Source organism: Pseudomonas beijingensis (assembly GCF_030687295.1).
Taxonomy (GTDB): domain Bacteria; phylum Pseudomonadota; class Gammaproteobacteria; order Pseudomonadales; family Pseudomonadaceae; genus Aquipseudomonas; species Aquipseudomonas beijingensis.
Genome location: NZ_CP117425.1, coordinates 4,163,312 through 4,278,654, shown reverse-complemented (window position 1 = coordinate 4,278,654; position 115,343 = coordinate 4,163,312). Strand labels below are relative to the sequence as shown.

Below are 115,343 nucleotides of genomic sequence, written 5' to 3'. Positions count from 1 at the left end.
CCCGCCTCGAACATCAGCGCGACCTGGGCGCCGATATCTTCACGGGCGAGTGGGGTAGTGGTGCGCGCGGCGAGGCCGGTTTCGCCGGGGCAGCAAGGGAAGGCCACCACAGGGGCATCCGCACTGGGCACATCCAGCAGCACCCCAATCACGACGCCATCCACGCGCACGGACGTGGCGGAGGGGGAAACGGGAAAATGATATTCAACGGTCATGGCACCCACTCCTTGGCTAGTTCTGCAGGATTTTCTGGCCTTTGACGACAACGTTCTTGTTCGCCTTGATGTTGATGGCGCCGGAACCGTCGATGGTAATGTTCTTGCCGCTGATCACGATGGTGCCGTCCTTCTTCATGGTGATGCTGGCCGCGCCCGTGGTCAGGCTGATCGAGTCACCCGCGGTGAGGGCGAAGTGTTTGCCGACGTCCAGGCTGTCGTTCTGCTTGATGTTGGTGGTGCGGTTCTGGGCGACGTCGCGGGATTCATTCTGGCCGATCTGGGTGCTCTGGTTGCCGTTGATCTCGATCCCTTCGTTACCCTGGACCGTTTCGTTACGGTTGCCGCTGATGCCGATGGTTTCGTTGCCTCCCACGTCCTCGGTCCGGTTGCTGACGATGGTGATTTTTTCGTTCGCCCCGACTTTTTCCGTGCGGTCGGCACCGATGGTGATGGTCTCGTTATTGCCCACGCTCTCGGTGCGATTGGCACCAATATTAATTTTCTCGTTACTGCCGACATCTTCGGTGCGGTTCACACCGATGGAGATGGTTTCGTTATTGCCGACCTTTTCCTTGCGATCCACACCGATGGTGATGGTTTCGTTGTTATCGACGGTTTCGGTACGGTCGTGTTTGACGTGCACGGTTTCGTCGTTGTCGATGGTCTTGCGCCGGTCGTGGCCAACCCAGTGGGTCTCGTCATTCTCGACCTCGATGTCCTGGTTTTTTTCGGCGTGGATAAACAGCTGCTCGGCGCCTTTCTTGTCCTCCATGCGGATTTCATTGAAGTTGGCCGGTGAGCCGCCCTTGCTTGAACGGCTTTTCACCCCGCTCTGGGTGGCATTGGCCGGCAACCCGTAGGGCACGGTTTGTTCGGCGTTGTAGACACGGCCGGTGATGATCGGCCGATCCGGATCGCCCTCGAGGAAACTGACGATCACTTCCTGACCGATCCGCGGGAGCTGCACGGAGCCCCAGTTCTTGCCGGCCCAGGCCTGGGAAACGCGAATCCAGCAGGAGCTGTTTTCATTAGACTGGTCATGGCGATCCCAATGGAAATGCACTTTGACCCGACCATATTGGTCGGTCCAGATTTCCTCGCCACTGGGCCCCACCACCACGGCAGTCTGCGGTCCACGGACGATGGGCATCGGCGTGAGGGGCAGAGGGCGGAAGGCCTGGTTGGCATCCATGCAGTCCAGCTCGCTGACGAATTGTTCGGCGACGTCCGACTGCCCGCTTTCATAGGCATCCTGACGAATCTGATAACGAGCGACCACCACGAGATACTCGCGGTTCTGGTCCGCACGGTCGTACCCTGTCAGCGTGAACACATGACCGCAACCGATGCCGCGGGCGCGGCCGCGTAATTGCACACGCTCGAACTGGCTGTGAATGGCTTCGATGCGGGTACGCGCGTAGTGATCGCCATCGTTGCTCTGGACATACTCACCCGGGTAATCGTAGAGCGGGTAGTCGGCGTTGGTGTGGTTGCGCGGCACGCTGGAGCGCACCTCAAAGACTGGCGCGTGGGCGCAGGAAGTCATAGTCGTTCAGCGCCAGCGAGCCGGGTTGGACTTCTCGCGCCAGTTGCCAGTCGTAGAAATGATCGCGCTCGCGCATTTGCCGATCGGGCGGGTAGAAGGGCACCGAGGCATAGTCCGGCGCCGTGGAGTGGGCGCCGTAGGCGTCGGCGAGCACCAGCACGTGACGGCCCTTTTCATGGCGAAAGTAGTAATAGATGCCTTCCTGCTCCATCAGCCGACTGACAAAATCGAAGCTGGTTTCGCGGTACTGCACGCAATATTCCCACTCGCGATAGCTACCGCTCAGGCTGTCTTCGAAGTCGGAAAACCCGAGGTCGCGGAACACCTGCTTGATGATGTCCGGCACCGTCTTGTTCTGGAAAATCCGGCAATCGGAGGTGCGCGTGAGCAGCCAGAACCAGGGCCGTAGACTGACGCGATAACCGGCGAACTGGCCGTGCCCGGTCAACTGCCGGCAACTGCAGACAATGCCGTGGAAATAGCGTTTGCCACCCTCGTACAGCTCCAGGGTCAGGCCCATCGGCTTGCCCAGCAACTGGTCGAACGTGATCGCCCGGTCTTCGGAGGTCAGGTCCAATTCGTAGTGGAACAACCGCCCCAGTTCTTCGCTGCCTTCCATGCCCTGCAGCAGGACATCACCGCCGAGAGGACTGTCGACCTGCACCAAACGGGTATTTTGCGTGATTGCCATGAGCGGCTTCCTTAGGCTCGGGTTCGGGCGTCAGTTGGCCGTTATCAATAAGGTGGCGCCGTACGCAAGGTCGCCGCCAAAGGGAATGTGAAGGGAAACCGAGTCCAATGTTTGCTGCACATCCACCACAGAGGTGATCTCCTTATCGGTCTTGCGGTTTTCAATCGAAGTGGACGTATGAGCAGCTGGATCAAACTGTGTCCGGAGCCATTGGATGGCGTCCCTGATCCGTTGAATACGTTCCAGCATCCAGCCAGATTGGCAGATGCTGAGGTCAAGATAGGTGACTGAAAGGTCGTTTGCTTAGTTTCGTTGGCTATATGGATAATTCTGAAATCGAATAAATAATGAATGAGGGGAGCATAGGGATCCACGCTATGGCCGCTGTAAAACCTGCCTCCGCTTTACCGTTTTGTCCCCGCGGAAGAAACCGTGTACTTGTTGGCGTTCCGACATCAGAAGGAAGCGGGTTACTGATTGAAATTCTTCCAGGGTTTCGCCGGGTTCAATAGCTCGGCTTCCATGGCTGAGCGTCTATCGATGCGCGCCACGGTGTAGGCGCACACGGCAAGCACCGCAGGACACAGGGCCAATACCGCGAAGCTCTTCACGACAGGCATGCCGCTGTTGAGCACATGGGCACCGAGCAGCGGCCCGCATACCGAGCCGAACTTGCCCATGGAGGCCGCCCATCCGGCGCCGTTGCCGCGAATGGCACTGGGGTAGAAAATCCCGGCGATGCTGGTGATGCCGTAGTGACTGCCCTTGACGAAAATGGCGCCGACCATGCTCAGTGCAATGAAGGCGTTACCCTGCAGGTCGCCAATGCCCAGCGCCAGCAGGAAGGGTAATGAAAGCAGGGGGTAGATCATCACCGCATAGGGCCCCCGGGTGTCGACCACTCGCATCAGCACCAGCCCGGCCATGGCGCCGCTGAAGGACGCGAAGGAGCTCACCCAGGACGCGGTCGCCCGGTCGAAGCCCGCATACTGATACACCAGAGGGCTCCATGACGCGAGGAAGTACATGGCCATGGAGCTTGCGCCAAAGCCGATCCAGATCATGGGCGTGATCCATTTCAGTTTACCGACGAACAGCTGTCCGACCCGAAATGGCTGGCGACCGATGTCGATTTCATCGGCCAGAAAATAGCGGTCCCCGGCGCGCACATCGATGTCGGGATCCAGGCGCTTGAGGATGCGCACCACGGTTTGCGGCTGCTTCTGCTTGCTCACCAAAAACCGCACCGACTCCGGCAGGGTGAAGAATAACAGGACGCTGGAGAGCAGCGTGGCGATGCCGCCCAGCACGAACACGCTGGCCCAGCCGTACTGAGGCGCGAGCCATACGGTCAGTGGACCGGCCGCCGCGCCCCCCAGGCTGAAGCCGACCATGATGATGGTGATCACGCTGGCACGGTAGCGCTTGGGCACGAATTCGATGTTCAGTGCCCAACACAGCGGCAGCATGGCGCCCAGGGCAAACCCGTTGAGAAAACGCAGCACCAGCAGCGAGGCGTAGCTGTCGGCAAAGGTGAACAGCAGCGTCAGCACACCAAAGGCGCTGGTGGACAGAATGATGGTCGGACGGCGACCGATGCGGTCGCCGAGATAACCGAAAAAGAACCCACCCAGCATCATGCCGAACAATCCGATGGAAAAAATGTTGCCCAGTTGCAGTTTGTCCAGGCCTATTTCCTCGGCCATATAGGCGGCGGTATGGGACAGCATCAACAAGTCGAAACCATCGAGGAAGGTGATCAGCACCGACACACAGATGATCAGATAGTTGAAGCCCGACAGTTTGCGCCCCTCGATCAGGGCGGCGACATCAATGGCACGTGACGACGTCATGGGTGTTCTCCCGATAAGACGTATGCGAGCGGGTTCCGGTGGGCGAGGTTCACCACAGCTTCCAGGTGTAAGCCACGATCAGGCGGTTCTCATCGAGCTGCTGGGTCAGGCCATTCCCGGAGCGAAAGGTGAGGTTGCGCCAACGCACGTTCAGGCCTTCCAGGGCACCGCTTTGGAAAACGTAAGCCAGGTCGGTGTCACGCTCCCACTCACTGCCGTCGCGGACCGTGCGCGTCTGGATATCGCTGCCTTTCACGTAACGGGTCATGAAGGTCAGGCCGGGTACGCCGAGCGCGGCGAAGTCATATTCGTAGCGCAACTGCCAGGACTTCTCGTTGGCTTTGGTGAACGAGTTGTAGGTGACCAGGTTCGCCACGTAGGGCGTGCCGGTATCGATGACTGGAAACACACTCTCGCCCGACAGGCGCTGGAACGCGGCGGAGAAGCGCTGGGCCCCGACGGTCAGGGTGAACATGCCGTTGAAGTTGCGGTTATCGATCTTCCCGGCTTTTCCAACACCGATATCGTCGCTGTCGACGTAGCGCAGGTCGGAACGCAGGCTCACGCCTTCCCCCAGGGGCAGTACATGGATCAGGCCAGCGAACTGCTGACGGTAGATGTCTTGCAGTTCACCGTAGTGGTAGCGCAGGGTCAGTTGCTTGTTGACGGTGTAATCGCCACCGAGCAGGTCCAGGTGATCACTGCTTTGGCCGGCATAGCTGATGTCGTCGTTGCTGGATGAGTCGCGGCCATTGGCTTTGGTCAGCCTGGCTGCGGTGACGGTCAAGTGGTCGAGCTCGCCGGACGTCAGGTAGGCACCGGTGAAGGTGGAGGGCAGCAGTCGAGTATCGCTGTAATACGCCAGCGGATGAATCGGCATCAGCGTTCCGACCTTGAGCTGGGTCTTGGACAGGCGCATTTTTGCGGTCAGCCCCAGTTCGCTGTAGTCGTCCACCGGTTGATTGCTGTCGGGACCATAAGGCAACAGCCCACCGCCACGGCGGCCCGCGCCGGAATCGAGCTTGATCCCCAGTTCACCCAGGGCATCGAGTCCGAAGCCAACGGTGCCATCGGTGTAGCCGGACTGAAGCTCGGCGATGAAGCCTTGGGCCCATTCCTCGGCCTTGGCCTGAGGCGCGTCGCTCTGGCGGAAATCGCGATTCAAGTAAAAGTTGCGCGTCGTCAGTGTCGCGCTGCTGTCTTTGATGAAGTCCGCATGGGCGTAGGTAACTGGGCCACAGAGCGTCAGGGCGGTGGCGACGATAAGGTTCCTGTTCATTTTTATTGCTCTCAGGATCAATAGGATTATTCAGGACGAGTTTTGCCTGACCGCGTCGATAGCGACGCGGTACGGGCTGCCTGGGTCAGGCGTTGTAAGTCAGCAGGAAGGTGCTCAGGTTTGTGACGGGGCGGGCAGCGGGTCTGCCTCACGATGGCGGCGAGTCAGGTGGCCGATGACGAAGGCGCAGGCCGCCAGCACGGCGGGGCAAACCGCCAGGACCAGGAAACTCTTGACCACCGGCAGGCCGCTGTTGAGTACATAGGCGCCCAGCAATGGGCCGAGGATCGAGCCGATCTTGGCGATGGAGGTGGCCCAGCCGGCGCCATTGGCGCGAATGGCACTGGGGTAGAAAATCCCGGCAATGCTGAGGATTCCATAGTGGGAACCTTTGACGAACACGCCGCCGACCAGGCTCAGCATCAGGAACGCGGTGCCTTGCATGCCGCTGATGCCCAGTACCAGCAGGAAAGGCAAGGCCAGCAACGGATAGATCATCACCATGTATGGTCCGCGGGTGTCGACGAAGCGCATCATCGCCAGGCCCGCCATCGCACCACTGAACGATGCAATCGAGCTCACCCACGACGCTGTCGCGCGATCGAATCCGGCGTATTGATAGACCAGCGGGCTCCAGGAGGCGAGGAAATACATGGCCATGGAGCTGGCGGAGTAGCCCAGCCAGATCATGGGCGTGATCCATTTCAAGCGGCCGATGAACAACTGGCTGACCCGAAATGCCTGGCGACCGATGTCCGGCTCGTCCAACAGGACGAATTGGTCAGTGGGGCGCACATCCAGATGCGGATCCATGCGCTTGAGAATCGCCGCGATTTTCTCCGGTGCCTTACGCTTGCTGGCCAGGAAACGCACCGATTCGGGCAAGGTGAACAACAACAGCACCCAGGCGAACAGCGTGACCACGCCGCCGAACACGAACACGCCCTGCCAACCGATATGCGGCGCCAGCCACACCGTCAGCGGGCCGGCCATCGCACTGCCGAGGCTGAACCCGACCATGATGATGGTGACCACCGTGGAGCGATAACGCTTGGGGACGAACTCGATGTTCAAGGCCCAGCACAACGGCAACATGGCGCCCAGGGCGAAGCCGTTGAAAAAACGCAGGACCATCAGCGATGCGTAGCTGTCGGCCATGACAAACAGCAACGTCAACAGGCCGAACGAGCACGTAGAGAACAGAATCGTGGGACGCCGTCCAATGCGATCACCCAGGTAGCCGAAGAAAAAACCACCCAGCATCATGCCCAGCAGGCCGATGGAGAAGATTTCACCCAGTTGGATCTTGTCCAGGCCGACCTCATCGGCGATGTAGGAGGCGGTGTGGGAGAGCACCAGCAAATCGAAGCCGTCGAGGAAGGTGATCAATACCGAGACCAGAATCACCACGTAGTTGAAGCGTGACAGTTTGCGGCCTTCTATAAGCGCCGCGACATCCAAGGTACGGGGCTGTGACATGTGCGTTCTCCACTGCATTTTTATTGTTGTTGGAGTGGCGCCCCCCGTGCACACGGCGGGCGCATCGAACTGCTTGAAAACCTATTCCAGATTGAAGGCCAGCCGTTCGCGCAAGACCTGCGCGGGTATATCACTCAGGCGGCCGTCCGGGCCAGCCAGATCCAGCGCATGGGCGGCGGCGGCGCCCATGGCGATACACGGCCCCATCACCCGCACACTCGACAGCGCGGCCGCGTCGGCGTCGATGCAGCGGCCCGCGACCACCAGATTATCGCTGCCTTCGGGGAGCATGCTGCGCAGCGGCACACTGTGGACATGATCGTCGCCAAAGGGCTCCCACTGATAACCGGTGCTGTTGCCGTGCAATTCCACCGGCCAGGACGTGCGCGCCACTGCATCCGGAAACATCGTAGCGGCTCGCACTTCATCGGTGGTCAGGTGATGTTGGCCGACGATCCAGCGGGTCTGGCGAATGCCTGGCAGTGCATACGCTCGCACCCTGGCCTTGCCGTAGGCCTGGGGGTACTCCGCTTTGAGGAGATTGATCACCTGGTCCACCTGTTGGCGCCCGGCGATGGCGACGTGAGAGGCGGCAACCGGATCCAGGGGCGTTTCGATGTGCGTCATGTTGAACGCCGCCGTGCCGCGTCCGGGGAACTGGAAGAACAAGCCATCGTCGCGCTCGATACCGTAGTGCCTGGCTTTTTCCTTGACCCGTTCGGTGAACTGCGCGCGAGTCGGCAGGTGTGCTTCATCGATATGCTCAAGGACGAACATCTGGGTGCCATAGATGGGCGTATCCGGCTCGCGACAGGCGAGCCCGGCGTTCCAGACCAGTGCCGCATCGCCGCTGGCATCGATAAAACCGTCGGCCGCCACGCGCACGTCGCCATAACGGGTGGCCAACTCCACTTCCCGGACCCGCGTGCCTTCGCGCACCACCTCACGCAACACCGCACCGAGCACCACGGTGATGCCAGCGTCGAGCACCTTTTGGCCAATCCAGCGACCGAGGGCCACTTCGTCGTAGTAAACCACGGTGGTCAAGGGGCCGATGGACTGGTGCAAATCGCCCGAGGCGCCCAGGTCGCGAAGGATGCCGTCGGCGATGCCATGGGTCAGCAACTGGCGGTTCGGACCATTGGAGAACAAGCCGCAAAAAGTCCCGATGATCGAGCCGACCGCTTGGCCGCCGAGCATCGGCAGGGCATCGAACAGCACGACGCGTTTGCCGAGCGCGGCGGCCTCCAGGGCGGCGGAAATACCGGAAATACCCGCGCCGGCAATGCAAACGTCAGCTTGCAGGCGCTGAGGGGTGGGGGCGCTGGTACGGCGTACCGTGCGAATGACATGAGCCATAAAACTTCCTTTGAGGTGTAAAAAAGGCGGCCGAGCCCGAACCCGTTGACCGGTGGCCACGGGGAACGGTTGTTTTCAGCAGGTTTCTTCGGGTTACGACGGCGTCGGCGTTCGCTGCGAACCGTTGGGCTGTATGGGCGGGTCACTGCACGATGAGCGCGGGGTCACTTCGACGATCCCGGCGTCGGCATCGACGCGCACCCAGTCCCCGGTACGGATCCGCTCCAGCGGGTCCTCGGTAAAACCGGTCATGGCGGGTGCGTGCACGACCACCGCGCCCAGGCCCATTTTTGCGGTCATTTCATTGAACAGCATGGCGCCAGGGGCCACGCCAGCGAGACGAGCGATATGGAACTGCGAGGACCAGCCGGACGAGCCCTTGGCGCCGGGAAACACCAGGACTTTGCCGGCGAAACTGATGCCCTTGAGCTCGTGGCGCGTCTCAATGACGGTGCCGCTGCGCGGGTCGATGCCGCCCCAGCCAGAGATGCGGTCATGGGTCACCAGGGCTTCGCCTTCGAAGCAGCCGCCAACGACCTTGCGGCCTCGGAGCGTAAAGGTTGCGCTCATTTCAATACTCCTTTCCACCGGCCGTCGATGGCCGCCTGGATGCATTCGCCGGTGGTGCCGAACCACGCCTGGATACCCATGATCGCCGGCAGGTAATGGGCCTGTTTGGCCGAGTCCACCGCCGCCACGCGAGTGCCCTTGGGCAGCACCTTGCCGATTGCTGAGCAGGTATCGGTCATCACATGCCCACCGGCCTGCTCAATGATGCGGGTGTAGCCGGCCACGTCAGCCAGTTGCTTGATCGACGCTGCGGTAAATATCCAGAGCTCGGTGTTCGCACTCAGGCGCTGGCCTTCCAGCAGTTGGCAGACTTCCCAGATTTGTTCGAGGCTGTAATGCGGACAGCCAAGCATGACGAAGTCGACTTGTGCATCGCGCGCCGTGACGTTGACTTGCTCGTAGGCCCAGCGCCGTTCGGCTTCACCAAAGCGCAAGGTAGCTGAAGGCCGGGTGGCGCCGAACGCTTGTTCGCGAGTACGTGCTTCAGGCGTGACCCCGACCAGGTGATACATCTCCACGCCACCGCTGGAAGCTGCCGCGGCACCGAAGTGCTTGAGGCGAGCCAGGTTGGGCTGGTGGCTCACCCCCTCGATGACTGGAATGCAATCCTGCACCTGTTCACCGACCCAGTAGCCGAGCAGTCCCCAGTCAGCCGTGGTGTTCACGTCTGTATCCAACTGGATCAGGTGGGTACCGCGACGGTTCTCGTCCAGGTGCAGGCCCCAATAGGGAATCTTGCCGGTCAGCATCGCCGCGCCAGTGCTTTCCCGACCCTCGGCATTGGTGCGGGCGCCGAGGACCGAGTTGATGTAGATCACCGCAGAGGATTCCATCCAGGCGCAGTGCTCGCCTTTCACCGGCACGTTGCCGACTTGATAGGGCGTGCAGGTGTTCAACGGTTGTACGCCCAGACCGCTGCTGTAGGCCTGGCCGGTTTCATAAATGCGCACCACATCCGGCGAGATGCCTTGGCGTTCGGCATGCCGAGGGTCGATGCCCTGTTGCAGGTGACTGCTGAAGACCTTGACCTTGGGGATCTGGACCACCTCGGCGCTGTCGAGGTTGAACTCGCTGAACACCGCGTCCATGCCACCCTCACGTTCAGCGTACTGACGCAGGAAAGGGGTAGTGGCACCGATGGTTCCGGCCACATTGCGCGTGTCCACCAGGCATTGCGCATCCAGGGCCTCGCCATAACGCACCAGCAGATCCATGGCTTTCTGCACCGCCGGACCTTGATCGCCGGCGAGCATGGCTTTCTCGTCGTCGCGCAACCTCATTGCGGTAGGTCTCCGGCGTGGGTGATGTCGCGAGGCTTGATCAGTACCGCACCGCGCTCCATGGAGGACACGTTATGACGGTAGATGTCCAGCCAGCCGCCGAACTGCGGTGCCGGGGGCTGCCAACGGGCGCGTCGCGCCTGCATGTCGGTTTCGCTGATATGGGCGTCGAGGCGGTTATGGTCCAGGTCGATGGTGATGATGTCGCCGTCCTCCACCAGCGCCAACGGGCCACCGACGGCCGCTTCAGGCGCAACTTCGGCCACCACCAGGCCCTTGCACACCAACCCTGAAAGATGGCCGTCCGTCAGCATGGCCACGTGGTCGCCGAGCCCGGCACCGTCGATGGCGAACACCACTTTTGAAGCGCCGCCGCCCATGGCCGGGCCGCCACGCACACCGGCACCGCGCATGACCACCACGTGACCAGGCTGTATGCGCCCATCCTGCAAGGCTTCGATGGCATCGGCGGAGCGCTCGAAACAGATCGCCGGGCCTTCGAAGCGGCGCATCTTGTTCGGGTCGATGCCGTATTTGACGATGCCTGCCTGGGGCGCGATATTGCCGCGTAACATCACGATGGCGGGCTGGGTGGCGAAGGGGTTGTCCAACGGGCGGATCACCGTGTCATCGCTGACGGTCACCCCTTGAAGGTTTTGCTTGAGGGTTTTTCCGGTGACCGTCAGCACGTCGCCATGCAGCAGAGGCTCCAGGCGCTTGAGCAGGCCGCGCCCACCGCCCGCGGCCTCCATTTGCTCGATGCTGTGTTCTCCCACCGGCCGTACACCGACCAGCACTGGCACCTTGTTTCCCAAGTCCCTGAAAAGTTGATAGACGTCCACATCAACGCCGCCTTCGGCGGCCACCGCCTGCATATGTTTGATGGTGTTGACGGAGCCGCCCGCGGCGAGAATGGTCGCTACGGCGTTGGCGAAGGCATGGGGGGTCAGGATATCGCGTGGTTTGAGGTCTTCCTCGACCATTTCCACAATGCGTTGGCCGGCTTGACGCACGAAATCGAACATCTGCCGGCTGTTGGCGGCAATCGGCGCGCTGCCAGGCAAGGCCATGCCCAGGGCTTCACACACCAGGTGCATCGAGTTGGCGGTGCCCATCCCCGAGCAGACCCCCGGGCCCTTGATTGCATTGCGGGCCATACCGGCCAGCTCTTCAACCGGCAGCTTGCCGGTCACCACGTGCATGGAACTGATAAACACGTCTTCGATATCGACATGCTTGCCGTTGTACTCGCCGCTTGGCTGGTATCCGCAGACCACCACCAGGGTCGGGATATTCAGGCGGGCGGCGGCCATCAGTTGGCCCGGTACTGTCTTGTCGCAGGAGGCCAGGCAGATCATGCCGTCGAGCTGAGCGCCTTCGACCGCGACTTCGATGTCGTTGGTGATGAGGTCGCGGGCGGCGAGCATATAGGCGCCGCCGGCACCGGCGCCGGTGATGAAGTCGCTGGGCGCGGCGGTACGAATTTCGAAGGGCAGGGCGCCGGCATCGCGTATCGACTGTTTGAGGACCTCTGCGATGCCATCCAGGTGACTGAAGCAGATCGCCAGGTTGGACGATGAGTTCACGATGGCGATCTTGGGTTTCTCCAACTCGCTTTCGTCAATGCCCAAGGCTTGCCACTGGGCGGCGCGCACAGCCCATAAATAGGAGCCGTAGGGGAAATTGCTGCGCAGCTTCTTGGGCATGGTGTGCTCCGTTATTGTTATGGGGATGCCAATTCGGTTAATCGAGTTAACGATCTTGTGCCGAGTCTAGGCTTCGACCTAGAATCCGAAAACCTTATTTCACTTATAGATAAAATCCAAAATATGGATATCAAGGACGTCGATCTCAACCTGCTGAAGGTCTTCGATGCGCTGCGCAAAAAGCACAGCGTGACCCTGGCCGGTGATCTCATGGGGCTCAGCCAGCCGGCCATGAGCTTCGCCCTGGCCAAGCTACGCACGCTGTTCGACGATCCGTTGTTCATCCGTACCTCCCGCGGCATGCAGCCAACCGCCAGGGCCCTGCAGATCGCCGAGCCGGTGCAACGCATCCTGGAGATGGTCAGCAGCGAAGTGTTGCCGTCCACGGGGTTCGTCCCCGAACATTCCGACCGACAACTGGTGCTGTGCATGTCGGACATTGGCGAAATGGTGTTCCTGCCCCGGCTGATGCGCATGCTCGACAAAGCCGCACCGAATTTGCGAATTCGCACCCAGGCCTTGTCGTCGGAGCAATTGGAGGAGGGGCTGGACGCCGGCGAGGTGGACGCGGCCATCGGCTATTTCCCGCGTTTGCTCAATACCTCGATCCGGCATCGGGCGCTATACAGTCACTCATTCGTGTGCATCGTGCGCAACGATCACCCCACCATCGGCGACAGCATCAGCGCCGAAAAGTACCAGGCCGCTGTGCACGTCGCGGTCCAGGCCGAAGAGCGCGGCATGAGTGTGCTGGACCGTGAACTGGCTGGCCATGGCGTCACTCGCCAGGTACGTTTCAGCCTGCCACGGTTCATGGGCGTGCCGTTTCTGGTGGCCGAGTCCGACATGATCGCCACCGTGCCCCTGGCGGTCGGCCGGCGCTTCGCCGAAATCACCGATGTGCGCCTGGTGCCGCTGCCTTGGGACATTTGCGGCTACGACATTCATCTTTACTGGCATACGCGGTTCCACCATGACCCGGCGAATCGTTGGTTGCGTCAATCCTTCATCGAATTGCTCGCCGATTTCTCTCCTGCGGAAATGGTATCCCTCTGAGCGGTGGCTGTTTAACGTCGGGACCGGCTATTGAGCCGTTTCTGACAAGAATGTCAGGAAGCCGTCAGCCTCCAGACACCTTGGCTGTCTAGACTCACTGGGTTGCCCCGTTGCTGCAGAGGATTCACCTGATGCGCTTGCTTATTGTCGAGGACGAAGAAAAAACCTCTTCCTACGTCCATCGTGGCTTGACCGAGCTCGGCTACATCGTCGACGTCGCCACGAATGGCATCGATGGCCTGCACTACGCGTTGGAATGGGACTACGACGTGGTGATCCTGGATGTGATGCTGCCGGGCAAGGACGGTTACGACGTGCTGCAAGGCCTGCGCCTGCACAAGAAAACCCCGGTTCATCATGCTGTCGGCCAGGGGCACGGTGGATGACCGCATTCGAGGGCTGCGCGAGGGCGCCGATGATTACTTGGGCAAACCTTTTTCATTTGCCGAGCTCGTCGCGCGTGTCCAGGCCTTGATCCGTCGTCGCGCCGGCGACACGGCTGACCTGACGCATTTGCGCATCGACGACCTGGAGGTCGATTTGCAAGCGCGCAAGGTGACCCGGGGCGGGCTGCGGCTGGACTTGACGGCCAAGGAGTTCTGTCTGTTGAGTCTGTTGGCGCGGCATCAGGGCGAAATTCTTTCCAAGCTGATGATTGCCGAGCAGGTCTGGGACATGAATTTCGACAGTGACGCCAACGTTGTCGAGGTCGCGATCAAGCGCGTCCGCGCCAAGGTGGATGCCCCGTATCCGCGCAAGCTGCTGCATACCGTCCGCGGCATGGGCTATGTACTGGAAAGCCGAGAGGCAGATGGCAGGCAGACGGGTACGCCTTGATGAAAAGATCGATCGCCAAGCGGCTCGCCCCTGATGTTTGCCCTCGCTGTCCTGCTGATCATGTCGGTCAGCGCGACGCTGTTGCGCTGTTCCTTGAAACAATCGCTCGACGAGCAGATGCAGAACGAGCTGATCCTGCGCCATTCCGTGCTCGACCCGGTGTTGGCGAAATACGATTCGCCGACGTTCTGGGTTGGCTTGCGCCAGAAGCTCGACGGCCTGACGCCCGCGGATGAGCGGGTCCGCTATTGGATCCTGGTGGACAACCCGGCCTTCAGCTACGGCGGGGCGATGCCGGACGGCCAGGATTGGTCGAAGCGCTCCGATGGGCTGTTTACCGTCGATCTGCCTGAGCGAGAGCGACCCATGATGGCATTGCTCAAGACCATTCCTGCCATGGGGGATCGTCCGGAACTGCGCTTTATCGTGGGGCTGGATTCAACGCCGTTCAGGAAGACCCTGGACCACTTCACCAAGATACTGATCCTGACCTCTGCGTTGGGCATCGGCCTGGTTGCGCTGCTCGGTTACTGGATCGCGCGTTTCGGCTTGGGGCCGGTGAGGCGCTTGAGCCGTCAAGCCAATAGCCTGCCGCCGGGGGATTCGAAGCAACGCCTGGACACCGAGGCACTGCCAGGCGAATTGCAGGAACTGGCGGTGTCGTTCAACGGCGCCCTGGCGCGCCAGGAAGCGGCCTGGTGTCAGCTCGAAGGGTTCAACGCCAATGTGGCCCATGAGTTGCGAACGCCCCTGACCAACCTGATCGGACAGACCCAGGTGGCATTGGCCCACGGGCGTGAGGTGGGCGAGCTTCAGGACTTGCTGCAGTCGAACCTCGAAGAGCTGGAACGGATGGGCACCATCGTCAACGACATGCTGTTCCTGGCCGGGGCCGAGAGCGGGCAGCGGGCAACCGAGCTCAGTGATGTCTCGCTTTATGAAGAGGCGTCGAAGACGGTGGAGTATCTGGAGCCGGTGCTGCATGACAAACAGCTGAACGTGCTGATCCAAGGCGACATGCGCGTGTGCATCGACCGACGCCTTTTTCACCGCTCCCTGGCCAATCTGATACAGAACGCGGCGCGCTACGCGGTGCCGACCAGCACCATTACGGTGAGCCTGGTCAGCCACGACAGGCAGGTCGAAGTGAGCGTTTCCAATGCCGGGGAGCCCATCGACAACGTACATCTGGAACGCTTGTTCGAGCGTTTCTACCGTGCCGACACCGCCCGGGCGCGAAGCGATGCGCACCATGGCCTGGGTCTTTCCATCGTGCGTGCGGTGGCGTCCATGCACGGTGGGCGCGTATTCGCCCACAGCGAGAATGGGCTCAATACCTTTGGATTTTCCTTGATGAACCAGGCGGCGCCTTAATCGTCGCCGCCGCGAGTAAAGTCCGCCCCCGTTTGACATCTTCCCGTCAGCCAGCAGTCACCTTGACGTCAGTCGCCCCCTCCTAGAGTGCTACGACCATCCCAACGAGGACAGTGTCGTGGAGCCCACTATGAATATTCGAAACCTGTCGATTGCCGGCCTGCTGGCAGTCATCTCCTTGAGCGGCTCGCCGCTGCTCGCCAAAGAACAACCGCAGTTCCCGGCCTATGAATATGGCATGCCGCTGGACATCGCCAGGGTCATCCATATCGAGGAGGCGACATCACCGGTATGCGAGGTCGTGCAAGCCAAGATGACCTACCTGAACACCCAAGGAATAAAGAAGCACGTCAGCTTTCTGCAGTTGGCTGAGGCGTGCTCGAACCAGTGACCGTCCGGCGATGCCGGTTCATTTCTTCAGACAGGGACCATCACCATGTGCAATAGAACAACACCTGCCATTGGCCGCACGAGCAACGTGGGCTGGCTTGCGAGAATAGCGAGAACCTTTGCTGCTGGCGTCGCGCTGCTCGGTGCGCTGAGTGTTGGAGCGTCCGATCGTGTTGCTCCGAAACCGGATTGGTCAACCCACGACATGCCCTCCCAGAAAGGTCGAATTGTCCTGGTCACGGGTGGCACCAGTGGCATGGGCTACGAGGACGCGCTGGCCTTGGCGCGTGTCGGCGCCGAGGTCATCATCGCCGCGCGTAACCCGGAGCGCGGCGCGCAGGCCATCGCGCGTATTCGCGAGTCCGTACCCGACGCCAAGGTGCAGTTCGAGACCGTGGACCTGGCCGATCTTTCATCCGTGCGCGACTTGGCCCAACGTCTCAATCAACGGCTGCCGCGCCTCGACGTATTGATCAACAACGCCGCCGTCATGGCGCCTCCGGAGCGGGGCACGTCCGCGGATGGCTTTGAGCTTCAGTTGGCCACCAACTACCTGGGGCACTTCGCGCTGACCGGCCTGTTGGTGCCGCTCTTGCGTAAAAGCCAGGATGCCCGTGTGGTGAGCCTGTCAAGCATTGCCGCGGCGCGCGGTGCGATGAACTTCGATGACCTTCAGAGCGAGCGGAAGTACGACCCGTACGCGGCCTACGCACAATCGAAACTGGCCGTCCTGCACTGGGCCTTTGCCTTGCAGCGGCGCAGTGACGCTGAGAACTGGGGCATTCGCAGCATGGCGGCGCATCCCGGCGTGGCGATCACGGAGTTGGTCGCACGGGGGCCCGGTCTCGACAGCGAGTTCGGCCGGCGCTGGGCAAAGGACCGCGACGCGTACCACTCGGCGGCGCAAGGGGCGTTGCCTACGTTGTATGCCGCCACGGCTGCCCAAGCCGTGGGCGGGGCTTATTACGGCCCGACCGGCGACGAAGAACGACGCGGGCCGTTGGGTTTCGCCAAGACGCCGCCCGCCGCGAGCACGCAGGCGGATGCCGAACGGCTCTGGTCCGTCTCCGAGCGCCTGACCGGCGTGACCTACCGCTGATGCAACCCCGGGCGCGGGCATCCGTCCCGCGCTCGTCCCCTGTCTTGTGGCCGTCTCCCTGGAGTCCCTATGAGTACGTTTCCCTATTTGCACCGACTGAGTCTCGCCCTGAACGCCCGCGACGGCGAGTTGCGCCCGGCGCTGTGCGGGTTCCTGCTATTTCTTTGCCTTTTCACCGGTTACTTCATGCTGCGCCCGATCCGTGAGTCGATGGGCATCGCGGCGGGGGTGGAGAACTTGCAATGGCTGTTTACCGCGACCTTCCTGGTCATGCTGGCGGCTGTGCCGTTATTCGCCTGGCTAAGTTCTCGAGTGCCACGCCTGCGCCTGATCGACTGGGTGTACGGCTTCTTCGGCTTCAACCTGCTGATGTTCGTCGAGCTGTTCCAGTTCCAGCCGGACAGTATCGCGTTGGCCCGGGTCTTTTACGTCTGGATATCGGTCTATAACCTGTTCGTCGTCTCCGTGGCCTGGAGCCTGATGGCGGATGTATTCGACAGCGAGCAGGCCAAGCGTCTGTTTGCCTTCATCGCCGCGGGCGCCAGCGTCGGCGGCCTGCTGGGGCCGGCCTTGAGCGCGCTGCTCATTGGTCCCCTCGGCGCCTCGGGGTTGATGCTGCTGGCGGCCTTGTTGCTCGGTGTCACGCTGGTGTTGAAACGGGCGTTGATGGGATGGCGCGAAACGGGCGGGGCTGGGCGTCCGGGCGCCGCGCCGACGCAAAGCCCCCGGCAGCCACTGCAGGGCAACCCGTTCAGCGGTTTGACGGCCGTGCTCAGGTCACCTTACCTGTTGGGCATCGCCGGGTTCGTCGTGTTGTTGGCGACGGTCAGCACCTTTCTCTATTTCGAGCAAGCGCGCCTGGTGGCCGAGCTCTATCCCGATCGCGAGGCACAAGTGCGCATCTTCGGCACCATCGACATCATCGTGCAGGCCGGTGCGTTGCTGTCCCAGCTGTTCATCACCGGCCGCATCGCGCCGAAGTTGGGGGTGCGTGCTTTGCTGGCCATCGTGCCGTTGCTCATGTGCTTCGGCTTCCTCGGCCTGGCATTGGCGCCGGGGTTCGCGCTGCTGGCGGCGCTGATGATCGTGCGACGGATCGGCGAGTACGCGTTCGTCCGACCTGGCCGGGAAATGCTGTTCGCGCCGTTGGATGCCGAGAGCAAATACAAGGCCAAGAACTTCATCGACACCGTGGTTTATCGCGCGGGTGACGCCATGAGCGGCTGGGCCAAGAGTCTGCTCGACCTGCTCGGGCAAGGCGCCGGCCCGGCCGCGATGATGGGCGCCTGTTGCGCGCTGCTGTGGGGTTACTTGGGCTGGCAACTGGGGCGGCGGGCGGACAATGCCGCTTCGCGGGAGCTACGCTTGGCGGCCATTGCGGCCAGGGATGAAGACCGCGCCGACCAGGATGAAACCCACTCTATTGTCCGTCGCGTTGTTGCGGCGAGTGAAAGGTGATGCGGATGCGTCTGAAAAACAAGGTACTGGCAGTCGGTGCGATCGTTGCCTTATCGGCGTGCTCCAGCGTGTTTACGGGCAAAGAAAACGCCTTGGTCGGGACATGGCGTATGGTCAGCGCAACCGTTGAGAGTCAGGGCAGTGTATCGGATGCTTACGGCCCCAATCCTCATGGCTGGCTCGTCTTCACGCCAGAGCTGACGTTTGTCGAAGTGCTCACTGATCCGCGCGTGCCGGCGTTTCGATCCAATGTGCGTGGTGAAGGCACCGATGAGGAGAACCGGGCAGCGCTGGCGGGGAGCATCGGTTTCTTCGGGCGCTATACCGTCGACCAGAACGGTGAGTTCACAGGCAACACGGTCAAAGGGTCTACGTTCCCGAACTGGGTGGGCGCTGTGCGTACCCGGGACGACCTGCAGTTGAAGGTCGACGGCGACCGGATGGTGGAAGACTTTCGCCGTCCCGATGGGGCGAAGGTTCACATCGTCTTTGAGCGTGTAAGGTGATTTCGATGCGTCGTGCGTGCCGCCCTGGATGACCCAGGGCGGCTTGGCATAGACCTCAATACCCTGACCTGTAGCCGTTAGCGTATGAGAGGTGCAAGGCCTGTTCCATGCTCGCCAGCTTGATTTGGGTTTCCTCATATTCATCGGCCGGTCGAGATCCTTGAACAATCCCGCAGCCTGCGAACAAGTGGCAATGCGCAGGTGTCATCAGTGCTGAGCGCAGGGCCACCAGGAAATCGCCGTTGCCCCGAGAGTCCAGCCAGCCTATGGGGGCCGCGTACCAGCCCCGGTCGAAACCTTCGTGATGACGAATGAAGCCCATGGCTGTCGCGCCCGGCAAACCTCCAACCGCCGGGGTGGGGTGCAAGGCCTGGATACCGTCCAGCAAGCTGTGCCCTTCTTTCAGCCGGGCGCTGATCGGGGTACTCAAATGCTGCACCGTGGCCAGTTTTAAAAGCTCGGGTTGGGTTGCCGCTTGTAGCTCGTTGACGATGCCGTACAAGCCTTGCAGGATGGTTTGCACCACCAGTTGGTGTTCATGCAGTTCCTTGGGATCCGCTAACAAGCCTGCGCCTGCTTCCTGGTCTTTCTCGGGCGTTGGGGCGCGACGAGCGCTACCCGCGAGGGCATGGGTGCTCAGATGGCTTTCCTGGCAACTGAGCAGCCGCTCCGGCGTTGCGCCCATGAAACAGCTGTCTCCTCGGTGCAGGGCGAACAGGTGGGTCTGGTTGCGCCGCTCGTACAGCCGGCGCATGACGGCGCCGCTATCGAGGGCGGCGTCCAGCTGATATTCAATATGGCGGGCGAGCACCACTTTGCTCAGGTCGCCGCTGTCGATGGCCTGCAAGGCGTTGGCGACTTTGGCTTGCCACTGCGGCGCGGGCAATGCATTGCGTTCGATGACCGCGGGGCACGATTCGGGCGAGTGTGGCGTCGGGAAAAGCTGTTGGTACGCCGCCAGATTGGCAAGCGCCAATGCGGCCGGATCGCTACCGGGTTCCACCACGCACTGGCAACGCAGCCAGCGGCCGTCGGCGTCCTCGCTGAGCAACCATTGGGCCAGGTGAAAGCTGGCATCGGCAAACGGCGCCCAGTGCGGCGCGCAAGGCTGCTGGGTGTCGAAACGCATACCGCCCAGCAGCAGTGGTGGATGGGGGCCATCGATCACCGCGTCGGCGCACAGCGCGAACCATTGACGGTTCACCTCGGCCAATCGCTGGAGCCCCGCAGCTTCGATCTGCCAGGCACAGCCCAAGCCGAACAGTGCCAGGCCCGGTGAGTGAGCGCACCAGAAAAAGCCCTGCCGGTGCGCTTCGTAGAGCGCGAAGGGATCGAGGGACGGTGCGGGGCGCGAGCTCACGGCGACGACGGGACGCTGATGCTTCAGCGCGAGCTGGTGCGCAGCTTCGAACACATTCAATAAGGCAGCTTCGTTCATACGGCCGCGCTCTTTTTTTGCAGCCAGAACGCCGTTTGTTCGGCGATGTACCAGTGGATGATCTGGTTGAACAGGCCCTCAATGAATTCACCGTCCAGCCCGGCCTCCTGCGCCCATCGCCGGCGCTGCGGCAACATCGCCGCGACGCGGTCCGGTGCGGCGATACTGGCCTGGTCAGGCTTGAAGGACGAGGCCGCGAGGACGTATTGCATGCGCAGCCCCAAGGCATCGACGATCTGCCGGTCGAGGGTGTCGATGGCGTGGCGAATGTCCGGCAGGCCGGTGCAGTGTTCCGGGGTTTTCATACCGAGTCTCCTTGAAGGTAGGCCGTGCGTTGCAGCAGGTGATGGATCACGGGGCGCGGCTGTTGCTTGAGGTAAAAATGATCGCCGTCGAACTGGCGGATATCCGGGGTGTGTTCGCTCAGGTCTGCCCAGGCCCGGGCCTGGTCAAGGCTGACTTCCGTGTCGGCCCGGGCCAGCAGTACGTCGATGGGCGCCGTCAAGCGGTCAAGCTGCGCCGGTCGCCAGGTCTCGATGGCCTGGTAGTCGCTGCGTAGGGTTGGCAGGAACAGTGCGCGCAGTTGCGGGTTGCCCCATAGGCCGGTGGCCTCGGCGTCCTGGCGCAGAATGTCGGCGATCAGCGCGGCGTCGTCCTGGCGGTGCAGGTCACTGGACGGCTGCCGGTGCGGTGGCGGGTGGGCCGAGACCAAAACACATGCTCGGCACCGACGCCCGCCGCCTCCAGCTGCACACCGACGGCGTAGGCCAGCGCCGCACCCATGCTGTGGCCAAACAGCCACAGCGGGCGGCTGGGCAAACTCAACAGGGCTTGGCTGATGTGTTCGGCCAGGCTGGCCAGGCAGGCAATACGCGCCTCGTTGAAGCGTTCTTCACGTCCGGGATATTGCACGGCCAGTAGATCGATATCTCCCGGCAGGTGCGCCAGCCACGGGCGGAAGAAACTCGCGCTGCCCCCAGCATGGGGCAGACACACCAGGCGGGCCCGAGGTTGGCCGCCCTCACGCAGTACGCGTATCCACGCGGACATTTCGCGGCTCATAAGGCTTGCACCTGTTCCGCCAGGGCCTTGCGGTTGACCTTGCCCAGGCGCGTCAACGGAAATTCGCGCAGCACCTGCAAGCGATCCGGCAGTTTGTAGGCGGCCAGTCCACGCTCGCGCAGCCAGGCGTTGATCGCGCCCAGCTCGACCTGTTCGGCGTGGGACAGCACACAGGCGCAACTGCGCTCACCCAGTAGCTCATCGGCCAAGGCCACCAGGGCGACATCGCGAATCAGCGGATGGCCCAGCAGCAGGTTCTCGATTTCCTCCACCGGAATTTTCTCGCCGCCGCGATTGATCACATCCTTGGTCCGCCCCTCGACGATCAAATGGCCCTCGGGCAAACGTCGCACCAGGTCGCCGCTGCGGTAGAAACCGTCGGCGGTGAAGGCGCGCAGATTCTGTTCGCCGGCGTTGTAGTAACCACGAATGGTGTAGGGGCCGCGCACCAGCAATTCGCCCACGGCGCCTGGCGCGACGGGGACGTCATCGACGTCGACGATGCGGATCTCATCATCGGCGGTGAGCGGCAGGCCCTGGGTTTCGAAGATGCGCGCTTGCGGGTCATCCAGCGGGGTAAAACACAGCAACCCTTCGGCCATCCCGTAGACCTGTTGCAGGCCACACCCCAGGACAGGGCCGATACGTGCGGCGATCTCGGCCTTGAGCCGCGCGCCACCGACCTGCAGCCATTGCAGGCTGCTCAGGTCATGGTCGGACCATTGCGCCATTTCCAGCCACAACAGCACCAGTGGCGGGATCAAAGCGGTGTGGGTGATGCGTTCGCTCTCGATCAGCTCGAAGGTGGTGTCCGGGCTGGGCTCTGGCGCCAACACGAGGGTCGCGCCGACACTAAACACCCCGAACGCACCGGGCGAGGCCAGGGGAAAGTTGTGCGCCACGGGCAATGCCGCCAGGTAGCGGGTGTGGCTGTCGAAGCCGCACGCGCGGGCCGCCAGGCGCGCATTGCAGGCGTAATCGTCATGGGTGCGCGGGATTAGCTTGGGCAGGCCGGTGGTGCCGCCGGACAGTAGCAGCACGGCGACTTCCCGTGAGTCTGGCGCGGGCAGCGGACGAGGGTCAGCAACACAGTCGGCCAGGGACGCGAACTCCTCGGCCGCCCCGACCACCCAGATCTTTTGCAGGCTCGGCGCCTGCTCACGCAGGGTGCGCGCCAGTGGCCGATAATCGAAGCCAAGGTGCCGATCGACAATCACATAGGCCACGGCCTGGCTCAGTTGGGCCAAGTGGAGCAGTTCGTGTTCGCGATGGGCCGGCAGGGCAAACACCGGAATCACACCCAGGCGCAACAGGGCGAAGGTCAGGCTGAAAAACTCGGCGATGTTCGGCAGTTGCACCAGTACTCGCTGGCCAGCGCGCAGGCCCCGGTCGGCGAGGCCGGCGGCCAAGCGGTCGGCCTGCAGGTCGAGCTCGGCGTAACGCCAACGCCGAAGACCGTCCACCAGCGCCTCTTTATGTGGCGTGCGCTGCGCCTGCTCGCGCAGCAGTTGGCCCAACGGCACGCCTTGCCAGTAGCCGTGTTCGCGGTAACGGCGGATAAAGTCGTCGGGCCAGTCGGTGCATCCATCAAGCATGGCAATCTCCTTGAGCGGTCGGGCAACCCAGCAAACGGGCGCCGTGCAGAATCAGCGGGTGCGTCAGGCCGGCGATTCGCACCGCCTGTACGCCGGTGTATTCGGCCGGCTGGATACGCAGCAACGGGTCGTCACCGGTCAGCAGGCTGAGGGCGGTGTGGTCGGCGGGATGTACGCCCAAGTGGATCGCTGCCAAGCCCGTTGCGCCGTTGGGGTGAATCATTCGGGGCGGATGCTGGGCCGGCTCATAGGGCGTGACCAGGAAGGGCAGGCGGTCGTGGCGCGGGTAGACGAAACGAAACCGCGTCTGGCGGCCATCAACGCAGGTACGCCGCCAGTTCACCGTCCGGCCCATGGCCACGCCGCAGCCCGCCAGGCCTTTGAGGCGCGGCGCCAGGGCGGGGGTCTCGCACAGCAGCGCCAGGTCGCAGAACCCTTCACCTTGGGCCGCCCAGCGCAACATCCGTCGCCCGGCGCCACGGCCGGCCAGGCAGTCGATGGGCCACTTGAACAGCCAGGCGTGACGCGGTGTGGTGAGTAATTCGATGATCGGCCCCTGGCTGAACCAGATATGCGCGTGTTGGGCGCGAGCTTCGGCGGTGGCGTAGGTGACTTCGAAACCGGCGGCACGAAAGTTCGCTACGGCCTGGTGCAAGTCGCGCACCCACAGCAACACATGGCTGCAGGAGGATTGGGCAGTGTTCAAAATGGCAGCGCTCCCAGCAGTTGGGCGGTGTCATCACCGCAAGGGGCTTGCACGGCGTCGGCCAGGGCCTGGAGTTCAGCCAGCGGCAGCGAGCGGGGCACTGGCGGCTCTATCAAGGCGGGCATGCCAATCAGGTTGTTCATTTCACGCCAGGCCATGGACACCTCGGTGGCCCAGACGCCGCTGCGCAGGCGCCGCGAAGGTTCATCGATGTCGAGGCACAACGCGTCCAGGGCGACGATGACTGCGTCGGGCCAAACCTGGTTGAACACTTGTCGGTAGCTCAGGGGCACTTGCGGATCAAGCAGCACCATCGTTGGTCCGGCCAATCGTTCGCTGCCGGGGCCGGCCATGATCAGCCGGTCAGTGCTGTCCCTTAAAGCGTGCAGGCGCGGGTTCCACAGCACCGGGCCGTGGGTGTCGCCCAGGCTCAGCACCCCGGCTTCACAACCGACTTCGAGGCGATGCAGCAGGAACGAATGGTTGTCCGGGTCCTTGGGGTGCACCTGGTTCTGCACCCGCAAGCTGATCGGTACGCCGTTGAAACAGGCATCGAGCCGGGTGAAGGGGGGCTCCCCGACCGTAGCGGCCGGTGCCGCGAACGACCAGGGCCGCAGACCTCCGGCCAGGCGCCCGAGAATATCCAGCAGCGGGTAAGCCACCTGGCTGTTGCAGGCGGCTTCGATATACGCCAGCCCCTGTTGATCGCGCAGATAGGCGGCCACGGCGAGAAAGCGACGGATCGCCAGGATATTCGGGTACAGCGTATTCACCGCATAGGCAGCGTGGCCCTGGCGCGCGGCCTGCATGCACGCGGCGATTTCGCGGTGGTGCACCGGGTGTTCCTGCAACACGTGGATGCCGCGACGCAGAAACTGTTGAGCCAAGTCAGCGCCAGCGCCACCGGTTGCGCCGGAGCGCACCACCACGCAAGCGATATCGACCTCATCCGGCACCTGTTCGACGGTCTCGTACAGTGCTACTCCATAATGGTCGGCGCAGGCCCGGGAATAGGCGTTGCCGCGGGACAGGATGGCCCACCAGTTCGTAGCAGTCACGGGCGCGGGCCAGGGCTTGCAGGTAGATGCGACCGAACGCGGTGCCGGCCACGATCACGCGTTTGCGCGCAGGGGTGCTGTTCATGGGCAGGTCTCCGGGAGGCGTGCCCACTGGGCCAGCGTGTGGTCGTCAGGCAATTGTTCGAGTAGCTCAAGATCCAAGGCGGGCTCTTCGAGGTGCGCGGCCAATGCCGCGCGGCTCAAGCGATGGACGGGCACCTGGGCAACGAAGACGCGATGGCCCAGGTGCGCCAGTGGGTGTCCATCGGCGGGCAAGCTGCGGTTGCCCTGGAACCCGGTCCTGGCCAGGGCGGTTTGCCATTGCGTGAGGTTGAGGAAAGTGGTGCTGCTGAGCTGACGTTCATCGTCGGCCTGGTTGAGCATGAAGGCCTGGGAGGCCATCACCCAGAACGACTCCTGCGTGGGTTCGCTGAACACCAGCCAGCCGCCCGGCTTGAGCAAGGCGAGCAGGGTCGCCAGGGAGCGTTCGGTATCGCGGGCGGCATTGAGGACGCCGCCGGCGACGATCAGGTCCCAACTCTGGCTGCGGTAACCCTGGGCCAGGGCGGGCCGATCGATGTCGAATACGCCATGGCGAACCCACGGCCAGGCTTGCAAGTGCTCGGCGGCCTGCTCACTGAAATAGCGCGACACGTCGGTGCACAGGTAGTCAACCGACGCGTCGGCCAAGGCCGGCAACACGGCCTGGGTGGTCGACCCGGTGCCGGCACCGACTTCAAGTACGCGCAACGGCACACCGGCTGGCTGGCGTGCGGCCCAGGCACCGACCCAGTGGGCCACCGCGCGGTGCTGGTACTGGGCCGCCAGGCTTTCGCGGTACAACGCCGCCGCGCGTTCGGTGCGCCCTTCGGGAAACAACAGGTGCACGGCCGCACAATCACCGCGCATCAGCGCCGGCAATTGACGGGCATTGTCCCGCGCATAGTCGAGGGTGCCGCTGCCGCTGGTGTTGCGCGTCCAGTCCAGGGTCAGTTGCGACCAGATACCTTCGAGGGCTTCATCGCTCCAGGCGCTGGCGTCGAGGGTGGGGGTGCAGTCGGGTGCCTTCCCGACTCAACAGACCTTGCCCTTGCAACACGTCCAGCCAGCGCGCGATCAGCGGCCGGTGCCCCGGCGCGATGCCCCCATGGGCCAGCCCCTGGGCGACGTCGTTCAACGGTGCGGGCAACAGGCCGCAATGGTCCAGGCCGTTGAGCATCGACAGCAACGCGGCGTGGCCAAGCCGATCATTGAGCCGTACCGCTTCGACGAGTTGCTCGCTGGAAAACTGCTGGTCGAGGGCCGCTTCGGTCGCATCGAGGTAATCCTCGACCCATGCGGCCTCGCAAGGGTGAGGCACGACGAACAAGGTCTGGCCATGCAGCGCGACGCAGCTCACGTCGGGATGCCCGAGGGCACGCTCGCGCCAACGTTGATGTTCGAGTTTGACGCTGGCCAGGTCGCGCCATTCCCCAAGGGCATCCGTAAACCCCTGGACACGACAATTGAGCTGTGCCGCCGCCCGCTCGGCGAGTTGCCAATCGCCCGGTTGCGCCGTGACGAACAGCACCTGTTCCAGGTGACTCAGGTCGGTCAACGGCAGGGCGGGGAAGTCCAGCAGCCGTTCCAGCTGTTCGGCGTTCATGACCGCCACGGCGGGGCGTTGGCGTTCGATGACCGCCAACAGGCGTGCCGGAGAGCGTTGATGTATGCCCAGGTCAGTCAGGGCAGGCAAATGCCACGGGAGCGTGCAGCCCGGCAGCTCAATCAGCAGGGTATCAACGTGCAGCGTCATGATGAAACTCCTACGGCGTGAAACAAACGTTGCCCGGCGGCCGCCAGCGGGTCGGTTGCCGTGGGCCATACTTCGAGTAATTGGAAACCCTGGGCTTGCAAGACATGGCGCCATGCATCAGGCGGGATGAACGCTTCATCGGTATCGCGCAGCGGCGCATCGGCAGGCGGTGACAACAGCAGGTGCATGAAGGTCAGCATCGCCGGGTTGTCCGCGATGGACTCGCTGAACAACAAGCTTCCGCCGTCCCGCAGGCAGGCGCGAATCTGCCCGAGGCTTTGGGGCAGATCGCGGGCGTTGTGCAGCACATTGCCGGCGATCACCAGGTCCTGGCTGCGGGCCTCGATGCCTTGCTCTGCGAAGCCTCGGTCCAGGTCGAGCAAGGCGAAATGCATCCCCGGCTCCAGGCGAAACTGACGCTGGGCCGCCCCGGTGAAAAGCGTACTGATGTCGGTAAAGCGATAGTCCTTTTCGTGTGCTTGCAACGTTGCCAACACGGCGTGGGTGGTGCAGGCGGCGCCGCCGCCCAATTCCAGCACCCGCAGCACATCGCCGCGGGCACGGACTTCGCTTGCCCGAGCGGCGAGGGCCTGATTGATCGCTGCGGTGAAGCGGTTGTGCTGGTAGGCACCCAACACCGCGACGGGGTCGCCCGATTGCAGGAGCAACGGTTTCAGGGCAAGTTGATCGCGCAACAGGTCGGGCAGGCACTCAATGACCTGGCTGTGCAGGGGCGCCATGCTGGCCGGGAAGCCGAGTTCGGCGTACAGCCCGGGCAAGTTTTCGATCGCGGCTGTGGGTGGCGTGCCTTGCCAGGCGAGGCGTCCGGCGTCTTCGCCCAGCGCACCGGCGCCGGGTCAGCGCCGCCAGCCAGCGCCGCACAATCCAGGCATGGCGGGGGGCCGTGCCCAAGGCGTGGTTGATCTGCACGGCGCTGCGCCAGACCTGCAACGGCAAGGCCCCGGTGTGCAGCAACACTTGGGCCATCACGCCCAGGCTCACGTGTTCGAGTTCATTCAGGGCGCTGTTCATAGGCAACCTTCTTCAACGGTGTGCAGGTGTTCGAGCGGGCCGTGCAGCAGGTTCAGCGCAAGGATCGCCGCGGTGCGTTGCAGGCGTTCAAGGCTGGCGGCGGGTGGCAACACCTGGGCGGCGTAATGGCAGCCGGCACTGATTTCACCGTTCGCCACGCTGACCACCGTGGCGGCGGCCATTGCACCGGTCAGCGCCGCATTGCCTGCACCACTGAGCACCAGGCTGCGAGTGCGCGCCTGGCCGTCCCACTGCCCGTCGAGTTGCAGCAGCAACGTGACGAACGGGGCCTGGCCGCTGAGGTCCAGCAGGCTGGCCTCGCACAAGCGCTGCACCGCTTCGGCGCGCGGCAGGCTGTGGGCCAGGTCCAGCGCCTTGAGCACATGTCCGTCGGTGATCACGTTGAACCACTGGCCGACATCCAGGCTCAGGTCCATGGCCAGGCGTTCGCCTTCCTGATTCAAATAGGGCAGCACGTGAACCTGGCCGGGGAAACACGGCAGCACCACGTCCCGGCTGCGGCGCAGCGCCCGGCTGCAACGGCCGTTGCGCCATGCCGCCAGGGGCTCGCTGGTGCCATCCACCGCTCCTTGCAGGAAGTCGTCGGCGGCCACGGCGGTGAATGGGGCACGCAGGCCGAAATAGCTGGTCAGGCCCTGGACCTGGGTGAAGGCCCGCTCGGCCAGCCAACGTGGAAGCAAGCCGGTAAGGCCTGGTTGCAGGCCCGCACCGAGGACGGCGCAACGGTTGGGCCACTGGCTCGGCTCAAGCGTCATCTCGCCGGCGGCATCCACGTAATGCGCATCGGCTTGCAGCGCCGCCCGGGCGGCACGATCTCCCAATCGCCAGGCGGGGCCGGCGCAGTTGAGCAGCACATCGCAGCCACGGGCGAACCCGGCCAGGGCAGGGGCATCATTGAAGTCCACCGCTGTCCATTGCAGGCGTGCGTCGGGCCATTGCTGCTGGAGCGATGCCAGGCAGTGGGCACCGCTGCGTGGGTCACGCCCGCCCAGGCGCAGTTCGTTCACGCCCAAGCTCAACAGCGCCCGAGCGCTGGCCAGACCGACATCGCCACTGGCACCCAGGACCCCGATCAGCATGGCTGGGCCTGCGCATTCAGGCGCCAGCCGCCGGCACGCTGGCGATCTCGCCAGAACCCGGTGTAACGCCCGTCGAGGGCCAGCAGTTGCGAGTGTGTGCCTGCTTCCACCAGGCGGCCGTGGTCGAGCACCAGAATCTGGTCAGCGGCCATGATGGTCGGCAGGCGATGGGCGATGACCAGCACCGTCGAGCTTTGCTTCAGGCGACGAATCGCCGCTTGTACAAAGGCTTCGTTGTGCGGATCCAGGGCGGCAGTGGCTTCATCCAGCAGCACGATCGGAGCGCCCTTGAGCAGCGCCCTGGCCAGGGACACCCGCTGGCGTTCGCCGCCAGACAATGCCGCGCCGCCTTCGCCCACCTGGGTGTGCCAGCCCTGGGGCAGGCGCGCAACGATTTCATCGACGCCGGCCAGCCTCGCCGCTTCAGCCACCTGCTGCGCGTTGGCGTCCGGCCTGCCGACACGGATGTTGGCTTCGAGGCTGTCGTCGAACAGGTAGACGTCCTGCATCACCAGCGACAGTTGCGCCATCAAGGCTTCGTTGGACAGTTCGCGCACATCGACGCCACCGACCTTGACGCGGCCCTCGGTCGCATCGAAAAAGCGCATGAGCAGGCGCGTGATGGTGGTCTTGCCCGAGCCCGAGGCGCCGACAATCGCTGTCATCGAATGGGCCGGTGCCGTGAATGTCAGGTCGCGCAGTACCGTCGGGCCGCTGGCGTAGGCGAAGTTGACGTGTTCAAAGGCAAAGCTGCCAGGAGCGGTCAACGGCTGACTGACAGCGGGTTGCGGCAGTGGCGACTCGCGCAGGATGCCGACCAGTTGCTCCAGGTCATTACCGGCCATGCGCAACAGCCCGCTGCGCGCCGCCGCCTCGGCCAATGGCCCGACAAATCGGGCCGCCAGGGCGAGCAGGGCGACCAGCTGGATGGCGTCGATGTCGCCTCGGGCGGCGAGAGCGATGCCCACGCCCACCAGCAACGCGAAGGCCAGTTGCACGGTCAGGCCGCCGGCCAGCAATTTGGGAAAGGTCTGGGACAACATCGAACCGCCGGCCTGTTTCTGCGCCAGGTTGGCCGCCTGTAAGGGCGCATAGCCGTCCTGGGTCCGGCCAAAGGCGCGCAGCACTTGCTGGTAGCGGGCGAACTCCACCACGCGGTTACCGGCCAGGGTCGCGGCGGCTTCGACCCGGGCATCGTTGCTGCCGATGGCCGCGGCGGACCAGTGATGGGTGAAGTAGATCAGCGGCGCGCACAGCAAGGCGGTCAGGCCCAGGCGCCAGTCGAAGATGAACAAGGTCAGCGCGACGGTGGCTGGTACCACCACCCCGGACACCACCGGCCCCAGGTAATGGGCAAATAAACCGGTGACCATCAACGTGCCGCTGGTGGCACTGCGCGACAGACGCCCGACTTTCTCCGAGTTAAACCAGCCCAGGGGCAGGTTGACCAGGTGTTGGCCGAGACGATCATGCAAGGTGGTCAGCACGACTAGCGCGAGCGCAAAGCCCTTCATCGCCTGCTGGTAATGGGCAACGCACGTTAGCACGGCCATCGCCGCCAGGCCGGCTAGCCAAGCGATCGCCGTGGGATGATCACCGGCAAACAGCGCGTGCAGGATCGGCACCAGGAACGCTACGGCCAGGCCTTGCAGCACGGCGCTGGTCACCAGCCACGCGAGGTATCGGTAGAGGCCTGCGGCATGTGCCGGCCCCAGTAAAGTGACAAGGCTGCGGATCACAGGGACATCTCCAGCTCGGGGAGGGAGTGCTTGGCGCCGGCGCGCCACAGGCGGGCATAGGCACCGTCGGCCTGAAGCAGGGATTCGTGACGACCGCTTTCAAGCACTCGGCCCTGATCGAGGACAACGATCTGGTCGACGCCGCTGATACTGGCCAGGCGGTGCGCGATTACCAGCACCGTGCGACCCCGGGCCAGGGCCGACAAGGCGTCCTGGATCAACGCTTCGGATTCGGGGTCGGCGTGGGAGGTGGCCTCGTCGAGGATCAGCACCGGCGTATCGGCCAACAGCGTGCGGGCGATGGACAGGCGTTGCGCTTCACCGCCGGAGAAAATCGCATCCTCGCCGATCACCGACTGATAGCCTCGGGGCAGGGCCTGGATGCGCGGGTGAATCTGCGCCGAACGAGCCGCCATCTCCATCTCGGCGTCGCTGGCGTCGGGGCGGCCCAGGCGCAGGTTATCGGCCACGGTCCCGTGCACCAGTTGCGCGTCTTGCAAGACGAAACCGACTTGCCGATACAGCTGGCGCGGATCGATTTCTCGCACATCGACACCGCCCACCCGCACGCAGCCGGCGTTGACGTCATGGAAGCGCGGCACCAGTTTGGCCAGGGTCGATTTGCCCGCGCCGGATGCGCCGACCAGGGCGGTCACGCTGCCGGCCGGGCAGTACAGATCCACGCCGTTAAGGATCGGGTGCTCGGGGTCGTAGCCGAACTGCACGCGCTCAAAGGTGATGTCGCTGCCCTGGGGCTGCTTGCTCACGTTGGGCGCGGGCAGCTCGTCGACCTTGAGCAGCGCTTCGATGCGGTCGGCGGCCGCCAGGGCGGTGCGTTGGGCGGTCAGGCTCTGATTGATCACCAACAGTGACTGCGGAATCACCACCGCCACCAAGGTTTCGGCGAATAATTGCAGCGGCGTGATCCAACCTTCGGCCAGCAACAGGCTACCCGCCCCCAGGCTCACCAGCAGGATCACCGGAACGCTCAAGGCCATGGAGGAAAACGCTTCCAGGCGCAGCAGCGGCTTGACCCAGCCGGCGTATTGCTCGCTGAACTGGTTGACCGCCTGTTGATAGCTGCGATGAGCCTGGCCCACCTGGCCGAACGCCTTGACCACGGCAATGCCGTGGACAAACTCGACGATCGCGGCACTGACTCGGCTCATGCTTTTGTCCAGCAACTGCATCTTCGCGCCGAAGCCGCGCATCATCAGGGCGTAGGCCACTGCATACACCGGCAAGGTCAGCACGGCCAGCAGCGCCAGGCGCCAGTTCAGCGTGACCAGCCACACCAGACCGGCCACGGGCGTGACGATGGCCGCGGTGAGTTCCACCGCATGGTGGGCGACCAGGTGATGCAGGTCTTCCAGATCGTCCTGCACCACTTTGCGCACCGCGCCCGAGGTGGTGTCGGTGTACCAGCCCAGGGGCACGCGCCCCAGCTTGCGTACCATGGCTTCGCGCAGGCTCGCCTGCAGGCGGTGGTCCGCCAGGTGGGTCAACCACAAGGCCACGCCGTTGGCCATCCAGCCCAGGCTCAAGGCAATCACCACCAGCGCCGCCCAGCGCCACAAGGATTGAGCGTCGACGCTGCCGGCCAGCAGCAATCGGCCCAGCTCGGTCAGGCCGATGAAGGGCACCAGGTTGACCAGCGCGCCGACCGCGGCAAACACCACGCCGAGACGGATCAGGCGGTTCACCGGACGTTTCAGGGTATCCAAAGCGCTCGTCATGAGTTTTTCCGTAGGGCGTCCAGCAGGTGCGCGGTGACGGTGTGGACGTGGGGTGGTTCGATCACGCTGAAATGGTTGCCGGGCACGTCGATCAAGTCGAACCGCCCCAGGCACGCGTCTTCCCAGAACGGTGCCGCCAGGTGGCCAACGCCGCCGGTGATGCCGAACGATTGCTGTTCCAGGCAGCGCAGGTAGGTCATGTTGCCGAGGAACGGCGGCGGGTCGAACCGTGCCGCGCGCATGCTGTGGCGGCACACGCGAAACAGTGTTGGCACCAGTTCCGGGCCAATGGGCACCCCGGCCTGGCCCGACGCCAGGCGCGCGTACTCGGCCAGGCGTTCTTCCTGGCTGCGCGCCGATTGTTGTTGCACCGCCAGCGCCAGGGCTTCCAGGCCCGGATCGCCGCTCAAGGACGCCATGGCCCCGGCCGGCACGCGGCGATTGTCACGGGCCATCAGCAGGTCGATGGCGCGGTACACGTCGTAGTCCTCAATGTGTGCGCCGAACACGGTTTTAACCGGGTCCAGGTTCAGGTTGGGCACGAAGATCGCCTCATAGGCCAGCTCTTCGTCGGTGTCGATGAACATCGGAATGCTGTCGATCAGGCTCAGGTCCACCACGTCCATGCCGCGTTCGAGCAGGCGCCGGGCGACCTCGGTGGCGAGCAGCCCGCCGAGGCAGTAACCGATCAACTGGAAGCGCTGATGACCGTCGGCGATCAAGCGTTCGGCGTAGTCCTGGGCCACGCTTTCGATCAGGCGCTTGGGCTCCAGGGCCAGGTAACGCTCGGTGTCGGCCACGGCAAAGCCGATCACCGGCCCGGCCTGTTGCTCGGCCAGGGCGCGCCCCAGGTGTTGGAAGTAATCCAGGGTGCCGAGGGCGGCGTGGAACATCACCCGCACCGGGCCGACGTCGCCACCGCCAAACGGCACCACCAACGCATTGCTGTTTGACGAGCGCTGGGCTTCGCCGCTCGACGGAGTGGGGGCTGACGCGGTTTCGCCATGGTTGAGCAGGCGCACCAGGGCGGCCACATTCGGCTCGTTGAGCATCTGCCGCAGCAGTGTGTCGTAACTCAAGCCCTGGGCCTGGGGCAGTTGTTCACGCAGTTGACCGGCGACGCGGGCGAGGATCAGTGAGTCGGCGCCTTTTTCGTAAAAACTGTCGTCGACGCCAATCTGCGTCAATCCCAACGCCTCGGCCCACAGTCGGCACAGCTCGGCGGTGAGCGGATCGCTCGGCGTCGCCTGGCCAGCGGACACCTGGGCATCAACGGCGGGGCGCAAGCTGGCCAGGGTCTTGCGGTCGACCTTGCCGTTGGCGGTCAATGGCAAGCGGTCGAGCACTTGCAGGTGCGCCGGCAGCATGTACTCGGGCAAGCGCTGCGCCAGGGCGCGGCGCAGGCTGTCGACGTCCAGGCGCTGGAATCCGGCCTTGAAACGGGCGGCGAACACCTGCATGCCGAGGGCAGCCAGCGGGTGATCGGCCTGGGGCAGGGCGGACAGGCACTCACCTCCAAAAGCCTGGATCCGCGCCTGCCAGGTTTCGGCGTCGTGCAAGCCGCTATGGCCCTGGTCATGATCGCCGTTGACCGGCGTCATCATGAAACCCTGGGTCAGCAGGATCGGCGGCCATTCGCCGGTGGGTTCGCTGAACACCAACCAGCCACCAGGGCTGAGCAGTTCGGTGATCTGGCCGAGGGCCCTGTCGATGTCCTTGACGCTGTTGAGCATGCCCGCGCACAGCACGACATCGACGCTGTTGCTGGCCAGCCCTTGGGGCCGGATGTCCTGGTCGATGTCCAGCACGCCGTAACGCACCCAGGCGTGCTCGGCAAACCGTTGCTTGGCCGCCGGCAGGAAAAAAGCGGTCATGTCGGTGAACAAATAATCGACATCCAAGCCATCGAGCAGGCCGATCACGGGGGCGCTGGTAGCGCCGGTGCCGGCGCCGATTTCCAGGATGCGCAATGGGCCGTCGCCGTCATGGTGCGTGGCGAGGCGATTGATCAGGGCCGCGATGCTGTGATTGTTGTAGCGCGAGACGGCGTCCCCGCCGTACAGCTGCAACGCCAGGTCCTGTTGGCCTTGGGGGAACAGCAGGTCGAACGGGTTGACCTCGCCCTTGAGTAATTGCGGCAATTGCCAGACATGGTTGAGCTGATAGTCGAACAGCGCCTGGCTGCACAGCCCCGAGGCGACCGCCTGTTCTACCTGGCCCCAGGCCAGCGCCGGCTCGGGTGCCGGTTGCGCCAGGCGATAGCGCGATTGTTCGAGTTGCACCAGGCCTGCATCGCACAGCGAGCCCAGCCAGCGGCGTACCAGCCAGTGATGACGCGGTTGTGCCTGCAAGGCGTTGAGAATGGCCGGGGCATCGGGTTCGGCCAGCTCGCCGCTGAACAGCCCGGCCTTGAGCATCACCTCCAGCATCGAGCTCAATGCCGCGGCACGGAGGTCTGCCTGGTAATCGCGTACCTGTTGCGCGTCAAAGGTGCCGACCTGGCTGTCGGCGTAACGATTGATGGTCGTGAGCAAGGACGCGTCCGGCAGCGGTTTTGGCGTTGTCCGCGCAGCGGTAACGAACGCCAACAGGCTACGCTCGCCGGTTTCGTCACCGGTGACCAGGCTGACTGCGCTGTCCACGCCAGGGGTGGCGAGCAATGCGGCGTCGATCTCGCCCAGTTCAACCCGATGCCCACGGATTTTCACTTGGCCGTCTTCACGGCCGAGAAATTCCAGTTCGCCACCCGGCAGGTAGCGACCCCGATCGCCGGTGCGATACAGGCGCTGGCCATCCACCGGATGGGCGAAGAACCGCGCCTCGCTCAGTGCCCGGTCGCCGAGGTACCCCTGGGCCAGGCCGACACCGCTGATGTACAGGTCGCCGGGCACCCAGGTCGGCGCGTCGCGCCATTGGCTGTCGAGCACGCGAAAGCCCTGGTTCGCCAAGGGCAGGCCATAGGGAATACTGCGCCACGCCGGGTCAATCGCGCCGATCGGGTGCAGGTTGGACCAGATCGAGGCTTCGGTCGCGCCACCGAGGCCTACCAGGGCCAGGCCGGGCAAGAGCCGTTGGAGTTGCGGCGGCAGGTTCAGTGGGATCCAGTCACCGGACAACAAGGCCAGGCGCAGGCTGTCCAGCGGCCGAGGCTCGGCATGCAGGTAATGGGCGAGCATGTGCAGTTGCGCAGGCACCGAGTTCCACAGCGTCACCTGGTGACGCTGCACCAGCTCGGCCCAGTGCGACGGGTCGGCGCCGCGTGCCGGGTCGGGCAGCACCAGGGCACCGCCCGCTGCGAGGGGACCGAAGAGGTCGTACACCGACAGGTCGAAACTCAACTGTGCCAACCCCAGCACGCGATCCTTGGCGCTGAGTTGAAAGCGTCGGTTGATGTCTTGCACGGTGTTGAGGGCGGCGCGATGGCTGATCATCACGCCTTTGGGATCGCCTGTGGAGCCGGAGGTGAAGATCACGTAGGCGAGATCATCGGGACTGCCGTCGGCCGCTTTGAAATCAGCCGACGCGGGCGCCAGTTGATCCACCGCATGCCAGTGCACCCCCTCAGGCAGCGGCGTATTGGGCAAACTTTGGGACTGGCCGAGGACATGACGCACCTGGGCGCTGCGCAGCACGCGATCGCGGCGGGCGGCCGGGGCGTTGCTGTCCAGTGGCAGGTAGGCAGCCCCGGCAAGCAATACGCCGTAGGCCGCCACGACCTGATCGAGGCCTTTGGGCATGAGGATCGCCACCGGTTCCTGGGCAGCGCAACCGGCCTGGCACAGGGTGGCGGCGACGGCACGGGCGCGTTCGACGAGTGCGGCGTAGGTCAGGCTGCCACTGGCGTCGATCACCGCCAACGCTTGCGGATGTGCCTCGGCCATGGCCAGCAGGCCGTCCTGCAAGCGACCGGTGGGCAGCGGCGCGGCGGTGGTATTCGCTGCCAGGCGCTCACCTTGTTGCCAGGCCGGCAGGGGCACCTGCATCGGTTGTTCCCAGGCGACCGGGTCCAGGGCCAATCGCTGCAACTGAGCCAGGAACGCCTGCTGCATGTCGTTGACCAAGCCGTCGGGGAACACGCCTTGGCGCACATCCCAATGGATGTGCAAACCGTGGAGGTCATCCATCACCTGGCAGTCGAGGGTGACTTGCGGGGTCTGGGTAATGCCGTGGCCCACCCGGCGCTGGCTGGCCGCCAGGGGTTCGATCGCCAGGCCAATGGCGCTGGTGAACACCACGGGCATGGCTGCGGCTTCACGGCCACGCCGACGGCCGATTTCACGCATCACTTCAATGCCGGAAAACAGCCGGTGCTCCAGGTCGGCAAACAATTGGCTGCCCAGTTGCCGGGCCTGCTGGGTGAAGTCCTGGCCTTGAGGGTCGTTGACCTGCAGCAGGCTGACGGAGGTGAAGTCCCCCACCAGCCGATCCACCTGCGGGTGCAGTGGCAAGCGGTTGAGCAGCGTCAGGTTGAGGCTGAAGGCGGGGCGCTGGCTCCAGCGTTGCAAAGTCCCGACGTAGGCAGCGAGTACTGCAATGGAGGGGGGTCAGGCCGCGTTCGCTGGCGGCTTTTTTCAGGGCGCTCCAGTGTGGTTGATCGAACTGGGCCGAGTGCCGCTGGAAACGCGCTACGGTCGTGTCTTCGCCGCTCAGGGGAGCCGGCAGTTGCGGTGCGGCGGGCAGATCATCGACGCGCGCCAGCCAATACTCGCGGTCGCGTTGATGGCGGCTGCCTTCGAGCAGGCCACGCTCGGCCAGCAGGTAGTCGCGGAAGGTGATGTCCAGGGGATCCAGGGTAGCCTGGGGATCGTCCAGCAACAGCTCCAACTCGTTGAACAGCAACTGTGCGCTGGCCCAGTCGGCAATCAGCGAGTCCATGGAGAAATGCAGGGTGTCGCCACTGTCGCTGCGGCTCATGCGCAATTCGAACAGCGGCCATTGATCTGTGGGGTAGAGCTTCTGTTCCATGGCCTGGCGGATGTGTTGCACGGCGTGCTGTTGTTCTTCGCCAGTAGCGCCCGCGCAGGTCCGCGACGGCCAGCGGGTAATGGGGCACGTTGGCCAGGACGCATTGCGAACCCTCGCTGGCGATCACCGCGCGCAGCATGTCGTGACGCTCGATCAGACGGTTCCACGCCTGTTCCACCCGCTGTGGATCGAGCAGCGGCCAGCTCAGTTCCAGGTAGCCATGGCAGGCCACGTTGCCGTAGCCAAACGAAGATTGGCGGCCCAAGAGGTAGGCGTTCTGTACATCGGTGAGCGGGAAGGGCGCGTGGCGGTTCGCCGGGTCAGCCTGGACCAGGGGCCGTTCCTGTGTTTCGAGCAGGTGCAGGATCTGTTGTTTGTGCTCGCGTAGTTGTGCGAGGCGCTCGGCATTGAGCAGGCCTTGGGGCGCGCGGAATTTCAGTTGTCCATCCTGGGGCCAGAGTTCGACGCCCAGGGACTTGAGTTCACTTAGCAGTTTGGCGGCGGGCATGGGTACAGCTCCTGGAAAAAAGAGGGTTGTGCGGGCATCAGATGACGCCCTCTTCAACGGTGTCCGAGTTGGGCTGGCGCTCAAGGATCTGCGCCACCTCCGTCAAGGTGGCGGCGCCGAACAACTGGCCCATGGGCAGTTCAAGGCCGAGGCGGGTACGCAGCATTTCGAGAAAACGCGTGGCCAGGAGGCTGTCGCCACCGAGGCGGAAAAAGTTGTCGTGGCGCGACACGCTCGGCACGTTGAGCAATTGCCGCCAGAGCTCGGCGATCACTTGTTCGTCCGGCCCCAGCGGTTGTTCGTCCACCGTGGCGCATGGCTGGGCGGCGGCCAAGGAGACCTGCAGCGCCCGGCGATCGATCTTGCCGTTGCTGCTCAGAGGCAAGCGTTCCAGCACGAGGATTTGTTCCGGGCGCATGTACCCCGGCAGGCACTGCTCCAGGTGTCGTGCCAAGACCTGTGCCTCGGTGCTGGCGGTCACGGCGGCCATCAGCCGGTTGTCCGTGACGAGCGCTACGGCCTTGGTTACGCAGGGGTGACGGGCGAGGGCCGCCTCGATTTCGCCCAGCTCGATGCGATGGCCGCCAATCTTCACCTGGCTGTCGGCGCGCCCGAGAAATTCCAGCAGGCCATCGGGGTGGTAGCGGCCCAGGTCGCCGGTGCGGTACCAGCCATCGACAAAGCGCTCGGCGTTCAGCTGTGGCGCGTGGCGATAGCCGCGAGCGACCCCGGCCCCACCAATCCACAGCTCACCGGTGACCCAATCCGGGCAGTCCCGGCCCAGGGCATCGACCACCCGGTAGGCCTGGTTGGCCAGTGGCACGCCGTAGGGGATCGAGCGCCAACCCGGCAGTGCTTGCTCCACGGGGTAATGATTCGACCAGATTGCCGCTTCAGTGGCGCCGCCCAGGGCGATAAAGCGACAGCCAGAAGCCTGTTGTCGCAGGCGCTGGGGCAGGTCGAGGCCAATCCAGTCGCCCGACAGCAACGCGACCTTCAGGTCCAGTGGCTGGCGGTCATGAGCGTTGGCTTCCAGCAGCATGTCCAGGAGGGCCGGCACGCTGTTCCACAGCGTCACGCGGTGGTGCTGCAACGCTTTGAGCCAGGCCCGGGCGTCGCGGCGCTGGTCTTCTTCGATCAAGACCAGCGCACCGCCCGCCGACAGCAGTCCGAACAGGTCGTACACCGACAGGTCGAAATCCAGTGCTGACAGGGCCAGCGTGCGGTCGCTGGCGTCGATGCCATAGCAGCGGTTGATCTCGGCCACGGTGTTCATCGCCGCGCGGTGGGTGATTTCCACACCCTTGGGCTGGCCAGTGGAGCCGGAGGTGTAGATCACGTAGGCCAGCTCCGCGGCCGAGATGGCGAGCGGCGCCGACAGCGGTGCAGCTTCCAGCGCCTGGAGCGGATCAAGGTGTTTGACGCTCGGCAGTTGCGGGTCATGCGCGGCCAGCATCAGCGCTACGCCGGCCTGTTGCAGAATGCGTTGGCAACGCTGTAACGGTTGGTCGACACCGACCGGCAGGTACGCGGCACCCGCGGCCAGGATGCCCAGCACGCTGGCGATCTGTCGTGGCCCCTTGGCCAGGGACACAGCCACCAGATCGCCCGGCACGACACCCGCGTCCGCCAGGCTGCGGGCAATGCGCAGCGCCTGCTCGGCCAACTCGCCATAGCTGAGCGTGCCGTGCTCACCCCACAACAGCGCCGGGCGTTGTGGCGCTTGGCGTGCGTGTTCGAAGAAGCCCTGGTGCAAGGTCGGGTCACCCGGCACGCTCGGGCCCGGGGCATTGAGCTGCGCGCGCAATTGCGCCTGGGCTGGGGGCAGCAGGTCGGGCGGTGGGCTGTCCCAAGTGTGCTCGGCCAGCCAGTTCAAGCTGTACAGGTAGGCGTCGAACATTGCTTCGACCAAACCGTCGGGAAACAGGCCGACCACGCGGTCCCAGTTCAAGGCAATGCCGCCGTTGGCTTCCACCACCTGATGGTCGAGCCAGACCTGTGGGGTCTGGGTCAGGCCAAAGACTTGCCGGGCAAACGGCCCATCCACCGGCGCGGCCGTACCATCCGGGACCCCAAGCGCACTGGTGAACACCACGGGCATGCTCACCTGTTGCTCGCCGTTGCCCCGGGCCAGCTGCCGCAACAGGCTGACCGAGCCAAGGCAGCGATGTTCCAGCGCTTCGCCCAGGGTTCGCTGGGTACGTCGGGCGCCGTCGACCCAGCGTTCGCCGGGCACCGGTACATAGCCGAGCAGCGTGAGGGAGGTGAAATCGCCCATGACCTGATCAATCTGGGGATGCAGCGCACGACGATCGAACAGCGTGAGGTTGAGGCTGAGGTCGGGACGCGCACTCCAGCGACCGAGGGTTTCGGCAAACGCGCAGAACAGTACCGCAGAGGCGGTGAGGCCATGCTGTTGGGCCTTGGCCAGGATCGCTCCCCAGGCGTGGGCGTCGATTTGCCCTTGCAGGCGTTCGAAGCGCGGTTGGCCAATGCTGGCGGGGTCAACCGCCAGTGGCAGTTGCGGATGCGGCGGCAGTTCAGGCAGACGCTCTTGCCAGAAGTGTTGCGCGGCTTGCAGCTCGGCCTCGTCCACGGCGGATTGCAGTTGATAGTCACGAAACGACAGTTCCAGGGGCTGCAGCGTCAACCTGGGGTCACGGTACAAGGCATCGAGCTCTGCGTAGAAGCGCAGGATGCTCAGGGCATCGAGGATCAGGTTGTCCAGGCTGATGGCCAACCGCGTGTACCGGCCGTGGGCCACGGCCTGCACATCGAACAGCGGCCACTGGCCTGGATCGAACACGCGATGGGCACAGTGTTCACGCAAGTCGTCGAGGTTGGCGTAGCCCTGGCCAATTTCGAAGGACGGCAGCTGTTGCAGGGGCAGGATGCGGGCCTGGCCGCATTGATCGAACACCGCACGGAGCATTTCGTGACGCTCGATCAAACGCTCCAGTGCGTTCTGCAGGCGCGGCAGGTCGAGGTCCTCGACGTCGTATTCGCGATAGAAGTGGCAGCTCACGCCGCCCAGTACCAGGCTCGGGTCACGACCCAGCCAATAGGCTTGCTGCACCTCGGTCATTGGGAAAGGCGCATGGCGTTGCGGCAGGTCGGGCACAATCGTGTGTTGCGGTTCGGCCTGGGCCTGTCGATGCAAATCGGCACAAAAGTGCGCCAGCACTGGTTTGGAAAAGACCTGGGCGATCCGCGCGCCCCCCAGCCCTTGCTCTGCAAGCAGACGCACCAGGCGGGTGGCGCTCAGGGAATCACCGCCCAGGGCAAAGAAGTTGTGTTCACGGCAAACCTCACCACAGCCCAGCAACTGCTGCCAAGCAAGCGCCACCTGCGTTTCGATGTCGCCGCTGGGAGGGGACAGGTTGGCCTGCATGGGGGCGCTGTTGGCCGCCAGCCAGTCGGTCAATACTTTGCGATCCACCTTGCCGTTGCCGGTCAAGGGCAGCTGTGCGCAGCCCAGGATTGTGCCGGGAATCATGTAGCTCGGCAGACGCTCGGCCAGATGTTGGGCCAGGCCCGGTGGGGCTAAGCGTGTGGGGGTCGCGGGGCCGTCCGTCAGGCGCACCACCGCAGCCAATTGCTGGCCGGCCAGCAGCGCCACCGCCTGCTCGATGCCTGGCCAGGCCAGCAACGCGGTTTCGACTTCCCCGGCTTCGATGCGGTAACCGTGCAGTTTGAGCTGGAAGTCGGTGCGCCCGAGGAATTCGACGTTGCCGTCGGGGTGATAACGCGCACTGTCGCCGGTGCGGTACCAGCGCAGGCCTTGATAGTCGACAAAGCGTTCAGCAGTGCGTACCCGGTCGCCGCGATAGCCCTCGGCAACACCGGCGCCGCCGATCCACAGTTCGCCGGCCACCCAGTCCGGGCAGTCGTGCCCGTGCGGGTTGACGATGCGCAGGCGAACGTTATCCAGTGGCGTGCCATAGGGCAGGCAGTGCCAGGGCAAGGGTTGGCCGGGCAGCACTTCGAACAGGGTCGAGTGAATGGCGGTTTCGGTGGCACCGCCCAGGGCCATGAAGCGGCAGCCGGGGGCTTGGGCCCACAGCCGTGGCGCCAGGTCCGGAGCAACTTTGTCGCCGCCCAGCAACACCGCACGCAGGGGCAGGTTGGCATCGGCGGGGGCACAGCCGAGCAGCATGTCGAGCAACGCCGGCACGCAGTTGAGCACGCTGGCGCGATGCTGCAGGGCCAGTTCACGCCAGCGGCCGGCATCGCGCTGGGCCTCGGGCGCGATACCGATCACCGCCGCCCCGGTCGACAGCGCGGCAAACAGGTCGAACACCGACAGGTCGAACTCCAGCGCCGAGAGCGCAAGGATTCGGTCGTCGCTGTTCAGTTGCAAGCGCCGTTGCAGGTCTTCCAGGGTGTTGGCGGCGGCCTGATGACTGATTTCCACGCCCTTGGGCTCACCCGTGGAGCCGGAGGTATAGAGGATATAGGCCAGGTCGCTGACTGCTCCAGGCCGCGGGGCATCCAGCGCGGTGCTGGCGGCGGGCAGTTGCGTGAGCACCAAGCGGGCACCCGACGAATCGCAGATTTTCTGGCAACGCGTCGCCGGTTGATCGACGCTGATGGGCAGGTACGTGGCGCTGCACGCCAGGATGCCCAGCACCGCGATCACCTGCTCGGGCCCCTTGGGCAGTTGCAACGCCACCACGTCGCCGCGCCGGACGCCTTGGCCTTCCAGGTAGGCCGCCACTTGCAGAGCACGTTCGGCGAGTTCGCCGTAGTGGATGACGGGACCATCGCCGTGCAATAACGCGGGCAGGGTGGGGGTCAGGCGTGCCCGGGCAAAAAAGGCCTCGTGCAGACGTCGTACCGGCAGGGCCGCTATCTGCCCTTGGACGCCGTTACGTACCTCAAGTTGGCTGGCGGGGATCAGCGCCGGAGGCGACAGGTTCCAGGCCGAAGACTCAAAACACAGGCGCTGCAACAGCCCGGTATAAGCCTCGAACAAACCGTCCAGTACACCGTCGGCGAACAACCCTTCACGGGCGTCGAGATTGACCAGGATGCCGCCATCGAGCTCGGTGACCTGGGCGTCGAGCCACACTTGCGGGCCTTGGGAAATGATCCAGGCCGGTTGGCCGAAACACGCCTGCACGCCCTCGGCGAACAATTCCCCCAGCCCCAGGGCGCTGGTGTACACCACCGGCGCCAGCACTTGCTCACCCCGTTGCCGGGATAGTTCGCGCAGCACCTCCAGGCCGGAGAACGCGCTGTGTGCCGCATCGCTGTGGAAGCGCCGTTGCAGGGCCGTGGCGCGAGCGGCGAAAGTGCCGGTGACGTGGCCGTCCCAAGCCAGCAGGATCGATGAGGTGAAATCGCCGACCAGGCGCTCGACATCGGCATGCAGTGGCGTGCGATTGAACAGTGGCAGGTTGAGCAGCAGCTCGGGCGTCTCGCACCAGGCGCCGAGGGCTTCACAGAACACCGCCGCCAAGGCCATCGCCGGCGTCAGGCCGTGCTCCCGGGCATGGCGCTCGAAGGCCTGGCGCTGGGACGGCGGCAGCCAATGGTGACGGCGCCGCACCTGACGATCGTCGCCCTGGGTCTTGATGGGCAAGCGCGGGGCGCCGGGCAACGGGTCCAGGCGCTGCAACCAATAGTCACGAGCTTGTTGATGAAGGGCACGTTGCACGGGGCTGGCGTGTTCACGGCGCAGGTCGGCCAGGTAGCGGGCGAAGCTGTAGTCCAGCGCGGCCAGGGGCTGTTGGCGATACAGCTGCACCAGGTCACCGAGCAGGGTGCGCAGGCTCAGGGCATCGGCGGCGAGCATGTCGAGGTTCAGGTGCAGGCGCGTCCCGTCGGGCAGCAAGGACAACTGGATATCCAGTACCTGACCTTGTTCAACGGCCAACTGGCGGTGGGATAACTCCGCGCGCAACGCCTCCAGCCGTTGCTGCTGTTGCTCGGCGCTGGCCTGGCGCAAGTCGTGCACCTTCAACCCTGGCCAAGGGCTGCGGGGGAGGATCCGCTGGCGGCCGTCGTCGAGAAACTGCGCACGCAACATGGGGTGGCGTGCCAGCAGCGCCCGCACGGCCGCTTCCAAGCGGGACGGGTCGACGTCGCGGCCATCGAATTCGTTATAGAAGTGCGCCGCCACACCGCCCAACTGCTGGCCGGGGGCGCGTCCGATCCAATAAGCGTGTTGCATCGGCGCCAGTTCGAAAGGCTCCTCGTCGTCCGCGGCTGCGGTGGCCGTAGCCGGGGCTTGGGGCGCCGCATCGAGCACGGCCAGCCAGGCTGACAGCCGCGGATCGGCGATCAGGTCGGCAAACCGCGCGGTCAGGCCGTGGCGGCGCCATTGGCCGGCCAGGCGAATCAGGGTGACGGAGTCCAGCCCCCATTCGATCAGGTTCGCCTCCAGGGGAATCTGGTCGGCGGGCAGGTCGAGGGCCTGGGACAGGGATTGGCGCAGCAGTGTTGCGGTTGAGGTGCTGGGAGTGGCCATGGCTCAACGTCTTCTCATTGCTAAGGCCCGGACCGGGGTTGGCCCAGGCGCTGGGGGCAGGCAGTTGCATGGAGGAAGATGCTAGTCATTCTCATTTTGGCAACTACCCGGATCGAATCGTTTTTGCCCCGCATCCGCGTATCGCTCACCGGTTGCAGTGCCGTGGTGGCTACGCACAACGCCGATCGCACGCAGGATGCGGTTGGAAAATGACTTGAATCGGGTAGAGCCCGCCCCATGGCCTTGACTACCGTCGCTCGCCGCCCTCTTGCAGGGCCTGTGTCCCTCTGATTGGAGTTGTGGATGTCTGTCGATTCGGGTTTACAAGTGCGCGGCCTGCGCAAGCGCTACAACAACGGCGTCGAAGCGCTGCGCAGCGTGGACCTGAGTGTCGGCCCCGGGATGTATGGCTTGCTGGGGCCTAACGGCGCGGGCAAAAGCAGCTTGATGCGGACCCTGGCGACCCTGCAGCAACCCGACGCCGGCAGCATTCACCTGGACGGGGTGGATGTGTTGGCCGATTCCGATCATTTGCGCCGCCGCCTGGGCTATCTGCCGCAGCAGTTGGGCGCATATCCGGGCGTGAGTGCGCGGGACTTGCTCGATCGTTTTGCCTGGCTCAAGGGGCGTACCGACAGCCGCCAGCGCCGCGAGGAAATCGAGGGCCTGCTGGACAAGGTCAATCTCCAACAAGCCGCCCATCGGGCGCTCGCCACTTATTCGGGCGGCATGCTGCGTCGGTTCGGCATCGCCATGGCGCTGGTGGGCTCGCCACGCTTGTTGATCGTTGATGAGCCCACGGCGGGCCTTGACCCGGCCGAACGCAACCGTTTCCATCGGGTGCTCGCCGATGTCGCCGCCGAGTCCATCGTGTTGCTTTCGACCCATATCGTCGAAGACGTCGAGAACCTCTGCAGTCGACTGGCGGTGCTGGCCGGTGGGCAGATCATTGTCGAAGGTAGCCCGGCGCAGTTGCTGGGTGCTGAGCAGGGGCGGTTGTGGGAAGCGTCCTTCGACCGTGGCGAGTCGCTGCCCGATGCCTTGCATGTGGCCGCCAGCCCGCAGGGCAGCCGGGTCATCGTCCATGGCGAGCGTCCGGCCGACCCTCGCTTTCTGCCCCATGCGCCGCGCCTGGAAGACATCTATTACCTGGCCCTGGCCCAGGCGGGTGAGGTGATCGAGGCATGAATACCTCTGCTCTGCTGATGCGCGAGGCCTGGGTGGAAGTGCGTGCCGGGCTGCGCAGTGGCATTCCATTGCTGGTGTTCCTCGGCCTGACCGGCTACCTGCTGATGGCCCTGACCAACGCCGACTATGTGCAGAAAATGGGCGCCAGCGAGATCGCCCGCAATGCCCCGAGCCTGATTTACCTGATGTCGTGCGGCTGTATGTTCTTCCTGTTTTTTGCCTGGGCCTGGGTGTTTGCCCAACCGGCCCTGAGGGACCGCAAGGCGCAGTTGGAAGAAGTGCTGCTGGCCTTGCCGCTGTCGCTGCCGGCGCTGTTGTGGGGGCGTTTTATCGGTGCGGCGTTGGTGGGTGGTTTGCTCGCCAGTTCATTGATCGTCGGCTTTCTCGTCAGCCCGGTGCTGGGCTGGCTCGGCTGGGTGCCGGCGGCGAGCATCGGCGCCCCCGTGTGGTCGGCGCTGGGATTTGCCTGGGGCGCCTTGCTGTTGCCGGTGAGCACCGGCATCGGTGCGTTGTATTACCTGCTGGCCTTGCGCAGCCGGGGCCTGGCTGCGCCGTTTGCCTTGGCGACGGTACTGATGCTGCTGTGGATGTTCGCGGTGGTGGTGCTCAAGGGCGGGCACATCAATCCATTGTTGGCCGCCAGCCTCGATCCGTCACTGTTTACCTTTGCTCAGGCCCAGGTGGAAACCTGGAGCGCCGCGCAGAAGTCCCAATCGCTGTTGGCATTGACCCCGGGGTTCTGGCTCAACCGGGCGTTGTGGTGTGGGTTGCCCTTGCTGTTGCTGGCCATCGTCTTGGCCCGCACCAGTCGCCAAGGCTTGATGGGCCGACGCAGTGGCGCTGTGTTGGCCGAGCCGCCGATGCTGTTGGCGAGCCACGTGCGCTTGCCCGGCCCGTTATCCGCCAGCCGCTGGTCGCGGGCCTTGTGGCGTGAGATCCGCTGGCAGGTACGGCAGTTGTTTGCCCGGCGCATCGGCTGGGTCGCCCTCGGGTTGTTGCTGGCCATGGGCATACTCAGCGGGTTTGTCCACATCGTGTGGCATGCACGCGGGCCGATGGTGCCGCGCCCGGATCTGATCTTGCCGTTGTTATCGAGCGCGTCGTTCCTGGTGATCGCCTTTATTGTCGCGGCGCTGGTGGGGCTGGTGTGCCGGCGCGATGACGTCGAAGGCCTGGGCGCGATGTTGCAGGCAACCCCGGCACCGGTGTGGCTGCGTTTGTTGGGCCGGGTGGCCTGCGTGCTGGCGGCGACGCTGGTCTTGGCACTGGTGCCGGGCGTTGCCAGCCTGGTGATCAGCGCGATGGCCGCCCCCGACAACCTGGCGCCGGGCTTTGTGCTGATCTATCAGACGCTGGTGTTCGCGCCGCCGCTACTGGAACTGGCGATGCTCACGGTGCTGGTGCATGCGTTGATTCGTCGCTCCGGCCTGGCGTACGCGACGTCAATGCTGCTGACGTTTTTCCTGGTGCTCAACCATGAATTGGGGTTGGTCAGTTATCCCGCCTATGCCATGGCGATACCGGCCCACGTGGCGTTGTCACAACTCACGGGCTGGGCGCCCTGGTTGCCTTATCTGGCCACCTTGACCAGTTGGAAACTGGCCGGCTGCCTGGTACTGGTTGCGGTGGCGGCGCTGGCCTTGCCCCGGGGGCCGGAGCGACGCCGTCTCATCGATGTACGCCGCAGCCTGCTGGGCTTGCCGGGTGCGCTGCTGGTGTTGGGGGCTGTCGGTTTGCTCGGCAGCGGCACGCTGTTGCATTGGCATCTGGTGGAACAGGGCGATTACCAATCGGTGGCCGAGGAACGGGCTGAGCGCGCCGAATGGGAACAGCGATGGCTGGCCGGGGCGGGTGCCTGGCAGGTGGCGAACGGGCGCTTGCATTTGCGCATCGATAGCGTTGCGCGACGTGTAGACGGTGAGTGGACGTTGGGGACCGTGATCGCCGCCAATGAGCACCTGGACGCCGAACTGCCGCCGGGTTTGCACGTCACGGCGGTGAGCGTCATGGGGCGGCCGGTCATTTTCGAACAGGCGGCCGCGCACCTGCGTGTGCCTTTGGCTGAATGCGCGGCGAGCGGCTGCAACGTGCAACTGAACTGGACGCTAGATGCCGTCGGCTGGCCGTCCGAAGGTGACGCATTCTGGCTGGGACCGCGAGGGGTGTGGTTGCAATCGCGCCGCGTGATGCCACGCCTGGGCCTGGACAGCGAGCGCCTGCTGCGTGCACCGGTCCACCGTGCCGAAGCCGGTTTGCCGCCTGAGGTGCCGAATCTGCCGGCAGGCTCGGCGGTCGCCGCGAACGCGGTGGCACCCGCAGGCGCGTGGCAATGGCTGATCGAGGTCGATGGCCAGGCTTTCAATGGTCACAGCGCAGGGCCACTGGACTTCGCCTATCACACGGCGGCGACGCACGACCTTGACGGCGTGCAAGTACTCGCCGATGCCAGCCGCCAGCAAACCGCCCGTGAGGTGCGCGAAGACCTGGAAGCCATGTCCGCTTGTGTGGCTCGGCGCCTGGGCAGTCGCCCGGCCGTCGAGTCCCTGAGCCAGTGGCCGACCGGCATGGGCGCCAGCCAGTTGAGCCAGCACCATCTTGTGCTCAGCCAGACGCCGGATTGGGACGTGACGCAGGCGGGCGTCGGGCGCTGGACGCGCCGCGCGCATATCGCCGAACTGCTCGCGCGGCGGATGTTGATCGATGCCAGCGACCTGCGACAGGCCCAGGGTTACCTCTGGCTGAGCCAGGGCGTGGCGGGCGCGATCGGCTTGTTGTGTGTCGGCGACGTTGACGGCGTTGAAGCCCGCTCGACCTTGGTGAAGTTGATGGCCGATGACTTGACGCGCGCCTTGAGCAATGACGGCGAGCCCATCGGCACCTTGGCCGACGCCCGGGAACAAGGCTGGGTCGCGATGTATGCACCGCTGGCCAGCCTGGATTGGGTGGCCGGACAAAGCGCCGGACAACTGACGGCGATGACCACGAGTATCCGAACTGGCCAGGGATGGCCCGCCGCGATCCAAGACCTGCTGGGCGCGCCCTCCGATCAGGCGATCACCGCAGCGCTCAAGCGCTGGGGGCCTGCGCAATGAATTCGAACCATCCCTTTTGCCTGGAGTTTTTCCATGTCATCACAACTGTCTATCCAACCGCTGCGCCGTCCCCTCGGCTGGCGGGAAAATGTCTTGACCCAAACCCTGGCGTTGGCCTTGTCCAGCCAGATGTGCGCGGCCTATGCCGCTGATTATCAACCTGCCGCCAGCGCGGAGGTGATCGAGCTGGCGCCGCTGATGGTCAGCGCCCGGCTGAACGAGGAAAGCGCCAAGGATATTCCCTTCGGGCTTTCTGTGATCAACGGACATACCCTCGAAACCCGGCGCTTGCGCACCCTGGAGGACGCTTTGCGGACCACGCCGGGTGTGGATGTGAATTCCTGGGGCGGCGCCAACGACGCCAATGTGCGCATTCGTGGTGTTGGTTCGCTGAATCAGATGAGCATGGACGATGGCTCGGTGGTGTTGAATGTGGACGGGGTGCCGATGTCAGTGCGCAACGCAGCGATGGCCACCCTCGACGTGGAACAAGTGGAAGTGCTCAAGGGACCCCAGGGCACGCTGTTCGGACGTAACAGCGAGGCGGGCGCGATCAATGTCACCACCCGTAAGCCGACCCGTGAACGGGAAGGTTATGTGCGCGGTGAAATCGGCAACCAGGGCCAGTTCATGACCGAAGGCGCCGTGGGCGGGCCATTGAGCGAATCCGTCGCGGGGCGTATTGCCGTGCGCCGCAGCGGCTTCGATAACTGGGTCGATGCCCAGCAGGACGGTGATCCGCTGACCAAGCCTCGCGACCTGGCCCTACGCGGCAGCCTGCTGTGGGACAACGACCAAGGCACGACCGGCCTGCTGACCGCCGAGCGCCAGCGCGCCGATCATTACGCCGGCCTGGAGATGCTGCGCCCGTTTGGTAACCGCCCCAGCCTGGACTACACGCCCGGTACGTTCGATGACAACCAGAAGACCAACGAGCGTTATTCCTTCGAGCTCAACCATGACCTGGCGCAGTCGCGGATCACCTCGATCAGCGCCTACACCAGCACCGACCTCAATGCGGTCAAAGGTTATGACCGGAACATCACCGAGGCGCTGTACGGCTCACCGTTCGAATACCTGATCGAAGATTCCGCCAAGGAGCGCGTGTGGAGCCAGGACTTGCGCCTGGGTTCACTGGCGGACGCCGATGTGTTCTGGGTGACCGGGATAAACCTGTCACGCTCCGAGCGCAGTTTCGACTCCGACGATTTCACCAGCGGTGCGCAGCAAAGGCGCGATTTCAGCACCAACAGTTATGCGCTCTACGGCGAGATGACTTATCCGATCGCCGAAGACTGGAAGCTCACTACTGGCTTGCGCCACAGCTGGGACCGCAAGACCTACGGTGCCGACTATTCCAGCGGCGGCACTACCGTCGGCGACGAACGCCGGTTGCAGGACAACTACAGCACCGGGCGCGTGGCGTTGAGCTACGCGCTGACAGCGCAGACGAATCTGTATGCGGTACTGTCGCGAGGCTATAAATCAGCCGGTTTCAACGATTACGCCACCTCGGTCAAGGACAGCGAACCCTACAAGGCCGCCAAGGTGAATTCCGCCGAAGTCGGTTTCAAGCATGAAAGCGCGGAGGGTGCCCTGAGCCTCGAGGGGGCATTGTTCCTGACCCGGGTGCAGGACGATCACCTGCTGGGGTATGACTTCAACACCCTGGCGGTCAGCGCAGTGAACGCCGATACCCGCAGCAAGGGTGCCGAGCTGTCGAGCACGTGGCATGTCACCGATGAGCTGACCCTGGGCAGCGCCATCAGCTACACCAACGCGGTGGTGACCTCCGATGCTCCGGGGGTTTCTGGCGGTGATGTCGCGGCGGGAAATCGTGTGCCGGATGTGCCGTTGTGGAGCGGCAACTTCAGCGTCGCCTGGCAGAAAAACCTGGATGAGTTCCTGGGCTTGCCGGCGCCGCGCCTGAATACGTTGCTCAACTATCGGGTGCAGAAAAATCGCCCGGCCGACCCACAGAATCACTATGACCTCAAGGGCTACGCCAAGCTGGACCTGCACCTGGGCCTGGAGAGTGGCGGTTCGGAAGTCTACCTGTGGGGCGACAACCTGCTTGATGCGCGATATGACCTGTATGGTTCGTATTCCACCGATCAAGTGCTGACCGGCATGCCGGGCCGAGGGCGCTCGGCCGGCGTGGGGTACAGCTATTCGTTCTGAGTGCCGTTTGATTCGAAGGGCAGGTTAGAACTCATAGGTGTAGCCGACCCCCAAGGTGCGTCGCCGTGCTGGCGCACCGTAGGCCACCGGGTCACTGTAGAAACCATAGGTGTCGTAGGTTTGGTTCAGCAGGTTGTCGGCGAAGGCATAGACCTCCCCAAACCGGCTTTCGAGGCCTGCGCGCAGGTCGAGTTTCTCGTAGTTGTCCAGGTTGAAATGATTCTGCGGATCGGCGGCGCGTTCGCCCACCAGGCGGTAATTGAGGCTGGTGTTCAAGGTGGTTTCGCCAAGACTGGCGAAGGTGCCCAACGGGTGCTGCCAGCTGATGTTGAGGTTGCCGCTCCAGCGCGGCACATCCGGGGTACGGTTGCCGGCGGCGACATCACCGGCCTGGATGCCGTGCACGGCGCTGGTGATCTTGGCGTCGAGGTAGGTGGCGCTCGCGGCCAGGGTCAGGCCATGGTCGAAATGCCAGGCGCCCTCCAGTTCGGCGCCGCGGGTGCGGGTATCGGCATTGAACGCATTGGTGGCGAAGGTCGCAGCGTTGTAGCCCAGCAGATGGTCGTCGTGCACGCGGGTGTAGAACAGCGCACCGTTCAAGCTACCGCGGCGATCTTCTGTTTCACTTTTGAAGCCCACTTCAGCGGCTCTGCTGACGGCGGCCTTGTAGGGCTCGCTGTCGCTTACTTGTGCCGCATAATCATTGAACCCCCCGGATTTATAACCCCGCGCCAGTTGCACATAGACGTTGGTTTGCGGGGTGAGCGCGTAGCTCAGGGCCACGCGGCCGGTGCCGTAATGGTCAGTCAACTTGCGTGAATCATCCACGGCGTTGGCGCCATCGATGTATTGGCCATCGTAGGTCTTGCGATCCCAGGAATGGCGATAACCCGTGGTGAGTTTCAGGCGTTCGGTGAGCGGGAAGGTGACTTCGCCGTAGCCGGCATACGTGGTGGTGGTGAAATCGCGGAACCTGGCGCTCGTAGTGCCGTAGGTGTTGCGCGGGGTGTCGTAGCTGCGCTCGTTGCGGCTGGCGGCAAGGCCGGCGATCCAGAATGTGTCGGCGTCGGGCAGCGAGCTCAAGTGCAGGTCCTGGCTCCAGCTGCGCTCGAAGGACTTATCCACCACCCAGTACTCACTGGGCGTGCCGTACAGGGCGCCCATCAGTTTGCTGTCGTAGGCGATCAGGCCTTCGAAGTCGGCGGTGGAGGTGGCGGTTGTCGAGGTCAGGCGACTGTTGGCGAAGTCATGATCGACCTTGACGGTGTAGCGTTCGGTGGTCTTGTAGTTGTCGTCGAACAGGCCGGGTGTCAGGTCCAGGCTGGGGTCGCTGCCATAGGGCCGCAGCACCAGCGAGTTGGTGGCGCGCTCGGTTTTCTGGCGTTCGGCGCTGAACAGTATCTGGGTGTCATCGTTGAGGTCCCAAAGCAGGCTGGCGCGATAAGCCTCGTTGCGCGGTTTGGTGATGGGATCGTTGGTTTGATCGTTGTCGATCCAGCTGTCGTAGCCGGCACGACGAACCGCCAGGCGGCCGCTGAGGCTGTCGCTGATCGGCCCGCCGATGGCTCCTTCGCTGAGGAACTGGCCCTCCTGACCGACTTCGCCGCGCACATAACCTTCCAGTTCGCGGGTCGGCTGGCGGGTGGTGATATTCACCGCTCCCGCCTGGCCAATCGCACCGGACATCGAGCCCTGGGGCCCCTTGAGCACCTCGATGCGGTCGACATCCAGGGTGCCGAAACCGAGGCTGCGGGAGGCTACGGGTACGCCATCGATGTTGAACGCCACTGAGCTGTCATCCATCGACATCTGGTACAGCGAGCCGACGCCGCGGATCAGCACGTTGAAGTCATTGGGGCCGCCGGATGAATTGACACTGACCCCGGACGTATTGCGCAGGGCGCTTTCCAATGTGTCGAGGCGCTGGGTACGCAGTTGCTCGCCGCTGATCACGCTAAGGCTGATGGGCAGGCTCTTGGGATCTTCCTGCTCCATGCGCGCGGTCACCGTCGAGACAGGTAATTCAAAGACTTCGCCGGTGGCGGCGAGGGCTGGACAGGCCAGTGTCCAAGTTAAGATTATTGTTATAGTATTACACTTGTGGCAAGATCGAGGGGTAGTCGTCGTGTTGCATCGTGCAGACATAATGGGACCTTGACTGAGGTTTTGAGCAGTGCGCGTGACCGTTAGCAGTAACGAATGGGCGCAGCGTGTGCGGCGCGCCAGATGCTAATAATTATCAATTGCACAACTCTACCCCGATGTGATCTGATTCGAGCCGTATCCGGTCAACCAGGAGATTCACGATGTCAGTCGTTCAAGGAGGCGCAGGAGAGCCGATGCCGGTTTCGCGAATCATTACGGGAGAATATGGAAGCGACTTGGGACCCGGGGCGCACTGTCGGGTCACTCGCATGGCCCTGCAGGACGGACTCGACATCGTGCGCTGGCAAAGCAAGTTCGAGCAGCCGATCGAATTGCCCCTGCAGGATGACAGCGATTGCATTCACTTCAGCTTCACCAACCTGCTCAAGGGCAAGGCTGCCTGCAGCTTCCGTGACGGCCGTCGGCAGCGCCGCTACATGATTGACGAAGGCGCGGGCTGCATCAGTTATGGCCGTCGTCGCGATGGCCTCTATCACCAGCATGGCGAGATCGACAACATCACGGTCATGATCCGGCCCGAGGTGCTGTCACAGTGGGAGTTGAAACTCGACCCGCTGCTGAACAAGGCACTGGCGTGCGATCATTGTTTCCTTGATGGCCATCGCAGTGGCGAGATGAGCGCGACGGCCCATCTGTTGTGCAAGGCCATGGACCCGGGACCCGACTTGCCGATGGGCCAACCGCGAAGCGGTCTTTGGCTGTATGGCCAAAGCGTGACCCTGGTCAGCCTGTTCCTGGAGGCGCGCCGCAATGTGGAGTGCACTTGCCGTGTCAGCCACATCGACCGCCAACGCCTGTTGCGTGCGCGTGAACGCTTGCTTGCCGATCTGGGCAAGGCGCCAAGCCTGTCGGAACTCGCTCGCGAGTCCGGCATGAGCCAGCCCAAGCTCACCCGCGGTTTTCGCCAACTGTTCTTCAACAGCGTCTACGGCGTCTTCCAGCAAGCGCGGATGATCCAGGCCCGCAGTCGATTGTTGAACGGCGAAGAGTCGGTGATGCGAATCGCCTCGGACCTCGGTTATGCCAACGCCAGCCACTTCGCCACCGCCTTTCGCAAGCAGTTCGGGATCAACCCTTCGCTCCTCAAGCATGGCGGAAGAAACAAGCTATCGATCTAGGTCAGGTGCGCCAAACCCAACGATCGCCTTGGTTTCCAGATACTCCTCAAGGCCGAAGACGCCGTACTCACGGCCATTGCCCGAGCGTTTGTAGCCGCCGAAGGGCGCCATGGGATTCCAGGCCGGGTAATTGAGGAGCACTTGCCCCGCGCGGATACGAGAAGCCACGGCGCGTGCCAGATCAAGATCCTGCGATTGAACATGGGCGCCGAGCCCATAGATCGTATCGTTCGCGATAGCGACTGCTTCATCGATGGTTTCATAGGCAATGATGCACAGCACCGGCCCGAAGATTTCTTCCTGGGCGATCCGCATGGCGTTATCCACCTCGGAGAAAACCGTCGGGCGGGTGTAGAAGCCCTTTTCAAACCCCGACACGCGTCCCAGTCCACCGCACAGCAGTTTGGCACCCTCATGCAGGCCAGCCTCGATCATGGCTTGCACGCGATTGAACTGGGCCTCATTGGCGATGGGGCCGAGTACCGTGTCCGGTGATTGCGGATCGCCCACGATGATCGCGTTGGCAGTGGCGGCCGCCAGCGCTTCGACTTCCGCCAGGCGGTCCTTGGGCACGATCATCCGGGTGGGGGCGCTGCACGATTGTCCAACGTTGCGCAACGCCGCCATCACGCCCAATGGGACGGCTTTGGCAAAGTCCGCATCAGGCAGCAGAATGTTCGGGGATTTGCCGCCCAATTCCTGCCCGACCCGCTTTGCCGTCGGGGCGGCCGCCTGTGCCACCAGTGCACCTGCGCGGTTTGAGCCGGTAATCGAAATCATGTCGACATCCGGGTGTGCGGCCATTGCCGCGCCGACCACATGGCCGCTGCCGTTCACCAGGTTGAAGACGCCCGGCGGAAGGCCCGCATCATGGACCACTTGGGCAAACAGGAGGGCGCTCAGCGGTGACAGTTCACTGGGTTTGAGGACCACCGTGCAGCCGGCTGCCAGCGCTGCGGCGACTTTTGCGGTGATTTGATAAAGCGGCCAGTTCCACGGGGTGATGAGGCCGCAGACGCCGATCGGTTCGCGCTGGATTGCGGTCCCGTTCTCGACTGTCTGGAAGCGATAAGTGGAGAGGAGGTCGCGGGCGACTCGAACGTGTTCGGCCGCCAGGGGCACTTGCATCGCCCGTGCAGAACCGATGGCTGCGCCCATTTCCAGGGAGATCGCCTGGGCAAACGCTTCTTTTCGCTCAAGGATAAGCGCATGGATCTTGTCCAGCACCCGTGCTCGCGCCACTGTGGGAGTGGCAGACCAATCGGCAAACGCGGCACGCGCCGCCGCGACCGCCCGATCGACATCCTCGGCAGACCCGCTAGCGACCTGGGCGACGATCTCTTCGGTAGCCGGATTGACCACCGGCAAACTGGCCGGGCTTGCCGGCGCCGACCAGCCGCCATTGATATAAAACAGGTGGGCGGTTTGCGGATCAACGCAGTAGCTGTTCGAAGATTGGCTAGTCATCCAAGGTGTTCCTTTCGAGCGGTATGTCGAGTCTGCTCAATAAGCTAACAAAGCAGCCCAGAGAAAATATGCCGTTCTTCACGTGCGCAAAGGAGAATCTGCCGTATCTGCAGGGCTAACTTGGCATTACCTTGTGGCGAGGGAGCTTGCTCCCGCTGGGCTGCGCAGCAGACCCTTTTACCCGCTGCGTGCCACTGCTTCGATTTCGATCAGGTAGCCATGATGCAAGGCCGGAACCGGCACCACCGCCCGCGCTGGCCGGTGTTCTCCCAGGTAACCGGCGTAGATTCGATCGAAGGCGGGCCAGTGTTCGATGCCTGCGACATAGACAGTGACCTTCAGCAGGTCGCTCGTGCTTCGGCCCGCTGCGCTGAGGATCGCCACCAGGTTATCGAGCGCGATGGAGGCTTGGACCTCAAACGGTTGGTCGGCGCTGTGGACGCCATCGGCGCGTATCGGCAGTTGTCCGGACACATACAGGACGCCTTGGTGCACGACTGCCTGGGCGTAATGTCCACCCGGCGCTGCGGCATTGGCCGTGCAGATCAGGTTGATCGAGCCTGTTTGATTACCAGCCATGCAAACGACCCCAGGTATGTACACCACCCTCGGCGTCGACCGCGTGATAGTCCGGGAATTGCGTGCCTGTGGCACAGGCATGGTTGGGCAGGATGCGCAGGCGACTACCAATGGGGAAGCGCACGGTGATATCAACATTCTCTGCCGTTTCAAGCGCGATGATCCCGTGCTCTTGATTGGCTCCCGTGAGCAGCGCCCCCTCGATCCAATCGCCGGCTTCGGTGCAAACCTGGCCGTAACCAAAGTCTCGCTTCTGGCGTTGCGTGCCCCGGTCACGGCTCATGGCCATCCAACCGGCATCGGTGATGATCCAGCCTTTGTCTTTCTGATGACCGATGACGGTGGTCAGTACGCTCAGCGCCAACTCGTCCGGCTGGCAGATACCGATGTTGTGCATCACTAGGTCGAAAAACACATAGACCCCGGCGCGTACTTCAGTGACGCCTTCCAGGCTCAATGCCGACAAGGCCGTAGGCGTCGAGCCGATGCTGACCTCCGGGCACGGGAACCCCGCTTCACGGATTCGTTGGGCCGCTTTGACGCAGAGACCGCGTTCCTGTTCGGCCAAGGCTTGCAGCGCTTCTGGGGTGTCAAGCTCGTAGCTTGACCCGGCATGGGTCATCACTCCGCGAAGCTGCATGCCACCCTCGCTGAGTATCCGGGCGACTTCAACGAGTGAATCGTCTTCCACGTGCAGGCCAGATCGATGGCCGTCGCAGTCGATCTCGATCCAGACGTCGAAACGTTCGTGGTGTTGCTGGCCGAAGGCGACGATGGCCTGGGCCGCTGCGATGCTGTCGGTAAGGAGGCTCAACTGGCAGCCTTGGCGCCGCAGCAGCAGGGCTTGGGCCAATTTGCCTGGCGCTATGGCGACGGCGTAGAAAACGTCACGGATGCCTTCAGCGAAACAATATTGGGCTTCCTTCAAGGTAGAAACCGTTACGCCACTGGCGCCGGCGGTGAGCTGCGCCCTGATCACGGGCAGGCATTTGCTGGTTTTGATATGCGGGCGCAAACGCACACCCAAGGCATCCATGCGTTGTTGCATGCGCTGGATATTGTGCTGCATGCGCGGCACATCGACGATCGCGGCGGGGGTATCGAGGGTGGCAAGAGAGGCGGACATGAGGGGGGCTCGAATGGCTGGGTACAGGGAGCACTCTACAAAACGTTCGTGAAGCTGTGGTTCAATTAGATGTCATCAATCATTAAGTACAATTGAATGATATCCATCGAAGACCTGCGTCTGGCCGTGACGCTGGCGCGTGCCGAGTCGTTGAGCGCTGCCGCCAGAATCCTGAATGTCTCACCTCCTGCGCTGTCCATGCGTCTGCGCAAGCTGGAGACGCTGCTCGGCCTGACATTGGCCAATCGCGATGCCCGGCGCCTGAGTCTTACCGCCGATGGCGAGCGCTTTTCCCGGGAAAGCGCGCGTTTGCTGGAGCAGTTGGAGGCGCTCCCGGAGTCCTTCAAGCAACAAGACGAGCAACTGGTCGGCACGCTCAGGTTGGCGGCGCCGTTCGGCTATGGACGCCAACGCGTTGCACCGCTGCTGGCGCGGTTCGCCAGGTTGCACCCTCAGCTATGCCTGCACTTGGATTTGCGCGAAACGCCTTGGCCTGATCGCCATGACAGCGATGCGGTGATTCATATTGGTCACCTCAATGACAGCCTGTGGGTGGCCAGACTCCTTACGTCAAATGACCGATGGTTATGCGCAAGCCCTGCCTATCTGGAGCAGCACGGCACGCCGTCCTCGCCCGAGCAACTCGCCGAGCACCGCTGCATTTGCATTCGTGAAAATGATGAAGATGTCACGCTGTGGCATCTGCGTAAGGGGCAGGGGCGTAAAACCTTGCGCATCGAGCCCGCGATGCTGAGCAACGATGGCAGCGTGGCCCGACGCTGGGCGGAGCAAGGCCTGGGGCTGGTGTTGCGTTCGCAATGGGATGTCAGTGACGCCATTGCCGACAGGCGTTTGGTTCGGGTGTTGGCGGATTGGCAATTCGACAGTGCGCCGATCAGCCTGGTGGTGCCTTCACGAAAACTGCGTAGCCCGCGGGTGCAGGCTTTGGTGGTGTTTCTGGAGGAGGCGTTGAAAGCATGATTGGCAGATTTTGGTGTGTATATCCGTTATTTAGGTAACGGCGGCTTATGGTTCCGCTCTTACAGCGGGTCACTTTTGAAGAGCGCAAAAGTAACCAAAACGCTTTTGCCCCACCACTCGGTGCCTCGCCTAGGCTCGGCATGCCTGAACGAAGGCATTGCTCCGTGGGCCGCCGCGAAGGGCCATCCATGGCCCAGCGCGGCTAACCCGGCATCCATGCCGGGTTGCCCACTGCGCAACACCTTCGTTCAGCCAGCGTGGTTAACGGGGCGCCCGAGATCAACGTCCACCGCGAGGCGGCCTGATAGCCGACCTGGTTCTGGGTGAGACCGCGTTTCTCCTGTGGGATGAGTGTGGGAGCGAGCTTGCTCGCGATGGCGGTGGGTCAGTTTGCGGTGATGTTGGATGTGCCGGCCTCATCGCGAGCAAGCTCGCTCCCACAGGGGATCTTGGGTGTTCATAAGTCTTGTGTTCACCACAGGCCCACTGTGGGAGCGAGCTTGCTCGCGATAGCGGTGGTTCAGCCACCTAGATGCCGGCCTGCGTCCTGCTCTTGATCTTGCTTTGGCTCTTGATCTTGATCTGGACGCCCCGTTAAACCACGCTGGCCGAACGCAGGCATTGCGCAGTGGGCATCCCGGCATGTATGCCGGGATAGCCGCGCTGGGCCATGTGGGTGAGTCATACCGGCAAAGCGTTTTTGGTTACTTTTGGCGCTCTTCCAAAAGTGACCCGCCGTAAGGGCGGAACCGCCAGCAGCCGTTACCGCAGCAACGGATATACACCCAAAACTACATCTCACAGAACAAATACCGAACCCTCCCGCAAAGTCTGCTGAACACATCCCGCAAAACGGTGCTTTGTACCAGCCAACCTATACTTTTAACCGTTTATGCACGGTTTCATGGTGTTGTAATAACCCCATGATTCAGCGTGGCACCAAAGCTTCCAGAACGAAGCAGCGGCTTGCCCAGGTCGCAACCCTCAGTGCATGGCCAATGCACCCGCGACCACCTGAAGAAGACGTACCTTCAAATCCCCCGGCCTTCATGGACATCCCTAAAATGCCAGCACCGTTAATTTCCGTAGAGACGAATTCTGAACTTCCGACTCACGCTGACATTGTCGTGATCGGCGGCGGCATTATCGGAACCTTCACGGCCTATTACCTGGCCAAGCGCGGCATGAAGGTCGCGCTGGTGGAAAAGGGCCGCGTGGGTGCAGAGCAATCGAGTCGAAACTGGGGCTGGTGCCGTCAGCAGAATCGAGACGCTCGCGAGCTGCCGCTGTCGACCAAGAGCCTGGATCTGTGGGAGCAGTTTGCGGCAGAGACCGGTGAGGACACAGGGTTCAGAAGGTGTGGCTTGCTCTATCTGAGCAACAACGAGAAAGAACTGGCCAGTTGGGCAAAATGGGGGGAGTTTGCCCGTACCGTCAATGTGAAAACCCACATGCTGACGGCGGAACAGGCCGCCGAACATGGCCGGGTGACCGGCAAGTCGTGGAAAGGCGGGGTCTTTTCACCTACCGACGGTACCGCAGACCCATCCCGTGCTGCCCCGGCGGTTGCACGGGCCATCATCAAGCTGGGGGGCACGGTGCACCAGGGCTGCGCCGCACGTGGCCTCGAGACCGAGGGCGGCCGGTTGTCTGCCGTCGTCACCGAGAAGGGCACCATTCGCACCAAGCTCGCGGTGCTCGCCGGTGGCGCCTGGGCGTCCTCTTTCTGCCGTCAGTACGGCATCCGGTTTCCCCAGGCATCCATTCGTCAAACGATACTGTCGGTTTCCAAGAACGCCCAAGAGATACCGGACGCGCTCCACACGGATGAAGTCTCCATGACCCGTCGTTCCGATGGTGGGATCACGGTAGCTATCAGTGGTAGAGGACGTGTTGACCCGACCTTGCAACTGCTGCGTTTCGCCCCGCAGTTCCTGCCGATGTTCCAGCGCCGGTGGCGCAAGCTGGCCCCCGGCGGCCTGGAAGGGTTCCAGTCGGGCCACGAGGGCTTGGGTCGCTGGCGGTTGGACCAGCCAACGCCGATGGAGCGCATGCGAATTCTGGATCCGAAGGCCGACGCCTCGACGGTTGAGTTGACGTACAAGCGCGCGGTAGACCTGATCCCGATGCTGAAGACGTCGTCGGTCACCGCCGCCTGGGCAGGTTATGTGGACAGTACGCCTGACGGCGTCCCGGGCATCGGCGAGATGGCGAGCCTGCCGGGCCTGGTGCTGGCGGCGGGGTTCAGTGGGCATGGCTTCGGCATTGGCCCGGGTGCGGGCCATTTGATTGCCGATATTGTCTGTGACATGACCCCGCTGGTTGATCCGCGTCCCTATCACCCGGACCGTTTCCAATCTTCGGCCTGGGGCAAGGTCGCGGAGTTTTGAGGGCAGGGGGGAACTCACCCGCCAAACAATAAACGGGCGCATCCTCAGGGATGCGCCCGTTTTCGTTTTGCAGGCCCGTACTGCCGGTATAACGCAGGCGTAGATTCTGCCGCACGCGAGGTCTCCAGTGGTTTTTTGCGCACCATAAGCGTCCGTAAATGCCTTGAAAACGGCGCAAATGCCCATGCTTGGCGCATCCCGCACAGTCTGCTGAGCAGGCCCCGAAAAACGGTGGTTTGTGCCAAGCGGCCTATACTTTTAACAGTTTATGCACGGTCTCATGATGCTGTAATAAAACCGTGATGCAGCGTTGCCCCCAACCTTCCAGAACGGCGCAACCGCTTGCCCCTCATGACCTCAACCATCATTCAGGACTGCACTCATGAGCTTCCTTCGCCCCAAGTTCATTACCTTTGACTGCTACGGCACATTGACCAACTTTCAGATGGGGACCATGACGCGCGAACTGTTCGCCGATCGGGTTCCAGCCGAGCAAATGGACCAGTTCGTCAAGGATTTCTCGGCCTATCGCCTGGACCAGGTGATGGGTGACTGGCGGCCCTATGATGAAATTCTCAAGACCGCCCTGGCCCGGGTCTGCAAGCGTTGGGGTGTCGAGTACAAAGGCGAAGGCCAGCTCTACTACGATGCCGTACCGACCTGGGGCCCGCATGCCGACGTACCGGCCGGCTTGTCGAAAATTGCCGACAAGATTCCCCTGGTGATTTTCTCCAACGCGATGGACGAGCAGATCATGTCCAACGTCGACAAGCTCGGCGCACCTTTCCATAAAGTCTTCACGGCCCAACAAGCCCAAGCCTACAAGCCGCGCCTGGCTGCCTTCGAGTTCATGCTCGATAACCTCGGCTGCGGGCCGGAGGATGTCCTGCACGTGTCCTCGAGCTTCCGCTATGACCTGATGTCTGCCCACGACATGAAGATCAAGCACAAAGCGTTCGTGGCCCGTGGTCATGAGCTGCCTGGAAACGTTGGTTACAGCTACCACCAGATCCCGGACATCGGCGGATTGGCCGGTTTGGTTGGTCTCTGAGTCTCTGGGCACTCTTCAAGGCATAAGGGGTTAGACATGGGCAGTGAGTCTTATTGGCTCGATACCGCACCGGCATTTGCCGGTGCCCAGCTCGGTGCGTTGCCCGGGCAGGTCGATGTGGCCATCGTCGGTGGTGGTTTCACTGGCCTGGCTGCGGCCCGGGCCCTGGCCTTGAAGGGGGCCAGTGTGGCGGTGCTGGAAGGCGGGCGGGTCATTGGCGAGGCGTCAGGACGCAATGGCGGCCAGTGCAATACCGGCGTCGCCCAGGACTACGCGGCACTGAGTGCCAGCCTCGGCGCCGATAAAGCGCGCGCCTATTACCAGGCCTATGAAAGCGCTGTGCAGAGCGTCGTCTCGCTGGTGGAGCAAGAGCAGATCGCCTGCAACTTCACGCGCAACGGCAAGCTCAAGCTGGCGGCCAAGCCCATGCATTACGAAGGCTTGGCGCGCACCTGCGAATTGATTCGGCGGGAGGTCGATGCCGAGGTCGAGTTGCTGTCTGCCCAGGAGACCCGCGCTGAAGTCAACTCGGACCAATTCCACGGTGGCTTGTTGCAACGCAACGGCGTGCAGATGCACGTCGGGCGCTTCGGGGTCGGGTTGGCCGAGGCCGCCGCCCGTCACGGCGCGCTGATTTTCCAGGGTGTGTCCGTAACGGACTGGAAAGCCAGTGCCGACGGCTATCGGGTCAATACCACCAAGGGTTCGCTACAGGCCACGCAGATCCTGCTGGCCACCGGCACCTCTCAGCAGGGTGGCTTGGGCTGGTATCGGCGGCGGATCGTGCCGGTGGGCAGTTTTGTGATCGCCACCGAGGTGTTGCCGCAGGCGCTGATCGACAGTCTGCTGCCGGCACACCGCTCCTATGTCACCAGCCGCATGATCGGTAACTATTTCCGCCTGACCCCGGACAACCGCCTGCTGTTTGGCGGGCGTGCGCGGTTTGCCATGTCTGACAGCGTGTCCGACGCCAAGAGCGGCAAAGTCTTGCACGCGGCGATGGTGCGGATGTTCCCGCAACTGGCCCAGGTGAAGGTCGATTATTGCTGGGGTGGATTGGTGGACATGACCTCCGACCGGTTGCCCCGGGCCGGCCAGCACGGAGGGGTTTATCACTCCATGGGCTACAGCGGCCACGGCGTGCAGATGTCGGTGCACATGGGGCAAGTCATGGCCGACGTCATGGCCGGCAAGGTCGAGGCCAACCCTTGGCGCGAACTCGATTGGCCAGCCATCCCCGGACATTTTGGCAAGCCCTGGTTCCTGCCTCTGGTGGGTGCGTATTACCGCCTTCAAGACTATTTGCACTGAGTTGCGAGGACGCTTCACGTTCAACACATTGCGTTAATTGCGAGCAATCGAGCCTTATCACTTGCGAAAGGTAGAACTGACATGACTGACAAAAAAAACAGTATCGACACCCAGCTGATAACAGGTACGGAAAGTCTGCGCATCTTTGAAGGGCTCAATCGCGGCATGTCACGCCGCAATGCATTGCAAATGCTGGGATTGGCCGGTGTGGCCGTGGCGGGCGCGGGTAGCCTGTTCGGCGCCGCCGGCAAGCTGTTCGCCGATGAAGAGGCCGCCACCCCTGGCAAAGGCAAGCCTGGTGGTCGCATTCGCGTCGCAGGCTCGACCAGCTCCACCGCTGACACCCTGGACCCGGCCAAGGGTTCATCGTCCACCGACTATGTGCGCCATTACATGTTCTATAACGGGCTGACGCGTTTCGACAGCCATATGGTGCCGCAACTGGAGCTGGCCGAGCGCATCGAAACCACTGACGCCACGCTTTGGGTGATCAGCCTGCGCAAGGAAGTGACCTTCCACAATGGCAAGGCACTGACCGCCGCCGACGTGGTGTTTTCGCTGCTGCGGCACAAGGACCCGATCACCGGTTCCAAGGTCCTGCCGCTGGCGTCGCAGTTCGCCGACGTCAAAGCCGTCGGCACCCACGAAGTGCAGATACAGTTGAGCGGCCCCAACGCCGAACTGCCATCGATCCTGGCCGTTTCGCACATGTTGATCGTGCCCGAGGGCACCAGCGATTTCAGCCAGGGCATCGGTACCGGTCCGTTCAAGGTCAAGGAGTTCAAGCCCGGGGTGCGCTCCATTGGTGTGCGCAATACCAACTACTGGAAACCCGGCTTGCCGTACCTGGACGAGATCGAATTCATCGGCATTGCCGACGAGTCGTCACGGATCAACGCGCTGCTGTCGGGGGACGTGCACATCGTCAACGAGGTCAACCCACGCTCGACGACCCGCATCAAGGCCAGCGCCAAGCACCAGGTCATTGACTCACCGTCGGGCAACTACACCGACCTGATCATCCGTCAGGACCAGATGCCAGGTAAAAGCCCGGAATTCACCCAGGCCATGAAGTTGCTGCTGGACCGGGAGCAGATCAAGTCGGCGATTTTCCGGGGCTACGCCAGGGTCGGCAACGATCATCCGATCGCCCCCGGTGCCCGCTTCTACAACGCCGAATTGCCACAACGGGCTTACGATCCGGAACAAGCCAAGTTCCTGCTCAAGAAGGCTGGCATGGAAAACATCACCATGCCGTTGATGTGCTCGCCAGCGGCGACCGGCTCGGTGGACGTCGCGGTGTTGCTGCAGCAATCTGCCAAGGAGGCGGGGCTCAAACTCAACGTCAACCGCCTGCCGAGCGATGGCTACTGGTCCAACCACTGGGCCAAGCACCCGCTGAGTTTTGGCAACATCAACCCGCGCCCGAATGCCGACATGCTGTTCTCGCAGTTTTTCCAGTCGACCGCACCATGGAATGAATCCGGTTGGAAAAACGAACAGTTCGACCAGTTGTTGATACAGGCTCGGGGCGAAACCGACGAGGCCAAGCGCGGCAAGATGTACGCCGACATGCAAGTGCTGGTGCATGAGCACAGCGGTATCGGCGTACCGGTGTTTATCAGCAACATCGACGGCGCCGATCAGCGCGTCAAAGGCTATGGCGCCAACCCTCTGGGCGGTTTCATGGGCTACATGTTTGCCGAGCAAGTCTGGCTGGACGCCTGATGAGCGTCGGGTCTGGGCCATATTGCATGAGGGTCGGATGATGAATAGCAACACACTCTGGTTGATCGGCCGCCGCCTCGGGGCGGCGGCCGTGACCTTGTTGATTGTCTCCATGGTGGTGTTCGCCATCACGGCGGTGCTGCCGGGGGACGCGGCGCAACAGGCGCTGGGGCAGTTCGCCACGCCGGAACAAGTGGCGGCCCTGCGGATGAAAATGGGCTTGGACCAGCCCGGTGTGTTGCGTTACCTGCACTGGCTGACAAGCCTGCTCAGCGGTGACATGGGCATGTCGATGTCCAACGCCATGCCGGTCATCGATCTGATGGCCGGCCGGGTCCCCAACACCTTGATGCTGGCGGCTGCCACGGCGTTGGTGTCGGTGCCTGTGGCGTTGACCCTGGGTATCGGTTCAGCGATGGGCCGAGGCGGGCGCATCGACAGCTTCCTGAGTTTTTTCACCTTGACCATGGTGGCGGTGCCGGAATTCCTGGTCGCCACCTTGGCGGTGTTGATATTCGCGGTGAACCTGGGCTGGTTGTCGGCACTGTCCTACGCCAGTGACATCACCTCACCCTGGCAATTCATGCGCACCTACGCGTTGCCGGTGATGACGTTGTGCTGTGTGATTGTTGCGCAAATGTCGCGCATGACCCGGGCGGCGGTGATCGATCAGCTCGACAGCCCTTACGTGGAAATGGCCCGGCTCAAGGGTGTGAGCAATATCCGGATCGTGCTTCGGCATGCCTTGCCCAATGCCATTGGCCCCATCGCCAATGCCATCGCCCTGAGCCTGTCCTACCTGTTGGGCGGGGTGGTGATTGTGGAAACGATCTTCAACTACCCCGGCATCGCCAGCCTGATGGTCGATGCCGTGACCAACCGCGACATGGCCCTGGTTCAAGCCTGCACCATGTTGTTTTGTACGGCGTACCTGGGGTTGGTGTTGATTGCCGACCTGTGCGCGATTCTTTCCAACCCGAGGCTGAGAAACCAATGAACAACCTCATTGTGAAGTCCCCGACGGCGGCCGTTGCGCTGGGGCTGGGCAAAGACGCCCACGCCAAGTCCTGGCTTGGCCTGGTTGGCGCCGCGATGTGTGTGCTCTGGTTGCTGGTGGCCATCTTCGGCCCGTGGCTGGCGCCGCATCCAGTGGGGGAGGTGGTCTCTGACAACGTCTTCGACAGCCTCAGCGCGACGTACCCGTTCGGCACCGATTACCTGGGCCGCGACATGCTTAGCCGGATCCTTGTCGGCGCACGCTTCACCGTCGGCCTGGCGTTGGTGGCCGCGGTGCTGTCCAGCACCCTGGGAACCAGTCTGGCACTGTTGTCGGTGGTGTCGCCAAAGTGGCTGGATGAGCTGATCAGTCGCCTGATGGATGCGTTCATTTCGATCCCCAGCAAGATGCTGGCGTTGATCATGGTTTCGGCCTTCGGCTCCTCGGTCACCTTGCTGATCTGCACGGCGGTGTTGAGCTACACCCCCGGAGCTTTCCGCATCGCCCGCAGCATGGCGGTGAACATCGAAGCGCTGGAGTACGTGCAAGTGGCCCGCACTCGTGGCGAGCGCCGGCTGTACATCGCTTGCGTGGAAATCCTGCCGAACATACTCAACCCGGTGCTGGCGGACTTGGGACTGCGCTTTGGTTTCATCGTGCTGCTGCTCAGTGGCATGAGTTTCCTGGGACTGGGCGTGCAACCACCGGATGCCGACCTGGGCTCACTGGTGCGCGAGAACATCGGTGGCCTCAATCAGGGCGCGCCGGCCATTGTGATTCCGGCCTTGGCCATCGGCACCCTGACCATCGGCGTGAATCTGTTCATCGACCGGTTGTCGTCGCGACGTAGCCGACGTTCGGGAGGCCATTGAAATGAGCGAATTGATTCGAGTACAGGACCTGCGAGTGGTCGCCTGTGGCGAGCGCGGTGAAGTGGACATCGTCAAGGGCGTCAGCTTCTCCCTGCAAAAGGGCGAAGTGTTGGCGTTGATCGGCGAGTCAGGTTCCGGCAAGACCACCATTGCCCTGGCACTGCTCGGTTATGCCCGACGCGGTTGTCGGCTGGCGGGCGGCGTCGTGCAAATCGGCGAGCATGACATGCTGGCGCTGAGCGAAAGCCAATTGCAGAAGTTGCGCGGCAATCGGGTGTCCTATATTGCCCAAAGCGCCGCAGCGGCGTTCAACCCGGCGAAAAAACTGATCGATCAAGTAGTGGAGGGCGCGCTGATTCATGATCTGGGCAGCCGGGCCGTGCTTGAGGCCAAGGCCATCGAGCTGTTCCGCGACCTGGCCTTGCCTGACCCTGAGCGCATTGGCCAACGCTACCCTCATCAGGTGTCTGGCGGGCAACTGCAACGGGTGATGGCGGCCATGGCGCTGATCAGCGATCCGTTGCTGGTGGTGCTCGACGAGCCGACCACGGCCTTGGATGTGACCACCCAGATCGATGTGCTGCGGGCCTTCAAACGGGTGGTCCGTGAGCGTGGGGCCACGGCCGTATATGTGTCCCACGACCTGGCGGTGGTGGCGCAGATGGCTGACCAGATCGTGGTGCTCAATGGCGGCGAAATCTTCGAACACAGCGCCACGGCACCGTTGCTCAAGGGCCCAGCCCACGAATACACCCGCAGCTTGTTGGCGGCGGCGCGGCCGGACACGACGATCCGTCCGCCGAGCGACATCGCCCAAGACACGCCATTGCTGACCATCCAGGGGCTGACCGCTGGCTACGGCAATAAAGATGCCCAGGGCATGCCCGCCATTCGCGTGCTGGAAGACATTGACCTGACGGTTCGCAGGGGCCAGGCCATCGGCGTCATCGGTGAATCGGGCTCTGGCAAATCGACCCTGGCACGGGTGGTGGCCGGATTGTTGGTGCCGGCCCTGGGCGGGTTGACGTTCGATGGCCACCCCCTGGGCGGCAGCCTGTCGTCGCGCACGAACGAGCAGTTCCGACGCATTCAAATGGTCTTCCAGAATGCCGACACCGCCCTCAACCCGATGCACAGCGTCAGCACGATCCTCAGCCGTCCACTGAAGATGTATTTCGGCCTCAAGGGCGCGGCTTTGCGCGAGCGTATCGGCGAATTGCTCGACCTCGTTCGCTTGCCCCGCACAATGGCGGACCGACGTCCGAACGAGCTGTCCGGCGGGCAGAAGCAACGGGTCAACCTGGCCCGAGCCCTGGCAGCCAAGCCGGACCTGATTCTCTGCGACGAGGTGACTTCGGCGCTGGATACCGTGGTCGGTGCGGCGATTCTCGAACTGCTGCGCGATCTACGCCAGCAACTGGGGGTGTCCTATCTGTTCATCAGCCACGACATCTCCACCGTGCGGGCCTTGTGCGACGACATCGTGGTGATGTACAGCGGCCACAAGATCCAGGCCGGTAGCCGCCAATCCTATGCCGAGGCGCCGTTCCATCCGTATACCGACTTGTTGATCCATTCCGTACCGGAACTGCGCCAGGGCTGGCTGGAAACCTGCGGGGCAACGACCTGCCAGACGCTGCCGTCCATCGGCCCGAAAGCCAACGTACCCGGGCTGTGCACCTTCCTCAGTCGCTGCCCGGTGCGGGTCGACGGCCTGTGCAACTGTGTCGCACCGGAGCGTCGGATGATTGTCGGCGGCAGTGAAATCCTTTGCCACCACGACAGTGCCGAATTGATGAAGACCCAGCAGTCCACTAACGTGACCGTGGCGGCGTATGCATGAACAGGCGTTTTGTCAGGCTGGTCGACATCAAGCGTTTTTCCTCTTCAGTCGAGCAACGGAGCAAGGCCTCATGAAACCCCGTGTATTGGAGATTCTCAAACGGTTGATGGCTTTCGACACTGTCTCTTCAGAGTCGAACATGGCCTTGATCGAGTACGTGCGCGATCTGTTGCTGACCAAGGGCATCGAGTCACTGATCGTCAAAGACGAAAGCGGCAAGAAAGCCAATCTGTTTGCCAGCACCGGGCCACGGGACGTGCCGGGAATCTTGCTGTCGGGGCATACCGACGTGGTGCCGGCGGCGGGGCAGGCCTGGACCTTTCCGGCGTTTGAGGCGACGGTGCAGGACGGGCGGATCTATGGCCGCGGCAGTTGCGACATGAAGGGCTTTATCGCCCTGGCGATCGACGCCATGCTCGATGCCACCGAGCAGCCATTGCGCCGGCCATTGCAATTGGCACTGTCCCATGACGAAGAGATCGGTTGCGTGGGCGTGCGTCGTTTGCTCGATGTGCTGCACCTGGCACCGGTTCGCCCGTTTCTGTGCGTCATCGGCGAGCCGACCAATATGCAGTTCGTGCTCGGGCACAAGGGCAAGGGTTCTTACCGTACGTACTGTCGCGGGTTGGAAGCGCATTCCTCCCTGGCGCCGCGCTCGGTCAATGCGATTCATGTGGCTTGCGATTTCATCGCCGCGCTGCGCCTGAGCCAGCAGCAGTTGCAAGAGCAGGGCGCACGGGATAGCGATTACGACGTGCCCTACAGCACCGTGCATGTTGGCCAGATTGTCGGCGGCAAGGCGCTGAACATCGTGCCTAACTTGTGCACCCTGGACTTCGAAGTGCGTAACTTGCCGGCGGACGACCTGGACGGGTTCCTGGAGCAGATGCGCGAGCGGGCGGAACTGATCGTGCGCGAAGCCAAGAAGCTCTCCAGCGTGGCCGCTATCGAGATCGAGACTCTGAATGTCTACCCGGGCCTCGATACCCACCCGAGCGTCGAAGCGGTGCGGTTCCTGAAAAATTTTGCCGCCCCGGACACCGGCACAGCCAAAGTCTCGTTCGGCACCGAAGGCGGGTTGTTCAAACAACGCCTGGATGTGCCGGTGGTGGTCTGCGGCCCAGGCTCGATAGAACAGGCGCACAAGCCTGACGAGTTCATCGAGATCAGTCAGATGGTCGCTGGCGAGCGCTTCTTGCAAGGCTTGCTGGGCTCGATGCACAGCTAGTGTTCCGTTTACCTGATAGATCATTGCGTCACCACGCCTGCAATCCCATGCGCTTCATCGTCTGATCGAAGCTCACGGCGATCATTCCTCACCCACAGTAGAGCATGCCGTCGAAGGCTGATTTTCAGCATTCACGGCTGTAGGGCCGGCGTTTTCAGCATCCTCGTCCAGGGCGAAACAATAGACTGAAGGCTGTCTCAAAACAGGACTCGACGTCATGCTCAAGAATCGCCTGAAAGATCCCAGCCTGCTGGTAGAACTCGCTTACATCGACGGTCAATGGGTCGGCGCCGACAATGCCGCCACCTTGGACATCACCAACCCGGCCACTGGCGAGGTACTCGCCCGGGTGCCGGCGATACAAGGCAATGAAACCCGGCGCGCCGTCGAAGCCGCCGACCGTGCCTGGCCGGCCTGGCGTGCACGTCCGGCGGCGGAGCGGGCGGCGTTGCTGGATCGCTGGTATCAGGCGATGATCGACAACCTCGACGACCTGGCGTTGATCTTGACCTGTGAACAGGGCAAGCCGCTGGCGGAAGCCCAGGGCGAAATTCGCTACGGTGCCAGCTTCGTCAAATGGTTTGCCGAAGAGGCCCGACGGGTCTACGGCGAAACCATCCAGGCCCCCAGCGGTGATCGCCGCTTGCTGACCCTCAAGCAACCGGTCGGTGTTTGCGCCGCGATCACGCCGTGGAACTTCCCCAACGCGATGATCACCCGCAAGTGCGCGCCAGCCCTGGCCGCCGGTTGTACGATCGTGGTCAAACCGTCGGACCTGACCCCGCTGTCGGCCCTGGCCCTGGCTGTGCTGGCCGAACGGGTCGGCATTCCGGCCGGGGTGTTCAACGTCGTCACCGGCATGCCTGCAGGCATTGGGGAAGAACTGACCGGCAACCCGACAGTGCGCAAACTGTCCTTCACCGGGTCCACTGCGGTCGGTCGTCTGCTGATGCGCCAGAGCGCCGAACACATCAAGCGCTTGAGCCTGGAGCTGGGTGGTAACGCCCCGTTCATCGTGTTCGACGACGCGGACCTGGAGCAGGCCGTGACCGGCATCATGCTCAGCAAATTCCGCAACGCCGGGCAGACCTGCGTCTGCGCCAACCGGATTCTGGTGCAGGACGGGATCTACGAGCGCTTCGCCGAACGCCTGGTGGAGGAGGTGGGCAAACTCAAGGTCGGCGATGGTCTGGACGACGGCGTAAACATAGGCCCGCTGATCAATGCGGCGGCGGTCAATAAAGTCGCTCGACATATCGACGAGGCGTTGAGCCAGGGCGCTCGTCTACTCTGTGGTGAGATCCCCAAAGGCGACAGCCAGTTTGTCCAGCCGACAGTGCTGGGTGATACCCATGCCGGGATGCTGCTGGCCAACGAAGAAACCTTCGGTCCGGTCGCGCCACTGATGCGCTTTAGCACTGAAGAAGAGGCGCTGGCCTGGGCCAACGCAACGCCTTATGGCTTGGCCGCTTATTTCTTCACCCAGGATCTGCGCCGCTCATGGCGGTTCGGTGAGGCGCTGGAGTTCGGCATGGTCGGTCTCAATACCGGGCTCATTTCCATGGACGTCGCGCCCTTTGGCGGTATCAAGCAATCGGGCCTGGGGCGTGAAGGCAGTAAATATGGCCTGGACGAATTCCTTGAAGTCAAAGCCTTCCACATGGGTGGGCTGTGATCCGGTCAGCGTTTGAAGAGAGGAGGCACGGTTGATGAGCAAACCATTCAGAATCGCCGCGATTGCCGGCGACGGTATCGGTAAGGAAGTCTTGCCGGAAGGTCTGCGGGTATTGGAGCAGGCCGCGAAGAAATGGCAATTGGATTTGAGCATCGAAGTGCTCGACTGGGCTCACTGCGATTACTACCTGGAACACGGGCAGATGATGCCTGACGACTGGTTCGCGCAGCTCAAGGACTTCGATGCGATTTATTTTGGTGCCGTGGGCTGGCCGGACAAGGTGCCGGATCACATTTCCCTGTGGGGTTCGCTACTGAAGTTTCGTCGGGACTTCGACCAATACGTGAACATCCGACCGGTGCGGCTGTTTCCCGGCGTGCCATGCCCGCTGGCCGGGCGCGAGCCCGGAGACATCGATTTCGTGGTGATCCGCGAAAACACCGAGGGCGAGTATTCCTCGATCGGCGGCAAGATGTTCGAAGGCACCGAGCATGAGTTCGTGCTGCAGGAATCGGTGTTCACGCGCCGCGGCGTGGACCGCATTCTCAAGTTCGCTTTCGACTTGGCCCAAACCCGGCCGCGTAAACGCCTGACGGCAGCGACCAAGTCCAACGGCATCTCCATCAGCATGCCGTACTGGGATGAACGCACGGCGCTCATGGCGCAGCAGTACCCCGAAGTCACCTGGGACAAGCAACACATCGACATCCTGTGCGCGCGTTTCGTGCTTCAGCCCGATCGTTTCGATGTGGTCGTGGCGTCGAATCTGTTCGGCGACATCCTGTCCGACCTGGGGCCTGCCTGCGCCGGTACCATTGGCATCGCGCCTTCGGCCAATCTCGATCCGGAGCGACGTTTTCCCTCGTTGTTTGAGCCGGTTCATGGCTCGGCGCCGGATATCTATGGGCGCAATATTGCCAATCCGATTGCGATGATCTGGTCTGGCGCTTTGATGTTGGACTTCTTGGGTAATGGCGATGAGCGTTATCGTGCGGCTCATGATGGGATTCTCAGGGCTATCGAGCGGGTGATTGCCGAGGGGCCGATTACGCCTGATCTGGGGGGGCAGGGGTCGACTCAGGATGTGGGGCAGGCTATTGCGATGGCGCTTTGATTGGAGTGGGCACTCTGTGAGTTTTTTAACGGTGTGTATATCCGTTGCTGCGGTAACGGCGGCTTAGGGTTCCGCCCTTACGGCGGGTCACTTTTGAAGAGCCCGGAAGCCGGCCCAGTCAAAAGTAACCAAAACGCTTTTGCCCCACCACTCGGCACCTCGCTTAGGCTCGGTGTGCCCGAGATCAACGTCCAACGCGAGGCGGCCTGATAGCCGACCTGGCTGTTGGTGGGACCGCGTTTCCCCTGTGGGAGCGAGCTTGCTCGCGATGAGGACAGCACATCCTGCATCTTCATCGGCTATGACACCGCTATCGCGAGCAAGCTCGCTCCCACATCCAATCTCCAGTGAACACAAATTCATGTCCAACACAAAATCACTGTGGGAGCGAGCTTGCTCGCGATGAGGCCAGCACATCCAACTTCTTCATTGACTGAGCCACCGCTATCGCGAGCAAGCTTTGCTCCCACAGATCTGATGGGTGTAAGACCGGGAGAACCAGGTCGGCTACCAGGCCGCCTCGGGGAGGACGTTGATCTCGGCGCCCCGTTAACCACGCTGGCCGAACGCAGGCATTGCGCAGTGGGCACCTCGGCATGGATGCCGAGCCTAAGCGAGGCACCAAGTGCTGGGGCAGAGGCGTTTTGGTTACTTTTGACTGGGCCGGCTTCCGGGCTCTTCAAAAGTGACCCGCTGTAAGAGCGGAACCGTCAGCAGCCGTTACCCAAATAACGGATATTCACACCCAAAAAAGCCCCGCCAGACATCACTTACAAACATAGACCTTACGCACATAGACACTGCTCTTCCAAGCGCAAGGAGCCCCCTTAGGCACAAACACCGTATCGCCAGTACTCACCGCCAGACCCGTACCATCCGCAAGCTGAAGAACGATGCTGCCCTCAAGCAAGTGCATCAGTTCATGCATCGTGTGTGGCCGCGCCTTACGGATATAAGGTGTCGAATCCCAGATACCAATACGCAGGTTGGTCGCATCCTCGACGAACAGGTTGTTCGAACGACATTGCGGTGTCGGGCTCAGCAAAAATTCCTCACTCGGTGGCGTCGAAGGGGAGAGCAGAGTGTGCGCAGGGAGAGCGGTCAGCCCGATATGGCCGACTTCAACAGGCTGGGTATCGGCACAGAATGCCCAGAGCGAGCCAGGTTGTGCCTCGATCCGAACCGAGGTGCCACGGGCAATCACGGCGCTGTCACCCGGGTTGAGTTCGAGCACGTGATCCTGGCTCTGCAAGGTGACGTGTCCGGCGTGGACGACAATCGTTTCGCTGTAGGGGTATGCATCGACGCTGAATTGCCCGCTCGCATGGACGATGCCGGCAGCAATGTCATCGGTCCCGACATAAGCAATCTGCCGGTCGAACGGATCGTTGGCTCCTAATGAGCCGCTGGTAAACGCTGTGGACGCGGGAGTGCCGTTGGCATGGGCCAACAGCACGGCAGTGAGTTCTAGCATGAGGGTGTTTCTCCAGGAGAGTGTTTGGTATAGCGGTGATGAAGGGGCGTCAGCCGATGGCCTGGGTTACCAGCGCAAACTGGTGTACGCCGCCGCTGGCCTGGGGTGGGGTCCCACGAACCATTTGTGCGACGGTGTCGACCTGCTTCAGTCCGGCTTCTTCCAGCCAAGGACCCAGGCCGCTGTCGGACGGTATGTCCATACGCACAAAAGCATCCGACACTTGAGTCAACAGCACCGCGATCAAGTGCTTGGCCTGCTCTGGGTTTTCTGCGACGACCGGACCGATGGAACGACCACGACCGAAGGGACGCAGAAGGGCGAACGCACGCAGTTGACCATCGCGCTCGATCCCCACGACGTCTTCGACACTCTCGAACAGATCGTTGAGCACGGCATGCCTGTCCAGGCCGCTGCCGGCGTTGGCGAGCTCGATCACGTCGTTCCGATCTGCTTCGGTCAGGCGGCGCAGGCGCTCATCGGATGGCAGGTCCGTGGGGGCCGGGGGCAATACGGTTCCTTGATGTTGTTGGATATGCCCAAAGTCAACGAATCCCTGGCTGACATAAAGCGGCGCGCCGGCCAGCGTCGCATTGAGCATGGCTGTCTGCGAGCCGCACGCTTGGATTGCCAGCTCCATCAATTTGCGGCCGATGCCCTGACCCTGGTACTCATCGCTGACGATCACCAGGCCGATCGTGGCGTAATCACCCTGCGGGCAGGTGAACGCCGTACCGATCAGGCGACCTTCGTCCTCCGCGACAAACCCCTGCGAGACACGCTGCAGCATGGCCCAGTCTTCCAGGCGGTGGGGCCACTTCAACTGCACGGACAAGGCATGGGCCGCTGCCACATCGGCAGACGTCATGGGGCGAAAGGTATAGACGGGGCGTTGCGTGTTGGACATGACAGATCTCCATGGACAGGGAGGGTGACCGGTCGGATTTCTCCGCTGAAAGTGTTGGTATCTCACCTGCCGCCAGGCCTGACAAGAGGCGGACATTGATTCGGTAGATTGCATAAGTTGCGGCTTCACGCGCCGCAGTTATTGCTCAAATCGACAGCAGGCTCAGCAGCAAATATCAGCGGATTTTTTCGTCGGTGCTTTTCGTAGATGCATGGACAAAGCGCGGGTCAATAACGGCGTTTGCGGTCAATCTGGCCGAGCATCGATTCGCCGCGTTGATGGCGCCGGATATTGTCCAGCAACACGCCAAAGGCACTTTCGGGTTGGGTCATCGCTGCGATATGCGGCGTCAGCAAGATTTGCGGATGCTGCCAGAACGGATGCTCTGGCGGTGCTGGCTCCTGTTGCAAGACGTCGAGCACCGCAGCACTGAGTTGGCCGCTGGCCAGGGCCTCGAGCAGGTCCTCTTCTATCAGGTGCCCACCGCGGCCCATGTTGACCAGGGCTGCCCCCTTGGGCAGATGGTGGAACAACTGGCGGTTGAGAATCCCTTTGGTCTGTTCGGTCAATGGCAAGACACAGATCACGATATCGCATTGGCCGAGGAACGCCGGGAGTTGTTCGTCACCTGCAAAGCAATCCACTCCAACGATATTGTGTTCGCTGCGCGCCCAGCCCGATAAGGCAAAACCGAAGGTCTGCAAGGTAGCCAGAATCTGCTGGGCCTGCATGCCAAGCCCCATGACACCGACCCGACGCTGGGCTGCCGGTTTCAGCAAGTGGGCCTGCCAGCACCGCGCGATCTGTTGCTGGCGATAACGGAGCATGTCCCGGTGCAGGCTGAGTACGGCGAAGCTGGCGTACTCGCACATACCCTGGGTGATGCCGGGGTCAAGTAAACGGACCACCGGCAGGGACGTGGGCAAACTATCAAGATCAAGCTGGTCGACCCCAGCCGACAAGGCGAACAGCACTTCCAGGTTTGGTAGCAGTGTTTCGAGGTCGTCCGGCGCCTGCCAGGCGGCGAGGTAGCGAATGTCCTTCGGGTCGCCGATGTCCGGCCAGGCACGCCATTCGATGTCCGGTGCGTGCTCGGCGAATAAACGCTTCCATTGTTCGCCGCGTACCGGGTCGGCTTTATAAAGCAAGGCCATGGGTCACTTCTCGTACTGGAATAGGGAACATCCAGCATGCCCGAGTGGCAAAGCAGGATGTATCAAAAGAGCGGCCGTAATCGCATGACACTGCGTTGTATAGGGCGTCTGTCGGCAGATTCCATGGGGCTGGAGCCGGCTGAAGGATTCTGCTGTTTACCGGGGTGAAAACAGTCGATCCGAATTTCCCAGAGGCCAAGTTCGGCTTAGACAATTGCGTCGAACGCTTAACCTGTGGAACACATCGCAGCCGTTTCCCGGTTGCCTGGTTCACTGTGGGAGATGCCATGAACAGTAAAGTCGAAGAAACCCCAAGCTTGCTCCGTCAACGCGATCAATTCGTGCCACGGGGGTTGGTCACCGCACATCCGCTGGTCATCGACCGGGCCCAGGGGGCTGAGGTGTGGGACGTGGACGGGACGCGCTACCTGGACTTCGTCGGCGGCATTGGCGTCTTGAACATCGGTCACAATCACCCAAAGGTGATCGCGGCCGTGCAGGCCCAATTGCAAAAGATCAGCCATGCTTGCTTCCAGGTGGTGGCCTACAAGCCCTATCTCGACCTGGTCAAGCGCCTGTGCGAATTGGTAGGTGGCCAGCAAGCCTACAAGGCGGCGCTGTTCACTTCCGGCGCGGAAGCCGTGGAGAACGCGGTGAAGATTGCCCGCGCCCATACCAACCGTCCCGCCGTCATTTCCTTTCGTGGCGGTTTCCATGGGCGTACCTTGCTGGGTACAACGCTGACGGGCATGAGCCAGCCCTACAAACAGAACTTCGGGCCCTTCGCGCCTGAGGTCTTCCATACCCCCTACCCGAATGCCTATCGCGGCTTCAGCAGCGAGATGGCGTTACAGGCCCTCAATGAGTTGCTGGCGACCCAAGTCGCGCCGGATCGAGTCGCGGCGATCATCATCGAGCCGGTGCAGGGCGACGGTGGCTTCCTTTCCGCGCCACCGCAATTTCTCCAGGCACTGCGTGCCCTGACCGAACAACACGGCATCGTGCTCATCCTCGATGAAATCCAGACCGGCTTCGGTCGTACCGGCAAATGGTTCGGTTTTCAGCATGCTGGCATTCAGCCGGATCTGGTCACCGTCGCCAAGAGTCTGGCAGGTGGTTTGCCCATCTCCGGCGTGGTGGGCCGAGCGCACATCATGGACGCGCCATTGCCCGGTGGCCTCGGCGGCACCTATGGCGGTAACGCCTTGTCTTGTGCAGCTGCGCTGGCGGTGATCGAAGCGTACGAACAGGAGCAGTTGCTCGAGCGTGGCCAGGTATTGGGCGAGCGGCTGCGTCAGGGCCTGCTGCGCTTGCAGGCACGTCATCCACGTATCGGTGATGTGCGCGGCACCGGCTTCATGTTGGCCATCGAATTGATCAAGGACGATGAGGCCCGCAGTCCCGACGCCGAGCTCACCCAACAACTGATCGACCAGGCCAGGGTAGGCGGGCTGTTGGTGATCAAATGCGGGGTATACCGAAATGTCCTGCGTTTCCTGGCGCCCCTGGTCACCGAAGAAAGCCAGATCGACGAAGCACTGACCATTCTCGAAGCAGCATTGCAACGCGTGTTGGATTAATCTCAGGTCTCGGTCGGTACATCTGTAGCGATGTGCCGACCGAGGGCATTTAGAGCATATGGATTGATGAATGCATCATGGGAGGCGACACACATGCACCTGACTGATTATCGTGCGCTGCTGATCGATTGCGACGAAGTCCTGGTCGATCGGGATTCCGGTGTCTGGATGGCCCTGCAACCTGTGCTCGAAAACCACCCGGGCATGCCAGACAGGGAAGCGGTACTGGCTGAATTCGACGAGGCGGTGCGCGGGCTTTATCCGCGTTTCTCCGAATTGGGTTTCAGTGGTTTATTGTGCTTTGCCCATCGTCAACTGGCAGAGCGTTTGGGGCTCAAGGTCAGTTGGGAGGAGGGCATGAGCTTTGCTCGTTCGGCCTGCAACTGGTCGCTGTTCGAGGACGCGCCCGGCGCCATGCTGTACCTGCGTAAATTCTACCGGTTGCTGGTGTACTGCGATCGTGATGCCGAGGATCGTGACCAGCTCTGCGAGCGTTTGGGAATCCCTCCCGAGGACCTGCATTCCCGAGCCAACAATCCATTGGAGGATGAGGCATGGCTGCAGGCGAACAAGCTCAAGCCTGAAAACATCATGCAAGTGTCCAGGCCGCCTGCACAACCGCCAACGTCCGCGGGACTGTGCCTGATCCGCCGTGGCCATGAGCCTGATAATCAAGAATATTCCGCCGATTTCTACATCACCAGCATGGCCGACCTCGTCGCTCAGCATCAGCTATCTTTGCGCCGTTGAATTTGCTAAAACCACTGTCAACCTGAAGACAACCGAGGGGTACCCGATGGAAGGTTTAATAAAACTAGACCGAATTGATATCAGTATCCTTGTTGAACTTCAAAAGGACGGTCGAATGACCAACGTCAGTCTCGCCGATGCCGTGGGCCTGTCATCCAGCCCATGCCTGCAGCGAGTCAAGCGGCTTGAGTCGGCGGGTTACATTTCCGGCTACCGGGCCCATCTCAACCTGGCCAAGATCACCGACTCGGTCACGGTCTTCACTGAAATCACCCTCAGCGACCACAAGCGGGAAGACTTCGCCAAGTTCGAATCCAATATTCGCTTGGTCGATGAGGTACTGGAGTGCCATTTGATCAGCGGCGGTTACGATTACCTGGTGCGTTTCATGACCTGCAGCATCCAGCATTACCAGGAGGTGATCGAAGGGTTGCTGGACAAGAACATCGGCATTTCCAAGTACTTCAGTTACATCGTCATCAAATCCCCCGTGCTCAAGGATGGGGTTCCGCTGCGTAGGTTGTTGCGTCACTGATGTTGCTTGCGGTGCCAGGCTCGAATCTTGGTTGTTTTTTCATAGGCGGCAGACGCCCAGGGCGCCCGACGGTGTACCGCGGCAGTATTGCGCCCGCTGCCGAGAGGCCTGAGAGGCCTGCCGAGCATCGTATCTATTTAACCAACGTAATCGGGATGCTGGACAACTGAGTCACTTTAGCCGCGACAGATCCTAAGAAAATGCCTTCCAGGACACCGTTGCCATGTGAGCCCAGGATGATGCTGTCGCACCCTAACGATTGGGAACAGGCAATGATTCTGCTCGCCGCGTCACCCTGTAACGCGTGGAAAGTGAATGCAATGCCTTCGTTCTCCAATGAATCAATGGCTCGGCGCGAAGCCTGCGTACTTTTTTCAAGGTAGTAACTGTCCAACTCATCGCGACTCATCCCTTGCGCGACGCGGGTCGGTAAGAGCGTCTGCACATTCACTAAATGAATCTCTACGTTGCCCCCGAGCAATCCACCGTCCTGGATGATTCCCACGAGGTAGCGCACGACTCGTTCCGAGTATTTCGAACCATCGACAGCAACCAGTATTTTATGCATTTCCAGACACTCCTGAGGGACGATGATGTGGGTCGAACAGCTTTTGTACAGTGTGTCTGGGATCGATCATGACCGCCATGGGCGAGGGCAACTTGACTTGTATCAAACCCAGGCGAAAGGATGCCTGATCGCGGCACAACCAACATCATTGCAAGCCGACCCGGCGCATTCGTGAGCAAGCCCGCTCCCACAGAATTTCGCTTAACTGGCTGGCATTAAGCATTTTGCTGCCTTTTGCAATTCGATCTTCATAAAAACGTAACACGACTGTTGCAGAGTTCCCCAGCCCGTCATCACAAGGAATTTCTTCTAATGAAAAGTTTGATGAAGTCTGCTGCGCTCGCCGTTACGTTTTCTCTTTGTGCCACTTCGGCGACATTCGCTGCAGAAAGCGTCCGTCTGACGGGGTCTGGCGCGAGTTTCCCGGCGCCGATCTACCTGACCTGGTTCAAGGATTTCAGCAAGAAGTCCGAAGGTGTCACTGTGGACTACCAATCCAAGGGCAGTGGCGCGGGTGTACAGGACTTTCTGAATAAAACCGTTGATTTCGCCGCCAGTGACTCGGCAATGAAAGACGAGGATATCGCCAAGGTTGCCGAAGGCGTGCAGTTGCTGCCGATGACCGCTGGGGAAATCGTGCTGGCCTATAACCTGCCAGGCAACCCTAAAGGTTTGAAATTGCCACGGGATGTGTACTCGAACATTTTCCTGGGCAAGATCACCCGCTGGAACGATCCGCAGATCGTCGCTGCCAACCCGGACCTGAAACTGTCCGATACGCCGATCACGGTTGTTGTGCGTGCGGATTCCAGCGGTACGACCGCGGTATTCACCAAGCACTTGGCGACCATCAATCCGGACTTCAAGCAGGCGCTGGGGGAGGGCAACACCGTCAACTGGCCGGCCAGTGACAAGTTCATCAAGTCGCCGAAGAACGATGGTGTGACGGCTACCGTACGCCAGACGCCGGGCGCGATTGGCTACATCGAATACGGCTTCGCCAAACTTGCCAAGGTTGACTTCGCCCAGTTGCAGAACAAGGCCGGCCAATACGTAGTGCCAAACGCCGAGAGTGGAGCCGAGGCTCTGGCAGCGGTGAAGATGCCGGAAAGCCTGGTGTCCTGGTTGCCTGATCCGGACGGCGCCAAGTCCTATCCGATCACGTCCTACACCTGGATGATCTTCCGCAAGGACAACGGCAATCCGGCCAAGGCCAAAGCCATGCGTGAAATGGTCGAATACAGCCTGACCGAAGGGCAGAAAATTGCCGACTCGATGGGGTATATCCCGTTGCCGCAGTCGGTTGTCGACCAGGTTCGCAAAGCCTCCGCCAACATTCAGTAACGCCTGAGGCCTCTCTCGGTATGGGCTGTCAGCCATGCTGGGAGAGCTTTTCCCCTGTTCCGGACTTAGCCAATGAACAAACCCTTTGTCGTACCGGTTAATCCAGATTCCGCCTGCCAACCACCGTCCGCGAAGGACTTTCTGGTTGATCGCACCTTTCGTGCGCTCGCGCGTATCGGGGTGGTCCTGGTTCTGGCGTTGGTATTTGCCCTCGTGTTCGAGGTGGGACGCAAGGCGCTTCCCGGCATGGAAAAGCACGGATTTGATGTGCTTCTCGGCACTGTCTGGGACGTTAACCAAGGCAAATACGGCATCCTGCCGGCTATCTGGGGCACGCTCTACAGTGCTCTGATTGCGTTGCTGATTGCAGGCTTTTTCGGCGTCAGCATGGCAATTTTCCTGACCCAGGACTTCCTGCCTCCCAAGCTCGCCGCCATCTTTCGAACCATTGTCGAATTACTCGCGGCCATCCCCAGCGTCGTCTACGGCCTGTGGGGGATCTACGTGGTGATCCCGGCGATTCGACCGCTGACCACCTGGTTGAACAGCGAACTCGGCTGGGTGCCATTTTTCGGCACATCCCTGAGCGGGCCGGGGCTGCTTCCTGCGGCGTTGGTGCTTGCCATCATGATTCTGCCGACCATTGCCGCCGTTTCGCAGGATGCGCTCACGGGCGTACCGATGAAAACCAAGCAGGCCGCCTACGGTATGGGGACCACCCACTGGGAAGCGATTCTCAAGGTAATGGTGCCATCGGCCGCCACGGGTATTTTCGGCTCCTTGGTACTTGGCTTGGGGCGCGCATTGGGTGAAACGATGGCGCTGGCCATGCTGGTCGGCAACGCGAATAACATTTCCCTTTCGCTGTTCGCACCGGCCAACACCCTGGCGGCCTTGCTGGCGCTGAACTTCCCCGAAGCCGGGCCAAACGAAATCGAGGTGTTGATGTATGCCGCGCTAGTGCTGATGTTCATCACGTTGATCGTGAACGTCTTTGGCTCCTTGATCATGATGTACGCCCAACGGGGTAATAAGTGATGACTGATCTGACTGCTGCAACAGACTTGACGTCTCCAGCAGGCGCGATGCCCAGCCTGCAGCGCAAGTTCGAAGGCCGCGCCCTGCGCAGCCTGATCTTGACCACCCTGGTCTGGGGCGGCGCGCTGCTGGCCAGCGTGCCGTTGATTTCCGTGCTCTACATGCTGATCACCCGTGGCGGCGCTCGCCTGAACCTGGAAGTCTTTACCGAGCTGCCGCCGACTGGCTTCGAGATGGGCGGGGGCTTCGGCAACGCAATGGCAGGTACCTTCGTGATGGTGGGTATCGCGGCGGCTATCGCGGTGCCGGTTGGCATCATGGCGGCGATCTTCCTGGCTGAACTGGGGCCGGACAGCAAGCTGGCGAACGCTGCGCGCTTTGCCGCCAAGATGCTCACGGGGCTGCCTTCGATTCTGGCCGGGGTGTTCGCCTACGCCCTGGTGGTGATGACCACCGGCACTTATTCGGCACCGGCCGGTGGCGTCGCGCTGGCAGTCCTGATGCTGCCTATCGTCGTGCTGACGGCGGAAGAATCGATGCGGATGGTGCCCAAGATCATGAAGGATGCCGCCTATGGCATGGGCTGCACCCGCTCGCAGGTGATCTGGAAAATCGTCTTGCCCACCGGCATGCCGGCGATCCTGACCGGCGTCATGCTGGCCGTGGCACGTGCCGCGGGCGAGACAGCACCGTTGTTGTTCACCGCCTTGTTCAGCAACTACTGGATCTACCACCAAGGTAGCCTCGAGGTCATGAACCCAACGGCATCGCTTGCCGTGTTGATTTACAACTTCTCCGGCATGCCTTTCGACAACCAGCTCGAGCTCGCATGGGCGGCCTCACTGGTGCTGGTGATGATCGTGCTGCTCGTGAATATCATCAGCCGTATTTTCGGCAAGCCCAAGTACTAAGAACGGGAGCATCTGATTTTGAACGTATCCACTGCGCAAAGAGCCGCTCCGTTTGTCACCCAGGCGCCTGTAGTCATGGACTGCAAACTGGACAAGATTTTCTACGGCAACTTCATGGCCGTGCGTGACAGCCATGTGCCTATCGAGAAAAACAAGATCACCGGTTTCATCGGGCCTTCCGGCTGCGGCAAGAGTACCGTGCTGCGCAGCCTCAACCGAATGAATGACCTGGTGAAAGGTTTCCGTTTCGAAGGCCACGTGCACTTCCTTGGGCAAGACGTCTACGGCAAGGGCGTTGATCCGGTGGTCGTGCGTCGCTACATCGGTATGGTGTTTCAACAGCCGAACCCGTTCTCGATGAGCATCTTCGACAACGTCGCGTTTGGCCTGCGCCTCAATCGCTACAAAGGCGATATAGGTGACCGGGTCAAGCACGCGCTGCAAGGTGCCGCCCTGTGGGATGAAGTCAAGGACAAGCTCAAGGTCAGTGGCCTGTCGCTCTCGGGCGGCCAGCAACAACGACTGTGCATCGCCCGCGCCATCGCCACCGAGCCGGAAGTCCTGCTGCTGGATGAGCCGTGTTCGGCACTCGACCCGATCGCTACCCGGCGGGTCGAGGAGCTGATGGTCGAGTTGAAGAAGGACTACACCATCGCGCTGGTCACCCACAACATGCAGCAAGCCATCCGTGTCGCTGACACCACGGCGTTCTTCTCGGTGGATATTTCCCAGGGCACGCGCACCGGCTATCTGGTTGAGATGGGTCCAACAACGCAGATTTTCGACAACCCACGTGAACAGATGACCGGCGATTACATCAGCGGCAAGTTCAGTTAAGACACACCTCCGGTCAAGGCCGCATACCTGCAGAAGCCAAATGGATTTGGCCGGCATCCGGTAGACATTTACCAAGCGTTTCCAAGGAGCACCAATGCCAGCTACGCATCGCCTTGATTTGACTGCGATTGAACGTGCACTGCGGGAAGTACAAAACCGCTTCATCGAGCTCAGCCGGCACTTCACGGAGCCGCGCGATCCCTTGACTGACGAGGTGCTGCACAATGTGCTTGAAGGCTACGCGTTGATTGACGACTATGTTGCCCGCGGCGTTGACCTGTTCGACCTTCAGCAACTGAACCTGATGCTCGAGATCAACGCCACGGTGCTTTGTGGCCGAGACCCGGCGCGCCGTTTGGAGTACGCCCAGCACCTGGCCGCGACCGAGGCGCATTTCTTCAACAACGTTGAGGGAGGCATCAAGGACTTGTACAACTGGTATTGCGCGTATCGCAGCGAGTCCGTCTGGAAGCGTGCGGCTGGCGTCTATGTCCGCATTCTCAGCAAGCCGCAGTTGTTCATTGAAGGCAACAACCGCAGTGGGTCGCTCATCGTCAGCTACCTGTTGATGCGCGCGGGGTTGCCTCCTTTTGTGTTGACACTGGAAAATGCCGAGGGCTACTTCAATCCGTCATCGGTCATACGCAACTCTGCTAAACATGGCGTCAAGGCGTTGTACGAATTGCCCAAGATCAAGAAAAAATACGCAGCATTTTTAGAAGAACAGGCACCCGATCCAATGAAGTTCTTTCTCAAAGGCAAGCATTTGCCCATCTCTCAAGGTGGCCATTAATGAGTGGGAATTCAGCGCTCGCCAAATGCAAAACCGTCGGCAGCCGGGTAGGGCAGGCCATCCGCAGCGCCATCCCGATGCAGATGTCGAGGCGGCAGCGCATACGCATTTCGTTTGATATCGATGACACGCTCGCCTGCCAACTCCACCACTGCGAAGTCGAGCAAAGTCGCTTGCCGGCCTGCGTTCATCGTTGGCTGGGTGAGCCGTTGCGCAGGGGGACACGCTCCCTGATCCGAGAGCTGCGCCGCCAGGACTGCAGCATCTGGGTCTACACGTCGTCCGGTCGCACACCGTCCTACATCCGCCGTTGGCTGTTGCTGTACGGCATCCGCGTCGAGGGTGTGGTCAACAGCGTGCTGCACAACCGCGCGCTGACGGTCCATGGGCTGTCGAATGCGCCCTCGAAATATCCGCCGGCGTTCGATATCGACTTGCACGTCGATGATTCCGAAGGCGTGCAGATTGAAGGTGAGGACCATGGGTTTCGCGTGGTCGTGGTTCATCCGGAAGATGAGGGTTGGGCGCAGAAAGTGCTGGATGCGGTTGACATTGTTCAGGCGCAGCTGGCTTGGCAGCAGATGCCTGTTCAGCGAACGGTGTTGCACCGGGTGCCGACTATCTAGAGGTACTGATCTCATCGGTTGCCCATGCAAGAGCTGGTGAAGGAGGGCGTCAACCACGCTGTTGACGCCGACGCCCAACTGACCCACGTGCCGATTTAAAACTGACCCACCTCAAATGGCACCCAGTGTAGAACAGGCAATCGTTAGTGAGGAATCAGACTGGGTCGGCGGCATCCCGGCAACCAGGTCAATTCGGTTTCGGTGCCAACAGGCTGGGTTATGCGTTGCGGTTGAGCGCTTCGTTGGCTTCGTCGTCGGCACGTTTTTTAAGGTAGCGGCGCATGGCGACGGCAGGGGCATCACTGGCAACAGATATTTCGTAGGTGTGGTCATCTACATCACCGAGTACAGCCTCCAACGCGCCCAAGCCCTCAACATCCTCATTGAAGGCGGCGAACAGTTGTTCATGCATGAACTCACCAACCGCCCGGTCATCCTGGGCGAAGTCACGACCGTGGACAATGAAGTAATGCATGGTGCTGTGAGTTTCCGGGGTCAGAATATGGGCCGTGCGGATGTGAAACTCCTTGCGATTTAACGGCGCTATCGCCGAGTCGTAGAATGTGACGCTGACTTGATGCAGCCCGGGTGACAGGAACTCGGAAGTAGCGATGCGTGCAGCGGTACTGCAATCGTCCAGGCCAGTCGTTTTGGCCCATACCGGAGACAGGGTGGTGGGCACTACATTGCGCATCAATTTGTAATGTCCCTCTTTGAGATCAAGTTCGTACGGGGCGCTGGCATAATCTGGCGTGCCAATAGTGGCGGCGTGCAGGAAGGTTAGATGGGTCAGGTCCATCAGATTTTCATGCATGCTGACGTAATTGCCTGGGTGATGGAAATAGCCTGAGGAACACTCCCAGTCGGGTGTCTCGGTCCAAGCCAATTCAGGAGGGCGTCTGGAGTCTGCAAGTTCTGGATCACCCATCCAGATCCACAATAGTGAGCCTTGCTCAAGCAGGGGGTATTCGCGCACACCGATACCCCGAGGGCAGCTACGCTGTGAAGGCACGTTAATCAGGTTGCCTTGAGTGTCATACCGAAAGCCGTGATAGCCGCAGACCAGGACATCACCCTCTAGATGACCACGTGAAAGCGGATAGGAACGATGAGCGCAGCGATCTTCAAGTGCAATGGCTTTGCCGGTTTCGCTGCGATACAACACTACGCGCTTGCCGAGCAGTTTTCGCGATAGCAACTCCCGTGTAACTTCGTTACCGAAAGCGGCTACGTACCATTCGTTAAAGATGAACGGGGTGTCGCGGGTAGCAAGTGGACTCATGGCTTTGCGCGAATTGGCAATGATGTTATTGACAGGCAGGCTCATGGATAGGCTCCTTGTTATTCAGGGTTTACAGGTCCAACACCAACGACTCGGTGCGCGCGCGGGACACACAAATCATCAGGGTTTCACCGCTCGCCTGCTCGGCGTCGGAGAGAACGTAATCACGGTGATCGGGTACTCCGCTGCAAATCGTGGTTTCGCAAGTACCGCAAATACCGGAGCGACAGGAGAACGGTACGTCGATGCCATGGGCTTCCAACGCTTCGAGAATGCTCTGATCTGGGCCTACCTCAATATCCAGGCCACTGCGTTGCAGCGTTACGCTGAAGCAATCGAGTGCTTGCGGAGTCGCGTCACTGGCAGGTTCGGGGGCCGAGAACCACTCAAAGTGAATACGCGGCGCCGGAATGTCTGCGGTGGCGGCCTTGACTGCCTGCATCAGGGGGGCAGGGCCACAGCAGTAGACATGTTCGTCGTCCTGCAGCGAACTGACGAGCGACTCGATATTTAGGAACTGACCGGCGCACTCATCGTTGAAGTGAAAGTGCACTCGTTCCGAGTCCAGAGCCAGCAGCGTTTCGTAGAACGCAGCCCGTTGGCGGTTACGTACAGTATAAAAAAGTCGCCAGTTCTTACCCTGGGCCATGCACCAGCGGATCATCGCCAGGATGGGGGTGATACCAATGCCACCGGCCACAAAACAATAACGCTTGGCGTTGGCATCCAAAGGGAAATTGTTGCGCGGAGCGCTGACCTGAAGCACATCACCCTGGCGTACTTTCGCGTGAATTAAGCGCGATCCGCCGCGACTGGCCGGAGCCAAGCCGACCGCAATGACATAGCGATGGCGCTCGCTGGAATCGTTGAGCAGCGAGTAATGTCGAATTTGACCGTTTTCCAGGCGCACTTCGAGGTGCGCTCCAGGCGTGAAGATCGGTAGCTCCCGAGCGTCGGGGGCTTGTAGTTCTATCAGGGCCACCTCTTTGGCTTCCGCCACGAATTGGGTGACTCGTAAATTCAGGCTGGGCTGGGTCATTGTTATAGGGTCCTGAGGTACTTGGCCGCGAACGCAATGAATGCGCCGCCTGCCGGCTGTCTGACCTGAATAAGCTTACGTAGCATGGGTATTGCTTGCAGTCCTCCCAGAGGAGGACAGGTGGACTGTCGAGTTAGATGCGTCTGGAGATAACTACGGTGATCGGTCCGGGCGTTGTATTTCGGCTGGTTGAGAGAGGCCATACGTGGCGTTAGTCGTCGTGGGATCTAGCTACGTCGAGGGGGAAGGGGAGACGCACGCTCAGATGGGTGACGGTTCATCGGCAATCCCAGTTATTGTTGTTGTCCTTATCAGCTTACTGGGCCTGCAGGACGAAGCTGTCCTCCGGGAGGTGGACAGGCACGATGATTGTCGGCATGCTATTGGTTAACAAATTAACTATCTGGCTTTTTTCCAGTAGACCTAACACCTGACAATAATAAATATCAGGCAATCGCCATGATCCGTCTCAGTACCCCGCAGGTTTCGACCTTGCCCCAAGGAGTCCGTCATTTCGCGGAGTTGACCAGTCGTTTGGGCACGCCGGAATTTCCCGTTGCGCTGCTGGACTACCTTGGCCAATGGGCGAACTGTCAGCATTTTTCAGTTCTGCGTATGGATGGCGAGCGACCGCAATTGCTGTCTTTCGGCACCCGGCACCCGGACGCCAGTCTGGTGTTGCGTTGCGGTCAGGCCTATATCGAGCGCTACTATCGGCACGACCCTTTGTTCGAGCCGTTACTTGCCGCCCCTGGCCAAGTTGGCCATCTGCTGGCCCAGGATATCCGCTTTATGCCGTATCGAGAGTCGATCTATCAGCGCAATGGCATGATTGAGAGGCTATCGAGCCTGTATCTGGACGAACAAGCGCGGCCGGTGTTGTTCAATCTCTACCGACACCGCGATCAGGGGTTCTTCAGCGATGGTGAGCTGGAGATGTGCGAGTCGCTCAGCCCTTCGTTATTGCAATTACTGCGTGGTCATCTGGCGCTTACCGGATTGAGCGGTACAGTCGATCACCACCAGCAATTGCTCCAGCGTTGTCCTGACCTCACGACGCAAGAGTTGAATATCTGCAGCCGATTACTTCGAGGAATGACTCATGCAGGGATCGCGGCTGATTTGGCAATAAAGGAAAGCACTGTGAAAACCTACCGTAATCGGGCGTTTGATCGACTCGGGATTCACTTTCGCAGTCAGTTGTTTGCGCTGTTCTCTGCGACGAGTTGAAACTTGCGGTGGTTTGTCCGCGGATTCATGCCTTGAGATGCACTGGATGAAGTCCCACTCCAAAAGACCATAGAGATTGCGGAAAGCCTGGGGGAGCAGCCGGCAGTGCGGTTGGCGGGTGAGTTGCCGTGCGATTACTCATAACGCAACCATAAACACCTCGTTTAACATAATATACATTATGTGTAGCAACGGCCTAACTCAGTTAACGCCCAGCCCACGTATAGAGGCCTCTTATCATTTGAAAATGCGCCTCATAGAAGTCACTGCCTTGGAGCTGGTTTCTGAGCGTCAATCTCTGAGCCATCACCAATCGTTTATCCGGATATTTATAAGGACGTCTACGTCTCTGTGTAGGCACGCTGACGCACATTTGAACGCTATGACCGTCCGGTGGCAAAATAATCGTTTCTACCCAGCCGCGACTAAGCATCGCGTGAAAAACCAATTGCGATGCCAATAATTTTTCAAGGACGGCACTCGATGCATCTCGCCAAGACCAAGGACGGTACGCTCATCAGCGCGGCGGAGGCTCTCATCATGGCTCCGCCAGGGCGCATGAGCTTCTGCTGTCCGACTTGCGGCACCCCCGTGTTTTTCGTCGGAGCGACCGGGCCTAACAGACCACATTTCCGGGTTTCTGTGTCACGCCCTCATAAAACCGAGTGTATAGAAGCACAGTTACTCGACGTGACATTCGAAGTTCAAGATGCTGATGACGCAGAAGCATCAGTCACGTTCATGTCGATCGCATCCAGAGTAACCCTACAGGCGGTCGAGTATTTTGCTAACCATCCTCACCATCTAAAGACGATGGATCGGCGGCTCTTTGAAGAGTTTGTGGCAGAGCTCTTCAAAGGATTTGGATACGAGGTCGAGCTGACCAAACAAACCCGTGATGGTGGATTTGATCTGATCGCGGTGACGAGCCGGGACTTTATCAGCCAGCGGTTCCTAATCGAATGCAAGCGACCTGATCCGAAAAATCCGATTCGGCTCGACGTCGTGAAGCACCTGCACGCGACCAAGATTGATCAAGGAGCGAACAAAGCAATTCTGGTGACGACTACCCATTTCACAAGGGATGCTCACCGCTATGGCAAGCGACATGCGATTGAACTCGATCTTAAGGACTTCGACGATTTGGTGGAATGGCTTCACCATTATTTGAGGATCAAGGCCAGAGCATGACAAGGCGGTCTCACCGCAGGCCCTGCACTCAATAAGTGCGCATCCAGAACCCGATCAGTCCCCGCAATAACGCTGCGGATGCGCTGCGGCGCCCTCCTCACTCTCGAGCAATATTCACAAGATTATTTGTTTGGTCCTCCGTATTCGACAAATCCCAGCGTGCGGCAAAAGCACGCTTGATACTCGGTGCCAGCCCTGCCAGTACAGCAACACTGAGCGCAAATCCCCAAAACTTCACCAGCGTAAACAGCCCCAGCACATCGCTCATGTCCGTGATGCTATGGCCACCGAGCAGCGACAACAACGTGAAGTTTTCAGCGTAGTCGCTCAATCCGGTGACTAGCGGGACAACAATCAACACCCAGATCCACCAACGTTTCGCGCACCCGACTTTGTAGCCTAGCAGCAAGGTAATTGCGTATAGCAACACGAAGAAATTATCCAACACGATGCGCCAGACCGCTAAAGATCCCCATGGCCCGGAGGGTGTCACGTTGCTCAGCTGTTGCTTGGTAATGTTCACGCAACTTGCCAACGTCCAGCAGAATTGATTGGAGGTGCTGAACAGCGTCAGGTCCAATAGCACCAGTATCATTCCGACAAGCGTTGTGGCCAAGTACATTTCTAGGAACAGATCGACCAGCGAACCATTGCGTCCTGGACGTTGACTTGCTGGGATGTTGCGCAACCAGCCGATAAAGTCGGTGAAGTGCCCTCGCCCCTCCTCTCCCTGTCGCCTGTGAATCGGAAACCTGGCGGGCCGGCGGATTGGTAAGAGTCGCTGTACATTGGGATCGGCCAGGCAGCGATCGCCAATCAGCTTGCCCAAGCGCCGGAAGCTTTCAAACTGACTCTCGTCAAAAAACTGATCGACCGTTGTCTGATGCGGAAAAGTCGAGTTCTGGATGGCGTAGTTCAGCACATCCGCCGGTTCATCGCGCAGCGCGGCCAGACTGGGTTTGATCAGCACCAAGGTGCCATTTGTCTGCGCATCGTAGTGAATAGTGCCGGTGATGAACCCTTGGGTGCATAACATAAGGTTTTGGCATCCCCGCGAAAGTCGTTAAGCTGACTGAAGCTGATATCCACGCCCAGATCGACGCGACATTTGCGGATGGTGTCGGCCAGGTCTGTCATCTCACGCTGCTCATCAGCGCTAGCATCGACAGCAAAGATAACGGAGCAGCGACGACGCACCAGTTCGTAAAGGCCCAGATTGTCGAAATGGCCGCCATCGGAAAGATAAACGTAACGGCTGCGCTCATCGCTCATGCCGAGCAGCTCATACAATAGGGCGAGCAGCCCCAACCGCGGGCTTGGTGAGTACCAGCGCGACTGCGCCGGATTGGGGCTCCAGCGTCCCAGACGGATGTTGAACAGGGTCAGGACGAATGCCAGCATCGGCAGACTGGCACGGCCCATGTTCGGGCTGACGGCCGCGCCTGACGTGGCCAGAGCCATGCCCAAGGTGAAACCTTTCTCTTCCTGATCCCTTGCGGCATAGGCTTCGGTGGGGCGGTAGGCCGGATCTGCTGCGTCATCGCGGTGCAGTGAGGTGGTGTCGCCCTGGGTCCGCTCCAACGAATAGCCGCAAAACAAGGGTGTGAAGACGAAGGAAGCTGCTTTGCGTTCCTGCCAGGCTAGGTCCGCGCCCTGGGTGATGTTCAAGGTGGTGTTGATGATATGCAAGGGAAGTTGAGGCGCGATCTTCTTGCCGTTGGCGCCCCTGCTCAGTATATGCAAGGAGAGATCATCGTCATCATCTAGACCAACGAAAGGCTGTTCATTACGCAGATTCTGGTTACTCGCTCCCAGATAGCACCTGACCAGACGGTTTTTGTACATGTTGTGCAAGGAGAACTTGTTGATATCGACCCGCCAGGCGAACAAAAGCGTCACGAAGAGCAAGATGCCAATGCTCAGTACGAAGATGGGTATGCCAGTTGTTGTCGGATTGTTCCCTGTCAACAGCTCAATTGCGGGCACATTGTTTTGGAACAACGTCCAGATGCCCGGAAGTTTCTGTGCTTCGGCCGGCGCTTGGCTCGACGTAGCGACAGTTGCAAACAAGACTTTCTGAGTAGCCGCTGCTGCAAAAAAAACCAGCCCCACGACAAACGTCGTCGAGGCGATGTTTAGGAGACGCTCGACCCTCAGCTGTTTCTTCATCGAGGCCGACTGCGGCCGGCGTAAGAATATCGACACCAATAAGGTACCGATCCAGCCTGTGCCCAGCAGGCTGATCCAGTCACCCATGCGGCTCTGCAGCCATTCCAGTAGCGGTAACGAAAAAAACGTCAGCAGGCACCAAATCGCCCAGCCAAAGGCGATCATCATTAGCCACGCATTGAGACGGCTCCACCACTCACGGCTGCGCTCGAAGAAGGCGCGACCAACCATGCCGGTATAAATGGAAGTGGTGACGCCTAGGGCAGCAAGAAAAATCGGAACGCCCAAACACAGCAAAACGATTTTGTGCCCGACAGTCGTTGGTTCTCCCAACACCAACAAGATACTGGCGCCGGCCAGTACCAATATGCCCGAAACCAACCCCACGCCGCCGGCCAGACACAGCACCGCAGCGTCGCGCAACAGCAGTCGCCAATGCTTGCCCTCGCTCAGCTCGGCTACCAGCCAGGTCAGCAACAACACCAGCAGCAAACCAGCTAAATAGCGCCCGGCAGCCAGGGCGCTATCCCAGCCCGGATTAATACTGGTCCACCAGATGACCGCAAAAACCGACGAAACTGTTCCCGGGACAATTACAGTCAGTATCACCCCCGGTATGGAGATCAACCAGTTACGTCGACGATTGATCGGCAATCCCTGGTGCCAGAGGTTGTAGCCGATGCAGAAGGTAAAAAACAATCCACCCCAGGCCGCCGCGAAGCCGAAGACATTGGCGTACGGAGTTGCGAAGTCATAAGCCCGAAGCAGTGCATAAGGCAAGGTGAACAACAATGCGAAGAAACCAAGGAGGATGATCAGGTTGAGCATGACATTGCGCAACCAAGTGGCGAGCAAGGTCAGGGTGTCCATCGATAACATACCGACCCGGGGCGTGAGGTAGTTGCTGTAACGCCTGAGCCAGACGATCTCGGCAGGTTCCAAGGACGCTGGGGCCTTTTCGGTGTTGACATTGTCGGCCTTGGCCAAACTCTCCTGAACATTGGCCAAGCCTTTGCGATAAATCCAGGCACTCAGCCAGCTACCGATATAACCGCCCCCCGAAACGGTGGACAGATAGTCGAACGCGGCCAGTCTTTTTTGGCCGGCCAATGCTTGAAGCACACCAAGACAGAACGTTGCGCTGCGGATACCGCCCCCAGAAAAAGCCAAGCCGATGGACTTCCGGGTTTTACGCAAGGTTTGCCCATCCGTTTGCCCACCTTTGTTATAGAAGGCAGATCGGGGATGGCGGGACAAAGCAACGGCCTCGGCATCGAGTGCCGCCTGCAATTTCAGCGCCTCGCTGGACGATTGGATATTTTCGGGGAGCGGGTCTTTCTGCTGGGTCGTCATGGCGTCGCTTCTCAAGAGGATCAATCGCACGCAAAACGCGGTAATGACTCATCCGAGTTTTGACTTCCTGCGCGATCACTCGCACGACAACCTGAACAAAGACGAGGTCGCTGGTGTAGCAGCAACTGAAGAGACTGTAGACAGCCTTGGTAACCTTCGCCAGTGGTACTGGGAGAGATATGGGGTCGTGACACTGAACTTCGTTAATTGGCAAAAGTCTCCTGAAACACTAGCGCGTTACCCGCACCGGCAAACGGGACATTTGAGGTATGACTAAGGACAAAATTCACGAACAGATGAAACAGCTCGGATTGGCTGGAAATGCCGAGCTTGAAATACAGGTGCTTGCGATGGTTTTTTACCGTGCCCTCCGCGATACCAAGGTGCAGTGAAATCGAAAGGCTGGAGTGTCCACGCAGGATCATGCTGACGATCAATTGTTCACGGGGGGTTAGTTGATCAGCGGCGAATCGCGAAAAAGCGTTATTCAGGTGCTCTTTCAAGGCTGATGCACTGTCGTCGTGATGAGCGCAAACGCCTTGATAGTGGCGTTGCAGCAATACATCGACCATCGCACGGCAACTCTGTAAACCTTCGAACTGCAAAGCGGAAAACGTTGGAGAAGCGTTCTGTCGCATCAGTGAATAAGCAAGGTGGCCGATGCCCGGCAACGCAGAAATAAATACAATTTCTTCAGCTAATGTGCCCGACTGCATGGAAATACAGGGATGCACATCGGGGGAATTGAAGTAATCACCCTCGAAGAAAGCGTCAGGGGCCAATTCGCTCATGCGATAAAGTCCGGTCGCCTGACCGTGAGCGCAGGCGGTATAAACCGGGTCCAGCAAATACGTACCGTTAAGATAGCTGTGCATCGCCCCCGGTTCGCAAATACCTTGCAGATTGTTGTGCAGTAACACCGGTGAGCCATCCGTTGGGTAAAACAGCACGCAGCTCTGGTCGAAATTCACAACGGCCCACAAAGCCTCATCCAACTGTCGGGCAAAGCCATCACACTGCAGCAATGCGACCAAACCGGGCGTCGCGCAGTGCCATGCGTCAAGGACGGGTGCGGCATCCATGCCACATCTGCCATCCGGAACTGAAATTGCCATGCCATCCCCTTGTCTTTATCCAGTGCGCCCAACCAGCGAGCGCACCCTTAACCCAGCGATAAAGAGCAAGCATATTTCTTGCCACGATTGGTTTAAACCGCTGAAAAACCATTGTCCACAAACAGCTGCGCTCCACTGACAAATGAGGCATCGTCGCTGGCTAAAAACAACGCGGCACGTGCGACCTCCTCCGGCTCGCAAAGCCGCCCTTGCTGCAACTTGATTGCCGCTTCACTGGCATCCACTCCCATCAGTTGCAGATCGCGCAGTTCCCGCTCGCCGTGAGGGGTACGGATAAAACCCGGGGCGACTGCGTTGCAGCGGATACCACGATCACGAAACTCGACGGCAATGGCTCGCGCGAACATCTGGCATGCGCCCTTGCTGGCGTTGTATACGACCTCGCCTGGGGTCGCATACTGCGCGGAGATCGACGAAGTGCACACGATACTGCCCGAGCCTTTGGCGAGCATTTGTGGAAGCACCGCCTGAGTGACCAGGTACATGCTCTTGACGTTCACGGCCATAAGCCAGTCCCACTCATGCTCCTGCACGTCCAGAAAAGGTTTCACGATCAAGGTGCCGGCGTGGTTGAAAAGCACGTCCGCCGGGCCAAATTCTGCCAGCCCTCGGGCGATAGCTTCACGAACCTGAACGGCTTGCGAGACATCGGCGCCTAGCCCCAGTGCTTGGCCACCATCGGCAATGATTTGCGACGCCAAGTTGACGGCGGCATCCTCATTCAAGTCGATAATGATTACCTTGGCCCCTTCAACCGCGAACAACCGGCTTGCGGCAGCGCCGCATCCACCGGCGCCGCCGGTGATAATGGCCACTTTTCCGGCCAGACGGCCCTTGCCTTTGGATCGTTCAACATTAGTCATTTTGCGGATTTCCTTCACGACCGCCACTTACGGCGAATGCTTCTTCAGGTGACAACACCAGGCGATGACGACGATAGAAAGCGAAATAGGCAATCCCGATCAGGTACCAGCAAGCAGCTGCGAGGGCCGCCCATTTATAGAGAGGATCGAGAAACTGATAAATCAGTGTTGCGACTGCAATGATGATCACCGCGACTGCTCCGAATATTCCGTAAGGACTGCGATAAGGCCGATGCAAATTAGCGAAGGAGCGCTTCAAGCGAATGTAAGCGAGGCTTTGCAAGATGTAGGAAATCATTCCGGCGAACACAATCATGCTCACCAGAATTCCACCCATCAGTGCGTTGTTTTCCTTGCCGAAAGTAAACCAGCAGAGCATCAGGATACCCAGGGCAGCCAGCGCCCCGGTGGCCAGTGCAATATTCGGCGTATTGCGGGTCGGGTGCGTAACCGATAGCCCGGTTGGCAAGTAACCGGCACGCGACAGCGAATAGATATTGCGTCCTGCGGCAAAGCTGCCCGCCAGGAACGACGCCGCCAGACCCAGCACGGCCACTGCTGACAACAGCTTGCTTGCGGTGTGCCCGAAAATCTCCCGGAAGCCATCGAGTAGCGGCTCCGAGGACGTACTCATGAAGAAGCTGCCGCCGCCGATCGATGCACTGAAAAACAACACACCCAATGCCAATACCGCAAGAATCACGGTGCCCCAAACCAATGCCAGCGGCAAATGCCGGGTCGGGTTATGCGATTCCTCGGCAGTCAACGGCAATTGTTCAATGGCCAGAAACATGTAGACGGCAAACGGCAATGCCAGCATGACGCCGGTCAGTCCGAACGGCAGCCACGGCCCGTTACCGCCCTGCACTTCAACTGGTTTGCCTGCGGCGTCAGCTGCAAGGTTCAGGGCATTACCGGTGAAATCCATATGCGGGTAAGCCGCAATAAAGAACACCACCAACACCGACACCGCCGCGATGGTAATGAGCACGACCGCGCGCATCGAAACCCCTAGACCCCGATTCGAAAGCAGCAGCATGCAGGCATAACCGACGACCCACCAGACAGGTTGCCATTCGGGGCCAGTACCGAAAATTGCAGTCAGGTAGGCCCCCATGAAAAACATGTTCCCCGCAGGGGCCAGGATGAATTCGATGTTCTCCGCAAGGCCTGTACTGAATCCTCCCCATGGGCCCATTGTCGTACGCGCAAAAGAATAGGCGCCGCCGGTATGCGGCAGCGCAGCCGCCATTTCACCGATCGACGAGCAAAGAAACAGATACATGACGGCAATGATCAACAAGGCCGGAAACATGCCACCGAAGCCTTGGGCCAAGCCAAGGTTCCAACCGGAATACTGACCCGCCACCACCGCACCGACGCCAAGAATAAGCAGAGTGAAGAACCCTGCGTGACGCTGCAGGCGACGTTGTTCAAAGTAACCGTTTTCTACGGTTTGGTAACTGATCCCTGATGGGTTAACTGCCGCCGTCGGCGCTTTGGTTGTCGTTCTGTCCACGCGGTGATCCTCCGATATCTCGTTCAGGGCAAACTCCCCGACCGTCATCTTCGAATGCACCGTGCAAGCTGCCTATGTCTCCAAGGGGACATGTCGACGCAGCGTTCTCATCCCCCCTGTCAGATCCTGTAATAAATCGCCTCGTATGAAGTATTGGAAACCGTTGTAGGATTTCTTCCCCAACTATTTCCAGGTCTGTATGAACACCCTCCAGGAACCTCCCAGTCGCCTTTCCAAGAACCGTTTTCTCTCTTGCGCCCCTGCGGCCTGCATACGCGTGTTGCAGCCCCCTTCCCTCGCATTGATCGTCCGAGGGAACGAATAAGCCATGGAATGGATCGTTGACCCCACGGCCTGGTTGGGCCTGCTGACCTTGATCGTGCTGGAGCTGGTGCTCGGCATCGATAACCTTGTATTCATCGCCATCCTGGCCGACAAACTTCCGCCCGAACAGCGCGACCGTGCCCGTATCATCGGCCTGTCCCTGGCATTGCTGATGCGCCTTGGCCTCCTCGCCAGCATCTCCTGGATGGTGACGTTGACCAACCCGCTCTTCGAGGTCTTCGACAAGACATTCTCGGGCCGGGACTTGATCATGCTGTTCGGTGGTGTGTTCCTGTTGTTCAAGGCAACCATGGAGTTGCATGAGCGACTCGAGGGCCACGTGGCGCAGCGTTCCGGCAATGCCGCCTATGCGATGTTCTGGCCGATCGTTGCGCAGATTGTGGTACTGGACGCGGTCTTTTCCCTGGATGCGGTGATCACGGCCGTGGGTATGGTGGAGCACCTGTCGGTCATGATGATCGCGGTGATGTTCTCCATCGGTTTGATGATGATTGCGAGCAAGCCGCTGACAAAATTCGTCAACGGCCACCCTACCGTGATCATGCTGTGCCTGGGCTTCCTGATGATGATCGGCTTCAGCCTCACGGCTGAAGGCCTGGGTTTCCACATTCCAAAAGGCTACTTGTACGCCGCGATTGGTTTCTCGATCCTGATTGAACTGTTCAACCAACTGGCGCGCTCCCGTCGCAAGAAAAGCCTGCAAGGTCTACGGCCGATGCGTGAGCGTACCGCCCATGCGGTGTTGCGCCTGCTGGGCGGCCAAAAGCTGGGGGCCGATGAAGTCGGCGAGGAAATCGCCGACATGCTGGAAGGCGACGAACCGGAGCAGGTTTTCCATCGGCGCGAACGGGTTATGATCAGTGGCGTGCTGCAATTGGCCGAGCGCCCGATACGCAGCGTGATGACGCCTCGTGCGCAAATTGACCACCTCGACTTGGCCAATACAACGGAAGAAATCCGTACGGCGCTGATGCACTCTTCCTACTCACGCTTGCCGTTGATCCGGGAAGGACGCGTGGATGAGCCGCTAGGCTTTGTCCATAAGAAAGAACTGCTCAAGGAAATACTGGCGGGCAATCAGCCGAATCTGGAAGTCATGGCGCGCAAAGCCATCAACCTGCTCGACAGCTTCACGATCCTCAATGCACTGGAGCAAATGCGTAAGGAGTCGACCCACATCGCGTTCGTGGTGAACGAGTTCGGTGACTTCGTCGGCCTCCTCACCATGACTGACATCCTGGAATCCATTGCCGGTGAACTGCCGGATGCCAGTGAAATCGAAGGCCCGAATATTGTCGCTCAGGATGGAGGTTTCCTCGTCAGCGGTGCCCTGAACCTCAGTCAGGTCCGCGAGCACATTGGCTTCCAGGCGAAAGCGACAGAGAATTACCAGACGCTTGCCGGGTTGGTGATGAGCCTGCTGGATCGTTTGCCGATCATTGGCGACACGCTCAGTTGCCAAGGGTGGAGCATGACCGTGATGGAGGTTGAAGAGCGTCGGGTGACCAGGGTGCTGTTGCGTAAGGGATAAGCGTGATTGGTATCTAACGATTGAAAGGAGTCGTGACGGTGAGTGTCGATATCGATTGCGTAGTCGTGGGTGCGGGTGTCGTCGGTCTTGCCGTCGCACGCGAAATGGCCTTGGCAGGTCACGAAGTACTGGTGATTGAAGCTGGAGCAGCAATCGGTATTGGCACAAGCTCGCGTAACTCGGAGGTCATCCACGCGGGGATCTATTATCCTCCCGGGAGCTTGAAAGCCCGACTGAGCGTCGAGGGCAGACATGCTCTCTATGCATATTGCGATAGCCACGGGGTCAGGACGCGTAGAACCGGAAAGCTGATCGTCGCCAACACTGAGGCGCAAGTAGCTCAGCTTCAGTTATTGCTCAAGCGAGGGCATGAAAACGGTGTGGATGACCTGCGTCTGCTTGATCGTAATCAGGCCACGGCGCTGGAACCTGCGCTTGAGTGTATCGCTGCGTTGCATTCACCTTCGACCGGTATCGTCGACTCCCATGGGCTGATGTTGGCGTTGCAAGGGAACGCCGAGGCGGCCGGCACCAGCATCGCGCTCCATGCCCCACTGCTCCGTGCAAGGGTGACAGCCGACGGATTTCTCCTTAACGTCGGAGGAGAATCCCCCATGGAGCTTTCATGCCGCCGGCTAATCAATGCAGCGGGCCTTCATGCCCCTGCGGTGGCCCGGTGCATAGATGGATTGTCGTCGGACGCGGTGCCGCGTGACTATTTGTGCAAAGGCAGTTACTTCAGCGTATCCGGACGTGTGCCCTTCACGCATCTGATCTACCCGGCGCCCGAAGCCGACGGTCTCGGGGTGCACATGACCATCGATCTAGGTGGACAGGCTCGCTTTGGTCCTGACACCGAATGGGTCGAAACCGAGGATTACCAAGTCAATCCGGCTCGCGCAGACGGGTTCTACTCAGCCATTCGCAGCTACTGGCCCGACTTGCCGGACGGTAGCCTGCAACCGGACTACAGCGGGATTCGTCCGAAGATCTCGGCGCCTGGCGCGCCTGCCCGCGATTTTATGATCAGCAGTCAGCGCGAGCATGGCGTCCCGGGGCTGATCAATTTGTTCGGCATAGAGTCCCCCGGCCTTACGTCATGCCTGGCCATTGCCAAGCACGCACGCGAGCTGATTGAGCGTTAGCTGTTCGATCCCTGACCAGGTTTGCTCCACTCCTCCACCATCGCCTCATAAACCTCTTGGCAAGCGAACTCCGCCGAGGCCTTCGCGTCGGCAAAAACCTGATCGCCTGCTGGCGTGAGGCAGGCGTAACCTACCCGCGCATCCCGTGGGTCACTTTGGCGAGACACCAACCCTATTTTTTCAAGCGGCAGCAGGGATTTGGTGACCGCCGATGCTGTCAGCCCCATGCTGTCAGCCAGGTCCGCTCGCCGCAGCCGAGCATTGTGCGCATGTTTCAAGTGGTACAGGATCATGAAGTCACCGAAGCTCAGGCCATGGACGGCAGAGAGCTTGGCATCAACCGGCCGCGCTGCGGAGGTGTATGCCCGGGAGAAGCGAATACAGCGGTCAAGCTTCGAGCCGTTCGCAGCAGGTGCAGTAGATTCGTTGTCAGACATTGCAACATTGCTCCAATTCTTGTGGAGAAGGATGTTCAAATCGGGACTCCATAAAATCAAACATGGGCCCCGTTACCTCAAAAGCGTAGGTCTCGCCTTTATCGATATTCCTTCGCATGACCCGCTCACGCCGCAGTTGGGCTCCGCGTCGACTTAGCTGCCTGGAGAACGTCGATTTCCCTGCCCCCAAAGGGCCTAAAACCATATGGACTAATTGCATGCTACCTACTTTCTAGATACTTGAATGCTACAGTATCAAGAAATAGAGCTGACGTAACCCGCATCGGATGAACGGCGAAGCCGTCCGAACCACGAAATGGGGCCAGCCAATTGCCCTTCACCTAACCGGCGATCTTTTTTCGAACCATCTTCATCAGGTTCTCACCGACGCCCTCGATGCTTTTGTTCTGCGAAACGACCTGAGCCCCCTCCATCAGGTAAATGAGTTCCATCGCCGCTTCGTTCGGCTCGGGCAAATCAGCCTTGACACAGAGATCCACCAGCCGGAGGAACTGACGTTTCTTATGTTCTTCGATGAGGCGGCGGGCAGGACTTTCTGGCTCAGGTATTTCCGCCAGTGAATTGGTAAACGGACAGCCCCTATAAGACGCCACCGAAAGATCGTGCGCGATGAACGTGGCAAACCCGAGAATCTGCGCCTTGGGATCGCCGACGTACTGTGTCGAAAGCGCTTCAAAAACCTCGGAATATTTATCGACGAGCAGTCGCAGCCACTCAAGCACCAGAGCGTCTTTCGAATCGAAATGCCGGTAGACGGTCATCTTGGTTGACTTGGCCTTTGCCGCGATGGCGTCCACCGTCACTCGACTGATGCCTTCATTGAAAAATAGCTCTTCGGCTGCATCGAGAATCCTTTCTCGGGGGGCTAACTGTGGAATTCGTTCGGGCCGCATGGTGCTCTCCGCTTGACATCGATACTAAAAGGTATCTTACTATACCAATAGGTATCGTACGATACCGGCAAGTAATCATACCGCTTTGCCAGGTAAATGGCTCGGAGAACGCGATGAGAACCGCTGAATACGCCGAATACGATGCACTGGGTCTCGCTGAGCTGATCGCCAGCGGTCAAGTCACCCAAGCCGAAGTCAATTCTGCGGCACTGTCCGCTATTGAGCAGCTCAATCCAAAGATCAATGCGGTGGTTGAGGTTTGGGAGAATGAACCTCAGGCAGCTACCGGGCCGTTCATGGGCGTACCCTTTCTGGTCAAGGACTTGGGTCTTACCGCCAAAGGGCACTTGAATGAACTGGGCAGTCGCTTGGCTGCCGGATGCATCGCCGAGGAGGACTCGAACCTGATGACCCGCTTGCGGCAGGCAGGTTTGGTTACCATTGGCAGAACCACCACGCCCGAGTTGGCTGCCAGTACAACCACTGAGTCGGTATTTTCGGGGCCGACACGCAACCCATGGGATCTAAGCCGCAGCGCTGGCGGATCAAGTGGTGGCTCGGCCGCTGCGGTGGCCGCTGGCCTGGTACCTGCGGCGCATGCCACCGATGGCGGTGGTTCTATCCGCGTCCCTTCGGCCTCTACCGGATTATTTGGGCTTAAGTCCAGTCGGGGCAGAGTTTCAATGGGACCGGCGGTGGACGAGGTTTGGGCTGGGCTTGCAGTGCATGGTGTGATCAGTCGAACCGTGCGCGACAGTGCCGCTTTGCTGGATGCAATCGAGGGGGTAGCCGTCGGTGATCCTTTTGAGATTGCCAAGCCACAGCGTTCCTATTTAGCGGAAACGACTCGCGAGCCCGGATCACTACGGATTGGCCTTCTCCTGCATCCATTGAACGCCACTCGCTCCGTCGAACCGGTCGCAGAAGCGACCCGCGATGTTGCTCTCCAGCTCCAAGGCCTGGGTCATTGTGTGGAAGAAGTCTGTTTGGACATTGGTCTGAGTTGGGACAACTTTGTCGAAATGAATGCGCGGTTCTGGTCAGCCAATACCGCTGCCTGGCTCAACGCCATCGCGGCAGGAACTGGCCGCCCCATTGCCGCCAGCACTCTTGAGCCCGCCACTCTTTCGCTGCATCAGATGGGCAGTCAACTTACTGCCATTGATTTGCTTGAGGCCATGCATTTCAGAAATCTCGTGACCCGCAGCATGGGGCACTTCTTCTGCAAGTATGACGTCCTGTTGAGTCCGACGTTGCCAGCGCTGCCCCCTGCAATAGGCACCTATAACGAGGGTCAGCAGCACCTGGATGGCAGGGGCTGGATGGATCGCGTATTCACCCACTCCCCCTTCACCGCGTTAGCGAATGTGACTGGATCTCCGTCCATGTCCATGCCATTGGCGTTTGATCCAGAAAGTGGTCTGCCTATAGGCATGCAGTTCTCAGGGGGCTTTGGTCGAGAGGACGTGCTGTTGCGTCTGGCAGGTCAGCTAGAGCGTGCTTTGCCTTGGACAGCACGCAAACCTGAGGTTTGGGCCGGAAAGCTGTAGCCCGGTGGGTACCTCCCCGCAGTCGGATGCAGTTAAACTGCGCGCCCTCTAATGTCACCTCCAGGAAGGATTCGATGACGTTTCGCCTATTGGGAACTGCTGCGGCCCTACTGCTGCTCTCCGCTTGCTCTAACTATCAGTACAGATCTTTTGCCGGCAATTTAGAGGATCCGACCCTTCGGGTCCTGGAGTTGTCCGATGGAGTGGCCGATGCCCCGGTTATCTACTTCGAGACGATGCAGTATCGGGACCTCGGTGTGCCGTTCCATCGCCTGCTCCTGGCAACCCGGGTTGATGGCCAGTCCTTACCTTATGCCGGTAAGCATTCAATCCTGGAGTACTTCGGTTACCAAGCCATTCGGCTGACGCCAGGCACGCACTCTTTGGAATGGTGTTGGGTCTCGATGAATAAACTGGGTACCGGCGGAGGCAAATGCGGCTTCAGTGCCCCGGACATCCGTTTGGAAGCTGGCAAGCGCTACCTGGCCACGTGGTCAGCGTCGACATCGATGATCGGTGTCTCTGGGAGCGAGCAAATGCAGATTAAGGTGAACTCCTACGTGCTTGACAGAGATACCAAGAAGCAGGTCTACCCCTGATAGCAGAATCTTGGCCAGCCCGGTTGGTCGCCGTATGGATTCACAGCCTGCGGCTACGCCAAGCGAAGGCACATCGGGCATAGCCATTGAGTCAAGACCGTCAGGCCGTCACCTCAGGCGGCCTGACTTTCGAGACCCGTGTCTTTTTGAGAAGCCACCGAGGAAACGGTCAGCACACGGGATTGCCTAGTTGATTACGCCTGCAGCCTGCGTAACTCACCGCCCTCCTCCTGCAGACGCTCCAGATACGCGGCGGCGTCCAACAGTTGATAAGGGAAATAAAGCCCTGGCGGAGTCGGTGGCTGGCCGTCCAAGCCGAGCAGCCGTTCCAGAGTCATTGCGACGCTGAGGCCGGTCAAAGGTGCAGCGCCTGCCGGGTGGATGACCGCATGACGTGTATGCAGCGGCTCGCCCTTGAGGCCCTCGCCAACGAGTTCGATGATGATCTCGGTAGACATCGGCCTGCCTTGGCGTCGGCTTGAGCTCACCGCGGTGGCCAGGTTGAACTGGACATTCGGCGCGCCCGTCGCCGTCGCCAGGCCGACGACATCAATGGACGAGAAGCCGGAAGCCTCGATTTCCGTACCATCCACCGCATGGAAGCTTGCCTTGGACGCCTCCCCTTCGCGCCAGACGAAGACACCGTCGCGCCGTGTCAGCGCGGCAGGCAGCATTTTGTTCAGGTGTTCAAAATCGCTGGCGACGGTCGGGCCGCCCGTGTCCTGCTCATCGACCAGTGCGTTGATACGGATGTCGTGAACCCGGCCGAATGCCTGGGCAATGCTCAGCGTCGACACTGTCGTCGCGCCTACCAGCCATTCGTAACCGAGGACAATGGGCGAGGCGTCAGGCCTGTGCATGTACGTCGCAATTTCCGGCGCGATCTCGAAAACGCCGGAGGAAATGCTGAGGTGCGGCACGCCGCGCTTTTGCGCAAAACGCAATCCGGCAAGGGCGTGGTCCATATAAAAGACCACGACGCCGCTGACCGGGCGATCGCCGAGGCCCAGGTCATCTGCGGCGGAGTCAATCAACACGCCCCGCGCCCCGCCCATGTGCTCGGCGGCGCGCTGAGCCTTGGCAAGGTCGCGACCACCGATCAACAGCGGTACGTCGGGATGAGCGGCGCGCAGCGCCCGGGCGGTGTGATGGCCAATGGCGCCAGAACCACCCATTAGCAAGATAGGATCAAGTGACATGGTGTGTTCTCCTTGTCTCTGGTTTAAACCTACTTTCAGTAGGTAAGCTAACACACCATCACATACTTGAACCTACCATTGGTAGGTTTTTATCGGCCAGGAACGAAAACGTGCAGAAAAACACTCAGCACAGCCCCATCAGTTCCCCTCCCCGCCGGCTTGCCAAAGCCGAACGGCGGCGACAGTTGCTGGATACCGCGTTATTGATCGTGCGCGAGGAAGACGCGGATCGCTTGACCTTGGGGCATCTGGCCGTTCGCGCCGGCGTGTCCAAACCGGTGGTCTACGATCATTTCGGTACCCGTTCGGGTCTGTTGATCGAGCTCTACAAGTGGATCGATACCGAGCGGGTCAGCGCTTTCCGTGACGCCATGTCCAAGACTGCCCGGAGCCTGGAAGAGACGGCCCTGGTCCTTGCCAGCGCCTACATTCATTGCGCTGCCGATAACACCGATGAATTCCATGCCGTGGGCGCAGCCCTGGCAGGCAGCGAAGAGAAGGCGGCGGTGTTCCAGGAGCTCTTGGATAACTGTGTGCAGATGTTCATGTCTGTGCTCGAACCTCACACGACGTGGCCAGCGGACGAACTTGAGCGATGCTGCATTGGCCTGGTTGGCGCGGGAGAAGCCCTGTCCGGCGCGTTGGTACGGGGGCGCCATGGCGAGGACGAGGTCATTGAAACATTCGCTTCACTGATTCGCAGCGTCGTAAGGCCGGCTGCGGCGCAGCGTTAGGCACTGGGCATGCTGGTGTTTTCGCCAGGCTCGGTGGATTCATCGCGAGAGACGACTGTTGCTATCAGATAGGCCCGGACTGTAACTGACGCCCTCCTCGCCCTTCGCTTACTGTCGTGGCTCATCCCACGGAGTGATCCCCATGCCGGATACCGCCAATCTCTGCCTGTTCGTGGTTGCTGTCGTGCTTCTGCTGATCGTTCCGGGGCCCAACATGGCCTTCGTCACCAGCCACGCGTTGGCCCACGGCTGGCGTGCCGGTGTCGCGGCCGCCCTCGGCATTTCCTTTTCGGACGTGCTGATGACGCTGATGGTCAGTGCTGGCATTGGCGCGCTGGTGATGAGCTGGGCGCCAGCGTTCGACGTGCTGCGCCTGGCCGGGGCCGGGTATCTGCTGTGGCTGGCCTGGCAAGCACTGAGAACGCCGGCCGCGACGCAGGATAGCCAGCTCCAGGCGGCTTCGCTGTGGAAAATCTTCTGCCGAGGCGCCCTCAACAGCCTCTTGAATCCTAAGGCGCTGCTGTTCTTCATGGTGTTCCTGCCGCAGTTCGTCAACGTCAAGGCCGGCGGCGTGAGCCTGCAGTTGATCTTCCTCGGAGCGTTGCTGGCACTGATTGCCCTCGTCTTCCATACCCTGCTGGGTGTTTGCGCCGCGCAGCTCAGGGCGAAACTGGCAAGCGGCGGGATTTCAAGGCGCCTGGGCACATATGGTTTTGCCGGGGTCATGGCAGCGCTGGCGGCACGCCTGTTGTTTCTTGATCGGCCGCTGTGACCTGGGCCAACGATTGTCCTATGCTGACCCCATTCACTGCGGAGCTGGATACATGTCGACCTCCGAAACCACCCTCCTCCAAAGCTGGCACCACAACGCCCAAGCCTGGATCGAAGCCATCCGCACCGGTGCCATTGAAAGTCGTCAAACGGTCACCGACCAGGCCATGCTGCTCGCGGTACTGAGCCGTCAGCCCGAGCGAGCGCTGGATCTGGGCTGCGGCGAAGGTTGGTTGTTGCGAGCGCTGGCTGAACGGGGCATCGAAGCAGTGGGTGTGGATGGCGACGCGACGCTGGTCGATGCGGCTCGGACGTCAGGTTCCTCGCCGGTGCATCTGGCCAGCTATGAAGCGCTGGTGGAGGCTAAGGTGGACGTCGGCAGCGGCTATGACCTGATCTGCGCCAACTTCGCCCTGTTGCATCAGGACATCATCCCGTTGTTCACCGCGATGAACGCCCTGCTCCGCCCGGGCGGCGCGTTAGTGATCCAGACGCTGCATCCCTGGACGGTGGCGGCGGGTAACTATCAGGACGGCTGGCGCGAAGAAACCTTCGATGGGTTCAAGGGCCAATGGCAACCCATGCCGTGGTACTTGCGCACCTTGTCCAGTTGGCTCAATGCCCTGGACATGGCGGGGTTTCGACTGGTGGGCCTGCAGGAACCGCAGCACCCACAAAGTCCGGTGCCGCAGTCATTGCTTTTGGTGGCCGAGCAATCCCCGTCATGGCGTTAACGACTCGACGGTAAAACACCCCGACCGATATATCCTGCGCGCCTGCATGCCGCGCTTTTGCAGGGTTTTCCTGACGGTTCTGAGGAACATGCCGTGGGAGACAATGATTGTGATCTTCCCTGGCTCATCGCAGCTGTTGTAAAGCTCATCGGCCACACCAAGCGCCCGTTGGTGTTCGGCTTTTCGGGTCGCGGCCCCCAGTGAAATCCCCAGCAACCACAGAATCCTGTGCAACGCGAACCAATGCCTCAAGCCCATCCTCAGGACGGGAATACTGCTTAAGCGCAGGTCATACTCGCGTAATCGAGCATCCTGTCGGATACGCGCCACGTCGAACAACCTACATGCCGTCGCGTAGGCTCTATTGACGGGCGAGGACAGGATGTTGGCTTCGCTCGCCAGGAGCACTTGAGACACGTCCGGCTGGCTCAGGAATGCTGCAATTTCAGCCTCATCAATAGATGAGGTCTGGTTGTATTCATCCAGCAGAAGCTTGGCCGAACGGGCATTGCAGGGCTGGTAGTCGATCAGCGGCGTGGCATGGCGTATCAGGTAAATCACAGCAACAGCTCCTTGTTTTCCCGGTAAATCCCTTTAGACGCGCACCTGTATACAGGCAACGACGCCATTCATCGAGTGCCATGCTGTGTTATTCAGAGGTAGTGACCCTGTGGCGAGGGAGCTTGCTCCCGCTCGGCGGCGCGGCGTCGAAGACGCGGTGGCCACTTCCTCGCCACAATTTGCCGGTGGGTTTCTTACCACAGCGCCATCGTGTAGCTGACGATCAATCGGTTCTCATCCAGATCGTTGCCAAAATTCGAGCGCACCGTCGCGTTGCGCCATTTCAAGCCCAGCCCCTTCAATGTGCCGTCTTGCACCACATAGGCAATGTCCGTATTGCGCTCCCATTCCTTGCCTTCGCCCGCGGCGCTACGCTGGACGTTGTCGCCTGTGATGTAGCGAGTCATGAAGGTCAACCCGGGTACGCCAATGGCCGCAAAGTTGTAGTCATAGCGCGCTTGCCAGGAGCGCTCGTCGACGTTGGCGAAGTCGCCGATCTGCACGAAGTTGACCAGGTACGGATCACTGCGACCGATGTAGGGGAACGGATCGTCGCCGCTCATGCGCTGGTAGCCCAGGCCCAACGCATGGCCCGCCAGGCTGTAGGTGAACATGGCGCCGAAGGCCTGGTTGTCGAGTTCGCGAAAACTACCGTCTTCGGTACTGCGCGAATAACGCACGTCACTCTTGAATGACTGGCCTGCGCCCAGGTCCAAGGTGTGGACGAACCCGAGGTAGTTTTGCTGATAGATGTCTTGCAACTGGCTGTAGCGGTATTGCGCCGTGAGGTTCGGCAGGAACTGATAGTCCGCCCCGGCGAACTGGAACCTGTCGCTGCTGCCGCCGATGCGGTTGGCGGTCATGTCCTGGTAGTCGGTGGAGTCGACAAAGTTGATCTGCGTGAGTTGCCCGGCGGTCAGTTTCAAGCGCTCGATTTCCTGCACGCTCAGTAACCCACCCTTGAACGTTCCCGGCAACAGGCGCGTGTCGTTGGAACTCACCGCCGGGTCCTTGATCTGCAACGTCCCCAGTTTCAAGGTGCTCTTGGACAGGCGCACCTTGGCGGTCAGGCCCAGTTCGCCATAACGGTCTTGGGAACCGCCCGACAAATCCGCTGGCAACAGATTGGTGCCGGCCGTGCCGCCCCCGGAATCCAACTTGAAACCAGCCATGCCCAAGGCATCGAGGCCGAACCCCACGGTCCCGGCGGTGTATCCCGACTCCAGCCGCAGCAGAAAGCCCTGGGCCCATTCCTCGGCCTTGTCCCGTGCCCCTTCCTGGCGAAAGTCGCGGTTGAAGTAGAAGTTGCGAGCCTCCAGGCTGCCCTTGCTGTCGGCGATGAAGTCAGCCTGGGCGCACGGCACGCCGATCAGGCTCAAGCCGAGCAAGGTGCCCGCCGAGGTGCAGGTCCATCGAGGGAATGTGGCGTGTTGCATGGCGCGCTCCTTTTTTGGGCGCGAGCGAACCCTCCAGGGGCTGTGCGCACGCCTCGTTATTGTTGTCATGGGGATGCCGGCGCAGTGGGGCTGCGTCGTGGAGCGGATTCTTTGCGGCGGATCCGCGCAGCGTCAAACGGGAAAAAAGCCGGATCGGACATAAGAAAAATTGATGCGCTCGATGGCCCGATCTGGAGTAACAATTGCAATCATAAGAACCACACGCCTCCCGAGAGCCTTCATGAACCTCAAATTCCTCGAAACCTTCGTCTGGGTCGCCCGGCTGCAAAGCTTCAGCCTCACCGCCGAGAAGATGTTCAGCACCCAGGCGGCGATCTCCAGCCGGATCGCCTCGCTGGAGGAGGAATTGGGCCTGCGCCTGTTCGTGCGCGATTCACGTGGGGTTTCGCTGACACCTGAAGGCCTCAAGGTGCTCGACTACGCCGAACAGATGCTCGACGTCCAACGGGCGTTGAAGCAGTCACTGGACACCAGCAGCCCGCAGCAAGGCCTGGTGCGCATCGGCGTGATGGACACGGTGATCCACACCTGGCTCAGCCCGTTGATGTCGATGCTGATGCAGGCCTTCCCCGCCGTGGAAATCGAAATCACCGCCGACGCCGCCCGCAACCTCTGTGAGCAATTGCAGAAAGGCTACCTGGACATCGTGTTCCAGACCGATCTGGTCCGCCACGAAAGCGTGCGCAACCTGGAATTGGGGCATTACCCCATGCACTGGATCGCCGCCAGCCAGTCGATCTATGCCCGGCCCTATGCGTCGCTGGTGGAGATGGCCAGTGAGCGCATCATCACCTTCGTCAAGCATTCGCGACCGCATCAGGACGTGCTCAACCTGCTGTACGCCCGTGGCGTGAGTGCGCCGCGGGTCAGTTGCGTCAATTCGGTCTCAGCCATGACCCGGCTGATTCGCGACGGTTTCGGCATCGGCGCCTTGCCCGGCCGCGCTGGTGGCCAAGCCCCTGGCCAGCGGCGAATTGATCCAGCTCGAACCCGGTACCGCCCTGCCCCAATTGGACGTTGTTGCGTCCTGGCGCGCTGGCGTCGGCCTGGAGTTGATCGAGAACATCGTCCAGATGAGTCGCCAGGTGGTCAGCCAGTACGCCGTCGATGTCGGGCCGCAGCGCATGGTGGCGGCCCCCGGTCTGAACAGCCAAGCGCCGCTCGAATAACTTTTAGTTGTCGCGGGGTACCAATATTTCCTTGTTGGACGTCATCGCCGCGGTGTTCTCAAAGTAGCGAACGAACACTTGGAGAACCCGTGATGACGTCCTTCGAACAACTGCAGCAATGCACGCCTCTAGCCCTGCGCCAAAGCATCGCCGCCGGCCAGTACCAGGGCCATACCAGTGGCCTGGGCCAGGGTCGCGTGCAAGCCAATATCGTGATTCTGCCCGGCGATTGGGCCAATGAATTCCTGCGCTACTGCACCCTCAACCGCCAGGCCTGCCCGGTGCTGGACGTGACCGAGCCAGGGGATCCGTTCTTCCGCAACCTGGGTGCTGCCATCGATATCCGCCATGAGGTGCCTCAATACCGGGTCTATCGCCAAGGCGAGTTGTGCGAATCGCCGCTGGACATCGAACACCTGTGGCAGGACGACTTGGTGGCCTTCGCCCTCGGTTGCTCGTTCTCCTTCGAACAACCCTTGCTGGAGGCCGGCATCCGTTTGCGGCACATTGAGTTGGGGCGCAATGTCGCGATGTTCCAGACCAACATCGACACGCGCCCCACCGCTCGCCTGTCTGGCAAGATGGTGGTGACCATGCGGCCGATGAAAGCCGCCGCCGCCATCCAGGCGATCCAGATTACCGGGCGCATGCCCAATGTTCACGGCGCACCGGTGCACATCGGCGATCCGTCACTGATCGGCATTCAATCCCTGGACACGCCGGATTACGGTGATGCCGTGCCGGTGGAAGCGGACGAGATCCCGGTGTTCTGGGCCTGCGGTGTGACACCTCAATCGGTGGTCCAGGCCTCGCGCCCACCGCTGTGCATCACTCACGCGCCGGGCTGCATGCTGGTGACGGACCTATGGAACAGTGACTTGTAAGCCTCGAACGAGGCTGTTTTTCAACTTGAAGGGAGACACGATGAACACTGCTCAGCGCTCGATTCAACAGTACATCCGTGCCAAGGACGGCAACCGCCCGCACCTGCTGGACCAGGCCTTTATGCCGGCTGCTATTCTGGACATGGTCGTGCGCACCGGTTCCATCAGCTTTCCCGACCACGTTGAGGGCCGTACCGCCATTGGCGATGTGCTGGTCACTCGCTTCGGCCAGACCTTCGAAAACGTCTACACGTTCTGCCTGGCCGCCCCGCCACCAGCCAACGTGGAGGCGTTCCAGTGCCGATGGCTGGTGGCGATGTCAGACAAGAACAGCGGCGAGGCACGGGTCGGTTGTGGCCTGTATGACTGGCAGTTCGATCCGCAGTCGCGACTGGTCGAGGGATTGATCATCACCATCGAACACATGAAGACCCTGCCGGCGACCGATCTGCCGATGGTCATGGCCTGGGCATCGAAGTTGGACTATCCATGGTGCCGGCCTGAAGCGGCTATCGATAATGTTCCGGATTTAGCCGAGTTGCGAGAAGTAGTCCTGTACATGGCTAATGCCGAGCAGTGAAGAATATGAAACCTGCCTGGCCACTGTGCGAGGGGACTTCCCTGTGGGAGTAAAGTTTGCTCGCGATGCACGCACCTCGATTTCCAGGAAGAGCGAGTTATCTTCATCGCGGGCAAGCCTTGCTCCCACAGGTTGGGGATAGGCCCGTCGCCACTGTTTCCATGCTTCATGACTGTGCCAAGGGAACTCCGAAGTGAACATCAAGTTTCTCGAAACCTTCGTCTGGGTGGCCCGCCTGAAGAGCTTTCGCCTCACCGCGGAAAAGCTATTCACCACCCAGGCCTCCATTTCCAGCCGGATCGCCGCCCTGGAGGACGAAATGGGCGTGCGCTTGTTCGTGCGCGACTCCAAAGGGGTGTCGCTGACCTCCGAAGGCCAGCGCGTGCTGGAGTACGCCGAGCGCATCATGGACACCATGCAAAGCATGAAAGCCGTGATCAAGGACCCGCGCCAGGTGCGCGGCCGGATCCGCATTGGCGCGATGGATACGGTGATCCACACCTGGCTCAGCCCCTTGGTGACACGCCTGATGGAATGCTACCCGGCCCTGGAGATCGAACTGTCGGCCGATACCGCAAGCAACCTCTGCTCACAGCTGGAAAAAGGCTACCAGGACATCATTTTCCAGACCGACATCCTGCGCCTGGACAGCGTGCGCAACGCACTGCTGACCCGTTATCCGATGCACTGGGTGGTGCGCACCGGCTCCGCCTATGACCGACACTATGCGTCACTGGAAGACCTGTCCCAGGAACGCATCGTGACGTTCTCGCGCAACTCGCGGCCCCACCAGGACATCCTCAACCTGCTGCACTCGGCCAACATCGTCTCGCCGCGCATCAACTGCGTGAACTCAGCCTCGGCCATCACCCGCCTGGTTCGCGACGGTTTTGGCATCGGCGCCATGCCCGCGGCGCTGGTGGTCGGCGAGCTGGCCCAAGGCACATTGACCTTGGTGGACGGCGTGCCGCTGCCATCGGTCATGGACATCGTCGCCAGTTGGCGGACCGGCGCCGGGATGGAGCGGGTGGAAGACATTGTCAGCCTGACTCGGGAAGTGGTGGGCGAGTTCGTCGCGCAATTGCCGGCAGCGTACCGATTGACGGCGCAAGACTTCAGCGGACTGTAAGTGAACTGCAATATCCCCGACTTATTCTGAACCAAGCGCACTGCGGCGAACGCTGGTTGTGCATGTCGCTTACTCGGAATGATCCAGGGAATCCGCCATGAAGATCAGTGTATTCGGAAGTGGTTACGTAGGTTTGGTGCAAGCCGCCGTGTTGGCCGAGGTAGGCCATGACGTGGTGTGCATGGACATCGACGAACGCAAGGTCGACAGCCTTCGGCAAGGCCAGGTGAGCATTTTCGAGCCCGGCCTGGCCACGCTGGTGCGTGAAGGCCTGGAGGCCGGACGCTTGCACTTCACCTGTGACGAACAGCTTGCCGTGCAACACGGCCAGGTATTGTTTATCGCGGTGGGCACGCCTTCCCGGGACGATGGCAGTGCCGACCTGAGCCAGGTCCTGGCCGTTGGCGAGGCCGTCGCCCGTTATCGCGAGCAACCGCTCATCGTGGTGGAGAAGTCCACCGTGCCGGTGGGCACCGGTGACGTTCTGCGGGCGCACATCGACAAATGCCTGCTCAAGGCCAGTCGTTTGCTGCAGTTCGATATCGTTTCCAACCCCGAATTCCTCAAGGAAGGCTCGGCGGTCGCCGATTGCCGTCGTCCGGATCGCATCGTGATCGGCTGCGAACGTGATGAAGTGCGCGAAACCATGCGCGACCTGTACGCACCGTTCAACCGCAACCACGACCGGGTCCTGTTCATGGACCTGCGCAGCGCCGAGCTGACCAAATACGCCGCCAACGGCATGCTGGCGACCAAGATCAGCTTCATCAACCAGATCGCCGAACTGGCCGAACACCTGGGGGCCGACATCGAATCCGTGCGCTTGGGCATCGGTGCCGACTCGCGCATTGGCTACCACTTCATTTACCCGGGCTGCGGCTACGGCGGCTCGTGCTTTCCCAAAGACATGCGCGCGCTGATCCACACTGCCGAGCAGGCCAACTGCTCCAGCGACCTGCTGCAAGCGGTGGAAGCCATCAACGGTCGGCAGAAACACAAACTGTTCGAGCGGATCAAGGCGTTCTACCAGGGCGATCTGCGCGGCAAGACCTTCGCGTTGTGGGGCCTGGCCTTCAAGCCCAACACCGACGACATGCGCGATGCGCCGAGTCGCACCCTGTTGGAGTCGCTCTGGGCCGCGGGGGCCAGTGTCCGTGCGTTTGACCCGGAGGCGATGCAGCAGACGCAACTGCTCTATCCCGACGAGACCCGACTCATGCTGATGGGCACGCCAGAGTCGGTGTTGCCGGGGGCCGACGCACTGGTTATCTGCACAGAATGGCAGCCCTTCAAGGCGCCGGACTTCGACTTGATCCGGCAGCGGCTCAAGGCCCCGGTGATTTTCGACGGTCGCAACCTGTTCGACCCGGAACGCATGGCCGACAAGGGCTTCACCTATTTCCCGATGGGTCGCGGCCAGTCACGCAACCTGCCCATTGCCCAGCAAACGTGGTTTCCTGCCTCAAGAAGCGCTTGAGCCCGAGCCTTACCTCAAAATTAATGCACTCAACCAGCATTAATATGAATTTGTAAGCGGAGGTTGTGAGCGGCACACTGTGTACCGTTCCTCCCCCAACTGTTGGAACACTTAAAGGGCTTTCTGGGACTTTCCCGTAAGCCCCTTTTTTTGTTCGTTTTTTGGATTTTCGCTTAATGCTTTCTCGCTGGTTCCCCGCCGCTATCAATACCCGTCCCACCGAATGGAGCCGCGCCGCCATCGGCATGGCGTTGGGGACGATGTTCAGTGTCTGGCTATGTGGCCAGGTCTTTGGTCTTGAGGTAGCGCAGCACCTGATCGGCCCCCTCGGCGCCTCGGCCGTACTGTTGTTTGCCGTGTCCTCGGGCGCCCTCGCCCAGCCCTGGTCGATTGTCGGCGGTTACCTGTGTGCGTCGGTCGTGGCGCTGTTGGTGGCTCATGTATTGGACCGAACCCTGGGCAGCGCCTGCCTGGCGGCCGGCATGGCACTGGTGTTGATGTGCTGGCTGCGTTGCCTGCACCCGCCGGCAGGCGCCCTGGCGGCGACCTTGGTGCTGGCGGACTCGGCCATCATTGCCCTGGACTGGCAGGCCGTCGGCGCGGCCATGCTGGCGGGCTTCGGGCTGCTCGCCTTTGCGCTGGCCTACAACAACCTGACGCGGGTGCGCTATCCCAAGCGCGCCAGCGAGCCGGTGGCCGTCATACCGGCCGACCACCCTCCCGTCGACCGGCAGGCCATCACCGCAGAAGACCTGAAACTGGCTTTGGCGGAAATGGAAGCCTTCTTCGACGTCACCCCGGAAGATCTCGAACAATTGATCCACGTCAGCGAACGAAATGCCAAGCGCCGCAGCATCACGGAGGTTCTTTCACGTCGCGGTTGAGCCTGTGGCTGCTATAAATATGCAGACAGGACCTGCACGTATCCCGGTTGTGCAAGGCAAATTTGCACTGGTACGATCCTGCATGGGTACGCGCGACACAATTCATAAAAAACAATAAAAGCAGGGAGTTAGCGATGACAGCTCAGGTTTCATCCCAAGCTGCGGAAACCATCGAATCCGTGACCCATGAGGTGCTGGTCGACGTTCGCAATCACATTGGCCATTTGACCCTGAACCGCCCCGCCGGCCTCAATGCCCTCACCCTGGGCATGGTGCGCAGCTTGCAGCAACAACTCGATACTTGGGCACTCGACCCACACATTCACGCCGTGGTACTGCGTGGCGCGGGCGACAAGGCCTTCTGCGCCGGCGGTGACATCCGCTCGCTGTACGACAGCTATAAGCAGGGTGACACCCTGCACGAAGATTTCTTCGTCGAGGAATACGCCCTCGACCTGACGATCCACCACTACCGCAAACCGATTCTCGCCTTGATGGACGGCTTCGTGCTGGGCGGCGGCATGGGCCTGGTGCAAGGCGCCGACCTGCGGGTCGTGACCGAACGCAGTCGCCTGGGCATGCCGGAAGTGGCCATTGGTTATTTCCCGGACGTGGGTGGTAGCTATTTCCTGCCGCGCATTCCCGGTGAGCTGGGGATCTACCTGGGTGTCAGCGGCGTACAGATCCGGGCCGCCGACGCGTTGTATTGCGGGCTCGCCGACTGGTACCTCGACAGCCACAAGCTCCAGCAACTCGACGAACGTCTCGATCGGCTCGAGTGGCACGACATGCCGCTCAAGGACCTGCAGAACCTGCTGGCCAAACTCGGCCAGCAACAGCTCCCTGCGCCCCCTCTGGCCGACTTACGGCCGGCCATTGACCATTTCTTTGCCCTGCCCGATTTACCGAGCATGGTCGAGCAGTTGCGCC

At 61.3% G+C, this 115,343-nt stretch carries 89 protein-coding genes and 5 pseudogenes (2 of these 94 running past the window's edge); 48 read left to right on the top strand and 46 right to left on the bottom strand.

Going from position 1 to position 115,343, the window contains the following annotated elements; translation table 11 throughout:
• The 9 genes and pseudogenes from PSH84_RS19205 to ilvD all read right to left on the bottom strand — a co-directional run.
• A protein-coding gene (locus PSH84_RS19205; RefSeq protein ID WP_305481587.1) for a DUF6484 domain-containing protein crosses the window boundary here: on the bottom strand, nt 1–215 show its beginning. The gene continues 244 nt to the left of window position 1, outside the view; 215 of the gene's 459 nt are visible here — the first part of the coding sequence; its start codon is at nt 213–215; its stop codon lies off the left edge, out of view.
• A gap of 16 nt (nt 216–231) precedes the next feature.
• Nucleotides 232–2,455: pseudogene (locus PSH84_RS19200) on the bottom strand (type VI secretion system Vgr family protein).
• Nucleotides 2,456–2,925: 470 nt separating this feature from the next.
• Nucleotides 2,926–4,308, bottom strand: a complete 1,383-nt coding sequence (locus tag PSH84_RS19195; RefSeq protein WP_305481586.1) for an MFS transporter — start codon at nt 4,306–4,308, stop codon at nt 2,926–2,928.
• Nucleotides 4,309–4,357: 49 nt separating this feature from the next.
• Nucleotides 4,358–5,587 carry an OprD family porin gene (locus PSH84_RS19190; RefSeq protein ID WP_305481585.1) on the bottom strand — a complete coding sequence of 410 codons (1,230 nt, stop codon included), beginning with the start codon at nt 5,585–5,587 and terminating at the stop codon, nt 4,358–4,360.
• Between the two features lie 114 nt (nt 5,588–5,701).
• Nucleotides 5,702–7,066 (bottom strand): MFS transporter, encoded by a 1,365-nt coding sequence (locus PSH84_RS19185; RefSeq protein WP_122564827.1) that lies wholly within the window; start codon nt 7,064–7,066, stop codon nt 5,702–5,704.
• A gap of 81 nt (nt 7,067–7,147) precedes the next feature.
• Nucleotides 7,148–8,425: an FAD-dependent oxidoreductase gene (locus PSH84_RS19180; RefSeq protein WP_305481584.1), complete on the bottom strand. Its 1,278-nt coding sequence runs from the start codon at nt 8,423–8,425 to the stop codon at nt 7,148–7,150.
• A 93-nt stretch (nt 8,426–8,518) separates the two neighbouring features.
• Nucleotides 8,519–8,995 (bottom strand): aconitase X swivel domain-containing protein, encoded by a 477-nt coding sequence (locus PSH84_RS19175; RefSeq protein WP_305481583.1) that lies wholly within the window; start codon nt 8,993–8,995, stop codon nt 8,519–8,521.
• Nucleotides 8,992–10,275: an aconitase X gene (locus tag PSH84_RS19170; protein ID WP_305481582.1), complete on the bottom strand. Its 1,284-nt coding sequence runs from the start codon at nt 10,273–10,275 to the stop codon at nt 8,992–8,994. Before PSH84_RS19170 ends, PSH84_RS19175 begins: the two co-directional genes overlap by 4 nt.
• Nucleotides 10,272–11,981: a dihydroxy-acid dehydratase gene (ilvD, locus tag PSH84_RS19165; RefSeq protein ID WP_305481581.1), complete on the bottom strand. Its 1,710-nt coding sequence runs from the start codon at nt 11,979–11,981 to the stop codon at nt 10,272–10,274. The genes PSH84_RS19170 and ilvD overlap by 4 nt, the downstream gene beginning before the upstream one ends.
• A 123-nt stretch (nt 11,982–12,104) precedes the next feature.
• Here ilvD and PSH84_RS19160 point away from each other — a divergent pair, with 123 nt between their 5' ends.
• The 7 genes and pseudogenes from PSH84_RS19160 (at nt 12,105) to PSH84_RS19130 (ending at nt 18,701) form a co-directional block, all read left to right on the top strand.
• Entirely contained in the window at nt 12,105–13,037 is a 933-nt protein-coding gene (locus PSH84_RS19160; RefSeq protein ID WP_305481580.1) for a LysR family transcriptional regulator, read from the top strand.
• 131 nt (nt 13,038–13,168) lie between these two features.
• Nucleotides 13,169–13,874 (top strand): annotated as a pseudogene (locus PSH84_RS19155) (heavy metal response regulator transcription factor).
• A 33-nt stretch (nt 13,875–13,907) separates the two neighbouring features.
• Nucleotides 13,908–15,248, top strand: coding sequence for a heavy metal sensor histidine kinase (locus tag PSH84_RS19150; RefSeq protein ID WP_305481579.1), 1,341 nt, complete (start codon nt 13,908–13,910; stop codon nt 15,246–15,248).
• Nucleotides 15,249–15,378: 130 nt separating this feature from the next.
• A complete protein-coding gene (locus PSH84_RS19145) occupies nt 15,379–15,639 on the top strand; it encodes a DUF2790 domain-containing protein (RefSeq protein WP_122564819.1) in 261 nt (86 codons plus the stop codon).
• Between the two features lie 45 nt (nt 15,640–15,684).
• The gene (locus tag PSH84_RS19140) at nt 15,685–16,737 is read left to right on the top strand and encodes an oxidoreductase (RefSeq protein ID WP_305481578.1); all 1,053 of its coding nucleotides are present in this window, start codon (nt 15,685–15,687) and stop codon (nt 16,735–16,737) included.
• A 69-nt stretch (nt 16,738–16,806) separates the two neighbouring features.
• Nucleotides 16,807–18,195: an NTP/NDP exchange transporter gene (locus PSH84_RS19135; protein ID WP_305481577.1), complete on the top strand. Its 1,389-nt coding sequence runs from the start codon at nt 16,807–16,809 to the stop codon at nt 18,193–18,195.
• A 5-nt stretch (nt 18,196–18,200) separates the two neighbouring features.
• Nucleotides 18,201–18,701 (top strand): lipocalin-like domain-containing protein, encoded by a 501-nt coding sequence (locus PSH84_RS19130; RefSeq protein WP_122564817.1) that lies wholly within the window; start codon nt 18,201–18,203, stop codon nt 18,699–18,701.
• A gap of 55 nt (nt 18,702–18,756) precedes the next feature.
• On the opposite strand, the gene PSH84_RS19125 is transcribed toward PSH84_RS19130, so the two are convergent.
• The 15 genes and pseudogenes from PSH84_RS19125 to PSH84_RS19055 form a co-directional block, all read right to left on the bottom strand.
• Nucleotides 18,757–20,139 (bottom strand): isochorismate synthase, encoded by a 1,383-nt coding sequence (locus tag PSH84_RS19125; protein ID WP_305481576.1) that lies wholly within the window; start codon nt 20,137–20,139, stop codon nt 18,757–18,759.
• Entirely contained in the window at nt 20,136–20,444 is a 309-nt protein-coding gene (locus PSH84_RS19120) for an isochorismate lyase (protein WP_305467012.1), read from the bottom strand. Before PSH84_RS19120 ends, PSH84_RS19125 begins: the two co-directional genes overlap by 4 nt.
• Nucleotides 20,441–21,201 (bottom strand): annotated as a pseudogene (locus PSH84_RS19115) (thioesterase II family protein). The gene PSH84_RS19120 and the pseudogene PSH84_RS19115 overlap by 4 nt, the downstream one beginning before the upstream one ends.
• The gene (locus tag PSH84_RS19110; protein ID WP_305481575.1) at nt 21,198–22,796 is read right to left on the bottom strand and encodes a (2,3-dihydroxybenzoyl)adenylate synthase; all 1,599 of its coding nucleotides are present in this window, start codon (nt 22,794–22,796) and stop codon (nt 21,198–21,200) included. Before PSH84_RS19110 ends, PSH84_RS19115 begins: the two are co-directional and overlap by 4 nt.
• Nucleotides 22,789–23,502 (bottom strand): VOC family protein, encoded by a 714-nt coding sequence (locus PSH84_RS19105; RefSeq protein ID WP_305467009.1) that lies wholly within the window; start codon nt 23,500–23,502, stop codon nt 22,789–22,791. Before PSH84_RS19105 ends, PSH84_RS19110 begins: the two co-directional genes overlap by 8 nt.
• Nucleotides 23,499–24,560 carry a Gfo/Idh/MocA family oxidoreductase gene (locus PSH84_RS19100; RefSeq protein WP_305481574.1) on the bottom strand — a complete coding sequence of 354 codons (1,062 nt, stop codon included), beginning with the start codon at nt 24,558–24,560 and terminating at the stop codon, nt 23,499–23,501. The genes PSH84_RS19105 and PSH84_RS19100 overlap by 4 nt, the downstream gene beginning before the upstream one ends.
• Nucleotides 24,561–24,641: 81 nt before the next feature.
• On the bottom strand, nt 24,642–25,469 hold the full coding sequence (locus PSH84_RS19095; protein ID WP_305481573.1) for a class I SAM-dependent methyltransferase: 828 nt from the start codon (nt 25,467–25,469) through the stop codon (nt 24,642–24,644).
• Between the two features lie 109 nt (nt 25,470–25,578).
• A complete protein-coding gene (locus PSH84_RS19090) occupies nt 25,579–26,355 on the bottom strand; it encodes an acyl-CoA synthetase family protein (RefSeq protein ID WP_305481572.1) in 777 nt (258 codons plus the stop codon).
• Complete coding sequence (locus PSH84_RS19085; protein ID WP_305481571.1) at nt 26,352–27,134, bottom strand: class I SAM-dependent methyltransferase; 783 nt, start codon at nt 27,132–27,134, stop codon at nt 26,352–26,354. Before PSH84_RS19085 ends, PSH84_RS19090 begins: the two co-directional genes overlap by 4 nt.
• Nucleotides 27,067–27,387: a hypothetical protein gene (locus tag PSH84_RS19080; protein ID WP_305481570.1), complete on the bottom strand. Its 321-nt coding sequence runs from the start codon at nt 27,385–27,387 to the stop codon at nt 27,067–27,069. The genes PSH84_RS19085 and PSH84_RS19080 overlap by 68 nt, the downstream gene beginning before the upstream one ends.
• Nucleotides 27,384–28,487 (bottom strand): saccharopine dehydrogenase NADP-binding domain-containing protein, encoded by a 1,104-nt coding sequence (locus PSH84_RS19075; RefSeq protein WP_305481569.1) that lies wholly within the window; start codon nt 28,485–28,487, stop codon nt 27,384–27,386. Before PSH84_RS19075 ends, PSH84_RS19080 begins: the two co-directional genes overlap by 4 nt.
• The gene (locus PSH84_RS19070) at nt 28,481–30,226 is read right to left on the bottom strand and encodes an ABC transporter ATP-binding protein (protein ID WP_305481568.1); all 1,746 of its coding nucleotides are present in this window, start codon (nt 30,224–30,226) and stop codon (nt 28,481–28,483) included. The genes PSH84_RS19075 and PSH84_RS19070 overlap by 7 nt, the downstream gene beginning before the upstream one ends.
• Nucleotides 30,223–31,962, bottom strand: coding sequence for an ABC transporter ATP-binding protein (locus PSH84_RS19065; RefSeq protein ID WP_305481567.1), 1,740 nt, complete (start codon nt 31,960–31,962; stop codon nt 30,223–30,225). Before PSH84_RS19065 ends, PSH84_RS19070 begins: the two co-directional genes overlap by 4 nt.
• Complete coding sequence (locus PSH84_RS19060) at nt 31,959–35,843, bottom strand: amino acid adenylation domain-containing protein (protein WP_305483183.1); 3,885 nt, start codon at nt 35,841–35,843, stop codon at nt 31,959–31,961. Before PSH84_RS19060 ends, PSH84_RS19065 begins: the two co-directional genes overlap by 4 nt.
• A gap of 406 nt (nt 35,844–36,249) precedes the next feature.
• Entirely contained in the window at nt 36,250–36,948 is a 699-nt protein-coding gene (locus PSH84_RS19055) for a condensation domain-containing protein (protein ID WP_305481566.1), read from the bottom strand.
• Between the two features lie 121 nt (nt 36,949–37,069).
• Between PSH84_RS19055 and PSH84_RS19050 the strand changes: the two genes are divergently transcribed.
• Nucleotides 37,070–37,315 carry a hypothetical protein gene (locus PSH84_RS19050; RefSeq protein ID WP_305481565.1) on the top strand — a complete coding sequence of 82 codons (246 nt, stop codon included), beginning with the start codon at nt 37,070–37,072 and terminating at the stop codon, nt 37,313–37,315.
• Nucleotides 37,316–37,336: 21 nt separating this feature from the next.
• On the opposite strand, the pseudogene PSH84_RS19045 reads toward PSH84_RS19050, so the two are convergent.
• Together PSH84_RS19045 and PSH84_RS19040 are read right to left on the bottom strand one after the other, a co-directional pair.
• Nucleotides 37,337–37,435 (bottom strand): annotated as a pseudogene (locus tag PSH84_RS19045) (TubC N-terminal docking domain-related protein); the annotation flags it as partial.
• Between the two features lie 37 nt (nt 37,436–37,472).
• Nucleotides 37,473–43,907, bottom strand: coding sequence for a non-ribosomal peptide synthetase (locus tag PSH84_RS19040; protein ID WP_305481564.1), 6,435 nt, complete (start codon nt 43,905–43,907; stop codon nt 37,473–37,475).
• 303 nt (nt 43,908–44,210) lie between these two features.
• Here PSH84_RS19040 and PSH84_RS19035 point away from each other — a divergent pair, with 303 nt between their 5' ends.
• Genes PSH84_RS19035 through PSH84_RS19025 form a run of 3 tightly spaced genes read left to right on the top strand, consistent with a single transcriptional unit; the run spans nt 44,211 to nt 50,368 of the window.
• Nucleotides 44,211–45,095 (top strand): ABC transporter ATP-binding protein, encoded by an 885-nt coding sequence (locus PSH84_RS19035; protein ID WP_305481563.1) that lies wholly within the window; start codon nt 44,211–44,213, stop codon nt 45,093–45,095.
• Nucleotides 45,092–48,187 carry a hypothetical protein gene (locus PSH84_RS19030; RefSeq protein WP_305471123.1) on the top strand — a complete coding sequence of 1,032 codons (3,096 nt, stop codon included), beginning with the start codon at nt 45,092–45,094 and terminating at the stop codon, nt 48,185–48,187. The genes PSH84_RS19035 and PSH84_RS19030 overlap by 4 nt, the downstream gene beginning before the upstream one ends.
• 33 nt (nt 48,188–48,220) lie before the next feature.
• On the top strand, nt 48,221–50,368 hold the full coding sequence (locus tag PSH84_RS19025) for a TonB-dependent receptor (protein ID WP_305481562.1): 2,148 nt from the start codon (nt 48,221–48,223) through the stop codon (nt 50,366–50,368).
• A gap of 24 nt (nt 50,369–50,392) precedes the next feature.
• Here the strand turns inward: PSH84_RS19025 and PSH84_RS19020 are convergent, their stop codons facing one another.
• A complete protein-coding gene (locus tag PSH84_RS19020) occupies nt 50,393–52,363 on the bottom strand; it encodes a TonB-dependent receptor (protein WP_305481561.1) in 1,971 nt (656 codons plus the stop codon).
• A 419-nt stretch (nt 52,364–52,782) separates the two neighbouring features.
• On the opposite strand from PSH84_RS19020, the gene PSH84_RS19015 reads away from it, so the two are divergent.
• Nucleotides 52,783–53,652 carry a helix-turn-helix transcriptional regulator gene (locus tag PSH84_RS19015; protein ID WP_305481560.1) on the top strand — a complete coding sequence of 290 codons (870 nt, stop codon included), beginning with the start codon at nt 52,783–52,785 and terminating at the stop codon, nt 53,650–53,652.
• Here the strand turns inward: PSH84_RS19015 and PSH84_RS19010 are convergent.
• The 3 genes from PSH84_RS19010 to PSH84_RS19000 all read right to left on the bottom strand — a co-directional run bounded on the left by PSH84_RS19010 (nt 53,641) and on the right by PSH84_RS19000 (nt 56,824).
• Complete coding sequence (locus tag PSH84_RS19010; RefSeq protein ID WP_305481559.1) at nt 53,641–55,119, bottom strand: aldehyde dehydrogenase family protein; 1,479 nt, start codon at nt 55,117–55,119, stop codon at nt 53,641–53,643. The genes PSH84_RS19015 and PSH84_RS19010 overlap by 12 nt on opposite strands.
• A 177-nt stretch (nt 55,120–55,296) precedes the next feature.
• On the bottom strand, nt 55,297–55,698 hold the full coding sequence (locus PSH84_RS19005; RefSeq protein WP_305481558.1) for a RidA family protein: 402 nt from the start codon (nt 55,696–55,698) through the stop codon (nt 55,297–55,299).
• Nucleotides 55,688–56,824 carry a DSD1 family PLP-dependent enzyme gene (locus PSH84_RS19000; protein ID WP_305481557.1) on the bottom strand — a complete coding sequence of 379 codons (1,137 nt, stop codon included), beginning with the start codon at nt 56,822–56,824 and terminating at the stop codon, nt 55,688–55,690. The genes PSH84_RS19005 and PSH84_RS19000 overlap by 11 nt, the downstream gene beginning before the upstream one ends.
• 96 nt (nt 56,825–56,920) lie before the next feature.
• Here PSH84_RS19000 and PSH84_RS18995 point away from each other — a divergent pair, with 96 nt between their 5' ends.
• The 11 genes from PSH84_RS18995 to PSH84_RS18945 all read left to right on the top strand — a co-directional run bounded on the left by PSH84_RS18995 (nt 56,921) and on the right by PSH84_RS18945 (nt 72,014).
• The gene (locus PSH84_RS18995) at nt 56,921–57,805 is read left to right on the top strand and encodes a LysR family transcriptional regulator (protein WP_305481556.1); all 885 of its coding nucleotides are present in this window, start codon (nt 56,921–56,923) and stop codon (nt 57,803–57,805) included.
• A 1,064-nt stretch (nt 57,806–58,869) separates the two neighbouring features.
• Nucleotides 58,870–60,195 carry an NAD(P)/FAD-dependent oxidoreductase gene (locus PSH84_RS18990; RefSeq protein ID WP_305481555.1) on the top strand — a complete coding sequence of 442 codons (1,326 nt, stop codon included), beginning with the start codon at nt 58,870–58,872 and terminating at the stop codon, nt 60,193–60,195.
• A 382-nt stretch (nt 60,196–60,577) separates the two neighbouring features.
• Complete coding sequence (locus PSH84_RS18985) at nt 60,578–61,246, top strand: haloacid dehalogenase type II (RefSeq protein ID WP_122564795.1); 669 nt, start codon at nt 60,578–60,580, stop codon at nt 61,244–61,246.
• Between the two features lie 36 nt (nt 61,247–61,282).
• Nucleotides 61,283–62,557, top strand: coding sequence for an NAD(P)/FAD-dependent oxidoreductase (locus tag PSH84_RS18980; RefSeq protein WP_305481554.1), 1,275 nt, complete (start codon nt 61,283–61,285; stop codon nt 62,555–62,557).
• Nucleotides 62,558–62,638: 81 nt separating this feature from the next.
• Nucleotides 62,639–64,285: an ABC transporter substrate-binding protein gene (locus tag PSH84_RS18975; RefSeq protein WP_122564793.1), complete on the top strand. Its 1,647-nt coding sequence runs from the start codon at nt 62,639–62,641 to the stop codon at nt 64,283–64,285.
• A gap of 40 nt (nt 64,286–64,325) precedes the next feature.
• Nucleotides 64,326–65,282 (top strand): ABC transporter permease, encoded by a 957-nt coding sequence (locus tag PSH84_RS18970; RefSeq protein ID WP_122564852.1) that lies wholly within the window; start codon nt 64,326–64,328, stop codon nt 65,280–65,282.
• Nucleotides 65,279–66,154, top strand: a complete 876-nt coding sequence (locus PSH84_RS18965) for an ABC transporter permease (RefSeq protein WP_122564792.1) — start codon at nt 65,279–65,281, stop codon at nt 66,152–66,154. Before PSH84_RS18970 ends, PSH84_RS18965 begins: the two co-directional genes overlap by 4 nt.
• Before the next feature lies 1 nt (nt 66,155).
• Nucleotides 66,156–67,997, top strand: coding sequence for an ABC transporter ATP-binding protein (locus PSH84_RS18960; RefSeq protein ID WP_305481553.1), 1,842 nt, complete (start codon nt 66,156–66,158; stop codon nt 67,995–67,997).
• Nucleotides 67,998–68,067: 70 nt separating this feature from the next.
• A complete protein-coding gene (argE, locus tag PSH84_RS18955; RefSeq protein WP_122564790.1) occupies nt 68,068–69,225 on the top strand; it encodes an acetylornithine deacetylase in 1,158 nt (385 codons plus the stop codon).
• A 217-nt stretch (nt 69,226–69,442) separates the two neighbouring features.
• Entirely contained in the window at nt 69,443–70,900 is a 1,458-nt protein-coding gene (locus PSH84_RS18950; protein WP_305481552.1) for an NAD-dependent succinate-semialdehyde dehydrogenase, read from the top strand.
• A gap of 34 nt (nt 70,901–70,934) precedes the next feature.
• Nucleotides 70,935–72,014 carry a tartrate dehydrogenase gene (locus PSH84_RS18945; protein WP_305471101.1) on the top strand — a complete coding sequence of 360 codons (1,080 nt, stop codon included), beginning with the start codon at nt 70,935–70,937 and terminating at the stop codon, nt 72,012–72,014.
• Between the two features lie 766 nt (nt 72,015–72,780).
• Here PSH84_RS18945 and PSH84_RS18940 read toward each other — a convergent pair.
• The 3 genes from PSH84_RS18940 to PSH84_RS18930 all read right to left on the bottom strand — a co-directional run bounded on the left by PSH84_RS18940 (nt 72,781) and on the right by PSH84_RS18930 (nt 75,549).
• A complete protein-coding gene (locus PSH84_RS18940) occupies nt 72,781–73,488 on the bottom strand; it encodes a cupin domain-containing protein (protein ID WP_305481551.1) in 708 nt (235 codons plus the stop codon).
• 49 nt (nt 73,489–73,537) lie between these two features.
• On the bottom strand, nt 73,538–74,395 hold the full coding sequence (locus PSH84_RS18935) for a GNAT family N-acetyltransferase (RefSeq protein WP_305471099.1): 858 nt from the start codon (nt 74,393–74,395) through the stop codon (nt 73,538–73,540).
• Between the two features lie 227 nt (nt 74,396–74,622).
• Entirely contained in the window at nt 74,623–75,549 is a 927-nt protein-coding gene (locus tag PSH84_RS18930) for a 2-hydroxyacid dehydrogenase (RefSeq protein WP_305481550.1), read from the bottom strand.
• Nucleotides 75,550–75,836: 287 nt separating this feature from the next.
• On the opposite strand from PSH84_RS18930, the gene gabT reads away from it, so the two are divergent.
• From gabT to PSH84_RS18915, 3 genes are all read left to right on the top strand, one after another.
• On the top strand, nt 75,837–77,129 hold the full coding sequence (gene gabT / locus PSH84_RS18925; protein WP_305481549.1) for a 4-aminobutyrate--2-oxoglutarate transaminase: 1,293 nt from the start codon (nt 75,837–75,839) through the stop codon (nt 77,127–77,129).
• 93 nt (nt 77,130–77,222) lie between these two features.
• Nucleotides 77,223–77,879 (top strand): HAD family hydrolase, encoded by a 657-nt coding sequence (locus tag PSH84_RS18920; protein ID WP_122564782.1) that lies wholly within the window; start codon nt 77,223–77,225, stop codon nt 77,877–77,879.
• A 46-nt stretch (nt 77,880–77,925) separates the two neighbouring features.
• Nucleotides 77,926–78,414: an Lrp/AsnC family transcriptional regulator gene (locus PSH84_RS18915; RefSeq protein ID WP_008146530.1), complete on the top strand. Its 489-nt coding sequence runs from the start codon at nt 77,926–77,928 to the stop codon at nt 78,412–78,414.
• A gap of 133 nt (nt 78,415–78,547) precedes the next feature.
• Here PSH84_RS18915 and PSH84_RS18910 read toward each other — a convergent pair whose 3' ends face one another.
• Complete coding sequence (locus PSH84_RS18910; protein WP_122564781.1) at nt 78,548–78,982, bottom strand: universal stress protein; 435 nt, start codon at nt 78,980–78,982, stop codon at nt 78,548–78,550.
• Between the two features lie 312 nt (nt 78,983–79,294).
• Here PSH84_RS18910 and pstS point away from each other — a divergent pair, with 312 nt between their 5' ends.
• The 6 genes from pstS (at nt 79,295) to PSH84_RS18880 (ending at nt 84,531) form a co-directional block, all read left to right on the top strand.
• Nucleotides 79,295–80,326 carry a phosphate ABC transporter substrate-binding protein PstS gene (pstS, locus tag PSH84_RS18905; RefSeq protein WP_122564780.1) on the top strand — a complete coding sequence of 344 codons (1,032 nt, stop codon included), beginning with the start codon at nt 79,295–79,297 and terminating at the stop codon, nt 80,324–80,326.
• 72 nt (nt 80,327–80,398) lie between these two features.
• Nucleotides 80,399–81,364, top strand: a complete 966-nt coding sequence (gene pstC, locus PSH84_RS18900; RefSeq protein WP_122564779.1) for a phosphate ABC transporter permease subunit PstC — start codon at nt 80,399–80,401, stop codon at nt 81,362–81,364.
• Nucleotides 81,364–82,275, top strand: a complete 912-nt coding sequence (gene pstA, locus PSH84_RS18895; protein ID WP_122564778.1) for a phosphate ABC transporter permease PstA — start codon at nt 81,364–81,366, stop codon at nt 82,273–82,275. Before pstC ends, pstA begins: the two co-directional genes overlap by 1 nt.
• Nucleotides 82,276–82,350: 75 nt before the next feature.
• On the top strand, nt 82,351–83,112 hold the full coding sequence (gene pstB / locus PSH84_RS18890) for a phosphate ABC transporter ATP-binding protein PstB (protein WP_025214260.1): 762 nt from the start codon (nt 82,351–82,353) through the stop codon (nt 83,110–83,112).
• A 94-nt stretch (nt 83,113–83,206) separates the two neighbouring features.
• On the top strand, nt 83,207–83,905 hold the full coding sequence (locus tag PSH84_RS18885; RefSeq protein ID WP_122564776.1) for a hypothetical protein: 699 nt from the start codon (nt 83,207–83,209) through the stop codon (nt 83,903–83,905).
• Nucleotides 83,905–84,531 (top strand): hypothetical protein, encoded by a 627-nt coding sequence (locus PSH84_RS18880; protein WP_436278786.1) that lies wholly within the window; start codon nt 83,905–83,907, stop codon nt 84,529–84,531. The genes PSH84_RS18885 and PSH84_RS18880 overlap by 1 nt, the downstream gene beginning before the upstream one ends.
• 217 nt (nt 84,532–84,748) lie before the next feature.
• Here PSH84_RS18880 and PSH84_RS18875 read toward each other — a convergent pair whose 3' ends face one another.
• Nucleotides 84,749–85,858: a Rieske 2Fe-2S domain-containing protein gene (locus tag PSH84_RS18875; protein WP_122564775.1), complete on the bottom strand. Its 1,110-nt coding sequence runs from the start codon at nt 85,856–85,858 to the stop codon at nt 84,749–84,751.
• Nucleotides 85,859–85,883: 25 nt separating this feature from the next.
• On the bottom strand, nt 85,884–86,852 hold the full coding sequence (locus PSH84_RS18870) for a PDR/VanB family oxidoreductase (protein WP_122564774.1): 969 nt from the start codon (nt 86,850–86,852) through the stop codon (nt 85,884–85,886).
• Between the two features lie 459 nt (nt 86,853–87,311).
• Here PSH84_RS18870 and PSH84_RS18865 point away from each other — a divergent pair, with 459 nt between their 5' ends.
• Entirely contained in the window at nt 87,312–88,082 is a 771-nt protein-coding gene (locus PSH84_RS18865; RefSeq protein ID WP_305481548.1) for a helix-turn-helix transcriptional regulator, read from the top strand.
• 483 nt (nt 88,083–88,565) lie between these two features.
• On the top strand, nt 88,566–89,273 hold the full coding sequence (locus PSH84_RS18860; protein ID WP_305481547.1) for a restriction endonuclease: 708 nt from the start codon (nt 88,566–88,568) through the stop codon (nt 89,271–89,273).
• 97 nt (nt 89,274–89,370) lie between these two features.
• Here PSH84_RS18860 and PSH84_RS18855 read toward each other — a convergent pair whose 3' ends face one another.
• The 5 genes from PSH84_RS18855 to PSH84_RS18835 form a co-directional block, all read right to left on the bottom strand.
• Nucleotides 89,371–90,309: a hypothetical protein gene (locus PSH84_RS18855; RefSeq protein ID WP_305481546.1), complete on the bottom strand. Its 939-nt coding sequence runs from the start codon at nt 90,307–90,309 to the stop codon at nt 89,371–89,373.
• A complete protein-coding gene (locus PSH84_RS18850) occupies nt 90,237–92,795 on the bottom strand; it encodes a patatin-like phospholipase family protein (RefSeq protein ID WP_305481545.1) in 2,559 nt (852 codons plus the stop codon). The genes PSH84_RS18855 and PSH84_RS18850 overlap by 73 nt, the downstream gene beginning before the upstream one ends.
• Before the next feature lie 203 nt (nt 92,796–92,998).
• Nucleotides 92,999–93,910 (bottom strand): helix-turn-helix transcriptional regulator, encoded by a 912-nt coding sequence (locus tag PSH84_RS18845; protein ID WP_122564750.1) that lies wholly within the window; start codon nt 93,908–93,910, stop codon nt 92,999–93,001.
• Nucleotides 93,911–94,002: 92 nt separating this feature from the next.
• On the bottom strand, nt 94,003–94,794 hold the full coding sequence (locus PSH84_RS18840) for an SDR family NAD(P)-dependent oxidoreductase (protein ID WP_122564749.1): 792 nt from the start codon (nt 94,792–94,794) through the stop codon (nt 94,003–94,005).
• Nucleotides 94,787–96,361, bottom strand: a complete 1,575-nt coding sequence (locus PSH84_RS18835) for an amino acid permease (protein WP_305481544.1) — start codon at nt 96,359–96,361, stop codon at nt 94,787–94,789. The genes PSH84_RS18840 and PSH84_RS18835 overlap by 8 nt, the downstream gene beginning before the upstream one ends.
• Before the next feature lie 280 nt (nt 96,362–96,641).
• Between PSH84_RS18835 and PSH84_RS18830 the strand changes: the two genes are divergently transcribed.
• Both PSH84_RS18830 and PSH84_RS18825 read left to right on the top strand, forming a co-directional pair.
• A complete protein-coding gene (locus tag PSH84_RS18830; RefSeq protein WP_305471081.1) occupies nt 96,642–98,189 on the top strand; it encodes a TerC family protein in 1,548 nt (515 codons plus the stop codon).
• Nucleotides 98,190–98,227: 38 nt separating this feature from the next.
• Nucleotides 98,228–99,334, top strand: coding sequence for an NAD(P)/FAD-dependent oxidoreductase (locus PSH84_RS18825; protein WP_305471080.1), 1,107 nt, complete (start codon nt 98,228–98,230; stop codon nt 99,332–99,334).
• Here the strand turns inward: PSH84_RS18825 and PSH84_RS18820 are convergent.
• Nucleotides 99,331–99,810 carry a MarR family winged helix-turn-helix transcriptional regulator gene (locus PSH84_RS18820; protein WP_305481543.1) on the bottom strand — a complete coding sequence of 160 codons (480 nt, stop codon included), beginning with the start codon at nt 99,808–99,810 and terminating at the stop codon, nt 99,331–99,333. The two genes, PSH84_RS18825 and PSH84_RS18820, sit on opposite strands and share 4 nt — an antisense overlap.
• Before the next feature lie 302 nt (nt 99,811–100,112).
• On the bottom strand, nt 100,113–100,685 hold the full coding sequence (locus PSH84_RS18815; protein ID WP_122568609.1) for a TetR/AcrR family transcriptional regulator: 573 nt from the start codon (nt 100,683–100,685) through the stop codon (nt 100,113–100,115).
• A 113-nt stretch (nt 100,686–100,798) separates the two neighbouring features.
• Between PSH84_RS18815 and PSH84_RS18810 the strand changes: the two genes are divergently transcribed.
• Complete coding sequence (locus tag PSH84_RS18810) at nt 100,799–102,235, top strand: amidase (RefSeq protein ID WP_305471076.1); 1,437 nt, start codon at nt 100,799–100,801, stop codon at nt 102,233–102,235.
• Between the two features lie 74 nt (nt 102,236–102,309).
• Complete coding sequence (locus PSH84_RS18805) at nt 102,310–102,834, top strand: hypothetical protein (protein WP_305481542.1); 525 nt, start codon at nt 102,310–102,312, stop codon at nt 102,832–102,834.
• A 194-nt stretch (nt 102,835–103,028) separates the two neighbouring features.
• Here the strand turns inward: PSH84_RS18805 and PSH84_RS18800 are convergent, their stop codons facing one another.
• Nucleotides 103,029–104,033: an NAD(P)-dependent oxidoreductase gene (locus tag PSH84_RS18800; protein ID WP_122568606.1), complete on the bottom strand. Its 1,005-nt coding sequence runs from the start codon at nt 104,031–104,033 to the stop codon at nt 103,029–103,031.
• 110 nt (nt 104,034–104,143) lie between these two features.
• Here PSH84_RS18800 and PSH84_RS18795 point away from each other — a divergent pair, with 110 nt between their 5' ends.
• The 3 genes from PSH84_RS18795 to PSH84_RS18785 all read left to right on the top strand — a co-directional run bounded on the left by PSH84_RS18795 (nt 104,144) and on the right by PSH84_RS18785 (nt 106,272).
• Nucleotides 104,144–104,767, top strand: coding sequence for a TetR/AcrR family transcriptional regulator (locus PSH84_RS18795; RefSeq protein WP_305481541.1), 624 nt, complete (start codon nt 104,144–104,146; stop codon nt 104,765–104,767).
• 142 nt (nt 104,768–104,909) lie between these two features.
• Nucleotides 104,910–105,539, top strand: coding sequence for a LysE family translocator (locus PSH84_RS18790; protein WP_305481540.1), 630 nt, complete (start codon nt 104,910–104,912; stop codon nt 105,537–105,539).
• Between the two features lie 52 nt (nt 105,540–105,591).
• Nucleotides 105,592–106,272: a class I SAM-dependent methyltransferase gene (locus PSH84_RS18785; protein ID WP_122568604.1), complete on the top strand. Its 681-nt coding sequence runs from the start codon at nt 105,592–105,594 to the stop codon at nt 106,270–106,272.
• Here the strand turns inward: PSH84_RS18785 and PSH84_RS18780 are convergent.
• Nucleotides 106,261–106,833, bottom strand: coding sequence for a histidine phosphatase family protein (locus tag PSH84_RS18780; RefSeq protein WP_122568603.1), 573 nt, complete (start codon nt 106,831–106,833; stop codon nt 106,261–106,263). The genes PSH84_RS18785 and PSH84_RS18780 overlap by 12 nt on opposite strands.
• A 194-nt stretch (nt 106,834–107,027) precedes the next feature.
• A complete protein-coding gene (locus PSH84_RS18775; protein WP_305481539.1) occupies nt 107,028–108,269 on the bottom strand; it encodes an OprD family porin in 1,242 nt (413 codons plus the stop codon).
• A gap of 241 nt (nt 108,270–108,510) precedes the next feature.
• On the opposite strand from PSH84_RS18775, the pseudogene PSH84_RS18770 reads away from it, so the two are divergent.
• From PSH84_RS18770 to PSH84_RS18740, 7 genes and pseudogenes are all read left to right on the top strand, one after another.
• Nucleotides 108,511–109,459 (top strand): annotated as a pseudogene (locus PSH84_RS18770) (LysR family transcriptional regulator).
• A gap of 92 nt (nt 109,460–109,551) precedes the next feature.
• A complete protein-coding gene (locus PSH84_RS18765) occupies nt 109,552–110,343 on the top strand; it encodes a putative hydro-lyase (RefSeq protein ID WP_305481538.1) in 792 nt (263 codons plus the stop codon).
• A gap of 40 nt (nt 110,344–110,383) precedes the next feature.
• The gene (locus PSH84_RS18760) at nt 110,384–110,923 is read left to right on the top strand and encodes a hypothetical protein (protein ID WP_305481537.1); all 540 of its coding nucleotides are present in this window, start codon (nt 110,384–110,386) and stop codon (nt 110,921–110,923) included.
• A 193-nt stretch (nt 110,924–111,116) separates the two neighbouring features.
• Nucleotides 111,117–112,052 (top strand): LysR family transcriptional regulator, encoded by a 936-nt coding sequence (locus PSH84_RS18755; RefSeq protein ID WP_122568598.1) that lies wholly within the window; start codon nt 111,117–111,119, stop codon nt 112,050–112,052.
• A gap of 97 nt (nt 112,053–112,149) precedes the next feature.
• A complete protein-coding gene (locus tag PSH84_RS18750; protein ID WP_305481536.1) occupies nt 112,150–113,529 on the top strand; it encodes a UDP-glucose dehydrogenase family protein in 1,380 nt (459 codons plus the stop codon).
• Nucleotides 113,530–113,705: 176 nt separating this feature from the next.
• Nucleotides 113,706–114,413, top strand: coding sequence for an HPP family protein (locus PSH84_RS18745; protein ID WP_305471062.1), 708 nt, complete (start codon nt 113,706–113,708; stop codon nt 114,411–114,413).
• 134 nt (nt 114,414–114,547) lie between these two features.
• Nucleotides 114,548–115,343, top strand: the 5' portion of a protein-coding gene (locus PSH84_RS18740; RefSeq protein WP_305481535.1) for an enoyl-CoA hydratase/isomerase family protein. It continues 311 nt past the right edge of the window; the window shows 796 of its 1,107 coding nt (coding positions 1–796); the start codon lies at nt 114,548–114,550; its stop codon lies beyond the right edge, outside the window.

Excerpts from the sequence above, each read along its gene's own strand:
- PSH84_RS18835 (WP_305481544.1), bottom strand. The coding sequence starts at position 96,361 with ATGACGGTCGGGGAGTTTGCCCTGAACGAGATATCGGAGGATCACCGC.
- PSH84_RS18865 (WP_305481548.1), top strand. The coding sequence starts at position 87,312 with ATGATCCGTCTCAGTACCCCGCAGGTTTCGACCTTGCCCCAAGGAGTC.
- PSH84_RS19095 (WP_305481573.1), bottom strand. The coding sequence starts at position 25,469 with ATGCGCGGTGATTGTGCGGCCGTGCACCTGTTGTTTCCCGAAGGGCGC.
- PSH84_RS19190 (WP_305481585.1), bottom strand. The coding sequence starts at position 5,587 with ATGAACAGGAACCTTATCGTCGCCACCGCCCTGACGCTCTGTGGCCCA.
- gabT (WP_305481549.1), top strand. The coding sequence starts at position 75,837 with ATGAACAGTAAAGTCGAAGAAACCCCAAGCTTGCTCCGTCAACGCGAT.
- PSH84_RS18845 (WP_122564750.1), bottom strand. The coding sequence starts at position 93,910 with ATGGCAATTTCAGTTCCGGATGGCAGATGTGGCATGGATGCCGCACCC.
- PSH84_RS18930 (WP_305481550.1), bottom strand. The coding sequence starts at position 75,549 with ATGGCCTTGCTTTATAAAGCCGACCCGGTACGCGGCGAACAATGGAAG.
- PSH84_RS19065 (WP_305481567.1), bottom strand. The coding sequence starts at position 31,962 with ATGACGAGCGCTTTGGATACCCTGAAACGTCCGGTGAACCGCCTGATC.
- PSH84_RS18815 (WP_122568609.1), bottom strand. The coding sequence starts at position 100,685 with ATGCGGCCCGAACGAATTCCACAGTTAGCCCCCCGAGAAAGGATTCTC.
- PSH84_RS19025 (WP_305481562.1), top strand. The coding sequence starts at position 48,221 with ATGTCATCACAACTGTCTATCCAACCGCTGCGCCGTCCCCTCGGCTGG.
- argE (WP_122564790.1), top strand. The coding sequence starts at position 68,068 with ATGAAACCCCGTGTATTGGAGATTCTCAAACGGTTGATGGCTTTCGAC.
- PSH84_RS19145 (WP_122564819.1), top strand. The coding sequence starts at position 15,379 with ATGAATATTCGAAACCTGTCGATTGCCGGCCTGCTGGCAGTCATCTCC.
- PSH84_RS18880 (WP_436278786.1), top strand. The coding sequence starts at position 83,905 with ATGAGTGGGAATTCAGCGCTCGCCAAATGCAAAACCGTCGGCAGCCGG.
- PSH84_RS19140 (WP_305481578.1), top strand. The coding sequence starts at position 15,685 with ATGTGCAATAGAACAACACCTGCCATTGGCCGCACGAGCAACGTGGGC.
- PSH84_RS19125 (WP_305481576.1), bottom strand. The coding sequence starts at position 20,139 with ATGAACGAAGCTGCCTTATTGAATGTGTTCGAAGCTGCGCACCAGCTC.
- PSH84_RS19060 (WP_305483183.1), bottom strand. The coding sequence starts at position 35,843 with ATGGCCGAGGCACATCCGCAAGCGTTGGCGGTGATCGACGCCAGTGGC.
- PSH84_RS18985 (WP_122564795.1), top strand. The coding sequence starts at position 60,578 with ATGAGCTTCCTTCGCCCCAAGTTCATTACCTTTGACTGCTACGGCACA.
- PSH84_RS19020 (WP_305481561.1), bottom strand. The coding sequence starts at position 52,363 with ATGGAGCAGGAAGATCCCAAGAGCCTGCCCATCAGCCTTAGCGTGATC.
- PSH84_RS19080 (WP_305481570.1), bottom strand. The coding sequence starts at position 27,387 with ATGAACAGCGCCCTGAATGAACTCGAACACGTGAGCCTGGGCGTGATG.
- PSH84_RS18950 (WP_305481552.1), top strand. The coding sequence starts at position 69,443 with ATGCTCAAGAATCGCCTGAAAGATCCCAGCCTGCTGGTAGAACTCGCT.
- pstC (WP_122564779.1), top strand. The coding sequence starts at position 80,399 with ATGAACAAACCCTTTGTCGTACCGGTTAATCCAGATTCCGCCTGCCAA.
- PSH84_RS18810 (WP_305471076.1), top strand. The coding sequence starts at position 100,799 with ATGAGAACCGCTGAATACGCCGAATACGATGCACTGGGTCTCGCTGAG.
- PSH84_RS18990 (WP_305481555.1), top strand. The coding sequence starts at position 58,870 with ATGCCAGCACCGTTAATTTCCGTAGAGACGAATTCTGAACTTCCGACT.
- PSH84_RS19120 (WP_305467012.1), bottom strand. The coding sequence starts at position 20,444 with ATGAAAACCCCGGAACACTGCACCGGCCTGCCGGACATTCGCCACGCC.
- PSH84_RS19180 (WP_305481584.1), bottom strand. The coding sequence starts at position 8,425 with ATGGCTCATGTCATTCGCACGGTACGCCGTACCAGCGCCCCCACCCCT.
- PSH84_RS19030 (WP_305471123.1), top strand. The coding sequence starts at position 45,092 with ATGAATACCTCTGCTCTGCTGATGCGCGAGGCCTGGGTGGAAGTGCGT.
- PSH84_RS18945 (WP_305471101.1), top strand. The coding sequence starts at position 70,935 with ATGAGCAAACCATTCAGAATCGCCGCGATTGCCGGCGACGGTATCGGT.
- PSH84_RS19150 (WP_305481579.1), top strand. The coding sequence starts at position 13,908 with ATGTTTGCCCTCGCTGTCCTGCTGATCATGTCGGTCAGCGCGACGCTG.
- PSH84_RS18965 (WP_122564792.1), top strand. The coding sequence starts at position 65,279 with ATGAACAACCTCATTGTGAAGTCCCCGACGGCGGCCGTTGCGCTGGGG.
- PSH84_RS18940 (WP_305481551.1), bottom strand. The coding sequence starts at position 73,488 with ATGCTAGAACTCACTGCCGTGCTGTTGGCCCATGCCAACGGCACTCCC.
- PSH84_RS19010 (WP_305481559.1), bottom strand. The coding sequence starts at position 55,119 with ATGACTAGCCAATCTTCGAACAGCTACTGCGTTGATCCGCAAACCGCC.
- PSH84_RS19135 (WP_305481577.1), top strand. The coding sequence starts at position 16,807 with ATGAGTACGTTTCCCTATTTGCACCGACTGAGTCTCGCCCTGAACGCC.
- PSH84_RS19005 (WP_305481558.1), bottom strand. The coding sequence starts at position 55,698 with ATGGCTGGTAATCAAACAGGCTCGATCAACCTGATCTGCACGGCCAAT.
- PSH84_RS19130 (WP_122564817.1), top strand. The coding sequence starts at position 18,201 with ATGCGTCTGAAAAACAAGGTACTGGCAGTCGGTGCGATCGTTGCCTTA.
- PSH84_RS18855 (WP_305481546.1), bottom strand. The coding sequence starts at position 90,309 with ATGTTATGCACCCAAGGGTTCATCACCGGCACTATTCACTACGATGCG.
- PSH84_RS18775 (WP_305481539.1), bottom strand. The coding sequence starts at position 108,269 with ATGCAACACGCCACATTCCCTCGATGGACCTGCACCTCGGCGGGCACC.
- PSH84_RS19195 (WP_305481586.1), bottom strand. The coding sequence starts at position 4,308 with ATGACGTCGTCACGTGCCATTGATGTCGCCGCCCTGATCGAGGGGCGC.
- PSH84_RS18875 (WP_122564775.1), bottom strand. The coding sequence starts at position 85,858 with ATGAGCCTGCCTGTCAATAACATCATTGCCAATTCGCGCAAAGCCATG.
- PSH84_RS18935 (WP_305471099.1), bottom strand. The coding sequence starts at position 74,395 with ATGTCCAACACGCAACGCCCCGTCTATACCTTTCGCCCCATGACGTCT.
- PSH84_RS18920 (WP_122564782.1), top strand. The coding sequence starts at position 77,223 with ATGCACCTGACTGATTATCGTGCGCTGCTGATCGATTGCGACGAAGTC.
- PSH84_RS18850 (WP_305481545.1), bottom strand. The coding sequence starts at position 92,795 with ATGACGACCCAGCAGAAAGACCCGCTCCCCGAAAATATCCAATCGTCC.
- PSH84_RS19175 (WP_305481583.1), bottom strand. The coding sequence starts at position 8,995 with ATGAGCGCAACCTTTACGCTCCGAGGCCGCAAGGTCGTTGGCGGCTGC.
- pstB (WP_025214260.1), top strand. The coding sequence starts at position 82,351 with ATGGACTGCAAACTGGACAAGATTTTCTACGGCAACTTCATGGCCGTG.
- PSH84_RS18750 (WP_305481536.1), top strand. The coding sequence starts at position 112,150 with ATGAAGATCAGTGTATTCGGAAGTGGTTACGTAGGTTTGGTGCAAGCC.
- PSH84_RS19185 (WP_122564827.1), bottom strand. The coding sequence starts at position 7,066 with ATGTCACAGCCCCGTACCTTGGATGTCGCGGCGCTTATAGAAGGCCGC.
- PSH84_RS18885 (WP_122564776.1), top strand. The coding sequence starts at position 83,207 with ATGCCAGCTACGCATCGCCTTGATTTGACTGCGATTGAACGTGCACTG.
- PSH84_RS18970 (WP_122564852.1), top strand. The coding sequence starts at position 64,326 with ATGAATAGCAACACACTCTGGTTGATCGGCCGCCGCCTCGGGGCGGCG.
- PSH84_RS18800 (WP_122568606.1), bottom strand. The coding sequence starts at position 104,033 with ATGTCACTTGATCCTATCTTGCTAATGGGTGGTTCTGGCGCCATTGGC.
- PSH84_RS18840 (WP_122564749.1), bottom strand. The coding sequence starts at position 94,794 with ATGACTAATGTTGAACGATCCAAAGGCAAGGGCCGTCTGGCCGGAAAA.
- PSH84_RS19015 (WP_305481560.1), top strand. The coding sequence starts at position 52,783 with ATGGCCCTGCAGGACGGACTCGACATCGTGCGCTGGCAAAGCAAGTTC.
- pstA (WP_122564778.1), top strand. The coding sequence starts at position 81,364 with ATGACTGATCTGACTGCTGCAACAGACTTGACGTCTCCAGCAGGCGCG.
- PSH84_RS19075 (WP_305481569.1), bottom strand. The coding sequence starts at position 28,487 with ATGCTGATCGGGGTCCTGGGTGCCAGTGGCGATGTCGGTCTGGCCAGC.
- PSH84_RS18765 (WP_305481538.1), top strand. The coding sequence starts at position 109,552 with ATGACGTCCTTCGAACAACTGCAGCAATGCACGCCTCTAGCCCTGCGC.
- PSH84_RS18995 (WP_305481556.1), top strand. The coding sequence starts at position 56,921 with ATGATATCCATCGAAGACCTGCGTCTGGCCGTGACGCTGGCGCGTGCC.
- PSH84_RS18910 (WP_122564781.1), bottom strand. The coding sequence starts at position 78,982 with ATGCATAAAATACTGGTTGCTGTCGATGGTTCGAAATACTCGGAACGA.
- ilvD (WP_305481581.1), bottom strand. The coding sequence starts at position 11,981 with ATGCCCAAGAAGCTGCGCAGCAATTTCCCCTACGGCTCCTATTTATGG.
- PSH84_RS18790 (WP_305481540.1), top strand. The coding sequence starts at position 104,910 with ATGCCGGATACCGCCAATCTCTGCCTGTTCGTGGTTGCTGTCGTGCTT.
- pstS (WP_122564780.1), top strand. The coding sequence starts at position 79,295 with ATGAAAAGTTTGATGAAGTCTGCTGCGCTCGCCGTTACGTTTTCTCTT.
- PSH84_RS18975 (WP_122564793.1), top strand. The coding sequence starts at position 62,639 with ATGACTGACAAAAAAAACAGTATCGACACCCAGCTGATAACAGGTACG.
- PSH84_RS19035 (WP_305481563.1), top strand. The coding sequence starts at position 44,211 with ATGTCTGTCGATTCGGGTTTACAAGTGCGCGGCCTGCGCAAGCGCTAC.
- PSH84_RS19090 (WP_305481572.1), bottom strand. The coding sequence starts at position 26,355 with ATGACGCTGCACGTTGATACCCTGCTGATTGAGCTGCCGGGCTGCACG.
- PSH84_RS18980 (WP_305481554.1), top strand. The coding sequence starts at position 61,283 with ATGGGCAGTGAGTCTTATTGGCTCGATACCGCACCGGCATTTGCCGGT.
- PSH84_RS18745 (WP_305471062.1), top strand. The coding sequence starts at position 113,706 with ATGCTTTCTCGCTGGTTCCCCGCCGCTATCAATACCCGTCCCACCGAA.
- PSH84_RS19170 (WP_305481582.1), bottom strand. The coding sequence starts at position 10,275 with ATGAGGTTGCGCGACGACGAGAAAGCCATGCTCGCCGGCGATCAAGGT.
- PSH84_RS18960 (WP_305481553.1), top strand. The coding sequence starts at position 66,156 with ATGAGCGAATTGATTCGAGTACAGGACCTGCGAGTGGTCGCCTGTGGC.
- PSH84_RS19040 (WP_305481564.1), bottom strand. The coding sequence starts at position 43,907 with ATGGCCACTCCCAGCACCTCAACCGCAACACTGCTGCGCCAATCCCTG.
- PSH84_RS18785 (WP_122568604.1), top strand. The coding sequence starts at position 105,592 with ATGTCGACCTCCGAAACCACCCTCCTCCAAAGCTGGCACCACAACGCC.
- PSH84_RS19110 (WP_305481575.1), bottom strand. The coding sequence starts at position 22,796 with ATGCTTGATGGATGCACCGACTGGCCCGACGACTTTATCCGCCGTTAC.
- PSH84_RS19000 (WP_305481557.1), bottom strand. The coding sequence starts at position 56,824 with ATGTCCGCCTCTCTTGCCACCCTCGATACCCCCGCCGCGATCGTCGAT.
- PSH84_RS18805 (WP_305481542.1), top strand. The coding sequence starts at position 102,310 with ATGACGTTTCGCCTATTGGGAACTGCTGCGGCCCTACTGCTGCTCTCC.
- PSH84_RS18870 (WP_122564774.1), bottom strand. The coding sequence starts at position 86,852 with ATGACCCAGCCCAGCCTGAATTTACGAGTCACCCAATTCGTGGCGGAA.
- PSH84_RS18760 (WP_305481537.1), top strand. The coding sequence starts at position 110,384 with ATGAACACTGCTCAGCGCTCGATTCAACAGTACATCCGTGCCAAGGAC.
- PSH84_RS18915 (WP_008146530.1), top strand. The coding sequence starts at position 77,926 with ATGGAAGGTTTAATAAAACTAGACCGAATTGATATCAGTATCCTTGTT.
- PSH84_RS19160 (WP_305481580.1), top strand. The coding sequence starts at position 12,105 with ATGGATATCAAGGACGTCGATCTCAACCTGCTGAAGGTCTTCGATGCG.
- PSH84_RS18860 (WP_305481547.1), top strand. The coding sequence starts at position 88,566 with ATGCATCTCGCCAAGACCAAGGACGGTACGCTCATCAGCGCGGCGGAG.
- PSH84_RS18830 (WP_305471081.1), top strand. The coding sequence starts at position 96,642 with ATGGAATGGATCGTTGACCCCACGGCCTGGTTGGGCCTGCTGACCTTG.